The organism is Billgrantia zhangzhouensis, from assembly GCF_021404465.1.
GTDB lineage: Bacteria > Pseudomonadota > Gammaproteobacteria > Pseudomonadales > Halomonadaceae > Halomonas > Halomonas zhangzhouensis.
In genome coordinates this window covers 1-94,030 of record NZ_JABFTT010000018.1, presented here as the reverse complement: position 1 = coordinate 94,030, position 94,030 = coordinate 1, and the positions used below count along the sequence as shown (strand labels likewise).

The following is a 94,030-nucleotide window of genomic DNA, read 5'->3' as shown; positions in this document are numbered from 1 at the left end:
GCTCAACGACCGGGCGCTTTCGCTGCTGGTGGAACAGGGGATTGCCGAACCGGGAGATCATGTCATTCTGACCCGGGGCGACCACATGAACGCCCACGGTGGAACCAATACCCTGAAGATATTGGATGTCTCCGAGAAACACTCTCAGGGTTGAGGTTTTGTATACAGAAGGCGGGTGCTCGTGTGGCCAGAGTCGGGGAAACATGCGAAGGTAGGCTCATGAACGAGGGAGACGAGGTCGACTCATGAGCACTACCTGGCAGGACGAGATTGCCGCCGAGACGCGGGGCGGGGGACGGATCAGCGACCGCTTCATCGTCGACAAGGTACGCACTGCCGTGCTGACCCAGCGCCTGCCGCCCGGCACGCGGCTGCCGGAGGTAGCGCTGGGCGAGATATTCAGTGTCAGCCGCTCGGTGGTACGCAAGGCGCTGACCCGGCTGGCGGCCGATCATGTCGTCAGCCAGCAGCCCAACCAGGTGGCTCGGGTACGCGCGCCGAGCATCGAGGAGACCCGCGAAACCTTCGCCGCCCGTCGCTTGGTGGAAGGCGAAGTAGCGGCACTGCTGGCCGGCCGGCTCGACGACGAGCTGCTGGCGAACATCGCCACGCTGGTCGAGCAGGAGGCCGAGGCCCATGCTCGTGGCAACGAGCCTGAGCGTATCGAGCGCTCACTGGCCGTCCATCACCTGCTCGCCGAGCACTCGCCCAATCGCGTGCTTGGAGCGATGCTGACCGACTTGATCCTGCGTACCTCCATCGTCATCGCACTGTACAAGCGCGCCGGCCTGGCAAGCTGCTATCTGGCCGAGGATCATCCGGCGCTGCTCGCTCACCTGCGCAGCGGCGACGGCGAAGCGGCGCGGCGCTGCGTTCACGATCACCTCCAGGCGCTGGAAGGGCTGCTCGATCTGACCACTCGCGAAACACGCATCGACCTGATGGCGATCCTCGGACAGCGCGAGGATGTTGCCTCCTGATTCCATGATGTCTTGGGGGTGGTACCGCCTTTGGCCGGCTTTACCGGCCGCAGCCGCTGAATGACAATGCCGTCACGTCATTTCCTGCGCCTGGGATGCTCACGATGAAATTTTGCCCCCGCTGGCTGGTAGCCGTCTGTCTGGTCTTGACGTGGAGCCCGGTTCAGGCAACGTCGCCGATCGTCGCCGCGGCCTCGTCGTTGCAGTTCGTCTTCCCTGAACTGCTGGAGGCGTTCGAGGCCGAGACGGGGCACAGCGTGCGCGTCAACTACGGCGCTTCAGGCAACTTTCGGCGCCAGATCCAGCAGGACGCGCCGTTCGAGGTGTTCCTCTCGGCCGACGAAATCAACGTCAAGGCTCTGGAGGAGGTCGGTCTGCTGGAGGACGAGAGCGAGGTCTATGCCGTGGGCCGGCTGGTCTGGCTGCAGCGGGCCGGGCGTGGCGACCTACCATCCGCCGAGGCGCCGCTTGCCGGCGTGCAGGAGGCTCTGGCCGGGTTCGAACGGGGAGAAGGGCGGCAGCGCATTGCCCTGGCCAACCCCGAGCATGCTCCCTACGGGGTGGCGGCGCGTCAGGTGCTCGAGCAGGCCGGGCTATGGGAGACCACTACGCCACTGCGCATATTTGGCGAGAACGTCTCCCAGGCGGCCCAGTTCGCCCTTTCCGACGAGGCGCGCGGCGGCCTGGTGGCCGAGTCGCTGGTACTGGCACCGCCGCTGGCCGAGCGCGGCGATTTCCTGTTGATTCCCGAAGCCTGGCACGAGCCGCTGGTGCAGCGCATGGCGCTGGTCAAGGACGCCGGGCTATCCGGCGTAGCTCTCCGGTGGGCAGCGGCAGCGGGTGGCATTGGCGCGAGCGCTGGCATGCGAGCCCCGGGCACTGCTGCTCGACGAGCCATTTTCAGCCGTGGACCAGGTGACCCGCCGCCGGTTGCAGCGCGAACTGTCCCGGCTACGCGAGCAGATTCGCATCCCCGTCCTGCTGGTCACTCACGACCTGGACGAGGCGGTCGCCCTTGCCGACCGGCTCTGCGTGCTGCATGGAGGAAGGAGCCTGCAGGAGGGCGATGCCGAGACGCTCTTTCGTCGCCCGGCCAACGCCGAGGTGGCACGGCTGCTGGATCGCCACAACCTGTTCGAGGGACGGGTGGTGGCGGCCCCTGATGGGCGTCGGCTACAGTGGGGATCGCTCATGCTCGAGGTAGCACAGGGTCTCGATGCCTGTACGCCGGGACAGCGCGTGAGCTGGTACCTGCCCGATTCCGACGTGGTGCTGCATCGGGGAAAGCGGACCGTCGAGAGCAAGCCCGACAAGGAGATGGCGACATGATCCGAGTTCGAGTATCGAACGGTGGGGGGCTGGCGAGCATCATCATGCTGGCACTACTGTCCATGGCCTGGTCGTGGCCTGCCACTGCAGATGAGCCCTCGACGCTTGAGCGTGTGCCGCTGGAGATTCATGCCGGCGACGAGCGCTACCGGCTGGAAGTGGAGCTGGCGCGCACCTCGGCCGAGCGCCAGAAGGGGTTGATGGATCGCGACCACCTCGACCCGGAGGCCGGTATGCTGTTCCTCTATCAGGAGGCCCAGCCGCCCCAGGGTGGTTTCTGGATGTACCGCACCCGCATCCCGCTGGATATCGCCTTCCTCGACGCCGAGGGGCGGATCGCCGCCCTGCATACCATGCAACCGTGCACGTCGCACAACCCCTACGACTGCCCGGTCACCGTGGCTGGAGTCACCTACCACGCGGCGCTGGAGGTCAATGCCGGCTTCTTCGCGGCGCGCGGTATCGAGGAGGGCGCCTGCGTGAGCTGGCCTGGGCGCCAAAGTGCCTGCCGGTCAGCGGCCGAATAAGGCTCTGAAGCGGATCACGATCAGCGCCACGCCAGCGAGGACCATGGCGCCGCCGATCAGGATATGGGCGTTGAGCGCCTCTCCCAGCAGGACGATGCCCAGTACCACGGCGCCTGCCGGCACCAACAGGCTCAGCGGCGCCAGGCGGCTCACCGGGTGGCGTCGCAGCAGGCCATACCACAGGCCGTAGGCGACGATCGACGACATCACGGCGGTGTAGAACACTGCGCCCCAGCCGAACCAGCCGGCCGTTGCCATGGCGTTCATGTGATCGTGCTCGAACCACCAGGAGCCGAGTGCCACCTGGGGCACGGCGAGAAGTGCCGTCCATCCGGCCAATGCCAGGGGAGCGATATTGGGCCCTTTCTTGATCAATAGCTGCGACACCGCCCAGCCGAAGGCGCTGAGCAGCAGCAGAGCCATGGGCAGCGGTGAGGGCAGGCTGGGTCCGCCGGCCAGCACGACCACGCCGCCGAACGAGAGCACGAGCCCCGCCAGGCGCTTGGCGCTCAGGCGCTCACCGAGGAAGATCACCGCCAGCAGGGTGGCGAAGGGTGTACCCATCTGCACCAGCAACGCGCCGGTGCCGGCCTCGGCCTGACCCAGGCCGATGAACAGCAGGGCGAAGTGCAGGGAGCCGAAAGTTGCGGATAGCAGCATGAGGAAGGGCAACTGGTGGCGCGCGACGGGATGAAAGGGTACCAGCAGGGCGGCGACCAGAATGAAACGCAAGGTCGTCAGCAACAGCGGTGGCAGCTCCGTGACGCCCAGCTTGATGACGATGATGTTCAGCGCCCAGATCGCCACAATCACTAGGCCCAGCAGCAGGTCGCGCAGTGGCACGTCGGCTTCCTCGATGAATTCGGCCAGGCGAGGGTAGCAGTCCAGAACTTCCGCGTCGCCCGATATCGTTATCGGGCTACCATTCAACGCATGACATCGTAGAATGTCGAGGCGTGGCGATGCTCGTCGATGCCCGCCAGAACGATAATCACGGCCGGCCCTGTCGGAGCTGGCCTAATCAGCTGCAAGGACACGTCATGAATTCAGCAAGTCGTATCACCCGTATCGCTGCGGCCTTGGCCGGTGCCGCCGTGCTGACCGCTTCGCTCACGGCGCAGGCACGCGAGCTTTCCGTTTCCACCGTGCTGTCCGATGCCTTCCCCTGGGGCCAGGCGGCGGAGAAATGGGCCGAACTGGTGGAGGAACGCACCGGAGGCGAACTCACCCTGCGCGTCTACCCCAACTCACAGCTGGTGGCCGGCGACCAGACCCGTGAGTTCTCCGCCATGCGTTCCGGTTTGATCGACATGGCCGTGGGCTCGACCATCAACTGGTCGCCCCAGGTACCCGAGCTCAATCTCTTCTCGCTGCCTTTCTTCATGCCCGACGAAGCGGCCGTGGATGCCGTGACCGGCGGCGAGGCCGGCGAAATGGTCTTCGCGGCCATCGAGTCGCGCGGCGTGATTCCGCTGGCCTGGGGCGAGAATGGCTTCCGCCAGCTCTCCAACTCGCGCGGTCCGATCACCGAACCCGGCGATCTCGACGGCTTGAAGATCCGCGTGGTCGGCTCGCCGCTGTTCCAGGACACCTTCACCGCGCTGGGTGCCGATCCTACCCAGATGAGTTGGACCGATGCCCAGCCGGCATTGACCACGGGTGCCGTGGATGGCCAGGAGAACCCGCTCTCGGTCTTCGACGTGGCGCGCATCGACCAGGTGGGCCAGGAGCACCTGACCCTGTGGAACTACATGAACGACCCGCTGATCTTCGCCGTCAACCAGCAGGTATGGCAGTCGCTCTCCGAGGAGCAGCGCGAGATCCTGCGTGAGACTGCCGTCGAAGCCGGAGAGTGGGAGATCGCCATGACTCGCGAGCAGGAGAGCGAGCGCCTGGTGGCCATCCAGGAGCGTGGCGTGCAAGTCACCGAACTCACCGAAGAGCAGCATCGCGCTTTCGTCAACGCCACCCAGAGCGTGCATGAGAAGTGGGCTCCTCGCATCGGTCCGGAACTGGTCGAAGCGGCACGCCAGGCCATCGAGGAGCACTGAGTCCACTTTCCCGCCGACCCGGCTCCGCCAATGGAGCCGGGCCCCTATCGCGAGGCCGTCATGAAATTCTCTCCCGATGCCAGGCCCGAGCGCTGGCTGGGCTCGTTGGCGCTGGCCGTCATTTCGCTGATCAGCCTGGGTAACGTCATCACACGCTATGTGAGCGGCGGCTCGCTGGCTTTCACCGAAGAGTTCTCGGTGTTCCTGCTGGTGGTGCTGACCTTTGCCGGTGCCTCGGTCGCGTTGCGCCGTAACGGCCATATTCGAATTGGTCTGCTCGAGCGCCACCTGCCGGCCGGCCCGCGGCGGGCCCTGATCCTTTTCCAGGGCCTGTGCGGCGCCACCGTGCTGGGCCTGATCACCTGGTACGGTGCCAAGCTCACCTGGCAGGAGTATCAGTGGGAGTCGCTGTCTCCGGGGCTTGGGCTGCCGCAGTGGTGGTATCTGCTATGGCTGCCGCTGCTCTCGGCCACCATGCTGGTGCGGTTGGCACAGCAGATACTCGATCGCTGGCGCGGGAGACTCGACGATGAGCCCTGATCTTTGGATGATCCTGGCCTTTGCCGGGCTGTTGATCGCCGGCGTGCCGGTGGCCTTCTCGCTGGCGCTGGCCGGTGCGGTCGGCATCGTCATGGGGCTGCCTCCGGCGATGCTGGCGACGCTTGGCACCAATACCTACAACAGCATCGCCAAGTATCCGTTGATCGCCATTCCGCTGTTCATCATGACCGGACTGATCTTCGAGCGCGCCGGGGTGGCGTTGCGCCTGGTGCGTTTCGCCCAGGCGCTGATCGGGCCGCGCCATGGCGGGCTGGCTCTGGTGGCCGTGCTGGTCTGCATGATCATGGGTGGCATGAGTGGCTCCGGTCCGGCGGATGCCGCCGCGGTGGCCATGGTGATGCTGCCGAGCATGACCAAGGCGGGCTATCCCAAACCCTTCTCGGCCACGCTGATCGCCGCCTCCGCTTCCACGGCGATCCTGATTCCGCCTTCGGTGGCGTTGATCCTCTACTCCATCGTGGTGCCCGGGGTCGACCTGCGGGCACTGTTCGCCGCTGGGCTGTTTCCCGGCATCCTCGCCGGTCTGGCGCTGCTGGTGCCGGCGCTGCTGGTCTCCAGGCGGTACGGCTGGGAGGGGGGCAATGCCATGCCGCTCGCCGAGCGACCGAAGGTGAGGGAGAGCTTCAAGCAGGCATTGCCTGCGCTATTCGCCCCGGTACTGATTCTGGGCGGGTTGCGCTCGGGACTGTTCACGCCCACTGAAGCGGCCGTGGTGGCGGTGGCCTATGGCGCCCTGGTCGGGCTGTTCCTGACCCGCGAAATCGGTTGGCGCGACTTGTGGAGCCTATTCGGCGAAGCAGCGGTGATCTCCGGTGTAGTGATGCTGATCATCGCCTTGGCCGGTATCTTCGCCTGGGCCGGCACCATGCTCGGCACCTTCCGTCACCTGGCGGAGTGGATCATCGGCCTGTCCGACAGCGGCGTGCTGCTGCTGATCCTGATCATGCTGGCGGTGCTGCTGGCGGGCATGCTGCTCGATGCCATCTCGATCTATCTGATCATGATGCCGATCCTGATCCCGGTGATGCAGCACTTCGGTTGGAACCCGGTGTGGTTCGGCATCCTGCTGGCGATGAACATTGCCATCGGTCAGTTCACGCCGCCGGTGGCGGTCAATCTGATGGTCACCACCGAGATTGCCAAGATTCGCCTCGAGCAGACCGTAGGCTGGGCACTACTGTTCGTGCTGGCCATGGCCTGCGCCCTGGCGCTGGTCGCGACCTTTCCGGAGATCGCGCTGTGGTTGCCAAGGGTACTCGGCTACAACGTCTGATCCCGGAGGCCAGGGTGCGCTCGTCGATTCACAAGGTCAACGCGCGCTCGCCAAGCGCATGGCACTTCATTCGGTGGCGGTTATGTACACTCATGGGTCATGCCCAGCAGGCATTAACGATCGCTAAACGAAAAACATGACTAGAATTAAGCCAGTTGAAAAAGACCCATCGTCACGACGTTTTTTTCGTTAAAGTAGAGGGGAGCGGTGGTAACCGCAGCCAAAGGCCAAGTGCCTGGCAACTCAGGGACCTTGCTTTCAGCAATGACAGCTAGCCAATAACGTCAAAGAGGTGTGTTAATGAAACGCCATGCTTTCTCCGCGGCAGCCTTCTCGGGAGCGCTCCTGGGCGCCGCCATGTTCTCTGCACCGGCCGTAGCGCAGGATCGCTTCATCACCATCGGCACCGGCGGTCAAACCGGCGTCTACTACGTGGTGGGTCAGTCGGTCTGTCGCATGGTGAATCGCGGTAGCGACGAGCACAACATTCGCTGTAACGCCCCGTCCACTGGCGGTTCCGTGGCCAACGTCAACGGCATGCGCAGCGGCGAACTCGACATGGGCGTGGTGCAGTCCGATGTGCAGTACCGTGCCTACCACGGTGAGGATAACTTCGAATCCGACGGCGCCTGGGAAGACATGCGTGCCGTCTTCACCATGCACGGCGAGCCGCTGACCGTGGTGGCACGTGCCGACTCCGGCATCGAGCACTTCACCGATTTCCCCGACAAGCGCGTCAACATCGGCAACCCCGGCTCCGGCCAGCGCAACACCATGAACGTGGTGATGGAAGCGATGGGTTGGGACACCAATACTTTCTCGCTGGCTTCCCAGTTGGATGCCGCCGAGCAGGCCGCGGCCCTCGCCGACAACAACATCGACGCCATGGTCTACGTGGTGGGCCACCCCAATGGCTCCATCCAGGAGGCCACCACCACCATCGATGCGCGCATCGTGCCGGTGACCGGTGACGAGATCGACGCCCTGGTCGAGGAATACCCCTACTACACCCGTTCGGTCATCCCCGGCGGCCTGTATCGTGGCAACGACGAGGACGTCGAGACCTTTGGCGTTGCGGCAACCTTCGTCACTTCCACTGCCGCGGATGAGGAAGTCGTCTACGAAACCGTCAAGGCGGTGTTCGAGAATTTCGATCGCTTCAAGCGCCTGCACCCGGCGTTCGAGAATCTCAACGAGGAAGACATGATCTCCGATGGCCTGACCGCACCGCTGCATGACGGTGCCGCTCGCTACTATCGTGAGCGTGGCTGGATCGAGTGATGTGGCGTTGAGGGGGAGAGATTCCCTCAGGAGAGATGCGCGGACCCTCTAGGGTCCGCGCATCCGTTTTGACCCTTGAATGAACCGACTTCTCGGAACCGGTAGTTTTCAGAGCTAAAGCGATCGTGGGGCACACGGTAATGACTGACGAAAAGACGAATCCACACAAGCCCGAGACCGACCTCGAGGATATGGTGGCCTCGAGCGACACCGGGGCACGCAAGCCGCTGGGTGTCCCGGGGAAGCTGCTGGTCGGCGTGGCGGCTGCCTGGTCGCTGTTCCAGCTCTGGATTGCTTCTCCGCTGCCTTTTCTGTTCCGCTTCGGGGTATTCAACGCCACCGAGGCGCGTTCGATTCACCTGGCCTTCGCCACCTTCCTGGCATTCATGGCCTATCCGGCACTCAAGCGCTCGCCGCGTGACCGCATTCCGCTGCAGGACTGGGTCCTCGGGCTGGTGGGCGCCTTCTGTGCCGCCTATATCTATCTGTTCTATGCCGAACTCTCCCAGCGTCCGGGGTCACCGATCTTGCAGGACGTGATCGTGGGTGTCGTGGGTATCGTGGTACTGCTCGAGGCGACCCGCCGCGCGTTGGGGCCGCCACTGGCGATCGTCGCTTCGGTGTTCATTCTCTACTCGCTGTTCGGCCCCTACATGCCGGGCATCCTGGCCCATCGTGGAGTCAGCCTGTATGGCTTGATCAATCACCAATGGCTGACCGCCCAGGGGGTATTCGGCATTGCGCTGGGGGTCTCCACCAGTTTCGTCTTCCTATTCGTGCTGTTCGGCGCCCTGCTCGACAAGGCGGGGGCGGGCAACTATTTCATCAAGGTCGCTTTCTCGCTGCTTGGCCACTACAAGGGTGGGCCGGCCAAGGCTGCCGTCGTTGCCTCCGGCATGACCGGCCTGATCTCCGGCTCCTCCATCGCCAATACGGTGACCACCGGCACCTTTACCATCCCGATGATGAAGCGGGTCGGATTCTCGGCCGAGAAGGCCGGCGCGGTGGAAGTCTCCTCTTCGGTGAACGGCCAGATCATGCCGCCGGTGATGGGGGCGGCGGCCTTCCTGATGGTCGAATATGTCGGCATTCCCTATGTCGAGGTGATCAAGCATGCCTTTCTGCCGGCGGTGATCTCCTACATCGCACTGATCTACATCGTCCACCTCGAGGCGCTCAAGGCGGACATGAAGGGGCTGCCGTCGAGCAATCCGGTACGTCCTTTCCTCAACAAGGCGGTCGGCTTCCTGACCGGCCTGATCCTGCTAATGGCGCTGTCGTTCGCGGTCTACTACGGTCTCGGTTGGCTCAAGCCGGTGCTCGGCGATGCCACGCCCTGGGTGATCGGCATGGTGCTGGCGGTCGTCTATGTGGGGCTGCTCAAGCTCGGCTCTTACTATCCTGAGCTTGAGCTCGACGATCCCACCTCAAAGGTGGTGACGTTGCCGCAAACCAAACCCACGGTCATGGTGGGGCTGCACTACATTCTGCCGGTCGTCGTGCTTGTCTGGTGCTTGATGGTCGAGCGTCTGTCACCGGGCTTGTCGGCGTTCTGGGCGACGGTGTTCATGATCTTCATCATGATCACCCAACGCCCCATCACTGCCTTCTTCCGTGGCCGCAGCCGCCTTGCGGCGGACATCAAGGAGGGCTTCCTCGACTTGTGGGACGGCCTGGTCGCGGGTGCCCGCAACATGATCGGTATCGGTATCGCCACCGCGACGGCCGGTATCGTGGTCGGGGCGGTGTCGCAGACCGGGGTTGGCCTGGTACTCGCCGATGTGGTCGAGATACTCGCCATGGGCAATCTGATGCTGATCCTGCTGCTGACCGCCGTTCTCAGCCTGATCCTCGGAATGGGCCTGCCCACCACCGCCAACTACATCGTGGTATCGGCCCTGATGGCTCCGGTGATCGTATTGCTGGGCCAGCAGAACGGACTGATCGTGCCGTTGATCGCGGTGCATCTGTTCGTGTTCTACTTCGGCATCATGGCCGACGTGACGCCCCCCGTGGGGTTGGCCTCGTTCGCCGCTGCTGCGGTTTCCGGCGGCGATCCGCTACGTACTGGCTTCCAGGCGTTCTACTACAGCCTGCGTACCGCGGCGTTGCCATTTCTGTTCATCTTCAATACCGACCTGCTGTTGATCGACGTCGGATGGGGACAGGGCATCGTGATCTTCGTCATAGCGACCATCGCTATGCTGATCTTCGCTGCCGGCACGCAGGGCTACTTCCTGGTGCGCAACCGTTGGTACGAGTCTATCCTGCTGCTGCTCGTTGCCTTCACCCTGTTCCGCCCCGCCTTCTGGATGGACCGCATACACGACCCCTATGAGTCCATCCCCCCGGCAGAATTCGCTCAGGCGCTGGCAGCGGTGGACGACGGCAGCCAGCTACGTGTGCAGATCGCCGGTGAGGACGCCTTTGGCGATCCGATGACCACCTACGTGCTGGTGCCGGTACCGCGTGGTGACACGGCCGAGGAGCGAATGGAACGACTGGGTATGGAGCTGTGGGTGGAAGGCGACCAGGCCACCGTCGACTTCGTCGAGTTCGGCAGCCTGGCGGCGGATCTCGGCTTCGACTTCGACCAGGAGATCATCGAGGTGTTGGCGCCGGTGGATCGCTGGGCCAAGGAGTGGATGTGGATCCCTGGCTTCCTGGTGTTCGGCCTGGTGGTGCTGTTGCAGCGTCGGCGTCGCCAGCAGCAGCCATCGACTGCCCATGCCGCTTGAGGAGGGTGAAGATGTACAACAAGATTCTGCTGTCAGTGGACCTCAACGAAGAGTCCTCATGGAGCAAGGCGCTGCCTACGGCGTTGACTCTGTGTCGTACTTTCGACGCCTCGCTGCATGTGGTGACGGTACTGCCCGACTACCATATGCCGTTGGTCGGTTCCTATTTCCCGAGGGACTTCGCGAAGAAGGCACACGAGGCGCTGTTCCAGGCGCAGCACCGTTTCATTGAGGAGAACGTCCCCGAGGACATCAAGGTGCAGTCGGTGATCGTCGACGGCTCGCCCTGGGAAGCCATCGTCAAGGCCGCCAAGAAGCTCGACATCGACCTGATCGTGATGGCCTCGCATAACAAGCGTAAATTCGCCGACTATGTGCTGGGCCCCAACGCCGAGCATGTGGTGCACCATTCCAAGATGTCGGTGATGATCGTTCGCTAAAGGAGAGAGGGGAGTAATACTTCCTTGCTCTCGGCAAAACGCATTACGCCTCGGCCATGGCCGAGGCGTAATGCGTTTCAGGTTATGTCGAGTTCGGCCACGTGGCGGGCCGTTTCTCCGCTATCGTCCTGCCAGGTGAACTCGACTTCTCCGCTTTCCTGTGGCGCAAGGAAGAAGCGCAGGTAGGGATTGGCCGATACCGATTGACGCAGTTCCGCTTCGAAGACGGTATCGCCATTCAGCGAGACGCTGAAGCGCTCGACGATATGGCGTGGCACGACATTGCCGTCGTCGTCCTCACGCAGCCCGGTCTCCATGGGGTGATTGATCAACGTACGAACCTCGCCCGGCTCGCCCGCTGCCAGCCCGGAGGGGATGCTGACACGAGGGTTGGAGAGAGAATCCGGCATTTCCCCGCCATTACGCACCAGGCAGCCGCTGACGGTGATACGCACCTCGCGCGCGGTAGCGAAGCGTTCGCCCTGTTGGCTGGTGGCAATGGCGATCACCTGCTGGGTCTCGTTGAGCCGCACCCGGGTGGATATCTCCGTCTTGCCGCCGAGTGGCGTGAGATGGAAGGTGGCGATGCTGGGTGATGGGTTGGCATTGGCAAACAGGTCGATACGCTCGATGTAGTCGCCTTCGTCGAGCTCGCCATCGAAGATTACCGTCAGCGGTACGGAAGAGCCGTCTTCCGAGACATGCGGCAGGTCGAGCGTAAGCCCTTGGGTCTGGGGCTCGCTGTCTCCCAGCAATGACTGGGCGGCGTCCAGACGCTGCCACGGCTCGTTGGCCAGCGCCGGCATGGCGAGCGCAGCGAGTGCGAGGCCGGCGGCGGCATGGACCAGACTGCGCAGCGGGCCCCGGCGAGACGCATGGCTAGCAAAGCGGAACGAAGGCATGAATTTCTCCATAGGGGTCATGAATTGGACCGCGCCAGCGGCCTGCGGATTCCCAACTGGGCGCCCAGCACGATGCCGGCCACGGCAACGAAGGAGGTGAGCGACAGCGTCGAAATGCCCGACAGACCCTGGCCGATGGAACAGCCCAGCGCCATGACGCCGCCAAGGCCCATCAACGTTCCTCCGACCATGCTGCGCAGCATGTGCGTGGAGGAATCGAAGGAGCGTAGGGTCCAGTCGCGTCGTAACAGCGCCGTTGCCAAGGCGCCCAGAAGTACGCCAGCCACTACACTGACGCCGAAGCCAAGGCGGGTGCCGGTGGAGAGCATCAAGTACTGCAGCGACTCTCCGATGGGAGCGACGAAGGTCAGGGTGGCCAGGCGCACGGGCTCGAAGTCGTCAAAACCGAATACGCCGGTGGCGTACCAGCCGGCGGGGACCAGCGTGCCGATGATCAGGCCGCCGAGCCAGTCACGCGGTGAAGCGCGGAATTCCTGAGCCGCGAATGCCCAGCCCAGCAGAGCGCCACCGATGAGCAGCGCCAGCAGCCAGTCAGGCAAGCCTAGCAACGAGGGCAGGCTGGTGGCGGCAAGGCGCAGGCTGGCAGCGCTCTCCAGCCACAGGCGCAAGGGAGCGAGCACACCGGAAAGTGCCATGTAGGCCGTCAGTCCCAGACATACCAACACGACGAAGCTGCGCAGGTTGCCACTGCCGAGCAGCACCAGGGCGCGGGCACCACAGCCGTTGGCCAGCGCCATGCCGTAGCCGAACAGCAGGCCACCCAGGGGGACGGCGAGCCAGGCGAGAGTGGGAGTCGCATACAGCGAGGCGTCGAGCGATACCAAGCCGACGGTAGCCAGGCTTTGGCTGCCAATCAATGCCACCCCCATGGCCAGCGCGAAGGCGCGTAGCTTACGTGTATCGCCCTCGATGGTTGTGTTGGCAAGACTCCGCAACAGGCAGAACCCGGAGGCCTGTGCGGTGCTGCCGAACAGTACTCCGATTGCCAGGCCGGACCATACGACTAGTTCGGTATGGGTCATTTTTCCCCCTAAGCATAGGGCCACCCAAAAGGTGGCCCTGCGCATTATACCGCCGCCCGAGCGGAGTGTGCTTCGATCAGACCGGAGTGCCCCAGGTGTCCTGGCAGATCGCGTTGTACCAGCCTACGGCGTACTCGGCTTCCAGGGCTCGGGTGGTTTCGGGGGCGTTCGCCGGACTCACGCCTCCCGAGCCCTCGACCTCGGCGATGACGCCATCGCGCACGCGATAAACCCCGGCCACCGAGATGCCGTACTTGGGCCCCACCAGGCTGTAGCAGGTATTGGTCCAGTAGGCTTCCGGTGCCGGGCGCGACTCCAGGGAAGCGGCAATCGCCGCTGCCACCACCTTGGCCTGGGCATTGGCACAGAAACCTGATTTGGGCATCGGGGCTGCGACACTGGCATCGCCGATCACATAGATGTGCTCGGCCTGCTGCGACTCGAAGGTGTCGGGCTTGACCGGTACCCAGCCGGAGTCGTCGGTCACACCGGCACGTTCGGCAATCCAGCCGGCCTTTTGCGGTGGAATCACGTTGAGCACGTCGGCCTGGTGGACGGTGCCGAATTCGGTTTCCACTTCCAGGCGGTCGGCGTCGACCCGGGTTACACGACCGTCACCGGACAATCCTACCCATTCGATGCGATCGCCGTAGAGCCGCTCCCAGCCCTCCATGAACAGTCCCTGCTTGGAGAAGTTGTCCTTGGCATCGAGGATCAGCACCTTCGACTTCGGCTTGTACTGAGCCAGATAGTTGGCCACCAGGCTGGCGCGCTCGTAGGGACCGGGCGGGCAGCGGAAAGGATTGGCCGGGGCGACCATGACGAAGGTGCCGCCGTCCTCCATGGCTTCCAACTGGGAACGCAGAAGCTCCGTCTGGGGGCCGGCCTTCCAGGCGTGGGGCGCCTTCTCGGCGGCTTTCTCGTCGTAGCCTTCCAGCGCGTTCCAGCGAATGTCGATGCCCGGTGAGAGAACCAGTCGGTCATACTCCAGCTCACTCCCCGTGGAGAGTCGCACCGTCCGGGTGGCGGCATCGATGTCCTCGGCCATGGCATGGATCACACGCACGCCATAGCGATCCTGCAGCTCATCGTAGCCATGGGCAATGTCGTGCATGCTGCGCAGGCCGCCCAGGTGCAGGTTGCTGAAGGGGCAGGTGTAGAAGGCTTCGGCCGGCTCGACCAGAATCACCTCGATGGCCGGGTTGGTCCGTTTGAGATATTTGGCTGCGGTGGCACCGCCGAAGCCGCCGCCTATCACGACGACCTGTCCGGCATGCTGGCCACCGATGGCAAAGGGTGTGATGCCCCCGACCAGGGGCAGCAACGAGGCAGCACCCAAGCCCTTGATCAGTTGTCGGCGGTTGAGGCCGGGACGTGAAGAATGCTGTGTCATGGCGTGCCCTCTCACTGCTGCGGTTCTTGTTCTGATCCCGGAGCGTCGTCGTCAACCGGATCGATGGCGGCAAAATGCCCCGCCAGTGCGGTTAGCTCCTCGTCCGTGAAGCCTTTGGCGATACGATCCATGATGGTGGCATCGGTCGTTTCGTTGTGCTTGAAAGCGAGCAGTCGGGCTTCCAGCACGGCCGCCGGGCGGCCGGCAAGGGTTGGCACGCTGCCCACCAAGCGGCCATCGGTGCCGTGGCAGTTGGCACAGGCACTTGCCATGAGATTGACTTGCTCGGAAGAGAAGGACTCTTCGGCCAGCCCCGGTGAGGCGACACCCGTAAATAGCAGCAAACCGAGCAATGGCATGCCTGCCAAGCGAATGAACCGTTTCATCGTCAGGCTCCCTGGTGCGTTTCGTTGTTGGGTAATGTCCGATATTAATAGGTATGCAGGGAGGCCATGAAGTAACCCTTCGGTATCTTCTTATACCCAAAATAAGTGTTTCGTAAGAGTTCTTATTCCCTGTGAGCCATCTAGGCCGCTATTTGTCACTCAGGCCATGGCGGAAACAGGGTGAGAAACGGCAGCGTATGATTGCCTCGAGTTGTCGCTGCGTTGACAACTTCGCTCGGCACGCTTGCGCAGGGTCAACTACAGTAAAGCTGTATGAACAACAAGACGTCGTCCGGACCTCCCGGCCGGAAAGATGCTCACATCGTCCTTCCCATGGCGACCAACGGGGTACAACAATGAACGCAGCCACAAGAAGCGCCGGACAACCCTCCGCACCCAACGTCAAGATCACCATCAACCCTGTCGGCATGGACAGGCCCCGGGCCTGGCTGGCAGCCGGATTCAAGGACTTCCGCCGGGCTACGGCGGTCAGCCTCGCCTATGGCATGTTCTGGGTCGGCCTGAGCATTGCCATCACGGCCGGTGCCATCATGCTCGACTTGTGGCACTGGCTGTTGCCACTGATCGCGGGTTTCATGTTCATGGGGCCCTTGGTGGCAGTTGGCTCCTACGGTATCAGTCGTGCCCTGGAGGAGAACCGCGCGCCCCATCTGGGCGACGCCTTCGGCGCCTGGCGCCCTCATGCAGGGCAACTGGCGATGATGGGCGTGATGATGATGATCTTCTTCCTGGCCTGGATTCGCCTGGCCACGCTGCTGTTCGCGCTCTTCTTCGGCTTCGAGGCGCCGGGAGCAGCGGAGCTCTACGCTTCGCTGTTGACCACCCCGGACGGGCTCGGCCTGATTGTCGTGGGTACCGCGGTAGGCGCCGTGCTGGCGTTCGGCGCCTTTGCCATCAGTGTGGTTGCCATCCCGACGCTGATGGATCAGGAACTGACCTTCATGGAGGGGATCGAAGCCAGCGTGCGCACCGTGGCGCGCAACTTCCGTCCGATGCTGCTGTGGGCGGCCATCTTGACCGGCTGCGTACTGATCGGTGTACTGACTTTCTACATTGGCCTGGCCTTGATCCTGCCGGTGTTGGGACATGCCAGCTGGCACGCCTACGAGGATCTGGTACGCTGCGAGTCGGTGGAAAGGATGGCTTCCTGACGTCGGGAGTCGAGAGTGACCGGCAGGGGCGCGCTTCCCTGCCGGTCGCTCGAAGTCTTGGGGGGATCTACCTGAACTTTGCTTGGCTTTCGCGTACGCTTGGCCCTTTCATGTGATTACGGAAGCCAAGATGTTCCCACTACGGTCATGCCGCGCAGTCTCGCTCAGCCTGCTTCTCCTCCTCGCGACCCTGCCGCCCGCGATGGCTGCGTCGCTGCCGCCTCCCGAGGGAGACGTTCTGTTGCGTGTGACGGGCAACATCGAGCATCCCAACGTCGGCGACGAGCTGCATCTTGATCGTGAAATGCTGATGTCGCTTTCGCCTCGGGTAATAGAGACGAGCACCCCCTGGACGGAGGGGATCGGGCGCTTCGAAGGACCGCTGCTGCGTGCCGTGTTGGAAGCGGCCGGTGCTCAAGGCGAGCAGGTGCGGGTTCGGGCACTGAATGAATACGAATACGAGGTGCCGGTAGCGGACTTCCAGGACTATGACGTCATCCTGGCCATGACGCGTAACGGCGAGCCCATTGCCGTGCGCGACCTGGGGCCGATGTTCGTGCTTTACCCTTTCGACGAACATCCGGAACTGCTCAACGAGACCATTCGTCATCGCTCGGTCTGGCATGTGGGCGCGCTGCATGTGCCATGACGCTTCGCGGCAGCGAATTCGATGTATGAGGCGCTGAGCATGCTGCATTATCCGCTGCGCTTGAAGCTGGGAGCGATAGCGGCCCTGCTGTTCTTCACCGCCGCCCTGGTGGTGGTGGGGCTGGCCGCGTGGCGCCAGGAGGAGCTCCACCACAGTGTGGTCGGCGATGCTGCCTGGCACGCCTACAAGCTTGACCGCGACATCATCCAGTTGCGCAGCGACCTGGCGTGGCGAACCGGCAATGCGCAGTCCCTCGAAGCGCTGAAACTGCGCTTCGATCTGATCTATAGCCGTATCAACTTGTTGCAGCGAGGCGACGTCAACCAGCTCCTGGAGAAAGTGCCCCTGGCCAAACGGCTTTTTCCAGACCTGATAATGTTGATGAACGATATCGACGTCCTGCTCGACGAAATCGTGCAGTTGGGAGATGGCGAGCGCTTGGTGCTGTCCGATCGCCTGGAGCGGGTCGGGGGACTGACCGAACAGCTGATCATCGCTATCAACGGCCATCTTGCCGAGGCGGCGACCCGGGATCGGGAAGTGCTGCAGACCCTTTATGCCGTGCTGCTGGCCCTGATTCTGGCTATGAGTCTGGCCGCCATGCTGGTGGCTGTCTTTCTCGTGCGCGAGGCGCGCGACAACGCCGAAGCCCGTCGTTCGCTGGAATCGCTCAGTCGTGAGCTGCAGGCCACCGCGCAACGGGCCGAGGCTGCCAGCCAGGCGAAGTCGGAGTTCCTGGCAACGGTCAGTCATGAGATCCGCACGCCGCTCAACGGGGTCATCGGCATGAGCGACCTGCTCCTGGATCAGCCGATCGATCCGCAATCGCACGAATACGCCCGTACGCTGCACGTGAGTGCCGCGCGCTTGCTGGAGTTGATTAACGACATTCTCGATTTCTCCAAGATCGAGTCGGGCAAGCTGGAGCTCGAGCGGCGCCCGCTGCGCTTGGCGACGTTGATCGGCGATGCCTGCCGGCTCTTCACCCCGCGCGCCCAGGCCAAGGGGCTCGAGCTGGTGGCCCATGTGTCGTCGTCGTTGCCCGAGCAACTCATGGGGGACCCCGCACGGCTACGGCAGGTACTACTCAACCTGCTCTCCAATGCCATCAAGTTCACCGAGCATGGCGAAGTACGCGTCGAGGCGACACTGAGCGCCGAAGGTCGGTTGAATCTGGCGGTCTGCGACACTGGCCCCGGTATCGCCGAGGATCAACAGGACTGGCTCTTCGAGCCGTTTCGCCAGGGCGATGCATCGACGGCGAGGCGCTATGGCGGGACGGGACTAGGACTTGCCATCAGCCGACGCCTGACCGAGGCCATGGGCGGTACCATCGGCGTCGATAGTCAGCTCGGCCAGGGGAGCCGCTTCTGGATCGAGTTGCCACTGGAGTCGACGCATGGCGAACACGAGCCGGAGCTACTCGAGCCGCCGGTTCCGGAAACCGACGTGAGCGGCAGGGTACTGCTGGTCGAGGACAATCCAATCAACCAGCAAGTGGCGGTGGCGATGCTGGAGCGACATGGCTGCGAAGTCGCTGTCGCCGACAGCGGGAGCAAGGCGCTGCAGCTCGCTGAGCGGGAAAGCTTCGACATGGTCTTCATGGACGTTCAGATGCCTGGCATGGACGGCTTGGAAACCACGCGCCGCTTGCGGCAGGCCGGCGGCCGAAGCGCTCGGATACCGATCGTGGCGATGACGGCGGGTGGCCCTGGAGCGGAGCGGGAGCGCTGCCTGGCCGCCGGCATGACCGATTATCTGGTGAAGCCGTTGCGTCGACGTGAACTGGCGGCCGCGTTGCGGCATGGTCTGGCTGGCGCAGCCCGGCCCGCAGAGGCTGGCACCGATGCGGTTGAGGAGAGTCCGGATGACATCGTGGATGAGAGGGTACTGGACGAGTTGCTGGAGTCGCTTGGGGAGAAAACGCTCGCTGGACTGTTCGCCGTGCACCGCGAGCAGTTGCAACAGCATGCCGAGAACCTGCAACTGGCGCTGGAGCAGGATGACATAGCTTCGCTGGCGGTTGGCGCGCATCGCCTCAAGGGCGAGTCGGGAAGCCTCGGTGGGCGTCGTCTAGCCGGCATTGCCGAGCGTCTGGAGCGTTTTGCGCGCAGTGAACGGCGCGACGAAGCGGCTCTCGAACTCCGGCTCCTGCAGGCCAGCATTCCCGTGACGATCGAGGCGATGGAGACATGGCTGGTGAACCGCTAGAGGCCCGCCTGAGCCGGCCTCTAGCGGATATTGCCAGGACGTACGCCGTGATGCCGCGTTCAACGGCTTCGACGTAGCACCGTAAGATTGCCTCTTAGGCCTCGGGCTCGATCCGATAAAGGCCGCCATCGCTCTCGTCGGTGAGTACGTAGAGCAGGCCGTCCGGTCCTTGACGCACGTCGCGGATACGGCCCAGCTCGTTCTCGAACAGCACTTCCTCGTGAGCGATTTCCTCTCCCTCCAATACCAGGCGATGAAGGCGTTCGGCATACAGGGCGCCGACGAACAGATTGCCTTGCCAGGCAGCGAACTCGTCGCCGGTATAGAAGGCTAGTCCCGAGGGGGCCAGGGTGTCGTCCCATACGTGTACCGGGGGTGTGACGCCGGGTGCCTCCTCGCCGATGCCGATGAATTCGTCGGTGGAGTATTCGCGGCCGAAGGCAACCTGAGGCCAGCCGTGGTTGTTGCCGGCCTCGGCGATATAGAGCTGTTCGCCACCGCCCGAGGGGCCGTGATCGATGGCCCATAGCGCCCCGGTTTCGGGGTGCAGCGCCAACCCTTGGTTGTTGCGGTGGCCGTAGGAGAATATCTCGGGGCGAAGGTTACCGGGATCCACGCCGACGAAGGGATTCTCCTCATGGGCGCCGCCATTTTCGTTGAGACGAATGATCGAACCGCCCGGATCGGTGAGATCCTGGGACGGATAGCGGATACCACGATCGCCGATCGAGAACATCACGCTGCCGTCGCCGGGAAAGACGATGCGCGAGCCATAGTGGCGACCGGGAGCGGTGCGCGGTACCTGGGCATAGAGTGTCTCGAGGTCGGTGAGTTCACTGCCGTCGTCGCTCAGGCGGGCGCGGGCCAGTGCCGTGCCGGTGCCGTACTCCTCGTCGCCCATCACCGAGTCGTCGTCGCCGGGACTGGAATAGGTGAAGTAGATCCAGCCGTTGTTTGCGTAATCGGGATGCACGGCGACATCCAGCAGGCCGCCCTGGTTGCCACCTTGGGGAGCAGTGAGCTGATCTTCGTCGGTATCGATCTTGGGCAGGTTGCCGACCTCGGTCACCTCGTCGCCGTCGACCAGATACAGACGGCCCGGGCGTGCGGTGATCAGCATCCGCTCGTCCGGCAGCCAGGCGACGGCCCAGGGGTGTTCGATACCGCCCACCACCTGAGTCACGGTCAGAGTGGCCTCTTCGCTTTCCACGCTGGAGGCCATCTCTTTATTGGTGACCTGGACGTCGGCGTGAGCGAGTCCGGTGAATGCCATGCTGCCAGTTACGGCGAGGATGAGCGGGGTGCGCGTAAAGCGCGGATGAGAAGGGGATCCGTATAGCCTCATGTCGCATTGCTCCTTGCAGGCGAGACAGGGGGAAGCGACGCCGTGAAGCGCCGACCCTAGCCAGCGTAGGAAAACCCACCGGGCTCCTCAAGTTGAGCGCTGGGCCAATGAGGAGGCGTTTCTCCCTCCAAAGTACCGTCTTGGCGAGACCTCACCAATGCTTTACTGAGGTTGCCGTCGCCCATCGGCGTGGTGCCGTTGTGGGGTGGCGAGGTGTCGAGATGATCAAGAACTTCAACCAGGGCAGCCTACTACCAAAGACTCCTTCGATGCCTCCAAGGGAGATAGGGTGCTTTCCTGCAGGCTATCTACACTGCGATCAAGGCTGGCCAATACCGCCAGGCGAGCGGAACCAGGGCAGCCACTCTCGGCACCCGTTCGCAATACCGAGACGCAGGGCGAGCTACGGCAATCCGCCATCCAGCTGAGCAACGACAACGTCATCCAGGAGCTAGCATCATGATATACGCCAATCCCGGTCAGTCCGGTTCCGTCATCACTTTCGAGTCACGCTACGGCAACTACATCGGCGGTGAGTTCGTACCCCCGGTGAAGGGCCAGTATTTCGACAACGTCAGCCCGGTCAACGGCGAAGTGTTCTGCCAGATTCCGCGCTCCACTGCCGAAGACATCGACAAGGCGCTGGATGCCGCCCACGCCGCCGCTCCCGCATGGGGCAAGACCTCTGCCACCGAGCGCAGCAACATCCTGCTCAAGATGGCCGACCGCATCGAGCAGAACCTGGAAATGCTGGCCGTGGCCGAGACCTGGGACAACGGCAAGGCGGTGCGCGAGACGCTCAACGCCGACCTGCCTCTGGCTGTCGACCACTTCCGCTACTTCGCCGGCTGTATTCGCGCCCAGGAGGGCACGGCGGCCGACATCGACGCCAACACCGTCTCTTACCACTTCCACGAGCCGCTGGGCGTGGTGGGGCAGATCATCCCGTGGAACTTCCCGCTGCTGATGGCGGTGTGGAAGCTGGCCCCGGCGCTGGCTGCCGGCAACTGCGTGGTACTCAAGCCCGCCGAGCAGACCCCGGCCTCAGTGCTGGAGCTGATGAAGCTGGTTGGCGATCTGCTGCCGCCGGGCGTAGTCAATGTGGTCAACGGCTACGGTGCCGAGGCGGGCCAGGCGCTGGCCACCAGCAAGCGCATCGCCAAGATCGCCTTCACTGGCTCCACCCCGGTGGGTGCGCACATCCTCAAGTGCGCTGCCGACAATATCATTCCCTCCACCGTGGAACTGGGCGGCAAGTCACCCAACATCTATTTCGCCGATATCATGGACGCCGAGCCGGAGTTCATCGACAAGGCCGCCGAGGGCATGGTGCTGGCGTTCTTCAACCAGGGCGAGGTGTGCACCTGCCCGTCGCGGGCTTTGATTCAGGAGAGCATCTACGAGGCCTTCATGGTCAAGGTCATGGAACGGGTCACCAGGATCAAGCGCGGCAATCCGCTGGATACCGACGTTCAGGTCGGCGCCCAGGCCTCCCAGGAGCAGTTCGACAAGATCATGTCCTACATGGACATCGCCCGTGAGGAGGGCGCCGAGTTCCTCACCGGCGGCGACAAGGAGAGCTTCGATCCGGCCTACGACAAGGGCTACTATTTTCAGCCGACCCTGCTCAAGGGGCACAACAAGATGCGCGTCTTCCAAGAGGAGATCTTCGGCCCGGTGGTGGCGGTGACCACCTTCAAGGACGAGGCAGAGGCGCTGGCCATCGCCAACGACACCGAGTTTGGCCTTGGTGCTGGGGTGTGGAGCCGCGACATCAACGTCGCCTTCCGCATGGGGCGCGGCATCCAGGCCGGCCGAGTGTGGACCAACTGCTACCACCAATATCCGGCGCATGCCGCCTTTGGCGGCTACAAGAAGTCCGGTGTCGGCCGCGAGACCCACAAGGTGGCGCTCGAGCACTACCAGCAGACCAAGAACCTGCTGGTCAGCTATGATATCAATCCGCTCGGCTTCTTCTGAGCCAGCGTGCAGTAAACATGCCGCCCAGGCCGGGCGGCGTCCCTCCTCTTTTTCGAGAGTGGCCCACCACTCCAGGCCCTGGCGATTGCGTTGATTCCGTCGCTCGGCAACTGCCGTCCGACACGACAGGAGATAAGGAGAGCAAGGCTATGAACAAGACGATGAGAGCCGCCGTGGTGCGCAAGTTCGGCGAACCGCTGGCCATCGAAGAGGTCGAGGTACCGCGTCCCGGCCCCGGTGAGGTGTTGGTCAAGATCGCCGCCTCCGGCGTGTGTCATACCGATCTGCATGCCGCCCACGGCGACTGGCCGGTCAAGCCCAACCCGCCTTTCATTCCCGGCCACGAGGGCGTGGGTCACGTCGCCGCCATCGGCGCCGGGGTCAAGCACCTGAAAGAGGGCGACCGCATCGGCGTACCCTGGCTGCACTCCGCTTGCGGCCACTGCGAGCACTGCCTGGGAGGCTGGGAAACCCTGTGCGAGTCGCAGCAGAATACCGGCTATTCGGTCAACGGCGGTTTCGCCGACTACACCCTGGCAGTGGCGGATTACGCTGGTCACCTGCCGGACAACGTCGGTTTCGTCGAGGTCGCCCCGGTGCTGTGCGCCGGCGTCACCGTCTACAAGGGACTCAAGGTCACCGACACCCGTCCCGGTCAGTGGGTGGTCATTTCTGGCATCGGCGGGCTAGGCCACATGGCAGTACAGTACGCCAAGGCCATGGGGCTCAACGTGGCCGCCGTCGACATCGACGACGCCAAGCTGGCACTGGCCGAGCGCCTGGGAGCCAGCGTCACCGTCAACGCGGCCAAGACCGACCCGGTGGCCTATCTCAAGAAGGCCATCGGTGGCGCCCACGGCGTGCTGGTCACGGCGGTGTCGCCCAAGGCCTTCGAGCAGGCCCAGGGCATGGTGCGCCGCGGTGGCACCATCTCACTCAACGGCCTGCCGCCCGGTGACTTCCCGCTGCCGATCTTCGAGACCGTGCTCAACGGCATCACCGTGCGTGGCTCCATCGTCGGTACCCGCCAGGACCTGCAGGAGTCGCTCGACTTCGCCGGCGAGGGCAAGGTCAAGGCCACGGTGAGCACCGACCGATTGGAGAACATTAACGACGTCTTCCAGCGTCTTCACGAAGGTAAGATCGAAGGCAGGGTGGTACTCGATCTGGCCAGCTGAAAGATTGCTCTCTTGTCGCCTGAGCTGGCGGCGTTCAGGTGCGACCCAGGTCGCGCCTTTATTTCAGCTGGTTTGGGCCTTGCCGACAGACCCGCTAGCATGGACGAACATCCGTCCAAGCCACCGACGAGGAGAGAGTCGCCATGTGGCATCAGCAGGAACTGCGCCTGGCGCCGCGCTCGCACGGCTTTCACCTGATCACCGACGAGATAGCTGGGGGGCTGGAGAAGTTGAGTGAGGTGAAGGTCGGCTTGCTGCACCTGCAGTTACTTCATACCTCGGCCTCGCTGACGCTCAACGAGAACGCCGACCCGGACGTGCGTCACGACCTTGATGCCTTCCTGCGCGAGCGTGTCCCGGGGGATCTTCCCTATTTCCGCCACACCCTGGAGGGGCCGGACGACATGCCCGCCCACGTCTGCGCTAGTCTGCTCGGCACCCAACTGACCCTGGCGGTGCGCGATGGCCGCCTGGCGCTGGGCACTTGGCAGGGCATCTGGCTCGGCGAGCATCGCGACCATGGCGGGGCGCGGCGGCTGATCGCCACGCTGCAGGGCGAGTAGCGCGCTTCACGTGGCCGGCGCGGCCAGCAGCCAGCGCTCGGCCAGCCGGCAGGCCTGGGCGAGCTGGCGCACGGCGGCCAGGCGCCCGGTCTGACGCTTGACGCCGGCACGCTTGAGCTTGAGCACCATGCGCGCCGGCATGCCGATGAAGATCAACCCCACCTGGCGTGTGCCCAGCTCCTCGACCAGTGACTGCAAGGCGACAATGGCCGTGGCATCCAGGCTCGGTACGTCGCGCATGTCGAGCATCACCACGCGTACTTCGGGGTCCACCACCCGCAGCGAGGAGATGGCCTTCTCCGCGGCGCCGAAGAACAGCGGCCCGTTGATGTCATACAGCGCCACCTGGCGGGGCAGGTCGCGGCTTTCGTCGTCGCTGTCGGGTACGAGGCGACGGGCGTGGGTCAGGTGTGCCATGCGGCGGATGAACAGCGCCGCGGCGAGGCCGATGCCCACCGCCACCGCCAGTACCATGTCGAACACCACCGTGAGCAGGAAGCAGATCACCAGAATGGCAACGTCGCTTCCCGGCGCGCCCTTCAGGGTATGCAGGAAGTGGCGTGCCTCGCTCATGTTCCAGGCGATGACGAACAGCAGGGCGGCCAGCGCCGCCATTGGCACCAGGGCGAGTACGCCGGCCAGTGCGACTACCGCAAGTAGCACGACCAGGGAGTGAACCACTGCGGCCAGCGGGGAGAAAGCACCGCTGCGTACGTTGGTGGCCGTACGCGCCAGCGCTGCGGTGGCGGTGATGCCGCCGAAGAAGGGTGCGGCGATGTTGCCGAGCCCTTGGCCGATCAGCTCGGCGTTGGGGTCGTGGCGGGTACGAGTCAGGCCGTCGGCCACCACCGCGCAGAGCAGCGACTCGATGGCGGCCAGCATGGCGATGGCCAGTGCCGGCCCGAGCAGCTCGCGGATCAGGGCGAAATCCACCGTGAGTGGCGTACCGTCCGGCCCCGGCAGGTGCCAGGGCAGCACCAGGCCGGGGGCGAAGGGGGGAATGCCGCTGCCGGCCTGACCCAGGTGCTCCCAGTGGAAGCGCGAGGCGATGGTCTCGATCTCCACGCCCAGCGGAGCGATGGCGAGCGCCGCCAGCGTGCCCACCGCCAGCCCGACCAGCGGGGCCGGCACCGGCAGTTGCAAGCGTGGCCACAGAATCAGCGTGGCCAGTGTCACCAGGCCCACGCCGAACTCGGCCGGTGCCAACCCCGGGGCGGCACGAACGATGGCGGCCAGGTTGTGCAGCGTACTGTCACCCAGTACGACGCCCTCGAGCCCGAGGAAGTCGGGCAACTGCAGCAGGGCAATCACCACGGCAATACCGGCGGTAAAGCCGAGCACCACCGGATAGGGCACGAACTGGATCAGGTTGCCCAACCGTGCCAGGCCCAGCGCCACCAGGATCAGCCCCGCCATCAACGTGGCGATCAGCAGTCCGCCGAGCCCATGGCTGGCAACGATGGGGAACAGAATTACCACGAAGGCGGCGGTAGGGCCGGAGATATTGAATCGCGAGCCGCCAGTGAGCGCGATAATGGCACCCGCCACGATGGCGGTGTACAGGCCGTGCTGTGGTGGTACGCCGGTGGCGATCGCCAGCGCCATGGAGAGTGGCACCGCGACGATGCCGATGGTCAGCCCGGCCAGCAGATCACGCTTGAGTTCGGCCAGCCCATAGCCTTGGCGCCAAGCGGCAAGCAGGGCGCTACCAGGCAGCGGGGGCCGGTAGCGGGGGGAGGGTCTTGAACGAGCCATGGCGGTACCAAACGCTGAGCGAAGTCACGATAACGTTACTCCTGCATATTGCGTTGTCGCAAGGCGGCCAAGGTCGATGATGGATGAAAAACGGCGACACCCGAAGGGTGCCGCCGTGACGAGGCTTGATGTGCCGGTCAGGCCGAGCTGGCGGCTGCCGGGGGGTCGCCCACTGCGCCCGGCATGGCCTGAACGCTACCGTCCTGGCCGGCCAGGGCCAGGAAGTGCAGGTGGCGCTCGTATTCCGAGAGCACGTCGGCGATCACCTGGCCGCGGGTGAAGCCGTTGAGATCCTTCTCCTGGCCGCCTTCCGCCAGATAGACGTCGAGCCGCACGTAGTAGTCATCATCCGCCGGCAGGAAACTCGGCGTGCGCATGCGATGTGGGCAGACCTGATAGACGAAGCTCGCCGCATTCTCCAGGTCGACCTGCAGGGTCAGGCTGGGCAGCAATTCGCCTTCGAGCGGCTCCTCGGTCACGTTGGCCTCCTGGCCACGGCTCTCGAGCTCCTGGGCGAACTGCGTCAGCGCCGGGCGGATGGCATGCTCGATAGTGGCGGCGGCACCCGCACGGTTGGAGGTATCCAGGGCGCGGTCGAGACGCTCGCGCCAGTCGCCGCCCGGAGCGGTGCCGGCAATGCGGCGACGCGCCTCGGCCTTGCTGCCTTCCAGCTTCAGTGCCTGGTACATGCCCAGCATGATGGCAAATATCACCAGCGAGAAGGGCAGGGCAGTGATCACCACGGCACTCTGCAGTGCCGCCAGACCGCCAGCCATCAGCAGGGCCACGGTCACCAGGCCGATCACCACTGACCAGAAGATGCGTAGCCGGATCGGTGCGTCGTGGTTGACATCGGACAGGATCGAGGTGAAGTTCGCCAGCACCAGCGCACCGGAGTCCGCCGAGGTGATGAAGAAGACAATACCGAGAATGGTCACCACTGCAGCCGTGATGCCCGCCCAGGGGTAATGTTCGAGCAGCGTATACATGGTGGTTTGCGGTGTGTTCAGCGCCTGTTCGCCGAGCTCGACGATGCCCTGGTTGGCCACCAGTTCGATACCGCTGTTACCGAAGACCGACATCCACACCATCATGAACGCCAGTGGAATGCCCAGTGCCCCGGCCACGAACTGGCGAATGGTGCGCCCGCGCGAGATGCGTGCCAGAAACAGGCCGACGAAGGGCGTCCAGGCGATCCACCAACCCCAGAAGAAAATCGTCCACCACATCTTCCACTCGTTGGCCTCGTCGCCGGCGAAGGCATAGGTATCGAAGCTCTTGGCAACGAAGGTCGAGAGATAGTCGCCGGCATTGTTTACCGCCATGTCAAGCAGTCGCAGGGTATGGCCCTGGAACAGCACGAACAACAGCAGCGCCAGTGCCAGCAGCATGTTGAACTCCGACAGGCGCCGAATGCCCTTCTCCACGCCGCTGACCACCGAGATGGTCGCGAGCACCACGACCAGGGCGATCAGGATCACCTGCACCGAGAGGCTCTCTGGCACGTCGAACATGTAGGCCAGACCGTAGTTGAGCTGCATCACGCCGATGCCGAGGCTGGTAGCGATGCCGAACACGGTGGAAATCACCGCGGTGATGTCCACGGCGTTACCGATGGAGCCATGAATGCGCTTGCCCAGCAGTGGGTAGAGCGCGCTGCGAATGGCCAGCGGCAGGCGATGACGGTAGCTGAAGTAGGCCAGCGCCATGCCCATCAACACGTACAGCCCCCAGCCGGACAGCCCCCAGTGCATGAAGGTCTGCACCACGGCGTAGCGCATCGCTTCCTGGCTCTCTGGAGTGAGGTCCGGTGGCGCCAGGTAGTGAGCCACCGGTTCGGCGACGCTGAAGAACAAGAGGTCGATACCGATGCCTGCGGCGAACAGCATCGCTGCCCACGACAGCGTCGAGAATTCCGGTCGGGAATGATCGGGGCCCAGCCGGATGCGGCCGAAGCGTGACATGCCGATGGCAATGACGAAGACCAGATAGGCCAGTACCGCCAGCATGTAGTACCAGCCGAAGGTTTCACTGACCCAGGCCAGGCCGGCATCGAAGAAGGCGCCGGCCTGCTCGGTGAAGGCCATGGTAAGAACGAGAAAGACCAGGATGCCGGCCATCGATCCGTGGAACACCACGGGATTGAGCCGGTCGCGTCGCTCGTTCGAGGACAGGTTCTGCGTCATGCGGTCGAACTCCTTTCCGAATGAGTGAACCTTCCCGCCTGCTCCTTGCCGAGACGTGCTGAGGATTGTTCCTCACAATCGAAAGCACGCCTGAGGTCTGCCCCATGTTTCAGACCTGACAAGACCGTCGACGACTATCGAGGCCGAGAGAATCGCGTAAATGCCGCGGGAGTGGGGTGACGGTGTCAGGGCTGACGACTTCAAGGCGGAAAGTCGCTCTTATTTTTGAATGAACGTTCAAATAAAATACGCGTTTTGTGGGAGCCCTTCAACTCTGCGTTAACAGATCCGGACAAAACGTTAACTGAACATAGGAGAAGCCGCTTGCGCCCATCTGATGTCACCAGACTTCGTTCCTCACCCCGCCCATGGCGATGTCGGCCTTTTACCTCAAGGGCATACAGCTGGGCGATATTTTCATCGGTATCGCGCGGTTCCTGCTGATGGTGTTCGTGGCCATGTTCATTCTCTACATGGTGTCGGGCATCGTTCTGGCTGCCGGGCGTGCTCTATGACTGGGTCTTTCGGGATGGCATGAAACGCAGCGGGCCCGGCGTGTGCCGGGCCCGCTGCGTATTTCCGGACGTTCGATCAGCCGCGCTGACGTTCGCCATGAGGCTTGCCGTGGCCCTTGTGGTGGCGGGGCTGCATGAAGGCTTCGAGGGCTTCGATCTGCTCTTCGCTGAGCACCTCGCCCAGAGCCTCGCGATGTTCGTCGCGCAGAGATTGCCAGGTTTCGCGGCGCTCTTCGCGGGAGTCGAAGCTCTGCTCGCGCAGCTCCCGCATGTCGGCGTAGAGGGCTTCGCGCAGCTCGGCCAATCGCTCGCGCTCCTCGTCGGAGAGCTCCCAGCTGTCGACCAGTGTGGTCAGACGCTCCTGCATGCTCTGACGACGCTCACCGCCGCGCTCGGCATGGCGCTCCTGGCGCATCTCACGCTTGGCCTCGCGCAGAGCGTCACGCTGCTCCTCGTCGAGGATCTCGTCCATGCGCTCGCGGTGCTGCTCGTGCAGCTCACGCAGTGCCTGCATGTGTTCGCTGTGGGCATCCTCCAGGGCGCTGCGGGCCTCCTCGTCGAGTCCGGCGCGCTCGAACAGTTCTTGGCGGCGCTCCTCGAAGCGCTCCTGGCGCTGCTCGTGCCAGCCGTCTTCACCCTGTCCGGGGGCGGCGACGGCCGCCAGCGACATGGGGGCGATGGCCACGGCGAGCAGGGCGGGCAGCAGCAGGTTTCGGGTGGTGGTACGGCGCATCTCGGTCACTCCTTTGCGTGGGGGATGCTGGCAGTGTCGTAGGGCGCTGTGCAACCAACTTGCAGAAAACGTGAAAGAAGCAAGGTCACTCCTCAGGTTGGTACTTGTAGCCGACGCCATAAACCGAACGGATGATTTCACGTTCGGGCCAGACGTCACTGATCTTGCGCCGCAGTTTCTTGACGTGGCTGTCGACGGTGCGCTCGGAGACGATGCGGTGGTCGCGGTACATGCGATCCATCAGTTGGTCGCGGGTGAAGATACGTCCCGGCGACTGCATCATCACCTTGAGCAGTTGATATTCCACGGCGGTGAGACCCAGGTCCTGGCCGTCGGCCAGCGCACGCCAGCCATCGTCGTCGAGCGCCAGGTGGCTGCCGGCGATCGCGGCCGGATCGCGCAGCGCCTGGCTGCGGCGCAATACCGCCTTGACTCTGGCGACCACCTCGCGCGGGCTGAACGGCTTGCAGATATAGTCGTCGGCGCCGAGTTCCAGGCCCAGCAGGCGATCCACTTCCTCGACCCGTGCCGTCAACATGATGATCGCCACTTCCGGCCAGCGCTGGCGAATCTCGCGGCATAGGGTGAGCCCGTCGGTACCGGGCAGCATCAGGTCGAGCAGTACCAGCGACGGTAGTTGCTCTTCGTCGTTCTGTTCCTGCAGCCAGGACAACACCTGGTCGCCATGGTCGATATGCCAGGTGGCGTAACCGCTACCTTCAAGGTAATCGGCGACCAGGCGTGCGATCTTGGGTTCATCCTCGACGATCAGCAGGGTGTCACGTGGAGTTTCGGCGTCGTGCATGGGCGGCTTTCCTTATGTTCGCTCATCGGCCGCAAGAGCGGGGAACTCGATAGTCCAGCATAACCCACCCAGCGGGGAGGGTGAGGCCTGCATGGTGCCGCCATGGCTCTTGACCAGGGCATTGGCAATGGAAAGTCCGAGGCCGCTTCCGCCGCTGGCGCGGCTACGTGAGCCCTCGACCCGGTAGAGCCGCTCGGTGAGTCGCTCGAGCGCGGTCTCGGGCACTCCCGGTGGGCTGTCCTGCCAGATGACCCGTACCTGGCTGCTCGTAGCCACCAGCTTGACTTCCAGTTGCCCCGGCGAGGTGGTGTAGGCGCAGCTGTTGTCGAGCAGATTGGTCCACAGCTGGCGCAGGCGGCGGGAATCGCCACGCATCCAGGCCGGCCCCTGTATCGAGGTGGAAAGCGTCATGCCGCAATCGGCGAGCCAACCGTTGGCCTCCTCGAGACGTGAGGTCAGGCTCGCCGCCAGATCGAGGGGGGCGAGCTGCACCTCGAGCGCGCCGGCATCGCTTTGGGAGAGCAGGCGCAGGTCGGCCACCAGCCGCTCGAGCTGGCCCACTTCCTGCGAGAGTGAACGCAGGTTGTCCTCATCGAGTGGGCGGATGCCGTCCTGCATGGCCTCGATCTCGCCGCGCAGCACCGCCAGCGGTGTGCGCAGTTCGTGAGCGATGTCGGAGACCCAGCGGCTACGCGCCTCGCGGCTGGCTTCCAGCGTAGCCGCCAGCATGTTGAAGTCGCGCGCCAGGCGCGAGAGCTCGTCTCGGCCGCGCTCCGGCAGCCGTGCACTGTAGTCGCCCTCCATCAGGCGGCGGGTGGCCAATGCCATGCTGCGGGTGCGCCGCCCCAGCCACCAGGCCAGACCGCCGGCCAGCAGCAGCGAGGCCAGGCCCAGGGCGCCGACGATGATACCCAGGTTGCGCTGCTGGCGGGACAGGAAGATGCGGTCCATGCGTGCCATCAACTGCTGTGGAGGACGATAGCCGAGCGTGCCGATTCGTTGGCCATCGTGCTCGATGGGCAGCCACTCGAGTTCGGCGGCAAGCTCCCTGTCATCCGGGGGCAGGCCGATTACCGGCAAGCCCTCGGCGTCGTGCAGTACGAAGTCGCGAGGGTCGCCCAGGCGGCGCTCGATGCCGTGGGGCGGTCGGTCGCCGGGCCACAGCTGCCGGTGCACCAGGCGCTTCCAGGCCGGCGGCGAGTCGCGCAGCCATTGCCAGTCGCCGCGACGTGCCCACTCCTCGGCCAGACCATCGGCGAGGGTCTCGGCGCGGCTGGTCTGGGTAGTTTCGAGGTACTCGAGAAAGCCGCGGTCGAGGCTGCGCGACACCGCCAGGAAGACCAGTCCGGCGATTGCCACGTTGACCGAGAGGATGATGACGAACAGTTTGACGCCCAGGTGCGAGAAGGGCGGACGGGCGAAGCGTGGCCTCATCGGATCGGCTCCTGGGTAGAGTGGGCGTTGCTCTGGTGCTCCCATCGTTCGCGCAGACCCTCCAGCATGAGATAGAGGCAGGGTACCAGTATCAGCAGGATGAGGGTGGCAAACAGCATGCCGAAGCCCAGCGAGATGGCCATGGGGATCATGAACCGCGCCTGGCGCGAGGTCTCGAAGATCATCGGCGCGAGGCCAAGGAAAGTGGTCAGGGTGGTCATCAGGATCGGCCGAAGGCGGCGGGTCGCCGCGGCGACGATGGCCTCGCGGGCGCCGAAGCCTTCACGCCGTCGCCGGTTGGCGTAGTCGATCAGCACCAGGGCGTCGTTGATCACCACGCCGGAGAGCGCCAGCATGCCCATCAGGCTGATTACCGAGAGGCCGAAGCCCATGATCGCATGACCGGCCATGGCGCCGATGATGCCGAAGGGAATCGCCGCCAGTACCAGCAGCGGCTGCAGGTAGCTGCGAAACGGGATCGCCAGCAGCGCGTAGAGCGCAATCAACGTCAGCCAGGTGGCCTGGCTCAGTGCCGAGACGTTGTCGGCAGTCTCCTGCTGGCGGCCGCCGAGGGTCAACTCCAGCCCCGGCCAGGCCGCCTGCAATGCGGGGAAGACCTCTGCCTGTAGGGTGGCGATTACCTGGTTGATCTGCGCGTCGCTGTCGGTGTCGGCAGTGACGCTGATCTGACGCCGGCCGTCGAGACGCTCCAATGTGGTGGCGGCACGCCCCAGGTGGATCTCGGCGATCCGCTCGAGCGGTACCTCCAGGCCATCTGCGGTGCGGATCGGCAGCCGGTAGAGATGCCCCAGGCTGTCGCGCTCTTCTCCCGGCAGGCGCACCTCGACGCTGATCTCGTGGCGCCCGACGAACTGCTCGACGGCGGTAACGCCCTGCAGTGGGCCGCGTAGCTGGGCAGCCAAGTCGGCCCCGGTGAGCCCCAGGGCGCGACCTTCCGGCGACAGGCGCAGTTCGAGCTGCGGCTTGCCGTCGGCCAGGCCGCTGTCGATATCGGTCAGGCCGTCGAATTCGGCAAGCTCGTCGGCGAGTCGGGTAGCGGCGGCCTCCAGTGCGCGGCTGTCGGGATGCGACAGGCGCAGGGTGAGCCCGGCGCCGGCACCCGGACCGCCGAAGTCCGACTCGAAGCGCACCGCCTGGGCACCGAGGACGTCGCCGGCTTCCTCGCGCCAGGCCCGCGCCACGCGTGAAGGTGGCCAGGCGTCGAGGCTGGCGCGCTCCAGCGTCAGTCGCACGTTCAGGCGGTCGCCGTCGATCTGGGCTCGGGTATCGCTGAAGCGTGGGCCGTCGTCACGTTCGGTGAGCGCCGTGGCGGCATCCAGCAACTGGTCGCGAATGCGCCGGTCCTCGGCGATGGGGCTGCCCACCGGCAGGGTCACCGTGGCCTGGACCCGGTCGGACTCCACTCGCGGCATCAGCGAGAAGCCCATGCGACCGCTCAGGCTCCAGGCGATGGCTAGGGTGAGTACGGCAATCGCCAGGCTCACGGTCAGCAGGCGCAAATCGAGGGCACGCTGCAGGAACGGCTCGAAGCGCTGCTGGGTGAAGTGGGCCAGCCCATCCTGAAGTGTACGGCGCAGGCGGTCCAGCGGCTGGAACCAGGGGCGCGGCTCGCGACCGCCGGCACGATGGGCCAGGTGGCCGGGGAGAATGAACAGCGCCTCCAGCCACGACACCAGGAACACCGTGACCACCACCAGCGGCACCACGGCGAAGATCATGCCGAGGAAGCCCGGCAGGAACAGCAGTGGCAGGAAGGCGACGATGTTGGAGAGGATGGCGAAGGTGATCGGAACCGCCATTTCGCGCGCGCCGCGCACCGCGGCCTCGCGCAGGGAGTGGCCCTGCTCGCGGTAGCTGTGGATGTTCTCGCCGACCATGATGGCGTCGTCAACCACGATGCCCAGCGCGATGATGAAGGCGAACATCGACATCATGTTGATCGACACGCCGAGCCACGGCAGAAACAGCATGGCGCCGAGGAAGGCGGTGGGAATGCCCAGCGTGACCCAGAACGCCAGGCGTGCCTCGAGGAACAGAGCCATCAGCACCAGCACCAGGGCCAGGCCCAACCAGGCATTCTTGAGCAGCAGGTCGAGACGGTCGCGGTAGATCTCGGAGCTGTCCTGGGACACGCTCAGGCTGACCCCTTCGGGCAGACCGGCACGCAGCCGCTCGAGCTGGGCATGCACCGCGTCGGAGATACCGATCGGCGTCTGGTCGCCGATCTGATAGACCTCCAGGCTCAGCGCCGGAGCGCCGTTGAACAGCACCTCGCGATCGCTCTCGGCGAAGCCGTCGTCGACCCGGGCGATGTCGCCCAGGCGCAGCTGGCTGCCGTCGGCGGTACCGACCAACGGCAGCTCGGCGAATTCTCGGGCCTCGTCGCGCCGTCCCTGATAGCGGATCAGCCATTCCCCCTCGGCGGTGGCCAGCCGGCCACTGGCGAGATCCAGTGCTTCGTCGGCGATGCGAGAGGCCAGGCCGCGATGGTCGAACCCATGGCGATGCATGGCCTCGGCATCGAGTAGCACCTGGATCTCGCGCTCGCGATTGCCCGACAGTTCCACTCGCGAAATGCCGGGGGATGCCTGCAGCTCGGCGCGCAGCTCCTCGGCGACGTCATGCAGCAGCCGTTCGCCGACCCAGCCATGGACCTGCAGGCTCATGACGCTGCGCGAACGGCCGGCAAGACTGAAACGCGGCGGGTCGGCGGCGGCAGGCAGGTTGGTGATGGCATTGATCGCCTGCTGAATGTCCTGATAGGCGCGCATCACGTCGACCCCGTCGATCAGGGTCAGAGAGACACGCCCGGCCCCTTCGTTGGCGGTGGCGGTCATCTCGTCGATGCCGTCGACATCGGCCAAGGCCGCCTCCATGGGCAGCAGCAGGCTGCGCTCCGCTTCTTCGGGCGTGGCGCCGGGATAGCCGATTGCCACGTGGACGATCTCCAGCTCGAAATCGGGGAAGACCTCTTTCTTGATCGTCAGCGAGGCCAGCAGGCCGCCAACGATCAGCAGTACCATCAATAGGTTGGGGGCGACACCGTGATGGACCATCCAGGCGATGGGGCCGCGACGCATCATGAGCGGCGCTCCCCGTGCTCGGTACGTTCGCCGGCTGGACGTTCGCGGTCGGCGATGCGTGGCCGCAGGCGCATGCCTTCGCGCGGCTGGCCGAGCTGTGACGTCACCACGCGTTCACCCTCCTCGAGGCCGGCACCGACCAACACGCGCGTCTCGCCGCGATGCACCACCTCCACCGTACGGCGGCGCAGGCGCTCCTCGTCGTCCAGCACCCACAGCAGGTCACCCGGGCGCAGGGCGGCGGCCGGAACGACGAACAGCCCCTCTTGGGGCCGGGCGTCGAATTCCAGGCGCACTACATCACCCAGGCGCAGGGCGGGGGCACCGCTCACGAGACCCAGGGGGTCGTCGACCGCCACCAGCAGTTGGGCCTGAAGGCCCTGCTCCTCGAGCGACGGCAGCATGGCGATCACCTCGCCGTGACGCGCCGCGTCGCCGGGCCAGGTGCGCGATGTCAGGCGCACCTGGCTGCCGGGGCCGTTGGCATCGGCGGATGCGAGCCAGTCGAGTGCCGCACCGGGTAGCGAGACACGCACCCAGAAACGCGAAACATCGACTAGGTGGATGACCTCGGTACCGTTGGCCAGCATGCTGCCGGCACCCAGCAACTGGGCCTGGACCATGCCGCGCCAAGGTGCTGTGAGGGTGGCTCGTTCGAGATCCAGCCGTGCCCGGTCGCGGGCGGCCCGGGCACGTTCCACTTCCGCCTGGGCCTGACGCAGCTGTGGCTCGCGCAGTACCAGGGCGCGGCGCTCGGCGGAAAGCTCGCGGCCAAAGCTACGATATTCGGCTTCGGCGCGCTGCTGCTCGCCACGCTCCATGGCCAGCTGTGCCTCGGCCTGTGCTAGTGCCGCCTCGGCTTCGCGCAGGGCCAGATGCAGATCGCTGTCGTCCAGGCGCGCCAGCGGCGTGCCGGTCTCCACCACGCGGCCCGGCAATGCCTCAGGAGTGAATTCGAGTAGCTCGCCGGCAACCCGGCTGGCCAGGCGCGCCTCGCGCTCGGCGACGACCCGGCCGAAGCCGTGCAGCTCCGGGGCGGCCGCCTGCCGCTGTGCCAGCACCGTGTCGACCAGCGGTGCCGGGACCTCTGCCGGTGCCCTACGCTCGATACGGGGCGGTTGCGAGAGCAGCCACCAGGCACCGGCCGCTCCCGCTGCCAGAACCAGTACGGCAAGCAAGGCAACTAAAGAGAAACGACCGCGTTGACGGGTGGCAGCGCCGCTGCGGGAGGGTGGGGAAAGCGATGAAGAGGCTGGCATCGAAGACTCGCGACGAAGAGTGAGCCCCGGCAGCATCGCGCAAGGCGATGCAGCCAATGGTCACAAAGCGTGCAAGCAGTGTGCAAGCGGGCCCGACAGGTAGCTCAGGGGCAGGTTTCGCCCAGCATCAGCTCGGTGCCCAGCAGGCGTGAGTGGCCCGGCTCCAGGCCCAGGATCATGCGTGCCGCAAGGCGCCCCTTGTCGCTGCTCTCCTGACGTGCCGTGGTCAGCCGGGGCGCCCGGTATTGCCCTTCGGCAATGCCGTCGAAGCCGGTCAGGCACAGGTCGTCGGGAATGCGTAGGCCACGCTGCTCGGCGAGCGTCAGGGCGGTCAGGGCGATACGGTCGGACATGCACAGTAACAGGTCGGGCCGCTCGTCGTCGGGAAGGTCGAGGATCTCCTCGAGCACCGGTTCGCAGACCCGGAAGGTGTTCTCCTCCACGTTCCACATGGGGATCCGGTCGGTGTCGAAACCGTGCTTTTCCAGGGCGCGATGAAAGCCTGCCAGGCGTGAACGGGTAATGGTCAGTTCGGCTGGCAGCAGGGTGTGCTTGGGGTCGATGCGACCGTTGCACGGCTCGCGGGTAAGACGCAGGTTGACGATGGCCGGGCGCTTGCGCGGGGTGGCCGTCAGGGCATGGTCGGCAATCTCGAAGCAGGCCGGCTCGTTATCGACGTGAACCGAAGGGTGGCCCGAGACGTTGAAGTCGACGGCGACCAGCGAGGCGTTGAGCGGCAGCGAGTCGAATAGCTCCTCGGAAGGCATCATGCCGTAGACGATGAAGCCATCGGCCATGCTCGCCGAATCGACCAGTTGACACTTGGCCTGGCGTGCGGAGAGCAGCAGTAGGGTATGGCCCTGGGTGTCGAGAACCTCGGCCACGCCCGAGAGAAATTCGCTGGAGACGGCGTCGTTGAGGCTGTAGGTGAGACTCTCTGCCAGGATCACCGCGATGATCCGCGAGCGCCCGGTGCGCAGGCTGCGCGCCTTGGCGTCGGGGCCGCGAAAGCCCAGTCGTTTGGCCTCGGCGAGGATGCGCTCGCGCAGGTTGGGCGAGAGCTGATCCGGGCGGTTGAAGGCATTGGATATGGTGGCGGTGGAGACGCCGAGCTCGCGGGCCAGGTCCTTGAGCGTGATACGGCGGGCCGGTGGCGACACGATGATTTTCCTGCTAATGAGTACGGTGTCCAGCATACCGCCCCGACCATGGCCGGGACAGTCCCGCCGTCGATTTTTGTGACGATGCCACGGCCTCAGGCCACGGCTAGCGTCGCCTTGAGCGGCAGCGCCCGGTTGCCGTTATCGAACAGATGGACGTGCCCGGGGGCGGGCGCCAGCGCCACGCGCTGGCCGACCGACCAGCGTGTGGGGGCTTCGCCACGCTGGATCAATAGCGTGTCGCCCGCCTTGGGTTCGAGATAGACGTAGACCTCGTTGCCGAGATATTCGACGTTGGCGATCTCGAACCCTTCGCTGCCCTGGGCCTCGGCCAGACGCAGGTGCTCGGGACGAATGCCCAGCATCAGCTCCGAGCCCTGGGCGTGACCCGAGGCATCTGAAAATTGGCTAGAGGCGGAAATAGGCCGCCTGATACGGTGGCAGATGCAACGTGCCACCGCTCACCTCGTACTGGAAGCCATGCTCCTGCAGCGCTTCGCGAATATCGGGCAGGGCGGCGGTCTGTGGCTGTCCGGTGAGATTGAACACGCACAGCAGCTTGTCGCTACCCCGCTGGCGGGTGAAGGCGACCAGCGCTTCGCCCAGTTCATGCAGTTCCATGTCGCCGTCGAACAGCGCGGGGTGCTGGTATCGGAAGCGCAGCAGGCGACGGGTGGCGTTGAGCATCGACTCGGTATCCTCCTCCTGGCGCGCCACCGACAGCGGCAGGTGCGGTTCGGCCACCGGCAGCCACGGTTCGATGGTCGAGAAACCCGCCAGCGGGGTGTCGTCCCAGGGCATCGGGGTGCGGCAGCCGTCGCGGCCCTTGAAGTCGGGCCACAGCGGCAGGCCGTAGGGATCCTGGATGCGCTCGAAGGGCACGTCGGCCTCGGGCAGACCGAGCTCCTCGCCCTGATAGAGACATACGCTGCCGCGCAGCGAGAACAGTAGCGCCAGCGCCACGCGCGGGTAGGCGAAGGCGCACTCCTCGCTGCCCCAGCGGGTGGCACTGCGCACCACGTCGTGGTTGGACAGCGCCCAGCACGGCCAGGCATCGCCGGCGAACTGCTGGAAGCGCTGCAGCACGCCGCGGATGTAGTCCGGCGAGCGCGGCGAGTTGAGCAGGTCGAAGGTATAGGCCATGTGCAGCTTGTCGCCGCCCGAGGTGTACTCGGCCATTCGCTCCAGCGGCGTGTCGTCGCCGATCTCGCCCACCGTGGTGGTACCGGGATACTCGTCCATCAGCGCGCGCAGCTCGCGCAGGAAGTCGACGTTTTCGGGTCGGCTGATGTCGTATACGTGGCGCTGCCAGGTATAGGGGTTCTCCTTGGGCGCACCCATGGTGCGGGTGGCATCGATGGTCAGCGCCGGGTTGCTGCGCAGGTGCTGGTCGTGAAAGTAGAAGTTCACCGTGTCGAGGCGGAAGCCGTCGACGCCCAACTCCAGCCAGAAGCGCATGTTGTCGAGCTGGGCGGCGCGCACCTCGGGATTGTGGAAGTTGAGGTCCGGCTGGCTCGACAGGAAGTTATGCAGGTAGTACTGCTGGCGCCGGCTGTCGAAGGTCCACGCCGGCCCGCCGAAGATCGACAGCCAGTTGTTGGGCGGCGTGCCGTCCGGGTTGGGGTCGGCCCATACATACCACTCGGCCCCCGGGCTGTCGCGGTTCATGCGGCTCTCCTGGAACCAGGGATGCTGGTCCGAGGTGTGGCTGATGACCTGGTCGATGATCACCTTGAGGCCGAGCGCATGGGCGCGTTCCAGCAGTTGCTTGAAATCGTCGAGCGTGCCGAACAGCGGATCGACGCCGCGATAGTCACTGATGTCGTAGCCGAAGTCGCGCATCGGCGAGGTGAAGAAGGGCGACAGCCAGATGCCATCCACGCCGAGCGAGGCAACGTAGTCGAGTCGCTCGGTCACGCCGGGCAGGTCGCCGACACCGTCGCCGTTGCTGTCCATGAAGCTGCGCGGGTAGATCTGGTAGATGACGCCGCCGCGCCACCAGAGAGTGTTGTCTTGCATGGGGTTCCCTTGTTCAAGCCTCGATTGGTGCAGTGTTCGTCAGGTGCGAGTCGGCGTGGACAGTGATGTTCGCACCGGGTTCAGTCTTTCTGGCTCATCCCTTCACGGCGCCGGCTGGCATCTGCAGCGCGGCCAGCTCCAGCAGGGCGACGAACGGCGTGGTCTTCCACACGTCGACCATGATCACCGCCCGCATCGAGTAGCAGGCATCGGCGGGCCAGGCGATGGGGGTATCCTTGTCGGCTTGTTGTAATGGCTGGCTGCACGAACTTGATCGTTTAAGTTCGTGTGGCGCCCAGTTAGCCGTTTCTGCTCGATGAGTTCAACCTAGCCTTTCGGCGAGTCAGTGTGTCCTGGCACTGCATGAGCATAGTCCAGCCAAGTGCTTTCTCATCGGGACGAAATGTTCAGAGTGACAGGAAGAACAGGGTCAAGGGCGGCGACAACAGCGAGAGGATGAAGCCGCTGACCACGGCGATGGGTACACAGGCCACGCCGCCATGTTGTTGAATCACCGGCAGCGTGAAATCCATCGAGGTGGCGCCACCGTAGCCGATGGCCAGCGGCGCGTGGCGCCTGATGAGCAAGGGAATCAGGATGAAGGCAAGCAGTTCTCGGGTGAGGTCGTTGAAGAAAGCCACGCCGCCAAGCACCGGCCCCAACTGATCGCCCACCAGGATCGCCGAAAGCGAATACCAGCCGAAGCCGGATGCCAGCGCCAGGCCCTCGTTCCAGCTCAGTGCCAGCAGGGGGGCAGCGAGTAGACCGCCGATAAGGGAACTGATCGCCAGGGTCGTGGCAATGGCCAGTCCGTGACGGTTGAGCAGGATCTGCTTCAGCGGCATGCCCGAGTTGCGGAGCTGGCAGCCGATCAGTGCCAGCAGCACATAGAGCACCCATTCGGCCCATTGCTCGGCATGCTGGAAGATGACATCGCCTCCCAGCCAGGCGAGTGCGAGCCCGAGCAGTATGCCGCCTGCCACCACGGCCACCAGGGAGAGCGAGCCGAGCAATGCCGCCAGCTTGGTGGTGGGGGCGTCCTTCACCACCGGTGATGAGCCCATGCGCAGCCCCAGGCGACGTGACAACCACCACAGGGCGGCGAGATTGCAGGCGGTGATCGCCGCGAACAGCTGCATGGCCTGTCCGCCCATGCGCGACAATTCGCGGCTGAGTTCGTCGAGCCCCGCCAGGCCGATGCCCATCAGCAGCAGGATGACGTAGACCGAGGCATTGACGCCACGGTTGATGACGCTCATCACGCCGGCATGGCGTACCGGTACCAGATAACCCAGCAGCAGCGGCAGCAGTACGATCAAAAGCCCCGAGAGCATCGCGGTTCCTTCGTTGAGCCGCCCAGGCCAGGGCGGCGAAAACCGCTAACTCTACCAGCGATTGGCTCGTTGTGCTGTGTCAGCGCCGTCAATTGGCGCTCAGCGGCCCTCAGAGGTCAGCGAAGTGAGGGTGAGACGACTCTTGCGTTCGCCGTCGCGGTGGTAATCCACCGCCAGCAGCAGCCCCGGATACTGCGGATGGAAGTAGAACAGCATCTTGCGCTCGGGGGTTTCCGGGTCGTTCACTTCGACCTTAATCGCCTCGAACTCTCCGGCAGGCAGGGCCAGCGCTTGCGTGCCCAGCGATCGGAAGTCAAGCGTCTCCTCGCGACCACGGTGGTCCTGATAGACGAGGCGACAGACAGTGCCTTGGCAGTCACCGTTCAAGGCGCGGCGCGAGAGTTCGATCAGCGCTGCCTGACGGTCGGGTAGTCCGGAAAGCTCACTGCTGCCCAGGCGGTAGTTGCCGCCCACGCCCAACAGCGAGTAGCCGCTGGAGTAGTTCACCGAGCGCACACCCTCCGGGGTGACGATGAAGCGGCTGCTTTCGTTGCCGCGGGCCACGGTAATCGCGGCCTGCATGCGGCTCTGCCAGTGTCCGCTCTCACGGCTCAAGCGATGATCGATGGTGGCGTTGGGCCAGCCCTTCACCTCCAGCCGATAGCTGGCATTGAAGGGCTGCAGGATGGCTTGGGGCTCCGGCACCTCCGCCGACGCCATGGCGGGGAGCCAGGCCAGCAGCAGCAGGTAAGTGAGGCGGTCAAGAGCGTGTCGGGGTCGGTTCATGGCGAAGCACCGCTTGACTGAGAGGCGACAGTCCCTGTGAGCCCCGGCCGTGCGTATCGGTTCCCCAGTGCACGATGGTTTCTTGGTTGCTCTTGGTCAGGGGGCCTCATGCGGAGCCGCAGAAACCATGACGCCGATCAGTGTTTTCACCGACGAACGTTCCTGCGGACTCAAGGTTTTCCGTGCCCGGCCGAAGTAGCGTTGGGCCGACGGATATCACAACAACAACGGCATGCTACGCCAGCCACGTCACGACCTTCGATATCACTGAGTTCGGCAGGGTTCCTCACATGCAGAATCTTCTTCACCGCATCCCGGTGTCGCGCAAGTTCATGCTGGCGCTGGCACTTCCCCTTTGCATCATCGTCTGGCTGGCCGGTGTCGGCATCATGGAGCGGCAACGCCTGGCCAATGACATGCAGCAGGTCGAGCGCTTCACCGAACTGTCCGCCCAGCTGGGTGGCCTGGTGCATGAGCTCCAGGTCGAGCGCGGCCTCTCGGCCGGCTTCCTCGGTAGCCGGGGAGAGAACTTCGGCGGTCGACTCGTTGCCCAGCGCACCAGCGTCGACGAACGACTGGCGACCTACCGTACCGCTTGGCAGGAGATAGACCACGGCGGTGACCCCGAGATCGGCGAACGGCTGGAGGAGGTGGAGACGCTGTTGGCCGGGATTGCCGACATGCGGCGCGAGGTCGATGCCCTGGGCATCTCGGATCTGGATGCGCTCGAGTACTATACCGAGATCAACTCGTATCTGGCTGAGGTCGTAGGCCGGCTGAACGCGCTCGGTAACGCCGGCTCGTTGACCCGTAGCCTGGGGGCCTACTACGCCCTGCTGGAGATCAAGGAAACCGCCGGCATCGAGCGCGCGCTGCTGGCCAGTGCCTTTGCCGCCAATCGCATGTCGTCGGATGTCTACTACCGCTTCCTGAGGCTGCTAGGGGAGGAAGAGGCGTTCGAAGAGAGCTTCACGGTACTGGCCGATGCCGACATGGCGGCACGTTACCGTGCCGCCACCGTGGAACACGAGGCGCATGGCAGCCTGTACATGATGCGCCAGATTGCCATGCGCCAGGGCATTGATGGGGGTTATGGCGTTCGCTCCGAACGCTGGTTCGAAGCCCAGACCGGCAAGCTCGAGCGTCTGCGCGAGGTCGAACTTGCCCTGGCCGAGGACGTGAAAACACAGGCCACTGCGCAGGCCAGGGAAGCGCGGCTGGGTCTCTGGACATTCGCCGGTTTGGCAGCATTGGCCATGGCGGTGTCAGTGCTCCTCTCCTTCGTGCTGGTGCGCACCATGGTGGTGCCGCTGCGCCGAGCCCTGGGCCAGATCGAAGCGCGCGGCGGCGATCTCACTCAGCGATTGGCCGAGTCGGGCAGCGATGAACTGTCTCAGCTCTATCGCGCCTTCAACACCTCGACCGCCGACATGGAAGCGCTGGTGGCTGCGATCCAGCAGGGCGCGCGCGGTGTCGGTTCGGCCAGCGGCGAGATCGCCCAGGGCAACGAGGACCTGGCGAGCCGTACCGAAGAGCAGTCCTCCTCGCTGGTGGAAACTGCCACCAGCATAGAGCAGATGACTTCCACCGTGCGTCAATCAGCCGACAATGCGCGCCAGGCCAGTGCCATGAGCGAGCAGGCCGTCACCCAGGCCGAACAGGCCAGCCGGGTCGCCGAGGAAGCGCGCCAGGCCATGCGGCAGATCTTCGAGGCCAACCGCCAGGTCACTGCCATCGTTGAGGCGATCGACGGCATTGCCTTCCAGACCAATCTGCTGGCCCTCAATGCTTCAGTGGAAGCGGCCAGGGCCGGCGAGCATGGCCGTGGCTTCGCCGTGGTTGCTGATGAGGTGCGTAAGCTGGCCAGCCGCAGCGCCGAAGAGGCCGAACACATTCGTCAATTGATCGACAATACCACTCGGCGCGTGGAAGCCGGCAATGGGTTGGTGGGACAGACCTCGGAAGCGCTCACGGCGATTTCGCGTGACGTGCGCCAGTCCGCCGATCTGGTGGCGGAGATCGCGTCGGCCAGCGATGAGCAGTCGGCGGGTATCGAGCAGATCAACCAGGCCGTGGCTCAGCTCGAGGCCACCACCCAGCAGAATGCGGCGCTGGTCGAGCAGGTCGCCACCGCGAGCCGTTCGCTGGATGACCAGGCCGGGGAAATGACCAGACTGATCGCCCGCTTTCAGGTCGGTGAGCATCTCGAGCAGCTTGAGCGGGACGGAACCGACGCCGCCAGGCTCGAGCAACATCCCGTGGAACGCCGGCTGCTGCCGGCTTGAACGAAACAACCAGAATGGGCCAATAGAAGCCCGTCCAAGAACCGAGTCGAAAGCGCCAGGCGTGCTTTCGGCTCTCCCCGTATTACGACTAAGTAATAGACGAATCCAAGGAAGCAAAGACGATGCGCAACTGGGCGACGAGTACCAAGCTATGGGCGACGTTGGGCTTGATGTGGGTAGGGATGTTGGTGCTGGTGGGGTGGACCGCCTATGACAAGCGTGAGGGCTTGTTGAATGAGCGGATCGCGAGCCTCGAGCATTTCGTCGGCAGCGCACGGGACATGGTGGCGAGCCTTGCCTCACGCGCCGAGCGCGGTGAACTGACACAAGCGGAAGCCCAGGCCAGGGCCATCGAAAGCCTGGCGAACTTGAGCTTCGGTGAGGATGGTTACATTTTCGCCTTCGACAGTGACATTCGCATCGTGGCTCATCCCCGTCGCGCCTTGGGCGATTCCATGCGCGACTTCCAGGATAAGAGCGGGCTGTACCTTTATCGGGAGCTCAAGGCAATGGCGGACCGCAATCCGCAGACGGGCGGTTTCGTCGGCTACATGTCCCAGCGCAGCCAGGCCGGCTCCGAAGAAGTGCCCAAGATGAGCTACGTGCAGCGGGTGCCCGGTTGGAATTGGGACCTGGCAGCGGGCGTCTACATGGATGACATCAACGCTGCCTTCTGGGTGAGCCTGATCGAGTTGGGGCTGCTGCTGCTTGGCATCGGTATCCTGCTGACCCTTGCCATGGGTTGGATCATTCGTGACGTGCTCAGGAGTCTAGGTGGTGAGCCGCACCATGCCCAGGAGGTAGTGCGGCGAATCGCGAACGGCGACCTGACCCAGGCGCTGACGCTCAAGGCCGGCGATCAGTCCAGTCTTCTGGCGGGTATCGAGAGCATGCGTCAGCGTCTCGTGTCCTCGCTGGTCAACGTGCATGGCGGCACCGAGCGGATCAATGCCGGCGTCGATCAGATCGTGATGGGCAACCAAGATCTTTCGGCACGTACGGAGCAGCAGGCCGCGTCGATCGAGGAGACCGCGGCCAGTATGGAGCAGCTGACGCAGACGGTGAGTCAGAACGCCGAGAACGCCAATGTAGCCAACCAACTGGCCCTGGAGGCCAGGCAAACGGCGCACCAGGGCGGGGAGATGATGGCGAACGTGGTCGCCACGATGCAAGGGATCGCGCAGAGCGCCGGACGCGTAAAAGACATCATTGAGGTCATTGACTCGATTGCCTTCCAGACCAGCATTCTGGCGCTCAATGCTTCCGTGGAAGCGGCGCGTGCCGGTGAGCAGGGCAGAGGATTCGCCGTGGTGGCGGGTGAGGTGCGTACCCTGGCCAGTCGCAGCGCCGAGGCTTCGCGTGAGATTCGGACTTTGATCGAGTCGTCCCACCAGCAGGTCGGTCAGGGAGCGGAGCTCGTCGAAAGAACGGGCAGCACCATCCGTGAGGTCGTCACAGCTGTCACCCGGGTTACCGATCTGATGGAGGAGATCGCCTCGGCGTCGGGCGAACAGCGCATCGGCATCGAGCAGGTCAACACCGCGGTCGGCCAGATGGATCAGGTGACTCAGCAGAATGCTGCCCTAGTGGAGCGGGCGGCCGACGAGGCGGCGACGCTTCGTCAGCAAGTGGAATCGCTGGTGAAAGAGGTCATGTGGTTCCGCATCGAAGCGCCGCAGCAAGGCGTCGCCGCCGCGCCAGCCTGGCAGTCCGCTCTGGTGCACGATCCGCGTCCGCAGGCCGAGATCGCCTGACCCCCTCCTCCTTCCTCTGACCTGGGCGCGTGCCGCGGCCACGCGACACGCGCCCGTTCAATAACCCGCTTTGGGGTCTACGGTATCGAGCTCTTCGCCGGCCTCGAAGGCGCGGATCGCTTCTGCCACCTGATCGACGGCCTCGCCCAGTGGTGTCGGGCCGGCCATGTGCGGTGTCACCCAGATGCGCGGATGCCGCCATAGCGGGCTGTCGGCGGGCAGCGGCTCCCCGGGGAAGGCATCGAGGATGGCGCCACGCAGTCGGCCTTCCTGCTCGCCTTCTCCCAGCGCTTCGAGCAGTGCCGCCTCGTCGATCAGGCTGCCGCGGCCGGGGTTGATCAAATTGGCTCCCTCGGGCAGAGCGGCCAGTGCTTTGGCATCGATGATGTGACGAGTCGAATTCGTGCCCGGCAGCAGCAGCACCAAGGTGCGCACCTGGCCGAGCAGTTCGGTCAGGCCTTCGCCGCCATGATGACAGGTGATGCCATCGAGCGACTTGGGCGAACGGCTCCAGCCATGCACGGGGAAACCATCGGCGGCGATCATGGCCGCCACCTTGGCGCCGATGGCGCCGAGGCCCAGTACACCCACCGGCCAGTCGCGCTTGTCGGTGACGGTGTGCTCATGCCATTCGCGTTGGGTCTGCTGGCGTTGGTAGCGATCGAAGTCGCGTTGGAAATGAAGTATGCCGTAGCGCACGTAGTCGCCGATCAGCTCACCCATGCCGGCATCGCGCAGCTTGACGATAGGCACGTCTCGGGGGAGGGCGGGATTGCTCAGCAGGGCGTCGACGCCGGCGCCCAGGTTGACGATTCCCTTGAGACGGGTCTGTTCGGCGAGCAGTGTCTCGGGCGGTTTCCATGCCGCCAGGTAATCCGCGTCCCGGCGCTTGTCGGAGGGATCGGCGGCGGTGACGATCTCGGCACCGGGAAGGCGTTGGACCAGGGCGTCGCGCCAAGCCTCGATGTCGTTGATATGCAGCAGTATGCGCATGGCGGCTCCTGTCGTTGGCGAATGTTCGGCACTCAGCGTATCAATAGACGATCTGCATCATGGGTGGGGGGGCCTCGTCGAGCAACACGGCCAGGCGCTTGAGACCTTCCTCGAGGCGGGCAATGTCCTGTTCGGCGCCGAGGCTCACGCGGATGCGTCGTGGCGGTGGGGTCTGTTCCACCATGAACGGCACCGCCGTAGTGATCGCCAGTCCCTCCTGTTCGGCCTGCTGCTGCAACTCCTCGGCGCGCCAGGCGTCGGGCAGCGATATCCATACGTGCAGGCTGGTGGGGCGCGACTCCAGCGCGTGGTGTCCCAGCAGGCGCCGGGTGAGCTGCTGACGTTCGCCGATCAGCGTACGCTGTTCGGCGGCCATGGCTTCGACGGTGCCGTCGGCCAGCCAGCGATCGGCGATCTCGAAGACCAGCGGGGTCGCCATCCAGGTGGTGGCTCGCATGCGTGGCAGCACATGATGCAACTGCCCGCGCGGTACGGTGAGATAGCCGGCGCGCAGTCCCGGCACGGTCACCTTGGTCAGGCTGGTGACGTGGAAGCTGAGCTGCGGAATACGTGACGCGACCGGCGTGAAGCCCGGCGCCTCCAGCAGCGCATGAACGTCATCCTCTATCAGCCACATTCGGTGACGAGCCAGCACCTCGGCTACGGCATCGCGGCGGGCCTCGCTCATGGTCGCCCCGGTGGGGTTCAGTTGGGTTGGGGTCAGGTAGAGTGCGCGCGGCTTGAAACGCTGGCAGGCCAGCTCGAGGGCCTCGGGTATCAGGCCTTCGGCGTCGATGGCGATGCCGCGCAATTGAAAACCCAAGGTGCGCGACAGGGCGATCAGACCGTGGTCGGTCAGTGCCTCGGTCAACACCAGGTCCCCGTGTTGCACCACGCTGGAAATTGCCAGCATCAGGCCATGCGCGGCCCCGTTGCAGAGAACGCGATCGTCCATCTCGCCAGGCACGTGGAGGCGGGACTGGAGCCAGGCGCTGGCACGCTCGCGCTGGTGAGCGAGCCCGGCGATCGGGCGGCAGGCGCTGATCACTTCGGGGCTGGCCTGCTCGGCCAGTTCCGCCAAGGTCTGGCGAAAGCGCAGGTGATGGCTGGGCGGACAGACCGGATGAGCGATCGAAAGATCGATGAGCGGGCTCTCGTGACGGGGCTCATGGCCGCGCAGATAAGCCGACTCCTTGGCATCGTCCAGTGCATTGATCCAGGTGCCGCTGCCTACCCGGGCCTGTACCAGGCCCATTTTCTCGGCCTGGGCATAGGCGCGCGAGACGGTCTGCACGCTCACGCCCAGACTCTCGGCGAGTTGACGATGAGGAGGCAGGCGCGTGCCGGGCACGAGTTCTCCCTGGCGCACCGCTTCCGACAGCGCGCGAGCGATGGCCAGGTACTTGGGCCCCGTATCCGAGAGATACGGAGTCAGATCAATTGTCATGATTCAATAAAGCCTTTGACCGCCAACCAAGGGGTGGTGCTACTATCAGCATAGCGGCATTGACCCGACATTGTCATGCTTTTGCCTAGGTGAAATCAGGACAATTCGACGCTGGTTCCTCCTGCCGGCAATGACCGACTACCCGATGGCCCGGTCCTCTTCCTCGCGGAAGCAGGGCCGGTTCTTGGTGATGCTTTTGGCGAGTGCCCAATGACTCAGGTATCCCTGTCCTTCACTCGTGAGGAATACGCAAGCCGCCTATGGAAGGTGCGGGCCGAAATGGCCAGTCGGGGGATCGATGTACTGGTGATCAGCGATCCCTCCAACATGGCCTGGCTGACCGGTTACGATGGCTGGTCGTTCTATGTTCACCAGTGCGTGCTGGTGGGGCTCGAGGGGGAGCCGGTGTGGTACGGGCGTCGCATGGACGCCAACGGGGCACTGCGCACCTGCTGGATCGATCCCGACAATATCACCTACTACCCCGACTACTACGTTCAGAATCCGGACATGCACCCGATGGACTACCTGGCCCAGTCGATCATGCCCGATCGCGGCTGGCACCAGGGGGTGGTGGGGCTGGAGATGGACAACTATTACTTCTCGGCCAAGGCTTACCAGAGTTTGCTGCGCGAACTCCCGCATGCCCGCTTCATGGACGCCAACTCGCTGGTGAACTGGTGCCGCGCGATCAAGTCGCCGCAGGAAATTTCCTACATGCGCATCGCCGGCAAGATCGTCGAGGGCATGCATTCGCGCATTCTCGAGGTGATCGAGCCGGGGCTGCCCAAGAGCAAGCTGGTCTCCGAAATCTACCGCGTCGGTATCGAGGGCTGCGTCGACGAGCATGGCAAGGTGTATGGCGGCGACTATCCCGCCATCGTGCCGATGCTGCCCACCGGCAAGGATGCCGCCGCCCCGCACCTGACCTGGGACGACACGCCCTTCCGCGAGGGCGAGGGCACCTTCTTCGAGATCGCCGGCGTGTTCAAACGCTATCACGCACCGATGTCGCGTACCGTGTTCCTCGGCCGCCCCCCCAAGGACTTCGTGCGTGCCGAATCGGCCCTGCTTGAAGGGATCGAGAACGGCCTGGCCGTGGCCAAGCCTGGCAACCGCACCGCCGACATCGCCATGGCGCTGGGCGCGGCGATGGACAAGTACGGCTTCGACCGTGGCGGTGCGCGCTGCGGCTACCCCATCGGTATCAGTTACCCGCCGGACTGGGGCGAGCGCACCATGAGCCTGCGCCCCTCCGACGAGACCATCCTGGAGCCGGGCATGACCTTCCACTTCATGCCCGGCCTGTGGCAGGACGACTGGGGTCTCGAGATCACCGAAAGCATTCTGATTACCGAAACCGGCTGCGAGACGCTGGCCAGCTTCCCACGCCAGTTGTTCGTGCGGTGAGAAGCAAGCGACAACTGCTAGGTTTTGTACGAAAAGTCGGCGAGCGATGGCCAGACAAGGCAAAAATCGGCGAAAAGACGGAGTTTACGGGGTGTAAATGAGTACTTTGAGCCGATTTTTAACGCCGTATGGGCGAGCGCAGACAGTTTTCGTACAGAGCCTAGAGCGAGGGCGCCGGGGACAAGCTGAAAAAGGAAAATAGGCTTGTTGCCGGAATAGCCCCGAGCAGTTGCCCATAGCACAAGGAGTTCCAGGAAAATGACCAAACGACCCAGCCCGATCAGCGCTACCGTCGATTTCGATGCCGATGGCGTCCAGCACGGTTTCCTCAAGCTGCCGATTTCCACCGACGAATCGGCCTGGGGCGCGGTAATGATCCCCGTCACCGTGGTCAAGAACGGCGAGGGCCCTACCGCGCTGCTCACCGGCGGTAACCATGGCGACGAATACGAGGGCATCACCGCGTTGATGAAGCTTTCGAGCGAGCTTCGCGCCGAGCAGGTGCGTGGCCGCGTGATCATCGTGCCGATGATGAACATGCCGGCGGCCATGGCCGGCAAGCGGACTTCGCCGATGGATGGCGGCAACCTCAACCGCAGCTTTCCCGGAAACCCCGACGGCACGGTGACCGAAAAGATCGCCGACTTCTTCACCCGGGTCATGGTGCCGATGTGCGATGTGGTGCTCGATCTCCACTCCGGCGGCCGCACGCTGGACATCATCCCCTTCGGCGCGTCACACGTGCTCGACGACCCCGAGCAGCAGCGTCAGGCGCTGGAAGGCGCCAAGGCGTTCGGTGCGCCCTACGCGATGATGATGTTCGAGCTCGACGCTGCCGCACTTTTCGATACCGCGGTAGAGAGCCAGGGCAAGGTCTTCATCGCCACCGAGCTGGGCGGCGGCGGCACCTCGACGCCTGAGAGCCTGGCCATCACCGAGCGTGGTGTGCGCAACTTCCTGATCCACTTCGGCCTCATCGAGGGCGAAGTGGAAATGCCCGCCGAGCCGCAGGTCTATCTCGACATGCCCGATGCCAGCTGCTACGTGCAGAGCGAGCACAGCGGCTTGCTCGAGCTGACCCAGGCACTGGGTGACAAGGTGGAGAAGGGGCAGGTCATCGCCAGGGTCTACGACATGACCCGCTGCGGTGTGGCGCCGGTCGAATACCGCGCCGGCCGCGACGGTATCCTGGCGGCGCGGCGCTTCCCCGCGCTGGTCAACATGGGCGACACCATCGCCGTGATCGCCGACGTCGTCGATACCCTCGGCTGATTTGAACAGCGTGCCAAAAACAAGTGAGAACGATGAAGCTCGATAGATACGACCTGAAGATTCTCGAGATCCTGTCCCGCGATGGACGCATCACCAAGTCGAAGCTGGCCGAGGCGATCAATCTCTCGGTCAGCCCCTGCTGGGAGCGGGTGCGGCGTTTGGAGAAGGCCGGCATCATCGAGGGTTATAGCGCGCGCATCAACCCCGATGCGCTGGTCAAGCGCACGCCGGTGTGGGTGCAGATCGAGCTCAAGCAGCACAACGCCGAGAGCTTCGCTCGCTTCGAGACGCTGGTTCACGACACTCCCGAGGTCACCGAATGCGTAGCCGTGGGCGGCGGGGTCGACTACCTGATGAAGGTCGAAGCCGACTCCGTCGATGCCTACCAGCGCCTCGTCGACGAGTGGTTGACTTCCGAGGTCGGTATCGAGCGCTACTTCACCTATATCGTGACCAAGACGGTCAAGCGCCCCACCTCCGGCCTGGAGCGAGGCGACTTTCTCAGTTGACTCAAGCCGAGGCCGCCCCGCCGGAGACGTGAACTCCGCGCGCAGAAAAAAACGCAACTTAGCCCTGGAGGACAAAAAAAAGCGCACTTGCCCTGCTGGTTAACGAAAAGTCCCACCCCGGATTTGCCCTTACCCTGTACCTATCGAGCAGCCGCCGGCTGCTCATTCGTTTTGCTACAGTCGGCCCGCGAGGTGGGCCCGATGTCAGGGGAGGTGCCCATGAAACTGTCCAACACGCTGGCCTCACGTCTCGACGATCCGCGCCTGTTTCGCGAGCACGCCTACGTGAACGGCAAGTGGACCCACGGCGATGGCGGCCGTGAGGAGACGGTCTTGGATCCCGCCACCGGCGAGGCCATCGGCTACATTCCCTGGCTCGAGGCGCACCAGATCCGTGAAGCGGTGGACGCCGCAGATGCCGCTTTCGCTCACTGGCGGGCGCTGCGTGCCGACGAGCGGGCCGAGCGGCTACTGGCTTGGCACGACCTGCTGCAGGCCAACCGCGAGGATCTCGCCATCATCATGACCCTGGAGCAGGGCAAGCCGCTGCCCGACGCCCGCGGCGAGGTGGAGTACGGCGCCAGCTTCGTGCGCTGGTTCGCCGAAGAGGGCAAGCGCACCTTCGGCGAGACCATTCCCAGCCACATCCCCAACGCCGCCCTGGGCACACTCAAGGAGCCGGTGGGCATCGCCGCGCTGATCACGCCGTGGAACTTCCCGCTGGCGATGATCACCCGCAAGGCCGCCGCCGCCCTAGCCGCCGGCTGCACCGTGGTGGTCAAGCCGGCCGGCGAGACACCGTTCTCGGCGCTGGCGCTGGCCGAGCTGGCCGAGCGCGCCGGGATTCCGGCAGGGGTGTTCAACGTAGTGCTGGGCGAGCCCGCCGAGGTATCGAAGATTCTGTGTGCCGAAGAGCGGGTCAAGGCGCTATCCTTCACCGGTTCCACCCGGGTCGGCCGCTTGCTGCTCGAGCAGAGCGCCCAGACGGTGAAGCGCGTCTCGCTGGAACTCGGCGGCAACGCGCCGTTCATCGTCGGCCCCGACATGGACCCCAAGGAAGCGGCCTTCGCCGCGGTGGCGGCCAAGTTCCAGACCGCGGGGCAGGACTGTCTGGCGGCCAACCGCATCCTGGTACACGAGTCGATCCACGACGAGTTCGTCGCGCACTTCGCCGAGCGCATGGCGGCATTGACCGTAGGCAACGGCATGGAGAGCGAGGTCGACCTGGGGCCACTGATCCATCGCCAGGCGGTGGACAAGGCGGCGGCCATCGTCGACGACGCCATCTCCCGCGGTGCGACCCTGGTGGCCGGCGACCAGACCCGGGCACCGGGAGAGAACTACTTCATGCCCACGCTGCTCACTGGCGTGACGCCGCAGATGAAGGTGTGGCGCGAGGAGAACTTCGCCCCGGTGGCCGGCGTGACCGCCTACCGCGACGACGACGAAGTGATCGAGATGGCCAACGATACCGAGTACGGCCTGGCGGCTTATGTCTATACCCACGATATCCGCCGCATCTGGAAGCTGTTGCGGGCGCTGGAGTACGGCATGGTCAGCGTCAACTCGGTGAAGATGACCGGCCCGCCCGTCCCCTTCGGCGGCGTCAAGCAGTCGGGGCTCGGCCGTGAGGGCGGCATCACCGGGATCGACGAATATCTCGAGACGAAGTATTACTGCTTGGGTGCCTTGGGGTCCGTATCGGGGAGCTAGCTGCGCTTCGGCCTAGCGTTGTTGAACCGCTACCGTGAAATGCTCATGGACAAAAGTCCACTCCGCTTTCCCGGCAGCGCTTCGCCTAGCCAGGCCTTTGCTCGCAGAGCTCCCGGCTCGTCAGCCCAACCTTGAGCAATACAAACGAATTGAACATCTCCTCGCCGCGGCGGGGACCTGAGAGAAGAGAGAGCATCATGAGCCAGCAGCACCGCGATCTGATCGAGCGCGACCGCAAGGTCACCTTCCACGCCTCCACCCACCTGCGCGACTTCGCCCACGGCGACGCGCCGGGCCGGGTGATCACCGGCGGCAAGGGCATCCACATCGTCGACAAGGACGGCCGCGAGTTCATCGACGGCTTTGCCGGGCTGTACTGCGTCAACATCGGCTACGGCCGCACCGAGGTGGCCGAGGCGATCTACCAGCAGGCGCTGGAACTTTCCTACTACCACACCTACGTGGGCCACTCCAACGAGCCGCAGATCGCACTGTCCGAGAAGATCATCGAGCTCGCCGGCCCCGGTATGTCCAAGGTCTACTACGGCCTCGGCGGTAGTGATGCCAACGAGACCCAGCTCAAGATCGTCCGCTACTACAACAACGTGCTGGGCCGCCCGCAGAAGAAGAAGATCATCTCGCGTCAGCGCGGCTATCACGGCTCGGGGCTGGCCACCGGCTCGCTGACCGGCCTCAAGGCATTCCACGATCAGTTCGACCTGCCGCTGGCCGGCATCCTGCACACCGAGGCGCCGTACTACTACCACCGCGCCGCCGAGCAGGAAGGCATGAGCGAGCGTGAGTTCTCCCAGTTCTGCGCGCAGAAGCTGGAGGAGATGATCCTGGCCGAAGGTCCCGATACCGTGGCCGCCTTCATCGGCGAGCCGGTGCTCGGCACCGGCGGCATCGTGCCGCCGCCGGAAGGCTACTGGGAAGCGATCCAGGCGGTGCTGGCCAAGTACGACGTGCTACTGATCGCCGACGAAGTGGTATGCGGCTTCGGCCGTATCGGCGCCGACTTCGGCAGCCACTACTACGGCATCAAGCCCGACCTCATTACGGTCGCCAAGGGCCTGACCAGCGCCTATCAGCCGCTCTCCGGCGTGATCGTCGGCGACCGCGTGTGGAGCGTGCTGGAGCAGGGCACCGGCCAGTACGGCCCCATCGGCCACGGCTGGACCTACTCTGGCCACGCCCTGGGCTGCGCCGCGGCACTGGCCAACCTGGCGATCATTGAGCGTGAGGGGCTGACCCAGAATGCCGCCGAAACCGGCGCCTACCTGCAGGAGCGGATGCAGGCCGCCTTCGGCGATCATCCCATCGTCGGCAACGTGCGCGGCGTGGGCATGCTGGCGGCGCTGGAGTTTGCCGTCGATCCGGCCAAGCGTGCGCACTTCGATGCTGCGCACAAGGTCGGCCCGCGCATCGCCGCGGCGGCGCTGGACGAGAACCTGATCGCCCGGGCCATGCCCCAGGGCGATATCCTTGGCTTCGCGCCGCCGCTGGTGGCGACTCGCGCCGAGGTCGACGAGATCGTCGCCCGGGCCGAGCGCGCGGTGAACAAGGTCACAGACGAGCTGGTCCGCGAGGGCGTGGTCAAGGCCTCCATGTCGGTCGGCTGAACGCGCCTGAGCTGAACGCAATGGCCGCGGGTCTTGCCCGCGGTCATTCCGATTTTTGCCCCTGTGTCGGTGCGCAGACTAGGCTGATGGGCAATGGGTCGCGGCCGGCGCCCTTGGCCACGTGAGAATCCGCGATGACGCAGTTCGAGCACGGCATTTCCCTCGCTTCCATCTATCAGGCTCGCCGCCGCATCGCCGGCCAGGCGGTACGGACCCCGCTGGTCCGCTCTCACGCACTCTCCGAGCGCTTCGACGCCGACATTCTGCTCAAGCTCGAAACCCAGCAGCCCAGCGGCGCCTTCAAGCTGCGCGGTGCCGTCAACATGATCGCCGCGCTGATCGAGCGTCACGGTCGCGATGCCTTGGAAGCCGGCGTGGTCACCGCCTCTACCGGCAACCACGGGCGTGCCGTGGCCTTTGCCGCCTCCAGGCTCGGCATTGCCGCGACGATTTGCCTGTCGCGGCTGGTACCGGCCAACAAGGTGGCGGCCATCGAGGCGCTGGGCGTCGAGGCCAAGCGCGTGGGCGAGAGCCAGGACGCGGCCTTCGGCGAGGTCGAGCAACTGGTGCGCGAGCGAGGCATGACGCTGATTCCCCCCTTCGACGATCCCTTGATCGTGGCCGGGCAGGGCACCATCGGGCTGGAGCTGATGGAGGATGCGCCGGACCTCGACCGGGTCATCGTCGGGCTCTCCGGCGGCGGGCTGCTCGGCGGCATCGGTGCGGCGGTAAAGGCCATTCGCCCCGAGACCCGCATCACCGGCGTCAGCCTCTCCCACGGTGCGGCCATGTGGGAGAGTCTTCAGGCGGGGCAGCCCGTGGTGGTGGAGGAGGTCGCGAGCCTGGCCGATTCGCTGGGTGGCGGTATTGGCCTCGACAATCGCTGCACGTTCAGTCTGGTACGCGAGGTGATGGACGGCCATTACCAGGTCTCGGAAGTCGCCATCGCCCATGCCATGGTCGACATCCTCGAGCACGAGAAGCTGCTGGTGGAAGGAGCCGCGGCGGTGGGGCTTGCCGCCCTGGCCGAGCATGGCATCCAGGTGCGCGGCCAGCGGGTGGCGCTGATTCTTTCCGGCAACGGCGTGGCGCTGGAGACGCTGGATCGGGCGCGCGCCATGTGTGGGCGCTGATGTGATCAGTGACGAACCAGGAGGAAGGGATGAAGCTCTATCAGCGTGACGAGATCGAGGCGGTGGTGGGTATCGACGACGAGGCGCTGCGCCAGGTAGAGGCGGGGTTCGCCGCCCTGGGGCGCGGCGAGGTGGTGCAGCCGCCGATCCTGTCGATGGCCATGGAGGAGTTCAATAGCGAGGTCGACGTCAAGACGGCCCATATCAAGGACTGGAAGCGCTACGCGATCAAGGTCAGCAGCGGCGCCTTCGACAACCCCAAGCGCGGCCTGCCGAGCCTGAGCGGTTTGATGATGCTGTTCTCCGCCGAAACCGGCCAGGTCGAGGCGGTGTTGTTCGACGAGGGTTACCTGACCATGGTGCGTACCGCCCTGGCCGGGGCGATTGCGGCCAAGCACCTGTCGCGGAGGGACAGCTGCCGGGTCGGTGTGATCGGCGCCGGCGAGCAGGCGCGACGCCAGGTAGAGGCGTTGCGCCTGGTGCGCAATATCGACACCCTCGATGTGTGGGCACGCCGCCGTGAAAGTGCCGAGACCTACGCCGAGGAGATGCGCAGCCAGGGCCTCACCGTCACCGTGCGCGACAGCGTGCACGACGCCTGCCAGCAGGCCGATATCATCGTCACCGCCACGCCGTCGCGGGAGCCGATGTTGCACGCCAGCGACCTGCCCGAGGGCGTGCATGTCACCGCCATGGGTTCGGACAGCCCCGACAAGCGCGAACTCGACGAATCGGTGCTGACCCGTGCCGACGTCTGCGTCTGCGATACCCGCGCCCAGAGCGAGCACAACGGCGAACTCAAGGTTTTCGCCAATGAGAAGCGTGAGCCGCCGTTCAAGGTGCATGAGCTGGGGTGGGTGATCGAGCGGGGCGAGAACCTGCGGGTGTCGGATGCCGCCATCACGCTCTGCGACCTGACCGGTACCGGCGTGCAGGACACCGCCATCGCCAACTTTGCCCTGTCTCGGCTGGCCGGGTAATGCGCTATCGCATCCTACGCGCCGACCCTGCCGTCTACGCGCATCTGCGCAATCCCTGGGGCATCGAGCCGGACCTGACCGTGACCGATCTGGAGGCGCTTTTCGAACGCCTGAGCTGAGATCATTCGCGCTGCCGGTACGCCTCGACCAGCCGGTAGCGTTCGTGCTCTTCGTAGAAGCTGGGGTCGTCGAACAGGTCGGGCTGGCTGTCGTCGAACATCATCTCCAGCGACAGCGGGCTGGTCTGGGTCATTGGCTCGAAGTGAGCATGACCCTGCAACAGGTCGGACACGTGGCGGCGGCGATACAGCGCATAGGCGCCGAGCAGGGCCAGCACCGCGGCGATATAGAGCGGCAGCGCCTGGGGGCCCAGAGCGCCCATCAGAATGCCGGCGAGAATCGGGGCCAGGGCGCTGCCTGCCCCTTGGGTCACCAGCATGTCGGCCGAGGCCGCGACTACCTCTTCGGGATGCAACTGGTCGATCAACTGCGCCACCGCCAGCGGATAGATGGCGAACGAGAAGCCGCCCCACAGGAAGAACAGCCCCATCAGCGCCGTCTGGTTGGGCGCGAAGGGCATCAGTGCCGCCAGTGCGGCGGCGACGATCACCACCCAGGTCATCACCTGCGAGCGATCGTGCTTGTCGGAGAAGCGGCCGATGGGCAACTGCAGCAGCGCCCCGCCCAGGATCGTCACGCTCATCAACATGCCCACGTCGGCGGCGCTCCAGCCCAACTGGCGTGCGTACAGTGGCGCCATGCCCCAAAAGGCACCCATGGCCAGTCCCGACAGTACCGAGGCAGCGACACACAGAGGGGCGAACCCAAGCAGCGCCTTGAGACTGCTCTTGGCGTTTTCCGGCACCGTAGGCTGCTGGCGCCGGGTCATGGTGATCGGCAGCAGCGCCCAACTGATCAGGATGGCCGTGACGGCGAAAAGCAGGAACCCGCCGGGGGTGTCCAGGCGCAGGATCTGTTGGGCGGCGGCGATCGCCCCCAAGTTGACCAGCATGTAAGTGGCAAAGACCCGGCCGCGCTCGTGGCTCGCGGCCTGCCCGTTGAGCCAGCTCTCGATCACCGTCATCAAGGTCACGAAGGCCAGGCCGTAGAAGAAGCGCAGCACGATCCACACCCAGGGATCGACGAAGATGATGTGCAGCAGTGCTCCTGAAGCGCACAGTGCGGCGCAGAAGGCGAAGGCGCGGATGTGCCCGGCACGGCGAATCAGCCGGCTGCTGACCCAGGTACCGCAGGTGAAGCCGACGAAGTAAGCCGACATGATCACGCCCACCACGGTTGACGAGAAGCCTTCGTCGGTCCCGCGCAGGGTCAGCAGGGTGTTGATGAGGCCGTTGCCGAGCAGCAGCAGGGCGACGCTCCAGAGGATCGAACGGACCGGTTGCAGCATGGCCAACATGTTGTCTCCTTGTTTCGCGTCTCTAGTGACAGCGCTCAGCAAGGCCGCAGCAGTATCACCGCCAGCGGCGGCAGCGTCAGCTCGAGGCTTGCCGGCTGGCCGTGCAGCGGCTCTTCGACGGCTTCGCGCCGTCCCAAATTGCCTATGTTCGAACCGCCGTAGCACTCGGCGTCACTGTTGAAGATTTCCTCCCACTCGCCGCTCTGCGGTATCCCGACCCGGTAGTTCTCACGCGGCATCGGAGTCATGTTGGCTACCAGCAGCAGTGGTTCACCCTTGGTGTCGCAGCGCAGCCAGGCAAAGACGCTATTGGTGTGGTCGTTGCCGATGACCCAGACGAAGCCGCAGGGATCGCAGTCGCTCTGGTGCAGCGCGGGCAACTCGCGATAGAGCCGGTTGAGATCGCCCACCAGCAGGCGCACGCCGGCATGGCGCGGCTCGTCGAGCAGCCCCCAATCGAGTTCGCGATCGTGATCCCACTCCCGCCACTGGCCGAATTCGCAGCCCATGAACAGCAGCTTCTTGCCGGGCTGGGTCCATAGCGTGGCGAGATAGGCGCGCAGGTTGGCGAACTTCTGCCATTCGTCGCCGGGCATCTTGTCGAGCAGTGCGCGCTTGCCGTGGACCACCTCGTCGTGGGAGATCGGCAGCACGAAGCGCTCCGCGTAGGCGTAGACCTGGGGGAACGTCATGTTGTGGTGGCCATGGCAGCGGTAGATCGGGTCTTCCGCCATGTAGCTCAGGGTGTCGTGCATCCAGCCCAGGTTCCATTTGTAGGCGAAGCCGAGCCCATCTTCGTTCACCGTCCGGGTCACGCCAGGCCAGGCGGTCGACTCCTCGGCGATGACCGCCGTGCCGGGTACCTCCTCGGCCACCACCCGGTTGAGATGGCGCAGGAAGTCCAGCGCCTCGAGGTTCTCGTGGCCGCCATGGCGATTGGGAATCCATTCGCCGTCGCGCCTGGAGTAGTTGCGGTAGAGCATCGAGGCCACCGCGTCCACGCGCAGTGCGTCGACGTGGTAGTGCTTGAGCCAGTGCAGCGCCGACGAGAGCAGGAAGCCGTGTACCTCGCGGCGTCCGAAATTGTAGATGTAGGTGTTCCAGTCCTGATGGAAGCCCTCGAAGGGATGCGCGTACTCGTACAGCGCGGTACCGTCGAAGCGCGCCAGGCCGTGGGCGTCGGTGGGGAAGTGTGCCGGCACCCAGTCGAGGATCACGCCGAGCCCCGCCCGATGGCAGGCGTCGACGAAAGCGGCGAAATCGGCCGGCGAGCCATGGCGCGCGGTGGGAGCGAACAGGCCCAGCGGCTGATAGCCCCAGGAACCGCCGAAGGGGTGCTCCATGATCGGCAGTAGCTCGACGTGGGTGAAGCCCATCTCCAGCACGTAGGGAATCAGCTGCTCGGCCAGCTCCTGCCAGCTGTACAGCTCGCCCACGTTGCCGCCGTGCTTGCGCCACGAGGCGGCATGCACTTCGTAGATCGAGATCGGACGATCGGGAGCTAGCGTGTCGGCGCGTCGGGCGAGCCAGGCCTCGTCGTGCCAGGCGAAGCCTTCGATGTCGGCCACTTTCGACGCGGTACCGGGCGGCAGTTCGCTGGCCAGGGCCACCGGATCGGCCTTGTGGATTACCTGATCGTGGGCATCCACCAACTCGTACTTGTAGGACTCGCCCGGTTGCAGGCGCGGTACGAACAGTTCCCATACGCCGGCCTGGTGACGCAGGCGCATGGGGTGGCGGCGGCCGTCCCAGCCGTTGAAGGCGCCGATCACCGAGACGCGCCGGGCGTTGGGCGCCCACACGGCGAAGCGCACCCCCGCCACGCCGTCGACCTTCATGGGTTGGGCACCCAGGCAGCGGCCGAGATCGCGATGGGTGCCCTCGCCGATCAGGTGCAGGTCGATGTTGCCGAGCAGCAGGCCAAAGGCGTAGGGATCCTCGGTCTCGTGCATGCCGTCGGGCCAATGGAGGCGCAGTCGATAGGGGAAGGCCTCGTCCAGCACGATGACGAACAGGCCCGGAGTCGAGCGCTCGGTCGGCTCACCTCGCCAGCGACCGCTGTCGCGCTCGAGCACTTCCACGGCCTGTACGCCGGGCGCGTAGACCCGCAATGCGTAGCCATCGCCCTGGGCGTGCAGGCCGAGTACGGCGAAGGGATCGGGGTGACGACCGCGGGCCAGGGCCTCTGTGTCGGCTGGGGGCAGGTCGGCCGCGATAGGGGCGGCTTGTCGTTCTCTGTCCTTCAGTTCCGTCATAGCCTGTTTCCGTAAAGCGTGAAGGTCGGCATTCATGGCGCCTGCTCGAGTTCGAACAGCGTCAGCGAACGCCCGACCATGGCATGGTCCTCGCCAAAGTCTCTCAAGGTGTTCTCCGGCACTGAGCTGCGGCTGGTATCAAGCCGGCACACCCAGCCGATGCCCCGCGGTACTTCGGGCAGGCGGAAGGCGATTGGCTCGGGGTGAGCGTTGAACAGGATCAGCAGTGAACGGTCATCACCGGCACGACGGATGCCCGAGGGGCGCGCGCGACCGTCCAGCAATAGGCCGAGGCTGCGTGCCTCCGGGTCTTCCCAGCGTGCCACGTTCATCTCGCTGCCGTCGGGAGCGAGCCAGGTCACTTCCTTGAGTCCCATCTCCTCGTTGTACTCGCCGGAGAGAAAGCGGCCGCGGCGCAGGATGGGATAGCGTAGGCGCAGTTGGATCAGCCGGCGCAGGTACTCGATCGTGTCGTGGGCGTCGCCCTCGAGATTCCAGTCGAGCCAGCTGATTTCGTTGTCCTGGCAGTAGGCGTTGTTGTTGCCGCGCTGGGTGCGCAGCAGTTCGTCGCCGGCCAGCAGCATCGGTGTGCCCTGGGAGAGCAGCAGCGTGGCCAGGAAATTGCGGATCTGGCGCAGGCGCAGCGAGTGGATGGCGGGATCCTCGGTGGGCCCCTCCTCGCCGTGGTTCCACGACAGGTTATGGTCGTGACCGTCGCGGTTGTCTTCGCCGTTGGCCTCATTGTGCTTGTCGTCATAGGCGACCAGATCATGCAGCGTGAAACCGTCGTGGGCGGTGACGAAATTGACCGAGGCGAAGGGGCGGCGCCCGCGACGATCGAACAGGTCTGCCGAGCTCATCAGGCGGGAGGCGAACTCCGCCAGTTGGCCTTCGTCGCCGCGCCAGAAGGCACGGCTGGTGTCGCGGAAGCGGTCGTTCCATTCCGCCCAGCCGGGCGGAAAGCCGCCGACCTGATAGCCGCCGGGGCCGCAGTCCCAGGGCTCGGCGATCAGCTTGACCTGACTGAGCACCGGATCCTGGCGGCACGAATCGAGAAAGCCGCCACCCTCGTCGAAGCCGTGGGGCTCGCGGCCGAGAATGGTCGCCAGGTCGAAGCGGAAGCCGTCGACACGCATCTCGGTGGCCCAGTAGCGCAGCGAGTCGGTCACCATCTGCAGCACCCGCGGGTGGCTCAGGTTGAGCGTATTGCCGGTACCGGTGTCGTCGATGTAGTAGCGCGGCTCGTCGGGCAGCAGCCGGTAGTAGGAGGCGTTGTCGATACCCTTGTGCGAGAGGGTTGGGCCGAGTTCGTTGCCTTCGGCGGTATGGTTGTAGACCACGTCGAGGATTATCTCGAGATCCGCGGCATGGTAGCGGGCCACCATCTGCTTGAATTCGTTGATGTTGTCGCCCGAGAGATAGCGCGAATGGGGGGCGCAGAAGCCCAGGGTGTTGTAGCCCCAGTAGTTGCGCAGTCCGCGCTCGAGCAGGTGCTGGTCGTCGACGAAGGCGTGGATCGGCAGCAGTTCCACCGATGACACGCCGAGCGAGCGGATGTAGCCGACCACTTCGTTAACCATCAGCCCCGAGAAGGTGCCGCGCAGCGCCTCGGGCACCGCCGGATGGCGCATGGTGTAGCCACGCACATGGGTTTCGTAGATCACGGTACGCTCCCAGGGTTGCTGAATGCCGTGGGAACGTCCCCAGGTGAAGGCGGGATCGATCACCCGGCAGCGCGGCATGAAGGGGGCGCTGTCGCGGGTATCGAAGCTGAGATCGCCGTCGGGATGGCCGATGGTGTAGCCGAACAGCGCCTCGTCCCAGGTCAGCTCGCCCACCAGTTGTTTGGCGTAGGGGTCGAGCAGCAGCTTGTGCGGGTTGAAGCGGTGCCCCGCTTCGGGGTCGTAAGGGCCGTGGACCCGGTAGCCGTAGTGTTGGCCCGGGCGTGCATCGGGCAGGTAGCCGTGCCACACCTCGTCGGTATACTCGGGCAGTTCGATGCGTTCCACTTCCCGCGTGCCGCTCTCGTCGAACAGGCACAGCTCGACCTTGGTGGCATGGGCCGTGAACAGGGCGAAGTTCACGCCCAGGCCATCCCAGGTCGCTCCCAGCGGGAACGGCGAACCCTCGCGCACGCGTGAGTGCCGGATCACGCCGGGAAGTTCATCGATCGCCACGGCGGTATCGTTCTGTTGCGGCGTTTGCCTGGTGTCCATCGGTTTTCATCCATGAAACTGAGGGGCGCATCTTGCCCCGGTACTTATGGCCCGGTACTTATGGCCTGGCTTTAGGCTCCGGTCTCATCCCTTGGGCTTCGTGCGGCTGGATCGACCCGACGATTTGCCCGCCTTGGACTTGGGCTTGGATGAGGATGAGGCTGCCTTGGCGCTGCTGGCCGTCTTGCCCCGCACCTGGGAAGTGTCGGTGGCGTCCGGCTGGGTCAGCCCGTCGTCGCTGCGGCGTGGCTGGCGGGTACGTTTGGCGGTGGCGGACTCCGGCGGTAGCGGCTCCATCGGTCCTGGCCCGGGGTCGGGGGAAGTGGCCGGTGCATCCGGTCCGCCGCGGTTGGCGACGTCCTGGTCCTGGGCGCCCGTTGTGGTGGCCTGTTCCGCGGGCAGCGGGCGGGTCGAGGCCGCGGTGGGTTCAGGCTCGTCCGGGGCCAGGCCGGGGCTACCGCGATCCTGTACCGGCTCGTCGCGTGCCACGTCGCGGTCGTCGCGATAGGGCAGTTCATCGAAATCGGGCTCGCCATCGGGTGGCTCCAGAGGTAGACGATTTTCCTGGATGCCGATCTCGTCGTCCTCCAATGGCAGGTCATCTTCGAGGATGGGCGGCTCGTCCACCGGCTCGCCGACTTCTTCGAGTTCCGCGTCGATACCTCCTTCCTCCTCGGCGATGACGATCCGTAGTGCCATGTCCCAGTGACGCTGCTGCTGTCCCTCGGGGCGGCCCTCCGATTCCCAGATCTTGTAGGCCAGATTCCGTACGCGCTCTTCGTTAGCCATCCTAGCTCTCCTCTTGCCTCTGACTGTCTTGTCACTGACTGTCGCGTAGATAGATACCGACGGGAAACGCACCCAGCAGTTCCTCGGCGGTGACATGCTCGTTCGTCACTCTCAGCGTGGTACCGGTCAGCGTGCATTGCCAAACGTCATCCATCCCGCCGGGCAGGCGAAACCGGGTATCTCCCCAGCGCGATGGCGGCACCTGAGGCTGCTCGGCGCCCTCCAGCAGCGCTGCGCACAGGCGCGGCACCGCCACCAGCAACTGCCGGCCGTCATGCTCGCGCAGGAAGGCGACCAGACGGTCGCCATGCTCGCCAGCGCTCTCGAGTTCGCAGTAGCTTCCGTGGCGGAACAGCTCGGGCCAGTCGTGGCGCAGTGCCAGCAGGCGGGCGATCAGGGCCTGCTTGACGTTGCCATCCTGCCAATTGGCCAGCACCGCAGCGGGCTCTTGGTGCCTGTCCAGCGCGGCCTGGCGCGCCGCATGGTCGACCGGACGCCGGTTGTCGGGGTCTACCAGGCTGTAGTCCCAGAATTCGCAACCCTGGTAGAGATCGGGCACCCCGGGAGCGGTCAGGCGCAGCGCCGTCTGGACCAAGCCATTGAGCGCGCCTGGCAGGTCCAGCTCGCGGGCTGCCTCTTCGAACCCCCGGCACAGCTCGGGGGAGGTCAGCAGCCCCTCCAGATAGGTACGGCAGGCATGCTCGTAGGCTTCGTCGGGCCACAGCCAGTGGCTGCGCAGCTTGGCCTCGCGCAGGGCCTTCTGCTGCCACTGGGCGAGACGCTCGGTAAAGTGGTGCATGGCCTCGGTGTCGTCGCGCTCGAGCCTCGGCGGCCAGGCGCCGAGCAGGACCTGGTAGAGGATCAACTCGTCGCCGGGAGAGGGAGCGGGCCCGGTGGGAAGCGAATGGCGCAACGGGGCGGCCAGGTCGCGCCAGCGCTCCACGCGGGTGGCGAAGCCGATGGCGTTCTCGCTCAGTGCGGCCAGGCGGGCACGCACGTCTTCGCCGCGCTTGTGATCGTGAGTGGCCGTGGCGACCAGGCCATGGGGAAAGTGGCGCGCACGCCAGGCGTTGGCCTCGTGGAACCAGCGCGTCGAGTGACTGAAGTGCTCGCCGTCGAAGCCCACGTCGTTGCGCGAGATCAGTGCCGCGCTGCGATAGCCGGCAGTGTCTTCCACGGCCTTGGCGGCCACCGGCGAGGTGAGCTGCTGGAAACGCACGATGGCGCGCTGACGCAGCCAGCGCTCCTCGGCGCCATCGGCGTCGGCGGGTGCCTCGCCGCCCAGCCAGCGTTCCAGCCACTCCAGTACCCCGGCATCGGGCGGACTCAGCTCGCCGCGAGCGCCGGCCATGGCCTGGTCGAAAAAGGGCGCGTCGAGCTCGGGGCGGCCGCCGTCGTCGGCATAGGTGCGGTAGACCGGGAAGTGCACGACCAACGCCGCCAGTGCCCGGCGTATTGCCGCCAGGGTGACGTCGCGGGTGGCCAGGGAGTGGCGGGCCACGGCATGCAGGGCGTGGGCACAGGCTTCGAACTCGCTGGCCAGCAGGCTGGCGAGTACCTCGCGGCGGGCCAGGCGTACCTCGGCGAGGAAGTCCTCCTCCCGACCGCTGACGTCACGCCATAGATCACTCAGCGGCTCGGCGCCTGCCGGGTCGTGCTGCAAGGCGGAAATGGCGTTCATCAGCTCGTAGCCGGTGGTGCCATCGACGCCCCAGTCGCGATGCAGGGTCTCGTCGGCGGCCAGTATCTTCTCGACGAAGATCGCCACGTGGCGCACCGCTTCCGGCGGCCGACGCTTCTGGCTCTCGCCCAGGCGGGCCCGCAGGCGGCGGCAGTAGCCGCGTGGATCGGCCAGGCCATCGACGTGATCGATACGCAGGCCATCGACCCAGCCCTGCTCCACCAGGCGCAAGGGCAGGGCGTGCACCGCCTCGAACACTTCGGGCCGTTCGATGCGCAGCCCGCCGAGCTCGGTGATGTCGAAGAAGCGCCGCCAGTTGATCTCGTCGGCTCCCGTGTGCCACCAGGCCAGGCGATAGGCCTGCTGCTCCAGCAGATCGTGCAGGCGAATGGCGCCGCCGCGAGTGCTACCGTCGAACAGCGCCAGAGCCCGCTGTAGTGCCTGCCCGGCGGTCGGGTTCGCCAACGCCTGGCGCAGTGCATGGCGACACTCGGCCACGGCGGTATAGGCGTCTTCGCGCTGTTGCAGGGCATCGAAGCGTGGCGCCAGGTCCCACAGTGTCGGATGCTCGGCCAGGCGCAGGATGTTGCCATAGCGGCGCGGATCGATGGGGAAGCGATGTTCGTGGTAAGCGATATGGAAATCCATCGCTTCGGGCTCGTGGCGCAACACCAGGTCACCGCCATGCAGGGCGTCGGCGTAGGGCGTGCCGAGAAAAGGCAGCAGCAGCTTGCCGTTGAGCAGCGGATCGGGCGAGTGCCAGTCGATATCGAAAAAGCCGGCGTAGGGACTCGCCTGGCCCCAGGCCAGTACGTCCTGCCACCAGGGGTTCTGTGAGCCGCCCACTGCCACGTGGTTGGGCACGATATCGAGGATCAGTCCCATGTCATGCTCGCGCAGGCGCTCGACCAGGCGCTCGAGCGCCGCTTCACCGCCGAGTTCGGGGTCGATGCGGGTGGGGGCGATGCCGTCGTAGCCGTGGGGCGAGCCCGCGCGTGACATCTGTAGCGGCGAGGCATAGACATGGCTGATGCCGAGCCTGGCATAGTAGCCCACCCACTCGGCGGCATCGTCTAGGGTGAAGCCACGATGGAACTGCAGGCGTACCGTGGCGCGAATCTCACTCATCGAACCCCCCTCTCGCGTCACCGTGGGCAGCTTCCCGGCGTGCCTCGGCCAGTGCCTTCAGGCGGCATAGCGTCTCCGGCGAGGCGAGCAGGCGCTCGGTGTCGTCCGGCAGGCGGCGCCGCCAGTTGGGATGTTCGTCGAGGGTGCCCGGCAGGTTGGCCTGCTCCTCGAGGCCCAGGGCATCCTCCAATGGCAGCAAGGTGAGTGGCGCCGGGGTTAAGCCAAGGCGACGAGCGCAGGCATCGAGCACCTTGGAGGCAGGCAGGGCGGCGGCGTCGAGAGGCGCCTCCGGCACGTGGTCATCGACCAGGTGCAACGCCCGAGCCAGGCGCGCCCGCTCGATGCGGCGCTCGGCGTGTTCGCTGCCGGCATCTTGGTTTTCGCCGAGCAGGCCGAGGCGATCGCGCCATTCGATATCGCGCCCCGCCCACCAGCCGGCCAGCGTCGGCAGGTCGTGGGTCGAGCTGGTGGCAACGGCGTGCCGCGACCACTGCCCCGGCGCCAGGAAGCCGCCGTCGTCGTCGCGCTCGAACCACAGCACGCGCATGCCGAGGATGCCGTGGCGTGCCAACCGCTCGCGAAAGCCCGGGGCGACGGTACCCAGGTCCTCGCCGATGACGATGGCGCGATGCCGCCAGGACTCCAGCGCGACCAGGCGCAGCAGGTCGTCGAGCGGATAGCGCACGTAGCCGCCCTCATCGGGAGATGCGCCGTGGGGCACCAGCCACAGGCGCAACAGGCCCAGTACATGATCGATGCGCAACCCGCCGGCATGGGCGAAGCCGGCCCGCAGCATGTCGATGAATCCGGCGAAGCCGCCACGCACCAGGCCCTGGGGAGAGAAGGGCGCGAGCCCCCAGTCCTGGCCGTGTACGTTGAAGGCGTCCGGTGGCGCACCGATCGACAGGCCCTCCAGCATCTCGGCCTGGCGGCTCCAGGCCTGGCTGCCGGCCGCGTCGGCCCCCACGGCGAGGTCGGCGATCAGACCGATCGGCATGCCGGCCTCTCGGGCCGTGGCCTGGGCGCGGGCCAGCCCCTCGCTTGCCAGCCACTGCAGAAAGGCATGGAAGCCGACTTCGTGGGCGTGCTCCTCGGCGAAGCGGGCCACCTCGGGACTTGCCGGGTCACGCAGCGCCGCCGGCCATTGACGCCAGTCGCGTTCGCCCCGCACCTGCTGCAGGGCCTCGAAGCGGCAGTGCGCCTCGAACATGGCACCGCCCCGTTCATGAAAGTCCTGTTCATGAAAACCCTGTTCACGAAAGGTCGCCAGGGCCTGGCGGGCACGCCGTGCCTCGGCGTCTTCGCGCTGCATCACATCGTCATGCAGCGCGCGCAACCAGGTAAGCTTGGTGCGCGCCGCCCGGGGCCAGTCGACCAGCTCCTGCGCTTCGAGCTGAGTCCGTGTCTCGCCCAGACCGCTGCGCTCGATGGCCGCCGCCACGGCTGCTTCGCTGAACAGCGCCTCCGGGGCGGCATGCAGGGCGTGGTAGTGCAGGCGGCTCGAGGGCGAGTAGGGGCTGTAGTGGTTCACATCGGTGCTGAACATGGCGTGCACCGGGCTCACGGCTAGTGCGGCGGCACCGGATTCGGCGGCGTGGCGCGCCAGTTGCTCCAGCGCCAGGGTGTCGCCGAGGCCGCCGTCGCCAGGCCGGCGCAGGGCGTAGAGCTGGGCCGCCAATCCCCACAGGCGTGGCGATTCGTCGGCGCAGGCATCCGCCAAGGTAAAGCAGCGCGGCGGGGCCACGGCCAGAGTCAGCTCGACAGCGGCGATCTGCAGGCGGTGGTAGCCGGGCTCGTCGACGGCGGGCAATACTCCGTGATCGTCGCCAAGCGTCCCTTCCCGGTGCTCGCCGTTTTCCAGCACGAGCCGGTAGCGGGTCCCGCTGGGAAGCGGCGACGGCAGTGGCGTACTCGCGCCCTGTTCGGCGGTGATTAGCGGTGGCCACTCCTGCGGCGAGGCGGGCGACCGCAGCCGTTCCAGGCTGGCCGCGATCTCGGTTGCGCTACCGGCGGGGTAGCCGAGCCGAGCCAGCAGATCGCGCTGGGCGGCGTCGCTGAGCCGGTGAGGGCGGCCCTCGCTGTCTTCCCATTCGACGATCAGGCCGGCAGCGTCGGCCAGCTGTCTCAGGCCCTCATCGCTCATGCACAAAGCTCCTCGTCGCCTGGTACGCGCTTCAGCCAGGCGGCGGCACAGCGCGGCGGCAGGCTGCCGCTCTCGGTGGCAACCGCCACGCCCTCACGGGTCTCGTAGAGACACTGGCCAACACCAAAGGCGCTGGTGGCCGCGGTCCGTTCCCCGAGGTTCATGGCGATGACCAGCCGGGTGTCGTCGTTCATCTGCCAGCGGGCAGCGACGGCGCCCTCGCCGAGTGCTTCGGCGCCCAGGGCGTGGGCGCCATCCAGGCGCGGCACGATCTCGGCCTGGCGAATCGCCAGCAGGCGATGGACGAAGGCCAGCCATTCGGCATGGAGCGAGGTGTCGCGAGCCTCGATGTCGGGCTTTGATGCCTCGAAGGTGGTCGCGTCATTGGGATCGGGAATCGCCGCGCGCGAGGCAGGATCCTGGAAGGCGCTGAACGCGGCGAATTCCGCCCGGCGGCCCTCGCGCACGGCCTTGGCCAGTTCGTCGCGGTGGTCGGTGAAGAACAGGAAGGGGCGCTCGCTGGCCCACTCCTCACCCATGAACAGCAGCGGCACCATGGGCGAGAGCAGCAGCGCAAGCGTGGCGGCTGCCAGCGCCTGCGGCTCGACAAGTCGGGGCAGGCGCTCGCCCAGCGCGCGATTGCCGATCTGGTCATGGTTCTGCAGGAAGGCGACGAAGGCGGTCGGCGGCAGGTGCGCGCTTGGCGTGCCACGGAGAGTGCCTTGTCGGGTGGCGTCACCCTGATAGATGAAACCCTCGCCAAGGCAGCGTGCCAGCTTCTGCGTCGGGGCGTCGGCGAAATCGCCGTAGTAGCCTTCGCTCTCGCCGGTGAGCAGCACGTGCATCACGTTGTGCCAGTCGTCGTTCCACTGCGCCGTGAACAGGCCCGGACCGATCAGGTCGGCATCGTTGTGCTCGTTCTCCAGCACCAGATGCACGTAACGCCGCGGATCGATGTGGCTGCGCAGCGTCTCGGCCATCTCGCGCAGGAAGTCGCGCTCGCCGATGGCGTGTACCGCATCGAAGCGCAGGCCGTCGAAGTGGTATTCATCGAGCCACATCAGGGCGTTCTCGATGAAGAAACGACGCACCATGGGCTGGCGAAAATCGATGGCCGGCCCCCATGGGGTCGGTCGATCGCTGCGAAAGAAGGCGTCGGCATAGCGCGGCAGGTAATTGCCATCGGGGCCGAAGTGGTTGTAGACGACATCGAGGAAGACCATCAGCCCCAGGCCGTGGGCGTCGTCGATGAAGGCCTTGAGCGCATCGGGATCGCCGTAGGTCTCGTCCACGGCGTAGGGCAGGACGCCGTCGTAGCCCCAGTTGCGTGCACCGGGGAAGGCCGCTACCGGCATCAGTTCCACCGCCGTGACGCCGAGTTCGGCCAGATAGGGCAACTGCTGGCGCGCCTGCGCCAGGCCGCCAAGCGCACCCAGGTGCAGCTCGTATAGCACCGTCTCGTGCCAGGGACGGCCCCGCCAGTCGGCATGGCGCCAGGCATGGCGATAGGGGTCGATCACCACACTTGCACCCTCGACGCCTCCCGCCTGGGCGCGGGAGGCGGGATCGGCAATGGCGATGCCCTCCATCGCGTCGGCGATGAAGACACGATAACGGTAGCGGGCTCCATGATCGCAGGGGGCCTCGCCGACGAAGCGCCCCTCGCCGGCGTGGGTCATGGCGATGGGGGTGAGGCCTTCCACTTCGAGATCGACCCGGCTGGCGCTGGGTGCCCACAATGAGAATTGTGTCCACTCCGGACCGATGACCTGGGCGCCGAAGGTGTATTGGAAACGCTCTGCTTCGTTCATGCCGTGATTCGTGCCTCCACACCGGCTTCTTCGCTGATGCGCTGGTAGAGCTGCGTATAGGGCGCGATCGACTGGCGCCAGTGATAACGGCCGGTCATGGCCGCCCGGCGCATGGCGTAGAACAGCTCCGTGGAGTGATAGACCGAAAAGGCCTGTTGGATCGCCTGCATGAAGCTGGCCAGCTTGATCCCGTCGAACAGAAAGCCGGTCACGCCGTCCTCGATAGTGTCGGCCAGGCCGCCGGTGCGGTGAGCGATGGGCAGGGAGCCAAAGCGCTGGGCATACATCTGACTCAAGCCACAGGGTTCGAACCGCGACGGCATCAGCAGGAAGTCGCTACCCGCGTAGATGCAGCGTGCCTCGTCCTCGTCGAAGCCGACATAGACGCCCACCGCCCCCGGGTAGCGTTTGGCCAAACGGTCGAGCTGGGCCTCGACACGGCGCTCGCCGCTGCCGATGAAGACCAATTGCCCCCCGGCCTGGACGATGCTGGGGGCTGCCTCGATGACCAGGTCGACGCCCTTCTGGTGCACCATGCGTGAGACCATGGCAAACAGTGGCCCAGCGCTGGGGGCCAGACCGAAGCGGTGGCGCACGTACTCGGCGTTGGCACGCTTGCCGCGCCAGTCATTGGCCGAGAAGGCTTGCACCAGGTGAGCGTCGGTGCGTGGGTCCCATGAGTCGTCGATGCCGTTGGGAATGCCACTGAGCCGACCCTGCTCCGCCTTGCAGCGCAGCAGGCCATCGAGCCCGCAGCCGAACTCGGGGGTGGTAATCTCCTGGGCGTAGGTTGCACTCACCGTGGTCACGTGGGAGGCATAGACGATCCCCGCCTTCATGAAGGAAAGCTTGCCGTAGTACTCGACACCTTCGATATGAAAGACGCTTCGAGGAATGCCCAGGGCGGCGCAGCGCGACGCCTCGTACAGGCCCTGATAGGCCAGGTTGTGGATCGTGAACACCGTGGGAACCGTAAGTCCCTGCCATGCGAGGTAGGCCGGTGCCAGGCCGCATGCCCAGTCGTTGAGGTGCAGTAGCTGCGGCTGCCAGTCCAGCCCAGCATGGCCGGCTACGATCTCGGCGGCGGCCAGTGACAGCCGGGCGAAGCGAATGTCGTTGTCTTCCCAGCCGCCACTTCCGTACCCGCCCGGTCCGGTGCCGTAAGGACCGCCTTCACGCTCATAGAGTTCGGGGCAGAGCAACACGTAAATGACCAGGCCGTCGTCGCAGGTCATTTCGCCGACCTCGCAGGCCGGTAGGTCGCCATGAGCAGGGAGGTGGCCGACGTGGTGGATCTTGCGTGACGAGGCGAGCACTTCTCGGTAGGCGGGCATCAGGACGCGAATGTCGTGATGGACGGCGAGTGCCCGGGGCAGGGCGGATGAGACGTCGCCCAGCCCTCCGACCTTGACGAAATCGGCAATCTCAGGGGTTACGAAAAGAATGCGCTGTGCAGGATGACTGGAATCGCCACGTTCGAACGGTTCGTCGGAGTCCCTGTCTCGCTCGGTGTCGCTGTGTTCATCGAGTGCCAAATCGCCAGATGGAACGCGTATCGAACAGCTGCGAGTGTCATTTTTTGTTTCAAAATCGATACCCTTCAGTGCCACATTGCCCATAATGACAGACCTCCCTGTAGTGGCATTGGCCACGCTGCCTGAGTTAGCGCCTCTTGCCTTGGATGAAACACTCACCGTTAGCTTTTCCTGGCTGCGGGAGGAGCTTGGTCAAGAGGTACCGTTGCATAGGTATAGCCGATGAAGAGTAATTCGGCGAAGCCGAGAGCGCCGATAACCTAGGTAAAGCGCCGTCGTAAGAAACAGGCCTGTCTCCCTGATAGGCTTGTGGTTGGCGGTATCGTGAAGCTTTACATGAGAGACAATCAGCTTAACTCGCTGTCACAGTCTCGCCCGATAGCTTGTGCCATATTGACAGCCAGTTTCTAGAGAATGGTTTCGTTGGTTTGTAAAGGAATTCGTACGATGGATTGTTAATATTTAATGCAGGGGTTGAAAATTAAGTAGAGATTTAAATCGACAGGGAAGGGGAAAGTACCAGCCGATGGCTGATAAGGTGTAAGGAAAGGCAATGAGGTTAATCGTTTCCTTTCTAATGAATAATGTTGCCAGGATTCAAGGGGGTGGGTAAGCGGAAGTTCGATTCGTTTCGAGCGGTCCTGAAAGGAAAATATCTGCAAGGAGGTAGAAATGGCTCGCAGCAACAAGTTGCATGATGCAGTCGTGGTGATCACCGGCGCTTCGAGCGGCATTGGCCGCGCTACGGCGCATGCCTTTGCTCGAGAGGGCGCCGCTTTGGTTTTGGCGTCTCGACGAGAGCACGCTCTGCAAGAAACCCTGCAGGAATGCGAGCGACTCGGTGGTCGGGGTATCGGCGTACCCACCGACGTGGGCGATGCCGATCAGGTCGCGCGACTGTGCGATAGCGCCGTCGGGCGCTATGGTCGGGTCGACGTCTGGGTCAACAATGCCGCGGTCACGTTGTTCGGAAGGTTGGAAGAGGCACCGCGCGTTGCCTATGAGAAGGTCATCCAGACCAACCTGCTCGGCTGCGTCAACGGTGCCCGGGAGGCGATTCGTCAATTCCGCGAGCAGGGACATGGACGCTTGATCAATGTCTCTTCGATGGTGGCTCACGCCGGTCAGCCCTTCACCAGTGCCTATGTCGCCTCCAAATGGGGTATTCGCGGCCTTTCCGAGTGCCTGCGCATGGAGCTTGCCGACGCCCCGAACATCCATGTTTCCACCATCCTGCCTGCCTCCATCGATACCCCTCTCTTTCAGCTGGGTGCCAACTACGTAGGCCAACCGGCCAAGGCGATGCCCCCGGTCTACCCGCCAGAAAAGGTGGCGGTAGCGATCCTGAGCGCGGCCAAGTACCCCGTGCGTGAGCTTTTCGTCGGCAATTCGGGGCGCATGATGGCCGCGATTCGAACGCTGGTACCACCCCTGGGCGAGAAGATGATGGAGCGCAAGGTGTACAGCGATCACTTCGCCGAAGACCTGCCCATCGAGCCGAGCCCCGGCAACCTGTTCGATTCGCATGGCAGCGGCAGCGTGCGTGGCGGCTGGCTCGAACGCGAACATGGCGGCTCGTCGGGCGGCATGAGCCTGGTGCTGGGACTCGCGGCGGTAGCACTGCCGTTGGCGCTCTACGCTTATCACCGCCGGGCCTGACATCGAGCCGAATTGCATCCGGCGGGCGACAGGACGCGCTCGCCCCGGCACATTGTTGACAGGAGTTTCACATGCGACCGAGTTCCCCTTCTTATATTGCCGACTTCGATTCCGCGACTGGCATGCTGCGTGCGGTTTCCAACTATTTGCATGGGCAGGACTACCCTGGACTTGGCAAAGGCCACGCTATGGGCAGGCTTGTGCAGGCAGCGAATTGGCTGCCGCAAGCGGCGCGTGAGCAGGTCTATGCCGTCGGCGGGGCCACCGAAGGGCATGCTCCCGACAAGCTCGATCGGGTCGATGCCGAGAAGGTGGCGGAGTGGATCACCGCGCGCTATCCCCAGCGCCGCTACCAGGCCGTGATGATCGGTTCGGCAAGCGGCGCCCTGACCCATCTGTCGGCAGCCTTCGATATTCCCTGGCTGCCGCAAACTTTCTTCATACCGGTGCGCCACCTTCAAGGAAGCAACGACGACCCCAAGCTGGCGATGGAATTCGGACGCCGCTACGGCCCTAAGCTGCTGGAGGCTAACCCGGAGTTGCAGTTGCATCACATGCACGATGCCAACCAGGACCGCCTGATGGTGGAGTACATGGACTATTTCCGGGTCAAGCGGCTGACCCTGGGCCGGGCCTATGAACGATTCCTAGAGGCGAACCTCGAGCCAGGCGGCACCATCATCGTCACCGAATGTCGCAGTAGCTGGCCGACCACCCGTATCGGCGAGCGCCACTATTTTCAGCACGGCGCGCTGGGCGGTGCCACCGAGGAGGAGTTCCTGCACGGCAGCGAGCGGGTCGAGGAGTACCTCGAACGCTACGACGCAGCGGTACGACGCTGGGATTCTCCGGAGCCCGATGGCAGAAGTCCCGAGGCGGAGTGGGGGTTCGAGGAAGCGCTGCGTGACGATATCCTGCGCTTCGCGACCCAGCGGGGCTACAAGGTCAAGCGGCTGGTCTTCGACGAGCCGGATTCGCTGAGCCCGCTGGTGGCCGACTTCTACCGCGACTGGTATCGCGAGCGGGGCATGAAGGCCAATCGGGTGCTGGTCGAATCCTTCATCATGCTGGAGCCCTACTGGGCGCTACGTACTGGTTCGGTGCCGTTCTGGATGAAGTTCAACATGGATCCGTCGGTGGATGCCATCGAGTCCTATCTCGACGCCCGCGAGCCGTTCGACGAGATCAATCTGATGCTGTTCAACAACGGTGTCGAGGCGGTGGGGTTCCCGCAGATCGAGCGTTGGCAGCGCGTGCTGGAGCGGGCCCGCAAGCGCGGCCAGTTCATCGGCGTGAGCGAGGAGCTGCACCCGCGGGACTTCGGCTCGCTGGGCCGCTACTACATCGAGACCCGGCAGAAAATCAAGGCGCGCTACCCCCTGCCGGGGCCGCTTGTGCTACAGCGCCTGGTGGACTTTGCCGAGAAGCGGCGTGACCAATACGCCGTCGAGTTGCTCGATGCCTGAAGGACTTTGGCTCGGCATCGGCGCTCCCGCGTCGATGCCTTAGGGGGAGCGATCCAGCTCGATCACTCGGCCACCGGCATCCTCGGCGTCCTCCCTGTCATGGGTGACGAGCAGGCTGGGCAGGCCCGCCTCGCGCAGTCGATCGAAGACCAGCCGGCGCATGTCGTGGCGTAGCGGCCTGTCGAGTTTGGAGAAGGGTTCGTCGAGCAGCACGGCGCAGGGTTCGGAGAGCAATAGGCGCATCAGTGCCACGCGAGCCTTTTGACCGCCCGACAGCGTAGCGGGATCGCGCGACCCGAAACCACTCAGGCCAACCTGCTCCAGCGCTGCCTCGATTCGCCCCGCCTTGTCGGTCACTGTACGGGGCACGCCGAAGCGCAGGTTGCCTGCTACCGAGAGGTGCGGAAACAGCAGCGAGTCCTGGAACAGCAGGCCGATGCCGCGCCGCTCCGCCGGCAACCGGCTGATGTCGTACCCGTCGAGCAGAACCCGTCCGCTGGCCTGAAAGGCCGGTGCGAGAAAGCCCGCCAGGTAGGCCAGCAGGGTCGACTTGCCGGAGCCGGATGGCCCCATGACGGTGAGCACCTCGCCTGGGCCGATTTCGGCATCGAGCGACAGCAGGGGCGATCCGGCCAGAGCGATGTGGATGTCCTCCAGCACCAAATGGTGAGCAGTGTTCATAACGACCCTCGCATACCGCGGCGGTTGGACCAGAGCAACCGCGGCAGGCCCACGGCGATGATGAAGCCCACCAGCGGCAGGCTGGCCTGGACCAACGCCCACACGCCGATCACCCGGCGATTGCCTCCGGCGGCCAGTGACACCGCCTCGGTGGTCACCGTAGCGATGCGCCCAGCCCCGAGCAGCAGCGTGGGCAAGTATTGGCCGATGCTGATGGCGAGGCCCACGGCGCCGGCGGTGAGCAGTGGTGCGAGCAGCATGGGCAGCCGCACTCGCCAGAACACGGCGTGGCGTGAGGTACCCAGGCTAAGGGCGAGCTGCGACCAGCGTGGGTCGAAGCGACGATAGGCTTCCGAAAGGGACAGGAACACGTAGGGCAACACGAACAGTAGATGCCCGAAGATCACCAGCCATAGCCGTGGCCGCGTACCCAGCGACTCCATCACCACCACGAGGCCGAACAGAAAGGCGATCTGCGGCACGATCAGCGGCAGATAGAGCAGCGTCAGCGCCGAGAGCAGCTTGCCCTGAGCCGGGTGGCGCCCGCCGCGCTGCTCGTTCTCCAGCGCCGCCAGTACCAGGATCAGGGCGACTAGCGTTGCGCCGATGGCGATCAGCGCCGTGGTAGCGACTGGTCCGGCCAGGGTTGGCAGGGCGCGCAGCCAGTGAGCGGCAGTAACGGTCTGGGGCAGGGCATCGGGGAAACGCCAGAAGCCTGCAATGGAGCTGAGAGCGAGGCCGGCCAGACTCACGAAGGCGGTAAGCGAGGCGAGCAGGATCAGTCCCTTGCCTGCCAGGCGCAGCGGCTGCTCGCCTTGGCCGCGACCGCCGCGGGCTAGCCATTGTCGCCCCAGCCGGGCGACGAGGCACTCCAGGCACCACCAGGCGATGAGTGCCGTCGCCGTGACGCCGAGCTGTAGCACGGCACCTGCCGAAGCCATGAAACGCCGGCTCAGGTCGGGATCTTGGTACCAGGTCAGGATCGACACGGCGAGCGTCGGCGGCAGCGTCGGGCCGAGAATCAGGGCGACATCCACTACTGCCGTGGCGTAGGCGATCACCGCGTAGACCGGCAGCCGTATCAACGGATAGAGCGCCGGGACCACCACCTTGAGCCAGGCAGTCATTGGGCGATAGCCGAGCGAGCGGGCCATGGCCACGCGTCGCTCGGCATCGAGCTGCGGCAGCGCGGCGAGACTCATCAGCAGCAGGAACGGGATCTCCTTGATCACCAGGCCGGCCATCAGCGCCAGCCCCCAGGGGTCGTTGACGATCAACAGGTCCGGTGGGCGCTGCCAGCCGGACAGCTCCGGCGAGATCAGCCGCGCCAGGAGTCCCGAAGGTGCAATGAGGAACGCCAGGCCGAAAGCAGCGGCGGCGTGGGGGAGCGACAGCAGCGGCGCCACCAGCCGGCGTATCCAGCGATCCAGCCGGCTGACCGACACGCTGGCCAGGAACAGCAGCACCACGGCGAGCGATACGGCCGTGGTGGCCAGGCCGCTAGCAAAACTGACCGCCACGGAGCGTGCCAGTCCCGGTTGGACGAACAGTTCGCGCCAAGGGGCCAGGCTCGGGCGCTCGCCGCCCAGTGCCGGCAGATAGCCGAAAGCGGGCAGCAACGCCATGACCAGGCCTGCCAGTATCGGACCGACCAGCAGCGTGACGATCAGTAGCGGGGCGAGGCGCAGCATCAAAGCGCGCTACCTGCTGCCAGGTGGTGTCGGTGGGTGCATCTTCAGCGTGTCCTAGCGATCGACGTAGCGTGCCTGCCAGGCGCCCTGCAGCGCCGTCATCCAGCTCGGGTGCGGTTCCGGCAGGGTTTCGGCCAGCGCCTCCGGCGGCGGCAGGGCAGGATTGTCGCTCCGCTGCTCGAACAGCGAGCGGGTCTCAGCGTCGAGGCGTGTTACATCGAGCACGGTGGGGTCGCCCCATACTGAGAGGTCCTGCTTGCGTGCCTGGGCCTCGGGTGAAAGCAGGAAGTTGGCCACGACCATGGCGCCGGCCCGGCGAGGTGAATTGAACGGAATGGCGACGAAGTGCACGTTGCCCAGAGTGCCGCCCTCGAGGACGTAGCTGCGGGTCGACTCGGGCAGCTCGGAGTCGGCCACCGCGGCGGCCGGCTCCGCCGGGTTGAAGGTGAAGGCCAGCGTCAGCTCGCCATCGCTCATCAGGCGACGCAGCTCGGGACCATTGGCGGGAAATTGCCGGCCGCTGCGCCACAGGTGGGGATGCAGGGCATCCAGGTATTCCCACAGTGGCGCGGTAACGGTCTCGAAATCGCTCTGTACCACCGGCTCGTAGAGGGCGTCGTTGTCGTTGGTCAGGGCGATCAGCGCCTGCTTGAGAAAGGTGCTGCCGAGGAAGTCGGGGATGCGCGGATAGGTGAAGCGCCCGGGATTGATCTCAGCCCAGGCGAGCAACTGCGCCATGTTGCGCGGCGGCTCTTCTTCGAGTTCCGCGGCGTCGTAGTAGAAGGTGATCTGCGCCTTGCCCCAAGGCGACTCATAGCCTTCCGTGGGCAGGGTGAAGTCGGTGACTACCTCGGGATTGTGCTCAGGATGGGTCAGGGAAAAATTCGGCAACTGCTCGGCGAAGGGGCCGTAGAGCAGGTCGTTTTCCTTCATGGCGGCGAAGTTCTCGCCGTTGAGCCAGACCAGATCGACGCTGCCATCGTCGTGATTGCCCGCGCTGCGCTCGGCCAGCACCCGGGAGACGGCGGAGCCGGTGTCATCGATCTTGACGTGCACCAGTTCGACCGCGTACTCGTCCCTGACCCGGCGCTTTACCCAATCGACGTAGTCGTTGATCCGTGTGTCGCCGGCCCAGGTGTGCCAGTAGACAGCCTGGCCGCGAGCTTCGTCGAGGATTGCTTCCCAGTCGCTGGCTAGAGCAAGACAAGGGGAGGAAAACGTCAGCACGAGGAGGGCGGCAAGGGAGCGGAACATCGTCATCGTCGTCTTCCTTCGAAGCCTTGCGGTGGGTTCGGCTTTCTCTGTACTGCCTGCTAACCTGATTTCAGTAGAAACTGAAACACCACGAGTGGGGTCTTAACAAGCATACCCGTATCACGACGCGAGGAAAGTTTGTCATGAGCGTGCGCCGTGCCGTCTGGTTTCACCGTCTTGTGCTGTGGGCGAGCTTTCTGTGTCTGGTCCTTGGAGGTGGCCTATTGGCGTGGCAGAGCCAGGCCCAGGAGAATGGGCGCATCGCCTTGGTCATGACGGTGGAGGGCGCCATCGGGCCGGCTACCGGCGACTATTTCGAGCGCGGGTTGCAGCGCGCCGCCGAGGGCGATGCCGAACTCGTGGTCGTGCAGATGGACACCCCGGGTGGGCTCGATGCCACCATGCGCAGCATGATCCGCGCCATGCTGACCTCACCGGTGCCCGTCGCCATCTATGTCTCTCCCAGCGGCGCGCGAGCCGCCAGTGCCGGCACCTACCTGCTTTATGGCAGCCACGTGGCCGCCATGGCGCCCGCGACGCACCTGGGATCGGCCACGCCGGTACAGATGGGCGGCGGCTTTCCCGGCATGGACGATCCTGACGACGACGAGGCCAACGGAGAAGAGGTGGATAACGGTGCCAATGGGGAGGAGGCCGCTGAGGAAGAACAGGCAAACGACGAACCGGCCGATAGTCGCCGGCGTGGCGAGACCGCCATGGAACGCAAGGTACTCGAGGATGCGGTCTATTACATTCGCAGCCTGGCCGAGCGCCACGACCGCAATGCCGACTGGGCCGAGGAAGCGGTGCGCGAGGCGGTCAACCTGACTTCCCGCGAGGCCCTCGAGATGAACGTGGTCGACGTGGTGGCGCGCGACATCGAAGACCTGCTCGAGCAGATCGATGGCCGCGACGTGGTAATGGAGCGTGGCGAGCGCACCTTGGAGACGGCCGACCTGGCCATCGAACGCTTCGATCCCGACTGGCGCACCGAGCTGCTGCAGGTCATCACCAATCCCAACGTGGCCTACTTCCTGATGATCATCGGCTTCTACGGGCTGATCTTCGAACTTTCCAACCCGGGCGCCCTGGTGCCGGGCACCATCGGCGTGATCTCTCTATTACTCGCACTGTTCGCCTTCCAGTTGCTGCCGATCAACTATGCCGGCCTGGCGCTGATCCTGGTCGGGCTCGGCCTGATCGTGGGCGAGGCGCTGATGCCAAGCTTCGGCATTCTCGGCATGGGGGGGATCGTGGCCTTCGTGATCGGCTCGGTGATGCTGATGGATTCCGACCAGATCGCCGTATCGCTGCCCATGATCGGCGGTATTGCCCTGCTCGCCGCGGGGCTCATGCTATGGGTGATGGTTCGCTTCACTGGCCTGCGCCGACGCCCGGCCCGTACCGGCCAGGAGCAGCTCGTCGGCAGCCATGCGGTGGCGTTGGAGGATTTCGATCAGGAGGGACACGTGCGGCTGCAGGGCGAGCGCTGGAGAGCTCGCAGCAGCTCGGCCCTGCGGCGCGGGCAGGAGGCTCGGGTGGTGGCAGTCGAAGGACTGACGCTCGAGGTCGAGCCCGCCGACCGGACCCCGTCGTGAACGTGATGGATTCGCGTTGATGCAACCTTGCCCTTGAACCGTCAGGGCCCGATACATCAAGGAGAGTGCTCATGATGATTCAATATCTCGTGCCAGTAGTATTGCTGTTCATGCTGATCGCCGCGTCGATCCGCATCCTGCCGGAGTACAAGCGTGGCGTGATCTTCTTCCTTGGCCGTTTCCAGTCGGTGAAGGGGCCGGGGCTGATCATCGTCATCCCCGGTATTCAGCAGATGAGCGTGGTGGACCTGCGCGTGATCACCATGGACGTGCCGGAACAGGACGTCATTTCCCAGGACAACGTCACGGTCAAGGTCAACGCGGTGCTCTACTTCCGCGTGGTCGATCCGGAGAAGGCGATCATCCAGGTCGAGAACTTTTCCGTGGCCACCAGTCAGTTGGCTCAGACCACCCTGCGTTCGGTACTCGGCAAGCACGATCTCGACGAGATGCTCTCCGAGCGCGACAAGCTCAACGACGACATCCAGGAGATCATCGACGCCCAGACCGAGGAGTGGGGCATCAAGGTGGCCAACGTCGAGATCAAGCATGTCGACCTCAACGAGAGCATGATTCGCGCCATCGCCCGCCAGGCCGAGGCCGAGCGCGAGCGGCGCGCCAAGGTGATCCACGCCGAGGGCGAGCTGCAGGCCTCCAAGAAGCTGGTCGAGGCGGCCAACGTCATGGCCGAGAACTCCGCCGCCCTGCAGCTGCGTTACCTGCAGACCATGAGCGACATGAGCAACAAGAACGCCTCGACCATCGTCTTCCCGCTGCCGATGGACATCATGGAGGCGTTCAGGCACATGAAGGCCTCTCCGGCCGCCCAGGCGCGCAACGCGGGAACGAGACCAGACGACCTGGGCGAGGGCTGAACGAAACGTGCCATGCCCGCCTGGGCATGGCATCCTGAGGTGGCCTGACGGAAGACGAGGTCGCCTTGTTCCATTCTCTTTCGCACCGCCAACAGGGGCTGTTGCTGACCGGTGGCGGTGCGCTGATCATTTCTCCCGATGCCTTGCTGATCAAGCTGATCGGGTTGCCCGACAGCGAGATCCTGCTATGGCGCGGGCTGCTCACCGCGCTGGGCTTCGTCATCATCATGCTCGCTCGTCACGGGAGCGGCATCCTTGCCGCTTATCGCCGTTGTGGCTGGACCGGTCTCGGCGTGGCATCGTTGTTCAGCCTTTCCACCTTCGGCTTCGTGCTCGGCAATCAGTACACCAAGGGCGGTAACGTCTTGATGATCCTGGCCGGCGCGCCGCTGATCGCGGCGCTCCTGTCGCGGCTATTTCTCGCTGAGCGGTTGCCCAGGCGCACCTGGCTTGCCATTTGGCTGTGCCTGGTCGGTACCTCGCTGATCGTGCTCGACGATGCGGGGGCGGGCTCGTGGGTGGGCAACGGCTTCGCCCTGTTGGCGGCGACGGCGCTGGCGGCCAACTTTACGCTCTGCCGCACCCGGCCTGGCGTCGACATGAGCCCCATGCTCACGCTGTCCGGATTGATCGTCGCGGCCGTGGCGGCGCTGTTCGGCCTGGCCGGCGGCGGCATTGCCCTGCCACCTGTCGACAGCCTGTTGCTGCTGGTGTTGCTGTGCCTGGTGCTGCTGCCGCTGGGCTTTACCCTGATCCAGCGCGGCCCGCTCTACCTGCCCGCCGCCGAGGTGGGGTTGTTGATGCTGCTCGAGGTGGTGGTGGGCACGTTGTGGGTATGGTGGCTGCTCAACGAACGCCCGGCGCCGGTGGCGCTGGGTGGGGGTGCCCTGGTGCTCGGTACGCTGCTGGCCAAGGGCCTATACGAACGCCGTCTCGAGCGGCGCCTGCGGGCTCAGGGTGCAGCGCCGCGTGGTCTCTGATAACATGCGCCGCTCGCGAGGGGCGTGCCAGGTCGAAAACCGGGCCCCGCGAGTTTCCTCGATTAAGGGCGCAACGCAACGTGCTGACTCCTCTAACCGGGCTGGCCACGCCGCCCTAGCGTTCTCTCTCCCCGGGTGATGCCGTCATCGGCTCACCACCGCTCGACATCAACCGATGTCACGGGCACCTCGCCCGTACCCGCTTTTTCATTGAGTCCTATTTGATCAGCCCCAGGGCGGCGTCCTCGACGCCAAGCCAAGGGACGCTTGCGACTCGCTCCCTGGTACTTTCCGGTGCTGGCGCCGGCTGGTATGCAACCCATCGACTAGACCGAAGAATGATCCGATCCATCAAGCAAGACTGGTTCTCCAACATCAAGGGCGACACCCTCGCCGGTATCGTGGTCGCATTGGCCCTGATTCCCGAGGCCATTGCCTTCTCCATCATCGCCGGCGTCGACCAGGAAGCACCCCATGAGTACCAACGTCGTCATGCAGGCCTCCGTGGCGGTGACCGTCGGCACGCACAACCTGGCTATCGGCGTGTTCGTCGTCGTGCTGCTGGCGGCGATGTTCTTTGCCAACAAGGTGGGCAATATTCTTTATATCGGTTCCGAGGAGACGGACGAAGGGCGGCGACGCGTCTACCAGGTGGTGGGCCAGGTATTCTTCGCTTCCTCCGAGCGCTTCGGTAACGCCTTCGACTTCAAGGAGAGCGTGGAAAAGGTCACCATCGACCTCTCGCTCGCGCATTTCTGGGACATCACCGCGGTACAGACGCTGGACCGCGTGGTGATCAAGTTCCGCCGTGAAGGCACCGAGGTGGAACTGATCGGGCTCAACGAGGCGAGCGCCACCATCGTCGACCGCTATGCCATCCACGATGACCCGGTGGCCGTCGAGAAATTGATGGGTGGACACTAAGGAGCGAAGAACGATGACTGAACAGGTAATGGCCGCCATCGACGGCTCGCAGTTCTCCACCGGGGTGTGCGACTACGCCGCCTGGGCCAGCCTGGCGCTCGGTGCGCCGCTGACCTTCCTGCACGTGGTGGACAACCACCCCCAGACCGCCGAGCCGGACCTCTCGGGCAACATCGGGCTGGGTTCCCGTGAACACCTGCTCGAGGAGCTCTCGCAGCTTGACGAACGGCGCGCCAAGGTGGCCCAGGAACAGGGCAGGCTGATGCTCCAGGCAGCCTGCGAGCGTGCATTTGAAGACGGCGTGGGTAACCCTGGCACGCGGCAGCGCAACGGTACACTGGTCGAGACCTTGGCCGAGCTGCAGGATGAAGTTCGCCTGCTGGTGCTGGGCAAGCGCGGCGAGACCGCTCATAAGGCCAGCGAGCATCTGGGCTCCAACCTGGAGCGGGTAGTGCGCACCCTGCACCGGCCGATCCTGATGGTGCCGGAGACCTTCACGCGCCCCGAGCGGGTGATGCTCGCCTTCGACGGCAGCAAGACCACCCGCAAGGGTGTCGAGATGCTGGCCAGAAGCCCGATGTTCAACGGCATTCCGGTGCATGTGGTAATCATCGGTGCCGAGACCGGCGACCACCGTTCGCAACTCGACTGGGCGCTGGCCACGCTGCGCGAGGCCGGCCACGCGGCCGAGGGTGTGATCCGTGCCGGCGAGGTGGAGGAGACGCTGCGCGCCTATCAGGAAGAGAATGTCATCGACCTGCTGGTGATGGGCGCCTATGGCCACTCGCGCATCCGCCACCTGCTGGTGGGCAGTACCACTACCGCCATGCTGCGTCGAGCCAAGGTGCCGGTTCTGCTGCTGCGCTAGACCGGATGACTTACGGCGCCGGCCGGTTGCCGGTAGCATGACGGTCTATCGTCCGCTCACACTCACTGGAGGAAACACCCGCATGACCATCGTCCGTCACGATACCAAGGCACGCATGAGCCGCGCCGTCATTCACAACGGCATCGCCTACCTGTGCGGCCAGGTGGCCGGCCCCGAGGCGCGCCATGGCGATATCACCGAGCAGACCGAGAGCATGCTGGCCCGGGTGGATGCGCTGCTCGCCGAGATCGGGTCCGACCGTGAGCACCTGCTCACGGCGACGATCTACCTCAAGGACGGCAGCGATTTCGCCGCCATGAACGCGGTGTGGGATGCCTGGGTTCCCACCGGCCATGCGCCGGCGCGCACTTGCGTCTGCGCGCCCATGCCCGCCGATGAACTCAGGGTGGAGATCACCGTCACGGCCACAGTCGTCACCGGCGGCGACTCTCCCTACTGACGCTAGGTCCTTGATCCTTAGCGTGCGCAGGGGTCATCGAGTGGCGCCTCTCGCGGTCGCAGCCGCCGCGAGAGGGCGTCCACGGCAATGTTGAGCATGGCGGTGACGAGCAGCAGGAAGAAGGCTACGTCGAACATCAGATAATCGAAGCCCTCCTCGATATAGAAGCCCAAGGTGGCGATGCCCAGCATGCCGAGGATCGCCGTTTCGCGCAGGATCACCTCGGCGCGGTAGTAGAGTAGTGCCAGGATCCCCGGGTAGACCCGCGGCAGCAGCTCGTAGGCCAGGCGTCCACTGGCCGGTAGGCCTGGCATGCCGGGGGTGATAGCGTCGGCGTGGCGTGCCGCCAGGAAGGCGATCAGGGCGCCATTGTGCAGTGCCAGGGCCAGCCAGGCGGGCAGCAGCGAGGGGCCGAGCAGCAGCAGGAAGACGAACGCCAGCATCAGCTCCGGCGTCGAGCGCAGGAAAATCAGCGCGCCGTGTCCGGCCAGGCGGGTGGCGTGGTTGCCGAAGTGGCGGCTGGCCAGCGGCCACAGCGCCAGCGCCACCAGCAGTGCCCCCACGGTGCCGAGCAGTCCCAGCAGTAGGGTATTGCCGATGGCCGGTCCCAGCGACGGGATGCGCGCCAGCCATTCCACCAGCCCTGCCCAATCGCCGGCCAGCAGCGCCGCTGGCCAGATATCCTCGGAGACGAAGCGCCACAGCAGCGCGCCGTCCACGCTTGGCCAGGGGCCGAGCAGCCAGGCACCGCCCACCAGCAGCAGCGGTATCAAGCGCTTGTGTCCCCACCACGGCAGGCTGGCGATCAACAGGTAGAACAGCCACAGCAGCGCCCCCGCCTCGTGGTAGCGTCCCTCGCGAAACGCCGTCTCTAGATGGAAGCCCAGGGTCGGCAGGCCGACGAAGCCGAGCAGCACGCTGGCGCGCAGGCCGCATTCGAAGCGGTAACGGGTATAGGCGGCGAGCTGGGGCCAGGCCAGCGGCAGCTCGGCATAGACAAAGCGCGCCAGCCGACCGCTGCCGGGCGGCAGGGCATCGCGCGGCGCGCGCGGGGTCTGCTCGAGGATCTCGGCATAGACCTTGGCGAAGATGCCGGCGTAGGGAATCGCCAGGGCTGCCAGGGCAGTGAGCGCCGAGAGGCCGAACACCTGCAGAAACAACAGCGCCCAGAACAACTCGTGAATGGCACGCACGAAGGCGCAACCGGCCCTGACCAGTCGCGAACGGGCGAACAGCAGGGCCAGGGGAAAGCCCAGGATCACCCCGGCAAGCGTACCCCACAGTGCCACCGCCACGGTGAGGCCGAGCGCCGAGAAAGGCGACTCCAGCGCGCCCCAGGCGGGCCAAACCAGGCCGGCCGCCATGCGGCCGAGTTCTCCCCAGGGATCGCGGGTGTGGACGGCAAGGTCGGCAAAAGGTACCAGCAGCACCGCCAGTGCCACCAGGCCCAGGGTATGCCGGGCCAGGCGCAGGCCAGGCGACTTGCCCCGCCACCACTCTCTCCCCGATGGGGGCAGGGCCGACAGGCTGTCGCTCACGGCCTCCCCCGAGGGCAGGGGAGGGCGTTGACGCTTGGCACGTCGCCATCGGCATCACGCGCGTCCGCAATGTGCCTCGTGGCATCGGCGTCGGGGTAGAGTGCGTCCAGCTCGGTCAGGGTGAGCGAGTCGGTCGGCGCATCGATCACCAGGCGACCGTCTCGCAATCCCCAGACACGATCGAAATGAGTCAGCGCCAGCTCGCGCTGGTGCAGGGCGACGACCGAAGTGGTGTGGCGGGCATCGATCAGGCTCAGTAGGCGCAAGGCCTGGTGAGGGTCGACGCTGGCGACCGGCTCGTCGCCTAGGAACAGCGGCCGGGTCTGGTAGAGTGCCCGGGCAATGGCTACCCGTTGGCGCTGGCCGCCGGAGAGCTGGCCCACCGGGCGCCGCATCAGGCCGGCCAGGCCCAGCTCGTCGCACAGCGTGGCTACCTCGTGCCATGGGCGGCGCAGGGGGTGCACGAGATTCCACAGGTTGGCCAGCGTCGAATGCTCCGGCAGGCGCCCCATGAAGACGTTGTGATACACCGCGAGCTGCGGCACCAGGCCGTGGTGCTGGGGGCACCAGGCCGCCTGGCGGTCGAGCCGGCGGCGCAGCTCGCCGAGCAGCGTCGACTTGCCGGCGCCGCTTTGGCCGAGCAACGCGACCCTTTCGCCCTCATGCAGGGCGAGGGTCAGGCCTGGCAGGACGACATGCGCGCCATGCCCGATGTCTTCACCATCGAAGCGAATCAGCAGGCGACGTTGCTCTCCCTCCATCAGCGCAGCAGGCCGAGTTCCTCGGCCACCTCCTCGATGGGGGCGTAGAGGTCGTTGTCGGCAGGGATGAACGCCTCGCGGGGGAAGGTGGCGAGCAGTTCCGGGTCGTCCATCTCGAGGAAGGCAGCCTGGACTTTCTCGGTAAAGCCCTCGCCGAAGCGCTCGTCGGCGTCGCCGCGCAGCGTCCAGTTGTAGTCGGGATAGGGCGGTGTAGCCCAGATCACCTGGACCTGGTCGGTATTGACCCGGCCATCCTCGACGGCGGCTTCCCATACCGTATAGTTGACCGCACCGATGTCATAGGTGCCGGCTTCTACCAGCGCAATGGTGCGTGAGTGGTCGCCGGAGTAGCCGACGCGGGAGAAAAAGTGCTCCGGGTCGGCATTGTCGAAGCGCTGGCGCAGGAAGTGCTCCGGCATCAGGCGACCGGAGGTGGAGGTGCGTGAGCCGAATGTCAGGCTCATGCCTTCGATCTCGTCGGGCAACTCGTCGGCGCGCTCGAGGCCGGTGGACTCGTGGGCGATGACATAGCTGACGAAGGCGTCATCCTCGCTGCCCTGGATCAGCGCCTGGGAGCCCGGCACCAGGCGTCGTGCCTGCACGCCCGACAAGCCGCCGAACCAGGCCAGTTGGACCTGATCGTTACGGAAGGCGGTAACCGCGGCACTATAGGACTTCACGGGCACGTACTCCACCTCGATGCCGAGGCGCTGCTCCAGATAGTCGGCGACCTTGGCGAAGCGTTCCACCAAGCGTGCCTGGTCCTCGTCGGGAATGGCGGTGAAGCGGAAGGTCTCGGCGGCGGCCGCTTGCGAGAACATGGCGACGGCGAGAGCGGAGAGTGCGATCCGGCGCATGGTGGTTCCTTGAGAGTGAAATCGAGGGGAAGTGGCTATTGTTGTGCCGTGCTGCCCGGCTGACAACCCCGACGCCATACTGTAACGAGGTTGGTAACCAAGTGCTGCTGGAAAACTTGTAATCTTCCGAAAGTTACTGCTAGGTTGCGACTAAAGGTGCATGCGTAGTGTGCACTTCCTGCCTAGAATGTCGTTAATTCACCAATATCTGATATTTGGCGTGGCAATGGCCTACGAGGGCATGCGACGTACCGCCGTCGACCTGGGCAGCGTGGCCGACGCCTCCTCTCATGCGGCTGTCGTACTGGCAGCCGCATTCGACACGCAGGCCAAGGAGCACTCATTATGAAGATCACCCGACTCAAGACTTGGCAGGTGCCGCCGCGCTGGCTGTTCCTCAAGATCGAGACCGATGAGGGCTGCTACGGCTGGGGCGAGCCGGTCATCGAGGGCCGCGCCGCTACGGTGGAGGCCGCGGTGCACGAACTCGCCGACTACCTGGTCGGCCAGGATCCGCATCGTATCGAGCACCTGTGGAATACGCTTTATCGCGCTGGCTTCTATCGCGGCGGCCCGATCCTGATGAGCGCCATCGCCGGTATCGACCAGGCACTGTGGGACCTCAAAGGGCGCGACCTGGGAGTACCGGTGCATCAGCTGCTGGGCGGCGCGGTGCGCGAGCGCATGCGCATGTACGCCTGGACCGGCGGCGATCGGCCGAGCGACGTGGGCGCGGGGGCCAGGGAGCTGGTGGAACGCGGCTTCACTGCGTTCAAGATGAACGGCACCGCCGAGATGCAGATCGTCGACTCTCACCGCAAGATCGACGAGGCGGTGGCCCGGGTAGCCGAGGCCCGCGAGGCGGTCGGACCCGAGGTGGGCATTGCCATCGATTTTCACGGCCGGGTGCATCGGCCCATGGCCAAGGCGCTGCTGCGCGAGCTGGAACCCTACCACCCGATGTTCGTCGAGGAGCCGGTGGCCCCCGAGCACCTGCCTAGCCTGAAGCACATCGCCGGCGGCCTGGGCTATCCGCTGGCCACCGGCGAACGCCTGCACACCCGGTTCGAATTCCGCGATCTGCTTGCCGACGGCATGATCGACATCATCCAGCCCGACCTCTCCCATTGCGGCGGCATCAGCGAGGGGCTGAAGATCGCCGCGCTGGCCTCGGCCCACGACGTGGCCCTGGCACCGCACTGTCCGCTCGGCCCGCTGACCCTGGCCGCCTCGCTCCACCTGGATGCAGTAAGCCACAACGCCTTCATTCAGGAGCAGAGCATGGGTATTCACTACAATCGCGACAATGACGTGCTCGACTACCTGGTCGACAAGTCGGCGCTATCCATCGAGGAGGGCTTCTGTGCCATTCCCCAGGGGCCCGGCCTCGGCGTGGAGATCGATGAGGCGTTCGTCGAGGAGCGAGCCAAGGTGGGGCATCGCTGGCGCAACCCGGTGTGGAGCCATGAAGACGGCTCCATCGCCGAGTGGTGAGGAGATCGGCATGAGCGATGAGGTACGCGAGCGGCTGGCGTGGGTTGCGGTGGACTGGGGCTCGAGCCACCTGCGCGCCTGGGGGCTGGACGAGCGCGGCGAGGTGCTGGCCCGGGGCGGCAGCGACAAGGGCATGCTGGCCCTGGCGGCGGAGGATTACGAGTCTGCGCTGCTGGAAACCGTCGGCGACTGGCTGCCTGCTTCAGGACGCGTGACGGTATGGATCTGCGGCATGGCCGGTGCCCGTCAGGGATGGCGTGAAGCGGCCTACCTGCCGTTGCCGACGCGCCTGGACGAGCTGGCTCGCGGCGCCGTGGCTCCTTCGCTGCGCGATGCGCGGCTCGAGGTGCGCCTGCTGCCGGGGCTGTGCCAGCATGCCGATGCTGCGGAGCGCGGCTTCGACGTGATGCGCGGCGAGGAGACCCAACTGGCCGGGCTGGTGGCCTGGGAGCCGAAGTTCTCGGGGCTGGTGTGCCTGCCGGGTACCCATGCCAAATGGGCGTGGCTGGAGGGCGGCGAGGTCAGGCGCTTCGCCACTTACCTGACCGGTGAACTCTATGGCCTGTTGGCCGGCCAGTCGGTGCTCAGGCACTCCGTGGCCGATGCCGGGTTCGCCGAGCCTGGATGTCGCGAGGCGTTCATCGGCGCGGTGCGCGAGGCAGCCGACGCGCCGGGGCGCTTCAGCCAGTGGCTGTTCGGTCTGCGAGCCGCCGACCTGCTCGACGATACGCTGCCCGCCGGTGAGGTGCGGCGAGCCCGACTGGGAGCGCGCCTCTCGGGGCTTGCCATTGGCCTCGAACTCGGCGGCGTTCGTCACGACCTGGCGAGTGTTCCCATCACCCTGATCGGCAGCGAGGCGCTGTGCGAGCGCTACGCGCTGGCTCTCGAGGCGCTCGGTCATGCCAGCCGCCGACTCGACGGCGAAGCGGCGGTCCTGGCCGGTCTGGGACTGGCACGAGGCGGCGCATGACAACCTCATGGAGACGGATATGACCTTGCCCCTTATCGGTATCCTGCGCGGTATCCACCCCGAGGAGGCGGTGGCGGTTGGCGAAGCCGTCATCGCTGCTGGCATCACCACTCTGGAAGTCCCGCTCAACTCCCCCGACCCGCTCGAAAGCATCCGCCGTCTCGCCGAGGCGCTGGGCGAGCGTGCGCTGGTAGGCGCCGGCACCGTGCTCGGCGTGGATGAGGTGCGTGCCGTTCATGCCGCCGGCGGGCGACTGGTGGTTTCGCCCAACTGCCGTCCGGCAGTGATCGGGGAGACGCGACGCCTCGGTATGCAGAGCTGGCCAGGCGTGCTGACGCCATCGGAGGCCTTCGATGCCCTGGACGCCGGGGCAACGGGGCTGAAGCTGTTTCCCGCCGTGCAGGTGGGAGTGGAGGGGATGAAGGCGCTGCGAGCAGTACTGCCGACCGCTACCCGCCTCTATGCCGTGGGCGGCATCGGCGCGGATGAGTTCGCCGTCTGGCGTGCTGCCGGTGTGGATGGTGCTGGCCTGGGCAGTGCGCTCTACCGCCCAGGGCAGTCGCCTGCGCAGGTGGGTGAGCAGGCGCGCGCCCTGGTAGCGGCCTGGCTGGCCGCAGCAGGCGAGGGTCGTAGCTGAAGTCTAGCCGTGCGCACCGGGCGGGTAGCGGGTTTCCCGCAGGCTGTCCTTGATCTTCTTCAGGTGGGGCAGGAAATCCTCGCCGCGGCGCAGGGTGACGCCGGTGGCCAGCACGTCGATCAGGGTGAGCTGGATCATGCGCGACGTCATCGGCATGTAGACGTCGGTGTCCTCCGGCGTGGGTACTTCGAGCGTCTCGGTGCACTCTGCTGCCAGCGGCGAGCCGGGGGCGGTGATACCCAGTACCACGGCGCCGCTCTCGCGCGCGAGCTGGGCGATCTCGACCAGCTCGCGGGTGCGACCGGTCCAGGAGATCACCACCACCACGTCGCCGGTATGGCAGGCCGATGCCACCATGCGCTGCATCAGCACGTCGACGTAGGAAGTGACCGGAAGATTGAAGCGGAAGAACTTGTGCTGGGCGTCCTGTGCTACGGCACCGGATGCGCCGAGGCCGAAGAAGTGGATCTGCTTGGCCTGGATCAGGTAGTCCACCACCCGCTCGATACGGGCCGGATCGATGGTGCGGCTGGCCTCGTCCAGGGCAGCGATGGTAGCGCCGAAGATCTTGCGCGTGTAGTCCGCGGCACCATCGCCCGGTTCCACCGACTGGCTGACATAGGGGGTGCCTCCGGCCAGGCTCTGGGCTAGCTTGATCTTGAAATCGGGATAGCCCTTGGCATTGAAACTACGGCAGAAGCGGTTGACCGTGGGCTCGCTGACGGAAGCCGCCTGGGCCAGACTGGCAATGCTCAGACCGGTGGCCCGGGCCGGATCGGCCAGGATGACATCTGCTACCTTGCGCTCGGAGCGGTTGAGCTCATCGAGGCGTTGGCGAATTCGTTGCAGCAGGTCGTGGTGGGCCATGGCAGAAGAGACTCTCTAGGGCTGATAATGTAGTGATTTAACAACATTGATGCAGGCTATCCTATCGCGGAGTCGGGGCGGGCGCGAATTGAAGGATCGAAAACCTCTATTTTGAGCGTAATATTACAAAATATCGGTTGATGCCAAGCCTGTTTTTGCGTACTTTTTATGTAAGTTAACCAGATGGGGGCGGACATGAACGCAAGCAAGCGGCCTGAGGAAGAGAGCCGGCCTGTCATCGATCTCGCGCTGTTCGGTGCCCTGGGCGACCTGTCGCTGCGCAAGCTCTACCCGGCACTCTATCATCTCGACCGCGAAGGTCTGCTGCACGACGATACCCGTATCCTGGGGCTGGCCCGTCAGGAGATGGAGCCCGACGCCTTCCGGCGGCGCGTGGCCGAAACCCTGCAGACCTACGTCAAGCCTGCCGAGCTCGATCGTGGGGCAATCAAGCGCTTCACCGCGCGTCTCGACTACCTTCAGCTCGATTTCGCCACCGCCGAGGGCTACCGCGGCATAAGCGAGTGGCGCAAGGCCGTACGCCACGACACCGTGGTTTGTCCCCTGGTGGTCTACCTTGCCGTACCGGCGAGCTTGTATGGCGACATCTGCCGCAACCTGCAGGCCGGCGAATGCCTGGACGATCTCTCCCGCGTGGTGGTCGAGAAGCCGATCGGTTACGACTTCGAGTCCTCCTGCGAGATCAACGACGCCATTGGCGAAGTGTTCCCGGAGTCGCGGGTCTATCGCATCGACCACTACCTGGGCAAGGAAACCGTTCAGAACCTGATCGCGCTGCGTTTTGCCAATCCCCTGTTCGGTACCCAGTGGAACCAGAACCATATCTCCCACGTCGAGATCACCGTGGCCGAGCAGGTCGGCATCGAGGGGCGCTGGGGCTACTTCGACCGTGCCGGCCAGCTGCGCGACATGGTACAGAACCACCTGCTGCAACTGGTCTGCCTGATCGCCATGGATCCACCGGCCAACCTGGATGCCGATGCCATCCGCGACGAGAAGGTCAAGGTGCTCAAGGCACTGCGGCCCTTCAGCGAGGCCAAGCTGAATCGCGACGTGGTGCGTGGCCAGTACATCGCCGGCACCATCAACGGTAAGGGCGTTCCGGGCTACCTCGAGGAGGAGGGCGCCAACCTAGAGAGCAGCACCGAGACCTTCGTCGCCATGAAGACCGGCGTCTCCAACTGGCGTTGGGCCGGGGTGCCGTTCTACCTGCGCACCGGCAAGCGCATGCCCGAGAAGCTCTCGCAGATCGTGATCCACTTTCGCCAGCAGGCGCACTACATCTTCGATCCCGACCAGCGCAACCTGGCCGCCAACAAGCTGGTCATTCGCCTGCAGCCCGACGAAGGTATCGCGCTGGAGGTGCTGACCAAGGACAGCGGCCTGGATCGCGGCATGCGCCTGCGCCGTGGCCCGCTGCATCTGGATTTCGGCAGCGCCTTTCCCCAGGCGCGTATTCCCGACGCCTACGAGCGTCTGTTGCTGGAGGTGATGAAGGGGCGCCAGTACCTGTTCGTGCGTCGCGACGAGGTCGAGCACGCCTGGCACTGGTGCGACAGCCTGGTCGCCGCCTGGAAGGAGATGGGCGAGCCGCCACGGCGTTACCCCGCCGGCTCCTGGGGGCCGGTAGCCTCCATCGCCATGATCACCCAGGATGGGCGCAGCTGGTACGAGGACTACTGACATGACGAATCTAGCAGCCGGGCCGCGCGAGCAGCTCGCCGAGCAGCTTGCCGAAGCCGCCGCCGAAGCGCTGCGCCAGGATCTGAGCCAGAACGACAGAGCCCTGCTGGTGCTCTCCGGAGGCTCCACCCCGGTGCCTTTCTTCCAGGCCTTGGCCAGACAGGAGCTGCCTTGGGAGCGGGTCGACGTGACCCTGGCCGACGAGCGCTGGGTGAGCGAGACCGACGAGGCGAGCAATGCCCGGCTGGTACGTCGCCACCTGCTTCAGGACCAGGCGGCATCAGCTCGCTTCGTCTCGCTGACCACCGACGACGAGACGCCCGAGCAGGGTGTCGAGGCGGTGACCCGGCGCATCGAGACGCTGTCGTGGCCGGCCAGCCTGGTGGTACTGGGCATGGGGGGCGACGGTCATACCGCCTCGCTGTTTCCCGACAGCCGAGAGCTGGAGCTGGGGCTCACCACCGATGCTCCGGTGCTGGCCACGCGTACGCCGAGCCAGCCCCAGGCGCGCATCACCCTCAGCGCCGACCGGCTGCATCAGGCACGGCGCCACGTACTGCACATCATCGGCGACGACAAGCGCAGCGTTTTGGCCCGCGCCCTGTCCGGCGACGATTCGCGTGAATTGCCGATCCGCGCCTTTCTTTCCTGCCCACTAGCTGTCTACTGGGCCCCCTGAACTGGAGTCTTGCTCATGACCATCGAGAAACAGCTGCCGTCCACGCGCACCACCGAACTCGACAGCATCTGCCTCAAGGCCGAGGTCATCCCGGTGCTGGCCATCGAGCGGGTGGAAGATGCCGTGCCGCTGGGCCGCGCCCTGGTCGAGGGGGGGCTCACCGTGCTGGAAGTGACCCTGCGTACCGATTGTGCCCTGGAGGCGATACGCCGTCTCAAGGAGGCCCTGCCTCAGGCCAGCATCGGCGTGGGTACCGTGCTGACCCCGGCCCAGTACCGCCAGAGCGAGCAGGTAGGAGCCGATTTCGTGGTCACGCCCGGTACCACCGAGGCGCTCTACCGCTATGGAGTCACCAGCCCGGTGCCAATGCTGCCCGGAGTAGCCACGGTGTCTGAGCTGATGACCGGCTGGCAGTACGGCTACCGCCGCTTCAAGTTCTTCCCTGCCGAGGCCAGCGGCGGCGTCAAGGCGCTGAAGGCTTTTGCCGGGCCGATTGCCGAAGCCCGCTTCTGTCCCACCGGCGGTATCAACCTCGACAACGCCGAGGACTACCTGGCGCTGAAGAACGTGATGTGCGTGGGCGGCTCATGGCTGACCCCGAAGTCCCTGGTCGAGGCCGAGGACTGGAACGGCATCCGCCAGCTCGCCAAGGAAGCTGCCCAGCGTTTTCATCACTGAGCGGCTCAACTGACCCTCTTTCTCGTGCTCTCTTGGCAGCCAGTTGCTGTCATTGTGCCCGGCCATCGGCCGGGCTTTTTTATGGTTCTACGCATTCTGGCGTGAAGGCGAAGTGATCTTAGGGAAAGGCAGGATAGAGAAACGGCGGTAAATCCGAGTAAGCTGATGTTCGCCAAAACGCCCAGCCTACGGATACCGCCGTTG

General features: G+C 65.2%; 74 protein-coding genes and 3 pseudogenes. 41 read left to right on the top strand and 36 right to left on the bottom strand.

All coding sequences use genetic code 11. The features are described from left to right. The 5 genes and pseudogenes from HOP51_RS19495 to HOP51_RS19475 form a co-directional block, all read left to right on the top strand. Positions 1-154 (top strand): pyruvate kinase alpha/beta domain-containing protein (locus HOP51_RS19495; RefSeq protein WP_276574364.1); only part of this gene is annotated, 154 nt, incomplete at its 5' end. A gap of 91 nt (positions 155-245) precedes the next feature. After that, the gene (locus HOP51_RS19490) at positions 246-980 is read left to right on the top strand and encodes a GntR family transcriptional regulator (RefSeq protein WP_234275544.1); all 735 of its coding nucleotides are present in this window, start codon (positions 246-248) and stop codon (positions 978-980) included. A 95-nt stretch (positions 981-1,075) separates the two neighbouring features. Beyond that, positions 1,076-1,765 (top strand): annotated as a pseudogene (gene modA / locus HOP51_RS21025) (molybdate ABC transporter substrate-binding protein); the annotation flags it as partial. A 406-nt stretch (positions 1,766-2,171) separates the two neighbouring features. Beyond that, positions 2,172-2,309, top strand: coding sequence for a hypothetical protein (locus HOP51_RS19480; protein ID WP_234275542.1), 138 nt, complete (start codon positions 2,172-2,174; stop codon positions 2,307-2,309). Continuing rightward, positions 2,306-2,836 carry a DUF192 domain-containing protein gene (locus HOP51_RS19475; RefSeq protein WP_234275541.1) on the top strand — a complete coding sequence of 177 codons (531 nt, stop codon included), beginning with the start codon at positions 2,306-2,308 and terminating at the stop codon, positions 2,834-2,836. The genes HOP51_RS19480 and HOP51_RS19475 overlap by 4 nt, the downstream gene beginning before the upstream one ends. On the opposite strand, the gene HOP51_RS19470 is transcribed toward HOP51_RS19475, so the two are convergent. Further along, positions 2,822-3,679, bottom strand: coding sequence for a DMT family transporter (locus HOP51_RS19470; RefSeq protein ID WP_234275540.1), 858 nt, complete (start codon positions 3,677-3,679; stop codon positions 2,822-2,824). The two genes, HOP51_RS19475 and HOP51_RS19470, sit on opposite strands and share 15 nt — an antisense overlap. A gap of 197 nt (positions 3,680-3,876) precedes the next feature. Here HOP51_RS19470 and HOP51_RS19465 point away from each other — a divergent pair, with 197 nt between their 5' ends. The 6 genes from HOP51_RS19465 (at position 3,877) to HOP51_RS19440 (ending at position 11,180) form a co-directional block, all read left to right on the top strand. Continuing rightward, positions 3,877-4,887 carry a DctP family TRAP transporter solute-binding subunit gene (locus tag HOP51_RS19465; RefSeq protein ID WP_234275539.1) on the top strand — a complete coding sequence of 337 codons (1,011 nt, stop codon included), beginning with the start codon at positions 3,877-3,879 and terminating at the stop codon, positions 4,885-4,887. Between the two features lie 60 nt (positions 4,888-4,947). Continuing rightward, positions 4,948-5,427: a TRAP transporter small permease gene (locus tag HOP51_RS19460; RefSeq protein ID WP_159554065.1), complete on the top strand. Its 480-nt coding sequence runs from the start codon at positions 4,948-4,950 to the stop codon at positions 5,425-5,427. Then, complete coding sequence (locus HOP51_RS19455) at positions 5,417-6,721, top strand: TRAP transporter large permease (RefSeq protein ID WP_234275538.1); 1,305 nt, start codon at positions 5,417-5,419, stop codon at positions 6,719-6,721. The genes HOP51_RS19460 and HOP51_RS19455 overlap by 11 nt, the downstream gene beginning before the upstream one ends. A gap of 300 nt (positions 6,722-7,021) precedes the next feature. Next, complete coding sequence (locus HOP51_RS19450; RefSeq protein ID WP_234275537.1) at positions 7,022-8,002, top strand: TAXI family TRAP transporter solute-binding subunit; 981 nt, start codon at positions 7,022-7,024, stop codon at positions 8,000-8,002. Positions 8,003-8,142: 140 nt separating this feature from the next. Next, positions 8,143-10,740 carry a TRAP transporter permease gene (locus HOP51_RS19445; protein WP_234275536.1) on the top strand — a complete coding sequence of 866 codons (2,598 nt, stop codon included), beginning with the start codon at positions 8,143-8,145 and terminating at the stop codon, positions 10,738-10,740. Positions 10,741-10,751: 11 nt separating this feature from the next. Next, positions 10,752-11,180, top strand: coding sequence for a universal stress protein (locus HOP51_RS19440; RefSeq protein WP_234275535.1), 429 nt, complete (start codon positions 10,752-10,754; stop codon positions 11,178-11,180). 77 nt (positions 11,181-11,257) lie between these two features. On the opposite strand, the gene soxZ is transcribed toward HOP51_RS19440, so the two are convergent. From soxZ to HOP51_RS19420, 4 genes are all read right to left on the bottom strand, one after another. Next, on the bottom strand, positions 11,258-12,082 hold the full coding sequence (gene soxZ, locus HOP51_RS19435; protein WP_234275534.1) for a thiosulfate oxidation carrier complex protein SoxZ: 825 nt from the start codon (positions 12,080-12,082) through the stop codon (positions 11,258-11,260). A 17-nt stretch (positions 12,083-12,099) separates the two neighbouring features. Then, on the bottom strand, positions 12,100-13,125 hold the full coding sequence (locus HOP51_RS19430; RefSeq protein ID WP_234275533.1) for a YeeE/YedE family protein: 1,026 nt from the start codon (positions 13,123-13,125) through the stop codon (positions 12,100-12,102). Between the two features lie 76 nt (positions 13,126-13,201). Next, entirely contained in the window at positions 13,202-14,518 is a 1,317-nt protein-coding gene (locus tag HOP51_RS19425; RefSeq protein ID WP_234275532.1) for an NAD(P)/FAD-dependent oxidoreductase, read from the bottom strand. An 11-nt stretch (positions 14,519-14,529) separates the two neighbouring features. Further along, positions 14,530-14,904: a c-type cytochrome gene (locus HOP51_RS19420; protein WP_234275531.1), complete on the bottom strand. Its 375-nt coding sequence runs from the start codon at positions 14,902-14,904 to the stop codon at positions 14,530-14,532. A gap of 356 nt (positions 14,905-15,260) precedes the next feature. Between HOP51_RS19420 and HOP51_RS19415 the strand changes: the two genes are divergently transcribed. From HOP51_RS19415 to HOP51_RS19405, 3 genes are all read left to right on the top strand, one after another. Beyond that, positions 15,261-16,076 carry a DUF2189 domain-containing protein gene (locus tag HOP51_RS19415; RefSeq protein ID WP_234275530.1) on the top strand — a complete coding sequence of 272 codons (816 nt, stop codon included), beginning with the start codon at positions 15,261-15,263 and terminating at the stop codon, positions 16,074-16,076. Positions 16,077-16,323: 247 nt separating this feature from the next. Next, positions 16,324-16,725 carry a molybdopterin-dependent oxidoreductase gene (locus HOP51_RS19410; protein ID WP_234275545.1) on the top strand — a complete coding sequence of 134 codons (402 nt, stop codon included), beginning with the start codon at positions 16,324-16,326 and terminating at the stop codon, positions 16,723-16,725. Positions 16,726-16,764: 39 nt separating this feature from the next. Beyond that, positions 16,765-18,936, top strand: a complete 2,172-nt coding sequence (locus HOP51_RS19405; protein WP_234275529.1) for an ATP-binding protein — start codon at positions 16,765-16,767, stop codon at positions 18,934-18,936. Positions 18,937-19,030: 94 nt separating this feature from the next. Here the strand turns inward: HOP51_RS19405 and HOP51_RS19400 are convergent, their stop codons facing one another. Continuing rightward, positions 19,031-20,281 (bottom strand): PQQ-dependent sugar dehydrogenase, encoded by a 1,251-nt coding sequence (locus HOP51_RS19400; RefSeq protein ID WP_234275528.1) that lies wholly within the window; start codon positions 20,279-20,281, stop codon positions 19,031-19,033. A 459-nt stretch (positions 20,282-20,740) separates the two neighbouring features. Here HOP51_RS19400 and exaC point away from each other — a divergent pair, with 459 nt between their 5' ends. The 3 genes from exaC (at position 20,741) to HOP51_RS19385 (ending at position 24,002) form a co-directional block, all read left to right on the top strand. Continuing rightward, on the top strand, positions 20,741-22,261 hold the full coding sequence (gene exaC / locus HOP51_RS19395; RefSeq protein WP_234275527.1) for an acetaldehyde dehydrogenase ExaC: 1,521 nt from the start codon (positions 20,741-20,743) through the stop codon (positions 22,259-22,261). 149 nt (positions 22,262-22,410) lie between these two features. Continuing rightward, a complete protein-coding gene (gene adhP, locus HOP51_RS19390) occupies positions 22,411-23,439 on the top strand; it encodes an alcohol dehydrogenase AdhP (protein ID WP_234275526.1) in 1,029 nt (342 codons plus the stop codon). A 143-nt stretch (positions 23,440-23,582) separates the two neighbouring features. Next, positions 23,583-24,002 carry a secondary thiamine-phosphate synthase enzyme YjbQ gene (locus HOP51_RS19385; protein WP_234275525.1) on the top strand — a complete coding sequence of 140 codons (420 nt, stop codon included), beginning with the start codon at positions 23,583-23,585 and terminating at the stop codon, positions 24,000-24,002. A 6-nt stretch (positions 24,003-24,008) separates the two neighbouring features. On the opposite strand, the gene dauA is transcribed toward HOP51_RS19385, so the two are convergent. Together dauA and betT are read right to left on the bottom strand one after the other, a co-directional pair. Continuing rightward, positions 24,009-25,757, bottom strand: a complete 1,749-nt coding sequence (gene dauA / locus HOP51_RS19380) for a C4-dicarboxylic acid transporter DauA (RefSeq protein ID WP_234275524.1) — start codon at positions 25,755-25,757, stop codon at positions 24,009-24,011. Positions 25,758-25,894: 137 nt separating this feature from the next. Continuing rightward, complete coding sequence (gene betT / locus HOP51_RS19375) at positions 25,895-27,943, bottom strand: choline BCCT transporter BetT (protein ID WP_234275523.1); 2,049 nt, start codon at positions 27,941-27,943, stop codon at positions 25,895-25,897. 374 nt (positions 27,944-28,317) lie between these two features. On the opposite strand from betT, the gene HOP51_RS19370 reads away from it, so the two are divergent. Next, positions 28,318-28,458 (top strand): hypothetical protein, encoded by a 141-nt coding sequence (locus tag HOP51_RS19370; RefSeq protein WP_234275522.1) that lies wholly within the window; start codon positions 28,318-28,320, stop codon positions 28,456-28,458. Between the two features lie 76 nt (positions 28,459-28,534). Here HOP51_RS19370 and HOP51_RS19365 read toward each other — a convergent pair whose 3' ends face one another. The 11 genes and pseudogenes from HOP51_RS19365 to HOP51_RS19315 form a co-directional block, all read right to left on the bottom strand. Beyond that, positions 28,535-29,191 carry a hypothetical protein gene (locus HOP51_RS19365; RefSeq protein WP_234275521.1) on the bottom strand — a complete coding sequence of 219 codons (657 nt, stop codon included), beginning with the start codon at positions 29,189-29,191 and terminating at the stop codon, positions 28,535-28,537. Between the two features lie 85 nt (positions 29,192-29,276). Then, positions 29,277-29,996, bottom strand: a complete 720-nt coding sequence (locus HOP51_RS19360) for a response regulator (RefSeq protein ID WP_234275520.1) — start codon at positions 29,994-29,996, stop codon at positions 29,277-29,279. Positions 29,997-30,008: 12 nt separating this feature from the next. Further along, entirely contained in the window at positions 30,009-31,430 is a 1,422-nt protein-coding gene (locus HOP51_RS19355; protein WP_234275519.1) for an ATP-binding protein, read from the bottom strand. Next, positions 31,427-34,534, bottom strand: a complete 3,108-nt coding sequence (locus HOP51_RS19350) for an efflux RND transporter permease subunit (protein WP_234275518.1) — start codon at positions 34,532-34,534, stop codon at positions 31,427-31,429. The genes HOP51_RS19355 and HOP51_RS19350 overlap by 4 nt, the downstream gene beginning before the upstream one ends. Beyond that, complete coding sequence (locus HOP51_RS19345; RefSeq protein WP_234275517.1) at positions 34,531-35,793, bottom strand: efflux RND transporter periplasmic adaptor subunit; 1,263 nt, start codon at positions 35,791-35,793, stop codon at positions 34,531-34,533. The genes HOP51_RS19350 and HOP51_RS19345 overlap by 4 nt, the downstream gene beginning before the upstream one ends. Positions 35,794-35,897: 104 nt before the next feature. After that, entirely contained in the window at positions 35,898-36,953 is a 1,056-nt protein-coding gene (locus HOP51_RS19340; RefSeq protein ID WP_234275516.1) for a LacI family DNA-binding transcriptional regulator, read from the bottom strand. A gap of 95 nt (positions 36,954-37,048) precedes the next feature. Then, positions 37,049-37,318: a TOBE domain-containing protein gene (locus HOP51_RS19335; RefSeq protein WP_407061824.1), complete on the bottom strand. Its 270-nt coding sequence runs from the start codon at positions 37,316-37,318 to the stop codon at positions 37,049-37,051. Between the two features lie 43 nt (positions 37,319-37,361). Then, positions 37,362-38,972: an alpha-glucosidase gene (locus HOP51_RS19330; protein ID WP_234275515.1), complete on the bottom strand. Its 1,611-nt coding sequence runs from the start codon at positions 38,970-38,972 to the stop codon at positions 37,362-37,364. A gap of 118 nt (positions 38,973-39,090) precedes the next feature. Further along, positions 39,091-39,207: pseudogene (locus HOP51_RS19325) on the bottom strand (sugar ABC transporter permease); the annotation flags it as partial. Between the two features lie 172 nt (positions 39,208-39,379). Beyond that, positions 39,380-40,306, bottom strand: a complete 927-nt coding sequence (locus HOP51_RS19320; RefSeq protein WP_234275514.1) for a lysine exporter LysO family protein — start codon at positions 40,304-40,306, stop codon at positions 39,380-39,382. Between the two features lie 99 nt (positions 40,307-40,405). After that, complete coding sequence (locus tag HOP51_RS19315) at positions 40,406-41,092, bottom strand: hypothetical protein (RefSeq protein ID WP_234275513.1); 687 nt, start codon at positions 41,090-41,092, stop codon at positions 40,406-40,408. A gap of 290 nt (positions 41,093-41,382) precedes the next feature. Between HOP51_RS19315 and HOP51_RS19310 the strand changes: the two genes are divergently transcribed. Together HOP51_RS19310 and HOP51_RS19305 are read left to right on the top strand one after the other, a co-directional pair. Further along, complete coding sequence (locus HOP51_RS19310) at positions 41,383-43,377, top strand: methyl-accepting chemotaxis protein (RefSeq protein WP_234275512.1); 1,995 nt, start codon at positions 41,383-41,385, stop codon at positions 43,375-43,377. Between the two features lie 122 nt (positions 43,378-43,499). Continuing rightward, positions 43,500-45,131, top strand: a complete 1,632-nt coding sequence (locus HOP51_RS19305) for a methyl-accepting chemotaxis protein (RefSeq protein ID WP_234275511.1) — start codon at positions 43,500-43,502, stop codon at positions 45,129-45,131. 57 nt (positions 45,132-45,188) lie between these two features. Here HOP51_RS19305 and HOP51_RS19300 read toward each other — a convergent pair whose 3' ends face one another. Together HOP51_RS19300 and ehuR are read right to left on the bottom strand one after the other, a co-directional pair. Then, a complete protein-coding gene (locus HOP51_RS19300; protein ID WP_234275510.1) occupies positions 45,189-46,124 on the bottom strand; it encodes a 2-hydroxyacid dehydrogenase in 936 nt (311 codons plus the stop codon). A gap of 40 nt (positions 46,125-46,164) precedes the next feature. Further along, positions 46,165-47,571: a MocR-like ectoine utilization transcription factor EhuR gene (ehuR, locus tag HOP51_RS19295; protein ID WP_234275509.1), complete on the bottom strand. Its 1,407-nt coding sequence runs from the start codon at positions 47,569-47,571 to the stop codon at positions 46,165-46,167. A 210-nt stretch (positions 47,572-47,781) separates the two neighbouring features. Here ehuR and doeA point away from each other — a divergent pair, with 210 nt between their 5' ends. From doeA to HOP51_RS19260, 7 genes are all read left to right on the top strand, one after another. After that, positions 47,782-48,981: an ectoine hydrolase DoeA gene (gene doeA / locus HOP51_RS19290; protein ID WP_234275508.1), complete on the top strand. Its 1,200-nt coding sequence runs from the start codon at positions 47,782-47,784 to the stop codon at positions 48,979-48,981. A gap of 258 nt (positions 48,982-49,239) precedes the next feature. Continuing rightward, positions 49,240-50,253 carry a N(2)-acetyl-L-2,4-diaminobutanoate deacetylase DoeB gene (gene doeB / locus HOP51_RS19285; protein WP_234275507.1) on the top strand — a complete coding sequence of 338 codons (1,014 nt, stop codon included), beginning with the start codon at positions 49,240-49,242 and terminating at the stop codon, positions 50,251-50,253. A 32-nt stretch (positions 50,254-50,285) separates the two neighbouring features. Continuing rightward, complete coding sequence (locus HOP51_RS19280; RefSeq protein ID WP_234275506.1) at positions 50,286-50,762, top strand: Lrp/AsnC family transcriptional regulator; 477 nt, start codon at positions 50,286-50,288, stop codon at positions 50,760-50,762. 219 nt (positions 50,763-50,981) lie between these two features. Next, on the top strand, positions 50,982-52,475 hold the full coding sequence (locus HOP51_RS19275) for an NAD-dependent succinate-semialdehyde dehydrogenase (protein ID WP_234275505.1): 1,494 nt from the start codon (positions 50,982-50,984) through the stop codon (positions 52,473-52,475). Between the two features lie 197 nt (positions 52,476-52,672). Next, positions 52,673-54,097: an aminotransferase gene (locus tag HOP51_RS19270; RefSeq protein WP_234275504.1), complete on the top strand. Its 1,425-nt coding sequence runs from the start codon at positions 52,673-52,675 to the stop codon at positions 54,095-54,097. A gap of 134 nt (positions 54,098-54,231) precedes the next feature. Next, positions 54,232-55,230, top strand: coding sequence for a hydroxyectoine utilization dehydratase EutB (gene eutB / locus HOP51_RS19265; protein WP_234275503.1), 999 nt, complete (start codon positions 54,232-54,234; stop codon positions 55,228-55,230). 29 nt (positions 55,231-55,259) lie between these two features. Continuing rightward, the gene (locus HOP51_RS19260; RefSeq protein ID WP_234275502.1) at positions 55,260-56,210 is read left to right on the top strand and encodes a cyclodeaminase; all 951 of its coding nucleotides are present in this window, start codon (positions 55,260-55,262) and stop codon (positions 56,208-56,210) included. A 121-nt stretch (positions 56,211-56,331) separates the two neighbouring features. Here the strand turns inward: HOP51_RS19260 and HOP51_RS19255 are convergent, their stop codons facing one another. The 8 genes from HOP51_RS19255 to glgA form a co-directional block, all read right to left on the bottom strand. Beyond that, positions 56,332-57,627 carry an MFS transporter gene (locus HOP51_RS19255; RefSeq protein ID WP_234275501.1) on the bottom strand — a complete coding sequence of 432 codons (1,296 nt, stop codon included), beginning with the start codon at positions 57,625-57,627 and terminating at the stop codon, positions 56,332-56,334. 35 nt (positions 57,628-57,662) lie between these two features. Continuing rightward, the gene (gene glgB, locus HOP51_RS19250) at positions 57,663-59,882 is read right to left on the bottom strand and encodes a 1,4-alpha-glucan branching protein GlgB (protein WP_234275500.1); all 2,220 of its coding nucleotides are present in this window, start codon (positions 59,880-59,882) and stop codon (positions 57,663-57,665) included. Positions 59,883-59,914: 32 nt separating this feature from the next. Then, positions 59,915-62,098, bottom strand: a complete 2,184-nt coding sequence (glgX, locus tag HOP51_RS19245) for a glycogen debranching protein GlgX (protein WP_234275499.1) — start codon at positions 62,096-62,098, stop codon at positions 59,915-59,917. 84 nt (positions 62,099-62,182) lie between these two features. Beyond that, positions 62,183-62,887, bottom strand: coding sequence for a DUF2934 domain-containing protein (locus HOP51_RS19240; protein WP_234275498.1), 705 nt, complete (start codon positions 62,885-62,887; stop codon positions 62,183-62,185). Between the two features lie 31 nt (positions 62,888-62,918). Beyond that, a complete protein-coding gene (gene treY, locus HOP51_RS19235) occupies positions 62,919-65,696 on the bottom strand; it encodes a malto-oligosyltrehalose synthase (protein ID WP_234275497.1) in 2,778 nt (925 codons plus the stop codon). Further along, complete coding sequence (gene malQ, locus HOP51_RS19230; RefSeq protein WP_234275496.1) at positions 65,689-67,839, bottom strand: 4-alpha-glucanotransferase; 2,151 nt, start codon at positions 67,837-67,839, stop codon at positions 65,689-65,691. Before malQ ends, treY begins: the two co-directional genes overlap by 8 nt. Then, a complete protein-coding gene (treZ, locus tag HOP51_RS19225; protein WP_234275495.1) occupies positions 67,836-69,650 on the bottom strand; it encodes a malto-oligosyltrehalose trehalohydrolase in 1,815 nt (604 codons plus the stop codon). The genes malQ and treZ overlap by 4 nt, the downstream gene beginning before the upstream one ends. Further along, entirely contained in the window at positions 69,647-71,269 is a 1,623-nt protein-coding gene (gene glgA / locus HOP51_RS19220) for a glycogen synthase GlgA (RefSeq protein WP_234275494.1), read from the bottom strand. Before glgA ends, treZ begins: the two co-directional genes overlap by 4 nt. A 588-nt stretch (positions 71,270-71,857) precedes the next feature. On the opposite strand from glgA, the gene HOP51_RS19215 reads away from it, so the two are divergent. Next, positions 71,858-72,844 (top strand): SDR family oxidoreductase, encoded by a 987-nt coding sequence (locus HOP51_RS19215; protein WP_234275493.1) that lies wholly within the window; start codon positions 71,858-71,860, stop codon positions 72,842-72,844. Positions 72,845-72,915: 71 nt separating this feature from the next. Then, positions 72,916-74,310 (top strand): hypothetical protein, encoded by a 1,395-nt coding sequence (locus HOP51_RS19210; protein ID WP_234275492.1) that lies wholly within the window; start codon positions 72,916-72,918, stop codon positions 74,308-74,310. A gap of 39 nt (positions 74,311-74,349) precedes the next feature. Here HOP51_RS19210 and HOP51_RS19205 read toward each other — a convergent pair whose 3' ends face one another. Genes HOP51_RS19205 through HOP51_RS19195 form a run of 3 tightly spaced genes read right to left on the bottom strand, consistent with a single transcriptional unit; the run spans position 74,350 to position 77,942 of the window. Next, positions 74,350-74,991: an ATP-binding cassette domain-containing protein gene (locus HOP51_RS19205; protein ID WP_234275491.1), complete on the bottom strand. Its 642-nt coding sequence runs from the start codon at positions 74,989-74,991 to the stop codon at positions 74,350-74,352. Next, positions 74,988-76,682 carry an ABC transporter permease gene (locus HOP51_RS19200; protein ID WP_234275490.1) on the bottom strand — a complete coding sequence of 565 codons (1,695 nt, stop codon included), beginning with the start codon at positions 76,680-76,682 and terminating at the stop codon, positions 74,988-74,990. Before HOP51_RS19200 ends, HOP51_RS19205 begins: the two co-directional genes overlap by 4 nt. Before the next feature lie 54 nt (positions 76,683-76,736). Further along, entirely contained in the window at positions 76,737-77,942 is a 1,206-nt protein-coding gene (locus HOP51_RS19195) for an ABC transporter substrate-binding protein (protein ID WP_234275489.1), read from the bottom strand. A 137-nt stretch (positions 77,943-78,079) separates the two neighbouring features. Here HOP51_RS19195 and HOP51_RS19190 point away from each other — a divergent pair, with 137 nt between their 5' ends. From HOP51_RS19190 to HOP51_RS19165, 6 genes and pseudogenes are all read left to right on the top strand, one after another. Continuing rightward, complete coding sequence (locus tag HOP51_RS19190) at positions 78,080-79,534, top strand: NfeD family protein (RefSeq protein WP_234275488.1); 1,455 nt, start codon at positions 78,080-78,082, stop codon at positions 79,532-79,534. 71 nt (positions 79,535-79,605) lie between these two features. Then, positions 79,606-80,409, top strand: a complete 804-nt coding sequence (locus HOP51_RS19185) for a slipin family protein (RefSeq protein WP_234275487.1) — start codon at positions 79,606-79,608, stop codon at positions 80,407-80,409. 65 nt (positions 80,410-80,474) lie between these two features. After that, positions 80,475-81,389, top strand: a complete 915-nt coding sequence (locus tag HOP51_RS19180; RefSeq protein ID WP_234275486.1) for a DMT family transporter — start codon at positions 80,475-80,477, stop codon at positions 81,387-81,389. A 462-nt stretch (positions 81,390-81,851) separates the two neighbouring features. Further along, a pseudogene (locus HOP51_RS19175) lies at positions 81,852-82,313 on the top strand (STAS domain-containing protein); the annotation flags it as partial. Positions 82,314-82,326: 13 nt separating this feature from the next. Then, positions 82,327-83,181 carry a universal stress protein gene (locus tag HOP51_RS19170; RefSeq protein ID WP_234275485.1) on the top strand — a complete coding sequence of 285 codons (855 nt, stop codon included), beginning with the start codon at positions 82,327-82,329 and terminating at the stop codon, positions 83,179-83,181. 82 nt (positions 83,182-83,263) lie between these two features. Continuing rightward, complete coding sequence (locus HOP51_RS19165; protein ID WP_234275484.1) at positions 83,264-83,641, top strand: RidA family protein; 378 nt, start codon at positions 83,264-83,266, stop codon at positions 83,639-83,641. A 17-nt stretch (positions 83,642-83,658) separates the two neighbouring features. Here HOP51_RS19165 and HOP51_RS19160 read toward each other — a convergent pair whose 3' ends face one another. From HOP51_RS19160 to HOP51_RS19150, 3 genes are read right to left on the bottom strand one after another with little or no spacing between them, the layout of a single operon-like run. Next, positions 83,659-85,179, bottom strand: coding sequence for an ABC transporter permease subunit (locus HOP51_RS19160; RefSeq protein WP_234275483.1), 1,521 nt, complete (start codon positions 85,177-85,179; stop codon positions 83,659-83,661). Continuing rightward, positions 85,176-85,940: an ATP-binding cassette domain-containing protein gene (locus HOP51_RS19155; protein WP_234275482.1), complete on the bottom strand. Its 765-nt coding sequence runs from the start codon at positions 85,938-85,940 to the stop codon at positions 85,176-85,178. The genes HOP51_RS19160 and HOP51_RS19155 overlap by 4 nt, the downstream gene beginning before the upstream one ends. Then, positions 85,940-86,797: a putative selenate ABC transporter substrate-binding protein gene (locus HOP51_RS19150; RefSeq protein WP_234275481.1), complete on the bottom strand. Its 858-nt coding sequence runs from the start codon at positions 86,795-86,797 to the stop codon at positions 85,940-85,942. The genes HOP51_RS19155 and HOP51_RS19150 overlap by 1 nt, the downstream gene beginning before the upstream one ends. 345 nt (positions 86,798-87,142) lie before the next feature. Here HOP51_RS19150 and dgoD point away from each other — a divergent pair, with 345 nt between their 5' ends. From dgoD to HOP51_RS19135, 3 genes are read left to right on the top strand one after another with little or no spacing between them, the layout of a single operon-like run. Then, positions 87,143-88,291, top strand: a complete 1,149-nt coding sequence (gene dgoD, locus HOP51_RS19145) for a galactonate dehydratase (RefSeq protein WP_234275480.1) — start codon at positions 87,143-87,145, stop codon at positions 88,289-88,291. A gap of 10 nt (positions 88,292-88,301) precedes the next feature. Then, positions 88,302-89,261, top strand: a complete 960-nt coding sequence (locus tag HOP51_RS19140; protein WP_234275479.1) for a 2-dehydro-3-deoxygalactonokinase — start codon at positions 88,302-88,304, stop codon at positions 89,259-89,261. A gap of 7 nt (positions 89,262-89,268) precedes the next feature. Continuing rightward, entirely contained in the window at positions 89,269-89,898 is a 630-nt protein-coding gene (locus tag HOP51_RS19135; protein ID WP_267957816.1) for a 2-dehydro-3-deoxy-6-phosphogalactonate aldolase, read from the top strand. Positions 89,899-89,901: 3 nt separating this feature from the next. Here the strand turns inward: HOP51_RS19135 and HOP51_RS19130 are convergent, their stop codons facing one another. After that, on the bottom strand, positions 89,902-90,765 hold the full coding sequence (locus tag HOP51_RS19130) for a MurR/RpiR family transcriptional regulator (protein WP_234275477.1): 864 nt from the start codon (positions 90,763-90,765) through the stop codon (positions 89,902-89,904). A 195-nt stretch (positions 90,766-90,960) separates the two neighbouring features. Here HOP51_RS19130 and zwf point away from each other — a divergent pair, with 195 nt between their 5' ends. From zwf to HOP51_RS19115, 3 genes are read left to right on the top strand one after another with little or no spacing between them, the layout of a single operon-like run. Continuing rightward, positions 90,961-92,469: a glucose-6-phosphate dehydrogenase gene (gene zwf, locus HOP51_RS19125; RefSeq protein ID WP_234275476.1), complete on the top strand. Its 1,509-nt coding sequence runs from the start codon at positions 90,961-90,963 to the stop codon at positions 92,467-92,469. A 1-nt stretch (position 92,470) separates the two neighbouring features. After that, positions 92,471-93,148, top strand: a complete 678-nt coding sequence (gene pgl / locus HOP51_RS19120) for a 6-phosphogluconolactonase (protein WP_234275475.1) — start codon at positions 92,471-92,473, stop codon at positions 93,146-93,148. 15 nt (positions 93,149-93,163) lie between these two features. Beyond that, positions 93,164-93,826, top strand: coding sequence for a bifunctional 4-hydroxy-2-oxoglutarate aldolase/2-dehydro-3-deoxy-phosphogluconate aldolase (locus HOP51_RS19115; RefSeq protein WP_234275474.1), 663 nt, complete (start codon positions 93,164-93,166; stop codon positions 93,824-93,826). The last annotated feature ends 204 nt before the right edge of the window (positions 93,827-94,030 follow it).

Excerpts from the sequence above, each read along its gene's own strand:
- HOP51_RS19490 (WP_234275544.1), top strand. The coding sequence starts at position 246 with ATGAGCACTACCTGGCAGGACGAGATTGCCGCCGAGACGCGGGGCGGG.
- HOP51_RS19480 (WP_234275542.1), top strand. The coding sequence starts at position 2,172 with ATGCTCGAGGTAGCACAGGGTCTCGATGCCTGTACGCCGGGACAGCGC.
- HOP51_RS19475 (WP_234275541.1), top strand. The coding sequence starts at position 2,306 with ATGATCCGAGTTCGAGTATCGAACGGTGGGGGGCTGGCGAGCATCATC.
- HOP51_RS19465 (WP_234275539.1), top strand. The coding sequence starts at position 3,877 with ATGAATTCAGCAAGTCGTATCACCCGTATCGCTGCGGCCTTGGCCGGT.
- HOP51_RS19460 (WP_159554065.1), top strand. The coding sequence starts at position 4,948 with ATGAAATTCTCTCCCGATGCCAGGCCCGAGCGCTGGCTGGGCTCGTTG.
- HOP51_RS19455 (WP_234275538.1), top strand. The coding sequence starts at position 5,417 with ATGAGCCCTGATCTTTGGATGATCCTGGCCTTTGCCGGGCTGTTGATC.
- HOP51_RS19450 (WP_234275537.1), top strand. The coding sequence starts at position 7,022 with ATGAAACGCCATGCTTTCTCCGCGGCAGCCTTCTCGGGAGCGCTCCTG.
- HOP51_RS19445 (WP_234275536.1), top strand. The coding sequence starts at position 8,143 with ATGACTGACGAAAAGACGAATCCACACAAGCCCGAGACCGACCTCGAG.
- HOP51_RS19440 (WP_234275535.1), top strand. The coding sequence starts at position 10,752 with ATGTACAACAAGATTCTGCTGTCAGTGGACCTCAACGAAGAGTCCTCA.
- soxZ (WP_234275534.1), bottom strand. The coding sequence starts at position 12,082 with ATGCCTTCGTTCCGCTTTGCTAGCCATGCGTCTCGCCGGGGCCCGCTG.
- HOP51_RS19430 (WP_234275533.1), bottom strand. The coding sequence starts at position 13,125 with ATGACCCATACCGAACTAGTCGTATGGTCCGGCCTGGCAATCGGAGTA.
- HOP51_RS19425 (WP_234275532.1), bottom strand. The coding sequence starts at position 14,518 with ATGACACAGCATTCTTCACGTCCCGGCCTCAACCGCCGACAACTGATC.
- HOP51_RS19420 (WP_234275531.1), bottom strand. The coding sequence starts at position 14,904 with ATGAAACGGTTCATTCGCTTGGCAGGCATGCCATTGCTCGGTTTGCTG.
- HOP51_RS19415 (WP_234275530.1), top strand. The coding sequence starts at position 15,261 with ATGAACGCAGCCACAAGAAGCGCCGGACAACCCTCCGCACCCAACGTC.
- HOP51_RS19405 (WP_234275529.1), top strand. The coding sequence starts at position 16,765 with ATGCTGCATTATCCGCTGCGCTTGAAGCTGGGAGCGATAGCGGCCCTG.
- HOP51_RS19400 (WP_234275528.1), bottom strand. The coding sequence starts at position 20,281 with ATGAGGCTATACGGATCCCCTTCTCATCCGCGCTTTACGCGCACCCCG.
- exaC (WP_234275527.1), top strand. The coding sequence starts at position 20,741 with ATGATATACGCCAATCCCGGTCAGTCCGGTTCCGTCATCACTTTCGAG.
- adhP (WP_234275526.1), top strand. The coding sequence starts at position 22,411 with ATGAACAAGACGATGAGAGCCGCCGTGGTGCGCAAGTTCGGCGAACCG.
- HOP51_RS19385 (WP_234275525.1), top strand. The coding sequence starts at position 23,583 with ATGTGGCATCAGCAGGAACTGCGCCTGGCGCCGCGCTCGCACGGCTTT.
- dauA (WP_234275524.1), bottom strand. The coding sequence starts at position 25,757 with ATGGCTCGTTCAAGACCCTCCCCCCGCTACCGGCCCCCGCTGCCTGGT.
- betT (WP_234275523.1), bottom strand. The coding sequence starts at position 27,943 with ATGACGCAGAACCTGTCCTCGAACGAGCGACGCGACCGGCTCAATCCC.
- HOP51_RS19370 (WP_234275522.1), top strand. The coding sequence starts at position 28,318 with ATGTCGGCCTTTTACCTCAAGGGCATACAGCTGGGCGATATTTTCATC.
- HOP51_RS19365 (WP_234275521.1), bottom strand. The coding sequence starts at position 29,191 with ATGCGCCGTACCACCACCCGAAACCTGCTGCTGCCCGCCCTGCTCGCC.
- HOP51_RS19360 (WP_234275520.1), bottom strand. The coding sequence starts at position 29,996 with ATGCACGACGCCGAAACTCCACGTGACACCCTGCTGATCGTCGAGGAT.
- HOP51_RS19355 (WP_234275519.1), bottom strand. The coding sequence starts at position 31,430 with ATGAGGCCACGCTTCGCCCGTCCGCCCTTCTCGCACCTGGGCGTCAAA.
- HOP51_RS19350 (WP_234275518.1), bottom strand. The coding sequence starts at position 34,534 with ATGATGCGTCGCGGCCCCATCGCCTGGATGGTCCATCACGGTGTCGCC.
- HOP51_RS19345 (WP_234275517.1), bottom strand. The coding sequence starts at position 35,793 with ATGCCAGCCTCTTCATCGCTTTCCCCACCCTCCCGCAGCGGCGCTGCC.
- HOP51_RS19335 (WP_407061824.1), bottom strand. The coding sequence starts at position 37,318 with ATGCTGGGCATTCGTCCCGAGCACCTGCGTCTGGCCGAGGCCCAGGGC.
- HOP51_RS19330 (WP_234275515.1), bottom strand. The coding sequence starts at position 38,972 with ATGCAAGACAACACTCTCTGGTGGCGCGGCGGCGTCATCTACCAGATC.
- HOP51_RS19320 (WP_234275514.1), bottom strand. The coding sequence starts at position 40,306 with ATGCTCTCGGGGCTTTTGATCGTACTGCTGCCGCTGCTGCTGGGTTAT.
- HOP51_RS19315 (WP_234275513.1), bottom strand. The coding sequence starts at position 41,092 with ATGAACCGACCCCGACACGCTCTTGACCGCCTCACTTACCTGCTGCTG.
- HOP51_RS19310 (WP_234275512.1), top strand. The coding sequence starts at position 41,383 with ATGCAGAATCTTCTTCACCGCATCCCGGTGTCGCGCAAGTTCATGCTG.
- HOP51_RS19305 (WP_234275511.1), top strand. The coding sequence starts at position 43,500 with ATGCGCAACTGGGCGACGAGTACCAAGCTATGGGCGACGTTGGGCTTG.
- HOP51_RS19300 (WP_234275510.1), bottom strand. The coding sequence starts at position 46,124 with ATGCGCATACTGCTGCATATCAACGACATCGAGGCTTGGCGCGACGCC.
- ehuR (WP_234275509.1), bottom strand. The coding sequence starts at position 47,571 with ATGACAATTGATCTGACTCCGTATCTCTCGGATACGGGGCCCAAGTAC.
- doeA (WP_234275508.1), top strand. The coding sequence starts at position 47,782 with ATGACTCAGGTATCCCTGTCCTTCACTCGTGAGGAATACGCAAGCCGC.
- doeB (WP_234275507.1), top strand. The coding sequence starts at position 49,240 with ATGACCAAACGACCCAGCCCGATCAGCGCTACCGTCGATTTCGATGCC.
- HOP51_RS19280 (WP_234275506.1), top strand. The coding sequence starts at position 50,286 with ATGAAGCTCGATAGATACGACCTGAAGATTCTCGAGATCCTGTCCCGC.
- HOP51_RS19275 (WP_234275505.1), top strand. The coding sequence starts at position 50,982 with ATGAAACTGTCCAACACGCTGGCCTCACGTCTCGACGATCCGCGCCTG.
- HOP51_RS19270 (WP_234275504.1), top strand. The coding sequence starts at position 52,673 with ATGAGCCAGCAGCACCGCGATCTGATCGAGCGCGACCGCAAGGTCACC.
- eutB (WP_234275503.1), top strand. The coding sequence starts at position 54,232 with ATGACGCAGTTCGAGCACGGCATTTCCCTCGCTTCCATCTATCAGGCT.
- HOP51_RS19260 (WP_234275502.1), top strand. The coding sequence starts at position 55,260 with ATGAAGCTCTATCAGCGTGACGAGATCGAGGCGGTGGTGGGTATCGAC.
- HOP51_RS19255 (WP_234275501.1), bottom strand. The coding sequence starts at position 57,627 with ATGTTGGCCATGCTGCAACCGGTCCGTTCGATCCTCTGGAGCGTCGCC.
- glgB (WP_234275500.1), bottom strand. The coding sequence starts at position 59,882 with ATGACGGAACTGAAGGACAGAGAACGACAAGCCGCCCCTATCGCGGCC.
- glgX (WP_234275499.1), bottom strand. The coding sequence starts at position 62,098 with ATGGACACCAGGCAAACGCCGCAACAGAACGATACCGCCGTGGCGATC.
- HOP51_RS19240 (WP_234275498.1), bottom strand. The coding sequence starts at position 62,887 with ATGGCTAACGAAGAGCGCGTACGGAATCTGGCCTACAAGATCTGGGAA.
- treY (WP_234275497.1), bottom strand. The coding sequence starts at position 65,696 with ATGAGTGAGATTCGCGCCACGGTACGCCTGCAGTTCCATCGTGGCTTC.
- malQ (WP_234275496.1), bottom strand. The coding sequence starts at position 67,839 with ATGAGCGATGAGGGCCTGAGACAGCTGGCCGACGCTGCCGGCCTGATC.
- treZ (WP_234275495.1), bottom strand. The coding sequence starts at position 69,650 with ATGAACGAAGCAGAGCGTTTCCAATACACCTTCGGCGCCCAGGTCATC.
- glgA (WP_234275494.1), bottom strand. The coding sequence starts at position 71,269 with ATGGGCAATGTGGCACTGAAGGGTATCGATTTTGAAACAAAAAATGAC.
- HOP51_RS19215 (WP_234275493.1), top strand. The coding sequence starts at position 71,858 with ATGGCTCGCAGCAACAAGTTGCATGATGCAGTCGTGGTGATCACCGGC.
- HOP51_RS19210 (WP_234275492.1), top strand. The coding sequence starts at position 72,916 with ATGCGACCGAGTTCCCCTTCTTATATTGCCGACTTCGATTCCGCGACT.
- HOP51_RS19205 (WP_234275491.1), bottom strand. The coding sequence starts at position 74,991 with ATGAACACTGCTCACCATTTGGTGCTGGAGGACATCCACATCGCTCTG.
- HOP51_RS19200 (WP_234275490.1), bottom strand. The coding sequence starts at position 76,682 with ATGCTGCGCCTCGCCCCGCTACTGATCGTCACGCTGCTGGTCGGTCCG.
- HOP51_RS19195 (WP_234275489.1), bottom strand. The coding sequence starts at position 77,942 with ATGACGATGTTCCGCTCCCTTGCCGCCCTCCTCGTGCTGACGTTTTCC.
- HOP51_RS19190 (WP_234275488.1), top strand. The coding sequence starts at position 78,080 with ATGAGCGTGCGCCGTGCCGTCTGGTTTCACCGTCTTGTGCTGTGGGCG.
- HOP51_RS19185 (WP_234275487.1), top strand. The coding sequence starts at position 79,606 with ATGATGATTCAATATCTCGTGCCAGTAGTATTGCTGTTCATGCTGATC.
- HOP51_RS19170 (WP_234275485.1), top strand. The coding sequence starts at position 82,327 with ATGACTGAACAGGTAATGGCCGCCATCGACGGCTCGCAGTTCTCCACC.
- HOP51_RS19165 (WP_234275484.1), top strand. The coding sequence starts at position 83,264 with ATGACCATCGTCCGTCACGATACCAAGGCACGCATGAGCCGCGCCGTC.
- HOP51_RS19155 (WP_234275482.1), bottom strand. The coding sequence starts at position 85,940 with ATGGAGGGAGAGCAACGTCGCCTGCTGATTCGCTTCGATGGTGAAGAC.
- HOP51_RS19150 (WP_234275481.1), bottom strand. The coding sequence starts at position 86,797 with ATGCGCCGGATCGCACTCTCCGCTCTCGCCGTCGCCATGTTCTCGCAA.
- dgoD (WP_234275480.1), top strand. The coding sequence starts at position 87,143 with ATGAAGATCACCCGACTCAAGACTTGGCAGGTGCCGCCGCGCTGGCTG.
- HOP51_RS19140 (WP_234275479.1), top strand. The coding sequence starts at position 88,302 with ATGAGCGATGAGGTACGCGAGCGGCTGGCGTGGGTTGCGGTGGACTGG.
- HOP51_RS19135 (WP_267957816.1), top strand. The coding sequence starts at position 89,269 with ATGGAGACGGATATGACCTTGCCCCTTATCGGTATCCTGCGCGGTATC.
- HOP51_RS19130 (WP_234275477.1), bottom strand. The coding sequence starts at position 90,765 with ATGGCCCACCACGACCTGCTGCAACGAATTCGCCAACGCCTCGATGAG.
- zwf (WP_234275476.1), top strand. The coding sequence starts at position 90,961 with ATGAACGCAAGCAAGCGGCCTGAGGAAGAGAGCCGGCCTGTCATCGAT.
- pgl (WP_234275475.1), top strand. The coding sequence starts at position 92,471 with ATGACGAATCTAGCAGCCGGGCCGCGCGAGCAGCTCGCCGAGCAGCTT.
- HOP51_RS19115 (WP_234275474.1), top strand. The coding sequence starts at position 93,164 with ATGACCATCGAGAAACAGCTGCCGTCCACGCGCACCACCGAACTCGAC.